Annotated in this window: 92 protein-coding genes, 2 tRNA genes and 1 pseudogene (1 of these 95 running past the window's edge); 45 read left to right on the forward strand and 50 right to left on the reverse strand. The window is 53.1% G+C overall.

Features of this window, described 5'->3' with window-relative positions; translation table 11 throughout:
* Window positions 1–1,102 precede the first annotated feature (1,102 nt).
* Both LPB67_RS11745 and LPB67_RS11750 read right to left on the reverse strand, forming a co-directional pair.
* The gene (locus tag LPB67_RS11745) at window positions 1,103–1,672 is read right to left on the reverse strand and encodes a flavodoxin family protein (RefSeq protein ID WP_262837438.1); all 570 of its coding nucleotides are present in this window, start codon (window positions 1,670–1,672) and stop codon (window positions 1,103–1,105) included.
* Window positions 1,673–1,739: 67 nt separating this feature from the next.
* On the reverse strand, window positions 1,740–2,441 hold the full coding sequence (locus LPB67_RS11750; protein WP_262837439.1) for a pirin family protein: 702 nt from the start codon (window positions 2,439–2,441) through the stop codon (window positions 1,740–1,742).
* 118 nt (window positions 2,442–2,559) lie between these two features.
* Between LPB67_RS11750 and LPB67_RS11755 the strand changes: the two genes are divergently transcribed.
* On the forward strand, window positions 2,560–3,483 hold the full coding sequence (locus LPB67_RS11755; RefSeq protein WP_262837440.1) for a LysR substrate-binding domain-containing protein: 924 nt from the start codon (window positions 2,560–2,562) through the stop codon (window positions 3,481–3,483).
* Window positions 3,480–4,427, forward strand: coding sequence for a tRNA glutamyl-Q(34) synthetase GluQRS (gene gluQRS / locus LPB67_RS11760; protein ID WP_262837441.1), 948 nt, complete (start codon window positions 3,480–3,482; stop codon window positions 4,425–4,427). The genes LPB67_RS11755 and gluQRS overlap by 4 nt, the downstream gene beginning before the upstream one ends.
* Window positions 4,428–4,443: 16 nt before the next feature.
* On the opposite strand, the gene LPB67_RS11765 is transcribed toward gluQRS, so the two are convergent.
* From LPB67_RS11765 to rpoD, 4 genes are all read right to left on the reverse strand, one after another.
* Entirely contained in the window at window positions 4,444–5,877 is a 1,434-nt protein-coding gene (locus LPB67_RS11765) for a DEAD/DEAH box helicase (protein ID WP_262837443.1), read from the reverse strand.
* A gap of 182 nt (window positions 5,878–6,059) precedes the next feature.
* Window positions 6,060–8,054, reverse strand: a complete 1,995-nt coding sequence (locus LPB67_RS11770) for an Ig-like domain-containing protein (RefSeq protein WP_262837445.1) — start codon at window positions 8,052–8,054, stop codon at window positions 6,060–6,062.
* Between the two features lie 83 nt (window positions 8,055–8,137).
* Window positions 8,138–8,215, reverse strand: a tRNA-Ile gene (locus tag LPB67_RS11775).
* Between the two features lie 57 nt (window positions 8,216–8,272).
* A complete protein-coding gene (rpoD, locus tag LPB67_RS11780) occupies window positions 8,273–10,489 on the reverse strand; it encodes an RNA polymerase sigma factor RpoD (protein ID WP_410482732.1) in 2,217 nt (738 codons plus the stop codon).
* On the opposite strand from rpoD, the gene LPB67_RS11785 reads away from it, so the two are divergent.
* On the forward strand, window positions 10,461–11,246 hold the full coding sequence (locus LPB67_RS11785) for a hypothetical protein (protein ID WP_262837826.1): 786 nt from the start codon (window positions 10,461–10,463) through the stop codon (window positions 11,244–11,246). The two genes, rpoD and LPB67_RS11785, sit on opposite strands and share 29 nt — an antisense overlap.
* Window positions 11,247–11,337: 91 nt before the next feature.
* Here the strand turns inward: LPB67_RS11785 and dnaG are convergent, their stop codons facing one another.
* The 5 genes from dnaG to cobA all read right to left on the reverse strand — a co-directional run bounded on the left by dnaG (window position 11,338) and on the right by cobA (window position 16,299).
* The gene (gene dnaG, locus LPB67_RS11790; protein WP_262837446.1) at window positions 11,338–13,131 is read right to left on the reverse strand and encodes a DNA primase; all 1,794 of its coding nucleotides are present in this window, start codon (window positions 13,129–13,131) and stop codon (window positions 11,338–11,340) included.
* A 25-nt stretch (window positions 13,132–13,156) separates the two neighbouring features.
* Window positions 13,157–13,606, reverse strand: a complete 450-nt coding sequence (locus LPB67_RS11795) for a GatB/YqeY domain-containing protein (protein WP_262837447.1) — start codon at window positions 13,604–13,606, stop codon at window positions 13,157–13,159.
* 121 nt (window positions 13,607–13,727) lie between these two features.
* Complete coding sequence (rpsU, locus tag LPB67_RS11800; RefSeq protein ID WP_005877634.1) at window positions 13,728–13,940, reverse strand: 30S ribosomal protein S21; 213 nt, start codon at window positions 13,938–13,940, stop codon at window positions 13,728–13,730.
* A 256-nt stretch (window positions 13,941–14,196) separates the two neighbouring features.
* Entirely contained in the window at window positions 14,197–15,393 is a 1,197-nt protein-coding gene (locus LPB67_RS11805) for an NAD(P)/FAD-dependent oxidoreductase (RefSeq protein ID WP_262837451.1), read from the reverse strand.
* A 132-nt stretch (window positions 15,394–15,525) separates the two neighbouring features.
* Window positions 15,526–16,299, reverse strand: a complete 774-nt coding sequence (cobA, locus tag LPB67_RS11810; RefSeq protein ID WP_262837452.1) for a uroporphyrinogen-III C-methyltransferase — start codon at window positions 16,297–16,299, stop codon at window positions 15,526–15,528.
* A gap of 457 nt (window positions 16,300–16,756) precedes the next feature.
* Between cobA and LPB67_RS11815 the strand changes: the two genes are divergently transcribed.
* Window positions 16,757–19,003, forward strand: coding sequence for a TonB-dependent receptor (locus tag LPB67_RS11815; protein ID WP_410482739.1), 2,247 nt, complete (start codon window positions 16,757–16,759; stop codon window positions 19,001–19,003).
* Between the two features lie 471 nt (window positions 19,004–19,474).
* Here LPB67_RS11815 and ybiB read toward each other — a convergent pair whose 3' ends face one another.
* From ybiB to nirB, 4 genes are all read right to left on the reverse strand, one after another.
* Entirely contained in the window at window positions 19,475–20,470 is a 996-nt protein-coding gene (gene ybiB, locus LPB67_RS11820; RefSeq protein WP_262837456.1) for a DNA-binding protein YbiB, read from the reverse strand.
* A 76-nt stretch (window positions 20,471–20,546) separates the two neighbouring features.
* Window positions 20,547–23,303, reverse strand: a complete 2,757-nt coding sequence (locus LPB67_RS11825; protein ID WP_262837458.1) for a nitrate reductase — start codon at window positions 23,301–23,303, stop codon at window positions 20,547–20,549.
* A gap of 229 nt (window positions 23,304–23,532) precedes the next feature.
* A complete protein-coding gene (nirD, locus tag LPB67_RS11830; RefSeq protein WP_262837459.1) occupies window positions 23,533–23,886 on the reverse strand; it encodes a nitrite reductase small subunit NirD in 354 nt (117 codons plus the stop codon).
* 98 nt (window positions 23,887–23,984) lie between these two features.
* The gene (nirB, locus tag LPB67_RS11835) at window positions 23,985–26,417 is read right to left on the reverse strand and encodes a nitrite reductase large subunit NirB (protein ID WP_262837460.1); all 2,433 of its coding nucleotides are present in this window, start codon (window positions 26,415–26,417) and stop codon (window positions 23,985–23,987) included.
* Window positions 26,418–26,851: 434 nt separating this feature from the next.
* On the opposite strand from nirB, the gene LPB67_RS11840 reads away from it, so the two are divergent.
* Complete coding sequence (locus LPB67_RS11840; RefSeq protein WP_262837461.1) at window positions 26,852–28,066, forward strand: nitrate/nitrite transporter; 1,215 nt, start codon at window positions 26,852–26,854, stop codon at window positions 28,064–28,066.
* A 407-nt stretch (window positions 28,067–28,473) separates the two neighbouring features.
* Complete coding sequence (locus LPB67_RS11845; protein WP_262837462.1) at window positions 28,474–30,186, forward strand: bifunctional protein-serine/threonine kinase/phosphatase; 1,713 nt, start codon at window positions 28,474–28,476, stop codon at window positions 30,184–30,186.
* A 53-nt stretch (window positions 30,187–30,239) separates the two neighbouring features.
* On the opposite strand, the gene LPB67_RS11850 is transcribed toward LPB67_RS11845, so the two are convergent.
* From LPB67_RS11850 to LPB67_RS11870, 5 genes are all read right to left on the reverse strand, one after another.
* A complete protein-coding gene (locus LPB67_RS11850) occupies window positions 30,240–31,607 on the reverse strand; it encodes an MATE family efflux transporter (protein WP_262837464.1) in 1,368 nt (455 codons plus the stop codon).
* A 219-nt stretch (window positions 31,608–31,826) separates the two neighbouring features.
* On the reverse strand, window positions 31,827–32,660 hold the full coding sequence (locus LPB67_RS11855) for an ABC transporter ATP-binding protein (protein WP_410482740.1): 834 nt from the start codon (window positions 32,658–32,660) through the stop codon (window positions 31,827–31,829).
* 14 nt (window positions 32,661–32,674) lie between these two features.
* Complete coding sequence (gene ntrB, locus LPB67_RS11860; protein ID WP_410482741.1) at window positions 32,675–33,604, reverse strand: nitrate ABC transporter permease; 930 nt, start codon at window positions 33,602–33,604, stop codon at window positions 32,675–32,677.
* A gap of 18 nt (window positions 33,605–33,622) precedes the next feature.
* The gene (locus tag LPB67_RS11865; protein WP_262837470.1) at window positions 33,623–34,906 is read right to left on the reverse strand and encodes a CmpA/NrtA family ABC transporter substrate-binding protein; all 1,284 of its coding nucleotides are present in this window, start codon (window positions 34,904–34,906) and stop codon (window positions 33,623–33,625) included.
* A gap of 317 nt (window positions 34,907–35,223) precedes the next feature.
* The gene (locus LPB67_RS11870; RefSeq protein WP_262837471.1) at window positions 35,224–35,883 is read right to left on the reverse strand and encodes an ANTAR domain-containing response regulator; all 660 of its coding nucleotides are present in this window, start codon (window positions 35,881–35,883) and stop codon (window positions 35,224–35,226) included.
* Between the two features lie 103 nt (window positions 35,884–35,986).
* On the opposite strand from LPB67_RS11870, the gene tsaD reads away from it, so the two are divergent.
* Window positions 35,987–37,015, forward strand: a complete 1,029-nt coding sequence (gene tsaD, locus LPB67_RS11875; RefSeq protein ID WP_262837472.1) for a tRNA (adenosine(37)-N6)-threonylcarbamoyltransferase complex transferase subunit TsaD — start codon at window positions 35,987–35,989, stop codon at window positions 37,013–37,015.
* A 90-nt stretch (window positions 37,016–37,105) separates the two neighbouring features.
* Here the strand turns inward: tsaD and LPB67_RS11880 are convergent, their stop codons facing one another.
* The 8 genes from LPB67_RS11880 to LPB67_RS11915 form a co-directional block, all read right to left on the reverse strand.
* Complete coding sequence (locus tag LPB67_RS11880) at window positions 37,106–37,558, reverse strand: cache domain-containing protein (protein WP_262837473.1); 453 nt, start codon at window positions 37,556–37,558, stop codon at window positions 37,106–37,108.
* A gap of 122 nt (window positions 37,559–37,680) precedes the next feature.
* Window positions 37,681–38,286 carry a glycerol-3-phosphate 1-O-acyltransferase PlsY gene (gene plsY, locus LPB67_RS11885; RefSeq protein WP_262837474.1) on the reverse strand — a complete coding sequence of 202 codons (606 nt, stop codon included), beginning with the start codon at window positions 38,284–38,286 and terminating at the stop codon, window positions 37,681–37,683.
* An 89-nt stretch (window positions 38,287–38,375) separates the two neighbouring features.
* Entirely contained in the window at window positions 38,376–38,867 is a 492-nt protein-coding gene (gene ybaK, locus LPB67_RS11890) for a Cys-tRNA(Pro) deacylase (protein ID WP_262837475.1), read from the reverse strand.
* Between the two features lie 79 nt (window positions 38,868–38,946).
* On the reverse strand, window positions 38,947–39,846 hold the full coding sequence (gene xerD, locus LPB67_RS11895; RefSeq protein ID WP_262837809.1) for a site-specific tyrosine recombinase XerD: 900 nt from the start codon (window positions 39,844–39,846) through the stop codon (window positions 38,947–38,949).
* A 20-nt stretch (window positions 39,847–39,866) separates the two neighbouring features.
* Window positions 39,867–40,388: a methylated-DNA--[protein]-cysteine S-methyltransferase gene (locus LPB67_RS11900; RefSeq protein ID WP_262837476.1), complete on the reverse strand. Its 522-nt coding sequence runs from the start codon at window positions 40,386–40,388 to the stop codon at window positions 39,867–39,869.
* A gap of 603 nt (window positions 40,389–40,991) precedes the next feature.
* Window positions 40,992–42,236: a TRAP transporter large permease gene (locus LPB67_RS11905; RefSeq protein ID WP_410482742.1), complete on the reverse strand. Its 1,245-nt coding sequence runs from the start codon at window positions 42,234–42,236 to the stop codon at window positions 40,992–40,994.
* A 143-nt stretch (window positions 42,237–42,379) separates the two neighbouring features.
* Window positions 42,380–43,018 (reverse strand): TRAP transporter small permease, encoded by a 639-nt coding sequence (locus LPB67_RS11910; RefSeq protein WP_262837478.1) that lies wholly within the window; start codon window positions 43,016–43,018, stop codon window positions 42,380–42,382.
* 119 nt (window positions 43,019–43,137) lie between these two features.
* Window positions 43,138–44,142 carry a TRAP transporter substrate-binding protein gene (locus LPB67_RS11915; RefSeq protein WP_262837479.1) on the reverse strand — a complete coding sequence of 335 codons (1,005 nt, stop codon included), beginning with the start codon at window positions 44,140–44,142 and terminating at the stop codon, window positions 43,138–43,140.
* A gap of 146 nt (window positions 44,143–44,288) precedes the next feature.
* Here LPB67_RS11915 and LPB67_RS11920 point away from each other — a divergent pair, with 146 nt between their 5' ends.
* The 3 genes from LPB67_RS11920 (at window position 44,289) to LPB67_RS11930 (ending at window position 48,367) form a co-directional block, all read left to right on the forward strand.
* Window positions 44,289–46,301, forward strand: a complete 2,013-nt coding sequence (locus LPB67_RS11920; protein ID WP_262837480.1) for a two-component system sensor histidine kinase NtrB — start codon at window positions 44,289–44,291, stop codon at window positions 46,299–46,301.
* Between the two features lie 279 nt (window positions 46,302–46,580).
* A complete protein-coding gene (locus LPB67_RS11925) occupies window positions 46,581–47,171 on the forward strand; it encodes a response regulator transcription factor (RefSeq protein WP_262837481.1) in 591 nt (196 codons plus the stop codon).
* A gap of 305 nt (window positions 47,172–47,476) precedes the next feature.
* Entirely contained in the window at window positions 47,477–48,367 is an 891-nt protein-coding gene (locus LPB67_RS11930) for an AEC family transporter (protein WP_262837482.1), read from the forward strand.
* Window positions 48,368–48,377: 10 nt separating this feature from the next.
* On the opposite strand, the gene queG is transcribed toward LPB67_RS11930, so the two are convergent.
* On the reverse strand, window positions 48,378–49,493 hold the full coding sequence (gene queG / locus LPB67_RS11935) for a tRNA epoxyqueuosine(34) reductase QueG (protein WP_262837483.1): 1,116 nt from the start codon (window positions 49,491–49,493) through the stop codon (window positions 48,378–48,380).
* A 60-nt stretch (window positions 49,494–49,553) separates the two neighbouring features.
* Here queG and tsaE point away from each other — a divergent pair, with 60 nt between their 5' ends.
* Together tsaE and LPB67_RS11945 are read left to right on the forward strand one after the other, a co-directional pair.
* Window positions 49,554–50,039 carry a tRNA (adenosine(37)-N6)-threonylcarbamoyltransferase complex ATPase subunit type 1 TsaE gene (gene tsaE, locus LPB67_RS11940; RefSeq protein ID WP_262837484.1) on the forward strand — a complete coding sequence of 162 codons (486 nt, stop codon included), beginning with the start codon at window positions 49,554–49,556 and terminating at the stop codon, window positions 50,037–50,039.
* Window positions 50,003–51,370, forward strand: coding sequence for an N-acetylmuramoyl-L-alanine amidase (locus LPB67_RS11945; RefSeq protein WP_262837485.1), 1,368 nt, complete (start codon window positions 50,003–50,005; stop codon window positions 51,368–51,370). The genes tsaE and LPB67_RS11945 overlap by 37 nt, the downstream gene beginning before the upstream one ends.
* 25 nt (window positions 51,371–51,395) lie before the next feature.
* On the opposite strand, the gene LPB67_RS11950 is transcribed toward LPB67_RS11945, so the two are convergent.
* Window positions 51,396–52,040: a VTT domain-containing protein gene (locus tag LPB67_RS11950; RefSeq protein ID WP_262837486.1), complete on the reverse strand. Its 645-nt coding sequence runs from the start codon at window positions 52,038–52,040 to the stop codon at window positions 51,396–51,398.
* Window positions 52,041–52,116: 76 nt separating this feature from the next.
* Here LPB67_RS11950 and mutL point away from each other — a divergent pair, with 76 nt between their 5' ends.
* The 13 genes and pseudogenes from mutL (at window position 52,117) to LPB67_RS12015 (ending at window position 64,123) form a co-directional block, all read left to right on the forward strand.
* Window positions 52,117–53,988, forward strand: a complete 1,872-nt coding sequence (gene mutL / locus LPB67_RS11955) for a DNA mismatch repair endonuclease MutL (protein WP_262837487.1) — start codon at window positions 52,117–52,119, stop codon at window positions 53,986–53,988.
* A 39-nt stretch (window positions 53,989–54,027) separates the two neighbouring features.
* Window positions 54,028–54,966, forward strand: a complete 939-nt coding sequence (miaA, locus tag LPB67_RS11960) for a tRNA (adenosine(37)-N6)-dimethylallyltransferase MiaA (protein ID WP_262837488.1) — start codon at window positions 54,028–54,030, stop codon at window positions 54,964–54,966.
* An 89-nt stretch (window positions 54,967–55,055) separates the two neighbouring features.
* Window positions 55,056–55,132, forward strand: a tRNA-Met gene (locus LPB67_RS11965).
* Between the two features lie 135 nt (window positions 55,133–55,267).
* Window positions 55,268–55,606, forward strand: coding sequence for a hypothetical protein (locus LPB67_RS11970; protein WP_262837489.1), 339 nt, complete (start codon window positions 55,268–55,270; stop codon window positions 55,604–55,606).
* A 23-nt stretch (window positions 55,607–55,629) separates the two neighbouring features.
* Complete coding sequence (locus tag LPB67_RS11975; protein ID WP_262837490.1) at window positions 55,630–57,438, forward strand: FAD-dependent oxidoreductase; 1,809 nt, start codon at window positions 55,630–55,632, stop codon at window positions 57,436–57,438.
* A 211-nt stretch (window positions 57,439–57,649) separates the two neighbouring features.
* Window positions 57,650–57,730: pseudogene (locus tag LPB67_RS11980) on the forward strand (recombinase family protein); the annotation flags it as partial.
* A 567-nt stretch (window positions 57,731–58,297) separates the two neighbouring features.
* Window positions 58,298–58,789 carry a hypothetical protein gene (locus tag LPB67_RS11985; RefSeq protein WP_262837491.1) on the forward strand — a complete coding sequence of 164 codons (492 nt, stop codon included), beginning with the start codon at window positions 58,298–58,300 and terminating at the stop codon, window positions 58,787–58,789.
* A 90-nt stretch (window positions 58,790–58,879) separates the two neighbouring features.
* A complete protein-coding gene (locus LPB67_RS11990; RefSeq protein WP_262837492.1) occupies window positions 58,880–60,034 on the forward strand; it encodes a cytochrome c oxidase subunit II in 1,155 nt (384 codons plus the stop codon).
* Between the two features lie 24 nt (window positions 60,035–60,058).
* Window positions 60,059–61,822: a cytochrome c oxidase subunit I gene (gene ctaD, locus LPB67_RS11995; RefSeq protein ID WP_262837493.1), complete on the forward strand. Its 1,764-nt coding sequence runs from the start codon at window positions 60,059–60,061 to the stop codon at window positions 61,820–61,822.
* A complete protein-coding gene (locus LPB67_RS12000) occupies window positions 61,819–62,466 on the forward strand; it encodes a cytochrome c oxidase subunit 3 (protein ID WP_262837495.1) in 648 nt (215 codons plus the stop codon). The genes ctaD and LPB67_RS12000 overlap by 4 nt, the downstream gene beginning before the upstream one ends.
* Before the next feature lie 30 nt (window positions 62,467–62,496).
* Window positions 62,497–63,192 (forward strand): heme-copper oxidase subunit III family protein, encoded by a 696-nt coding sequence (locus tag LPB67_RS12005; RefSeq protein WP_262837496.1) that lies wholly within the window; start codon window positions 62,497–62,499, stop codon window positions 63,190–63,192.
* A 7-nt stretch (window positions 63,193–63,199) separates the two neighbouring features.
* Window positions 63,200–63,520 (forward strand): cytochrome C oxidase subunit IV family protein, encoded by a 321-nt coding sequence (locus LPB67_RS12010; protein WP_262837497.1) that lies wholly within the window; start codon window positions 63,200–63,202, stop codon window positions 63,518–63,520.
* Window positions 63,521–63,730: 210 nt separating this feature from the next.
* On the forward strand, window positions 63,731–64,123 hold the full coding sequence (locus LPB67_RS12015) for a DUF3597 domain-containing protein (RefSeq protein WP_262837498.1): 393 nt from the start codon (window positions 63,731–63,733) through the stop codon (window positions 64,121–64,123).
* A gap of 241 nt (window positions 64,124–64,364) precedes the next feature.
* On the opposite strand, the gene LPB67_RS12020 is transcribed toward LPB67_RS12015, so the two are convergent.
* Together LPB67_RS12020 and LPB67_RS12025 are read right to left on the reverse strand one after the other, a co-directional pair.
* Entirely contained in the window at window positions 64,365–65,003 is a 639-nt protein-coding gene (locus tag LPB67_RS12020) for an NAD(P)H-dependent oxidoreductase (RefSeq protein WP_262837499.1), read from the reverse strand.
* Between the two features lie 329 nt (window positions 65,004–65,332).
* Window positions 65,333–66,010, reverse strand: coding sequence for a GntR family transcriptional regulator (locus tag LPB67_RS12025; protein WP_410482733.1), 678 nt, complete (start codon window positions 66,008–66,010; stop codon window positions 65,333–65,335).
* 155 nt (window positions 66,011–66,165) lie between these two features.
* On the opposite strand from LPB67_RS12025, the gene dctP reads away from it, so the two are divergent.
* From dctP to LPB67_RS12080, 11 genes are read left to right on the forward strand one after another with little or no spacing between them, the layout of a single operon-like run.
* On the forward strand, window positions 66,166–67,188 hold the full coding sequence (dctP, locus tag LPB67_RS12030; protein ID WP_262837500.1) for a TRAP transporter substrate-binding protein DctP: 1,023 nt from the start codon (window positions 66,166–66,168) through the stop codon (window positions 67,186–67,188).
* Entirely contained in the window at window positions 67,185–67,739 is a 555-nt protein-coding gene (locus tag LPB67_RS12035) for a TRAP transporter small permease (protein WP_262837501.1), read from the forward strand. Before dctP ends, LPB67_RS12035 begins: the two co-directional genes overlap by 4 nt.
* Entirely contained in the window at window positions 67,736–69,085 is a 1,350-nt protein-coding gene (locus LPB67_RS12040; RefSeq protein WP_262837502.1) for a TRAP transporter large permease, read from the forward strand. Before LPB67_RS12035 ends, LPB67_RS12040 begins: the two co-directional genes overlap by 4 nt.
* Complete coding sequence (gene mdcA, locus LPB67_RS12045) at window positions 69,085–70,752, forward strand: malonate decarboxylase subunit alpha (RefSeq protein ID WP_262837503.1); 1,668 nt, start codon at window positions 69,085–69,087, stop codon at window positions 70,750–70,752. The genes LPB67_RS12040 and mdcA overlap by 1 nt, the downstream gene beginning before the upstream one ends.
* Before the next feature lie 59 nt (window positions 70,753–70,811).
* The gene (gene mdcC, locus LPB67_RS12050) at window positions 70,812–71,138 is read left to right on the forward strand and encodes a malonate decarboxylase acyl carrier protein (RefSeq protein WP_262837504.1); all 327 of its coding nucleotides are present in this window, start codon (window positions 70,812–70,814) and stop codon (window positions 71,136–71,138) included.
* Window positions 71,135–72,040, forward strand: coding sequence for a biotin-independent malonate decarboxylase subunit beta (locus tag LPB67_RS12055; RefSeq protein ID WP_262837505.1), 906 nt, complete (start codon window positions 71,135–71,137; stop codon window positions 72,038–72,040). The genes mdcC and LPB67_RS12055 overlap by 4 nt, the downstream gene beginning before the upstream one ends.
* Window positions 72,040–72,756, forward strand: a complete 717-nt coding sequence (gene mdcE, locus LPB67_RS12060; protein WP_262837506.1) for a biotin-independent malonate decarboxylase subunit gamma — start codon at window positions 72,040–72,042, stop codon at window positions 72,754–72,756. The genes LPB67_RS12055 and mdcE overlap by 1 nt, the downstream gene beginning before the upstream one ends.
* On the forward strand, window positions 72,740–73,423 hold the full coding sequence (gene mdcG / locus LPB67_RS12065; protein WP_262837507.1) for a malonate decarboxylase holo-[acyl-carrier-protein] synthase: 684 nt from the start codon (window positions 72,740–72,742) through the stop codon (window positions 73,421–73,423). Before mdcE ends, mdcG begins: the two co-directional genes overlap by 17 nt.
* Window positions 73,423–74,328 (forward strand): triphosphoribosyl-dephospho-CoA synthase MdcB, encoded by a 906-nt coding sequence (gene mdcB / locus LPB67_RS12070; protein WP_262837508.1) that lies wholly within the window; start codon window positions 73,423–73,425, stop codon window positions 74,326–74,328. Before mdcG ends, mdcB begins: the two co-directional genes overlap by 1 nt.
* Window positions 74,325–75,239, forward strand: a complete 915-nt coding sequence (locus LPB67_RS12075) for an acyltransferase domain-containing protein (protein WP_262837509.1) — start codon at window positions 74,325–74,327, stop codon at window positions 75,237–75,239. The genes mdcB and LPB67_RS12075 overlap by 4 nt, the downstream gene beginning before the upstream one ends.
* 35 nt (window positions 75,240–75,274) lie before the next feature.
* Window positions 75,275–75,892 (forward strand): carboxymuconolactone decarboxylase family protein, encoded by a 618-nt coding sequence (locus LPB67_RS12080; protein ID WP_262837510.1) that lies wholly within the window; start codon window positions 75,275–75,277, stop codon window positions 75,890–75,892.
* 79 nt (window positions 75,893–75,971) lie between these two features.
* Here the strand turns inward: LPB67_RS12080 and LPB67_RS12085 are convergent, their stop codons facing one another.
* The 4 genes from LPB67_RS12085 to LPB67_RS12100 form a co-directional block, all read right to left on the reverse strand.
* Window positions 75,972–76,703, reverse strand: a complete 732-nt coding sequence (locus tag LPB67_RS12085; RefSeq protein ID WP_262837511.1) for an ABC transporter ATP-binding protein — start codon at window positions 76,701–76,703, stop codon at window positions 75,972–75,974.
* 1 nt (window position 76,704) lies between these two features.
* Complete coding sequence (locus tag LPB67_RS12090; protein WP_262837512.1) at window positions 76,705–78,690, reverse strand: branched-chain amino acid ABC transporter ATP-binding protein/permease; 1,986 nt, start codon at window positions 78,688–78,690, stop codon at window positions 76,705–76,707.
* 2 nt (window positions 78,691–78,692) lie between these two features.
* Complete coding sequence (locus LPB67_RS12095; protein WP_262837513.1) at window positions 78,693–79,583, reverse strand: branched-chain amino acid ABC transporter permease; 891 nt, start codon at window positions 79,581–79,583, stop codon at window positions 78,693–78,695.
* A 159-nt stretch (window positions 79,584–79,742) separates the two neighbouring features.
* On the reverse strand, window positions 79,743–80,900 hold the full coding sequence (locus LPB67_RS12100; protein WP_262837514.1) for an ABC transporter substrate-binding protein: 1,158 nt from the start codon (window positions 80,898–80,900) through the stop codon (window positions 79,743–79,745).
* Window positions 80,901–81,339: 439 nt separating this feature from the next.
* Between LPB67_RS12100 and LPB67_RS12105 the strand changes: the two genes are divergently transcribed.
* On the forward strand, window positions 81,340–82,047 hold the full coding sequence (locus LPB67_RS12105) for a haloacid dehalogenase type II (protein WP_262837515.1): 708 nt from the start codon (window positions 81,340–81,342) through the stop codon (window positions 82,045–82,047).
* A 115-nt stretch (window positions 82,048–82,162) separates the two neighbouring features.
* Here LPB67_RS12105 and LPB67_RS12110 read toward each other — a convergent pair whose 3' ends face one another.
* Window positions 82,163–84,082: a glucokinase gene (locus LPB67_RS12110; RefSeq protein ID WP_262837516.1), complete on the reverse strand. Its 1,920-nt coding sequence runs from the start codon at window positions 84,080–84,082 to the stop codon at window positions 82,163–82,165.
* Between the two features lie 770 nt (window positions 84,083–84,852).
* Between LPB67_RS12110 and glk the strand changes: the two genes are divergently transcribed.
* Entirely contained in the window at window positions 84,853–85,845 is a 993-nt protein-coding gene (glk, locus tag LPB67_RS12115) for a glucokinase (protein ID WP_262837517.1), read from the forward strand.
* A 133-nt stretch (window positions 85,846–85,978) separates the two neighbouring features.
* Here the strand turns inward: glk and LPB67_RS12120 are convergent, their stop codons facing one another.
* Window positions 85,979–88,768 carry an alpha-1,6-glucosidase domain-containing protein gene (locus LPB67_RS12120; RefSeq protein WP_262837518.1) on the reverse strand — a complete coding sequence of 930 codons (2,790 nt, stop codon included), beginning with the start codon at window positions 88,766–88,768 and terminating at the stop codon, window positions 85,979–85,981.
* Between the two features lie 286 nt (window positions 88,769–89,054).
* Between LPB67_RS12120 and LPB67_RS12125 the strand changes: the two genes are divergently transcribed.
* Together LPB67_RS12125 and LPB67_RS12130 are read left to right on the forward strand one after the other, a co-directional pair.
* Window positions 89,055–90,734, forward strand: coding sequence for an alpha-amylase family glycosyl hydrolase (locus tag LPB67_RS12125; RefSeq protein ID WP_262837519.1), 1,680 nt, complete (start codon window positions 89,055–89,057; stop codon window positions 90,732–90,734).
* A gap of 97 nt (window positions 90,735–90,831) precedes the next feature.
* A complete protein-coding gene (locus LPB67_RS12130) occupies window positions 90,832–92,178 on the forward strand; it encodes an alpha-amylase family glycosyl hydrolase (RefSeq protein WP_262837520.1) in 1,347 nt (448 codons plus the stop codon).
* A gap of 93 nt (window positions 92,179–92,271) precedes the next feature.
* Here LPB67_RS12130 and LPB67_RS12135 read toward each other — a convergent pair whose 3' ends face one another.
* From LPB67_RS12135 to LPB67_RS12170, 8 genes are all read right to left on the reverse strand, one after another.
* A complete protein-coding gene (locus LPB67_RS12135; protein ID WP_262837521.1) occupies window positions 92,272–93,939 on the reverse strand; it encodes an alpha-amylase family glycosyl hydrolase in 1,668 nt (555 codons plus the stop codon).
* A 265-nt stretch (window positions 93,940–94,204) separates the two neighbouring features.
* Window positions 94,205–95,212 carry a substrate-binding domain-containing protein gene (locus tag LPB67_RS12140; RefSeq protein ID WP_262837522.1) on the reverse strand — a complete coding sequence of 336 codons (1,008 nt, stop codon included), beginning with the start codon at window positions 95,210–95,212 and terminating at the stop codon, window positions 94,205–94,207.
* Window positions 95,213–95,350: 138 nt separating this feature from the next.
* Window positions 95,351–97,759, reverse strand: coding sequence for a TIM-barrel domain-containing protein (locus tag LPB67_RS12145; RefSeq protein ID WP_262837523.1), 2,409 nt, complete (start codon window positions 97,757–97,759; stop codon window positions 95,351–95,353).
* 72 nt (window positions 97,760–97,831) lie between these two features.
* A complete protein-coding gene (locus tag LPB67_RS12150) occupies window positions 97,832–99,514 on the reverse strand; it encodes an alpha-amylase family glycosyl hydrolase (RefSeq protein WP_262837524.1) in 1,683 nt (560 codons plus the stop codon).
* A gap of 88 nt (window positions 99,515–99,602) precedes the next feature.
* The gene (locus LPB67_RS12155) at window positions 99,603–100,925 is read right to left on the reverse strand and encodes an MFS transporter (protein WP_262837525.1); all 1,323 of its coding nucleotides are present in this window, start codon (window positions 100,923–100,925) and stop codon (window positions 99,603–99,605) included.
* 279 nt (window positions 100,926–101,204) lie between these two features.
* Entirely contained in the window at window positions 101,205–102,404 is a 1,200-nt protein-coding gene (locus LPB67_RS12160) for a cation:proton antiporter (protein ID WP_262837526.1), read from the reverse strand.
* Window positions 102,405–102,495: 91 nt separating this feature from the next.
* Complete coding sequence (locus LPB67_RS12165; RefSeq protein ID WP_262837527.1) at window positions 102,496–104,010, reverse strand: tryptophan halogenase family protein; 1,515 nt, start codon at window positions 104,008–104,010, stop codon at window positions 102,496–102,498.
* An 87-nt stretch (window positions 104,011–104,097) separates the two neighbouring features.
* A complete protein-coding gene (locus tag LPB67_RS12170) occupies window positions 104,098–106,917 on the reverse strand; it encodes a TonB-dependent receptor (protein ID WP_262837528.1) in 2,820 nt (939 codons plus the stop codon).
* Window positions 106,918–107,348: 431 nt separating this feature from the next.
* On the opposite strand from LPB67_RS12170, the gene LPB67_RS12175 reads away from it, so the two are divergent.
* A complete protein-coding gene (locus LPB67_RS12175) occupies window positions 107,349–107,792 on the forward strand; it encodes a thioesterase family protein (RefSeq protein ID WP_262837529.1) in 444 nt (147 codons plus the stop codon).
* 86 nt (window positions 107,793–107,878) lie between these two features.
* Window positions 107,879–108,457, forward strand: a complete 579-nt coding sequence (locus LPB67_RS12180) for a flavin reductase family protein (RefSeq protein WP_262837811.1) — start codon at window positions 107,879–107,881, stop codon at window positions 108,455–108,457.
* Between the two features lie 19 nt (window positions 108,458–108,476).
* On the opposite strand, the gene LPB67_RS12185 is transcribed toward LPB67_RS12180, so the two are convergent.
* Window positions 108,477–108,986 (reverse strand): hypothetical protein, encoded by a 510-nt coding sequence (locus tag LPB67_RS12185; protein WP_262837530.1) that lies wholly within the window; start codon window positions 108,984–108,986, stop codon window positions 108,477–108,479.
* Between the two features lie 55 nt (window positions 108,987–109,041).
* Here LPB67_RS12185 and LPB67_RS12190 point away from each other — a divergent pair, with 55 nt between their 5' ends.
* Entirely contained in the window at window positions 109,042–109,719 is a 678-nt protein-coding gene (locus LPB67_RS12190; protein ID WP_262837531.1) for a ribonuclease HI family protein, read from the forward strand.
* A gap of 11 nt (window positions 109,720–109,730) precedes the next feature.
* Here the strand turns inward: LPB67_RS12190 and lnt are convergent, their stop codons facing one another.
* Together lnt and LPB67_RS12200 are read right to left on the reverse strand one after the other, a co-directional pair.
* Window positions 109,731–111,248, reverse strand: coding sequence for an apolipoprotein N-acyltransferase (lnt, locus tag LPB67_RS12195; RefSeq protein ID WP_262837532.1), 1,518 nt, complete (start codon window positions 111,246–111,248; stop codon window positions 109,731–109,733).
* Between the two features lie 64 nt (window positions 111,249–111,312).
* Window positions 111,313–112,197 (reverse strand): HlyC/CorC family transporter, encoded by an 885-nt coding sequence (locus LPB67_RS12200; protein WP_262837533.1) that lies wholly within the window; start codon window positions 112,195–112,197, stop codon window positions 111,313–111,315.
* A gap of 167 nt (window positions 112,198–112,364) precedes the next feature.
* Here LPB67_RS12200 and LPB67_RS12205 point away from each other — a divergent pair, with 167 nt between their 5' ends.
* Both LPB67_RS12205 and LPB67_RS12210 read left to right on the forward strand, forming a co-directional pair.
* Window positions 112,365–112,853, forward strand: a complete 489-nt coding sequence (locus LPB67_RS12205) for a GFA family protein (RefSeq protein ID WP_262837534.1) — start codon at window positions 112,365–112,367, stop codon at window positions 112,851–112,853.
* A gap of 395 nt (window positions 112,854–113,248) precedes the next feature.
* Window positions 113,249–114,805, forward strand: coding sequence for an oligopeptide:H+ symporter (locus LPB67_RS12210; RefSeq protein WP_262837535.1), 1,557 nt, complete (start codon window positions 113,249–113,251; stop codon window positions 114,803–114,805).
* A 98-nt stretch (window positions 114,806–114,903) separates the two neighbouring features.
* On the opposite strand, the gene ybeY is transcribed toward LPB67_RS12210, so the two are convergent.
* On the reverse strand, window positions 114,904–115,343 hold the 3' portion of the coding sequence (gene ybeY / locus LPB67_RS12215; RefSeq protein WP_262837536.1) for an rRNA maturation RNase YbeY. It continues 13 nt past the right edge of the window; the window shows 440 of its 453 coding nt (coding positions 14–453); its start codon lies off the right edge, out of view — the gene reads right to left on this strand; its stop codon occupies window positions 114,904–114,906.

Below are 115,343 nucleotides of genomic sequence, written 5' to 3' on the forward strand. Positions count from 1 at the left end.
CTGAAAAATCCATACCTACGTCTCCTCCATTTACAACCATTAATTTACAAAAATCTGTTCCTCACCCTTGATTAGCGTAAAACCGCAGCTATATCAAAGATAAGACAACGTCACGAATTCTTAAAACCTGTACGCGAAAAAAGCTTGGCGCTAATTTTGCGATTTAATACGTCAATCAAGCAAAAGATTGATGAGGATCCTTCATTTTTTTGAAATTAGCAAGTGCCGGCCTCAAAATTACAAGCTCTTCCCTCTCTAAATGGAGTTCGCTTAGAGCCCGTCATATATTTCGGGGGAACTTACGATGAAAAACGGTAGTCTTCCAAATTCAAAAATGTAACAAAGTTACACGACAAACACAAGCATCATCGTTTTTTACTTTATGAATTGCCTGTTCGATTAAAAAATACAATGAAATTGTAGTTTCATTACATAAATTTCAATGCGCAGCCATCAAGTTATCCGCAAGAATACCACGTCCGCAAAAAATATTCGCTCATTTATAACGATACTAAGAGGCTTCATTCCTATCGGCCTGATGCCCAGGCGAATATTCATCACCGAGCAAACCTCAATGTCAGATGCGCCTAAAAATACTCTGGCCTTTCGGTATTTTGCTAAACACAAACTTAAAACCCTGTTCTGCATTACCCCTGGATCACCGCATGCAGCCTCTGCTACCTGAGTCTGTGTACTATCGATAAATCATGCATCAAATCGGCAATCATCGCATTCACCGCCATCTCGAAATAAAATTTCTTGGCGATATTATAGGAATTTAGACGATCAAGTAAACCACTGTATTTATCACGACAGAGAGCCTGCACAACGGATGTATCAAGCATTCGTTTGCGGCTACTAATACGTCTTATTTGATGAGTGGTTAAGATGTCCTGATAGAATTTTATAAAAAATCAGATACTCCCTATTATTTTAAAAAAATCAAGCTTTATACGTCGGCTTCATGACAATATTAAAATATACATCCCCCAGTATATTAAAAATCAATAAGCAAACGCAAAAAAAGCCCGCCCGGTAACGAGCAAGCTTTTTTGATTATGTTAATACCACCGGTTACTACCACTAAGGCGCTTAAATGCGTTTAAGCGAATTTCGCAGCCGTCTCAGCAACCCGCTTGCCGAACAATTTCGCGGTTTCCAGGTCGCCTGGCAAAGGACCTTCTTCCGGCGAAGAATCGGATGGCGATTGCGTCATCAAGCCTGAGAAGCTGCCGACGTAATTGATATCGTTGCGCTGCGCCGCTTTGCTGTTGGCCGGCATCAGGCCTGTGCCTACCCAGATCATCGAATGCTGTTGCGACAGCGTGAACAAATAATGCAGGGTCGAGAGTTTGTCGCCATTCATGGTGGCCGAATTCGTGAAAGCGGCGGCGATTTTGTCTTTCCAGACCTGGGAATACCAGGGTTTGGATGAGGTATCGGCGAATTTTTTAAATTGCCAGGAGACCGTGCCCATATAGGTAGGCGAACCGAAGATGATCGCATCGGCCGCAGCCAGGCTCGCCCAGTTTGCCTCGGTAATATTGCCCTCGGCGTCAATCTCAATCAATTCGGCTGCTGCGTCCGCTACTGCCGCGCCGGCATGGACAGCTTCCGCCGCTTTTTTGGTATGGCCGTAACCTGAGTGATACACAATCGCTATTTTTTTCATGAAAATTCCTTTATTGATTAGATTTGATGAGATTTTTTGATGCCATTGACACTGTCAGACTTGCCGCTTAGTGCGGCAAATCGAACACCAACACTTCCGCTTGCTGACCTGCTTCTAATGTCAACAATTCTTCCTGCTGCAATTTCACTGCGTCGCCTGCCGACAAGGCTTGTCCATTCACGGTCAAGGTACCGCGTGCCAGATGGACGTAGGTCAGACGGTCGGCGGACAAAACCAGGCTAGCCGCCTGCTCGCCATCGAACAAACCTATGTACAAGCGCGCATCCTGACGAATCGGAATGGAGCCATCTGCACCATCGGGCGAGGCAACCAGCCGCAAACGCCCGAGCTTTTCTTCGCGACTAAAATCTTTTTCCTGATACGCCGGTACTGCATTGATGCGATCAGGCTGGATCCAGATCTGCAGCAAATGCGTAGGCTGCACCGGCGAAGGATTGAATTCCGAATGGCGCACGCCCGTGCCTGCACTCATGTATTGCACATTTCCCGGATAAATCGTACTGCCGTTGCCCATGCTATCTTTGTGCGCAATCGCACCTTCGAGCACATAGGTGATGATTTCCATATCCTTATGGCCGTGCATGCCAAAACCCATGCCGGCGGCAATCCGGTCGTCATTGATCACGCGCAACGGGCCGAAGCCCATATGCGCCGGATCGTAGTAATCGGCGAAGGAAAAACTATGGAAGGACTGCAGCCAGCCATGGTCGGCATAACCGCGCTGTTCGGATTTATGTAGTGTCAGCATTGTGTTCTTATTCAAATAATTGATATGATGTGTACCAATATATAGCTGGTCTATCATTAATAACAGGGGCTTTTTTTCTATCTCTTGTTCAGTTTTTTTGTATAAAAATTCTAATGTCATGAATATCACGCTGGAAGCGTTGCAAATTCTCGATGCGATTGACCGCAAAGGCAGTTTCGCCGCTGCCGCCAATGTGCTCGACAAAGTACCGTCCGCCATCACCTATAGCATCCGCAAGCTGGAAGAGGATCTCGATGTCTTGCTGTACGACCGGCGCGGCCATCGCGCCAAGCTGACGATAGCGGGACAAGAGCTGCTGACCCAAGGCCGCCACTTGCTCCAGGCTGCGGAAGAACTGGAACAGAGGGTCAAGCGCACCGCGACTGGCTGGGAATCCGAATTACGTATCGTGGTCGACGGCATCATTCAATTCGAGAACCTACTCCCGCTACTACAAGAATTCGAACAACAAGCTTGCGGCACGCGACTGAGGATTTCACAAGAAGTATTGTCAGGCGTCTGGGAAACCTTATTAAACGGTCGCGCTGATCTAGCGATTGGCGCCGCTTACGACGGTCCCGACACCTTGCGCATGCATGGCGAATACCAGACCCGTTTGATGGGCAATATCGATTGGGTCTTTGCGGTCGCCGCCCAGCATCCGCTGGCCCAAGCAGCAGAGCCGCTGACTGCCGGCGTCATACAAAATTACCGCGCCATCGTGGTCGGCGATACCGGCCGTCAGTTGCCCTCGATCACGGCAGGCATCTTGAACGGCCAGGATACGCTGACCGTACCGTCCTTACATGCCAAATTATTGGCGCAGGTCGCCGGTCTTGGCTGCGGCAATCTGCCGCGCGCGCTGGCGCTGCCTTATTTAAAGTCCGGCGCCCTGGTTGAAAAAACCCTGGAAGAAACTCGCCTGTCGGGCAATAACCGGATCGCCTGGCGCAGCAACGACAAAGGCAAGGCCTTACACTGGTTTTTACAAAGGCTCGCGGATCCGGTCGTGCAGCGCATGTTGCTGGGCGGCGTCGTATGATCCTATCCCGGCCCCGCCACTATATCGGTCGCTTTGCCCCGTCGCCAACCGGCCCCCTGCACATGGGTTCGCTGGTGGCGGCGATGGCGAGTTATCTGGACGCCAAAGCGCATCGGGGGCAATGGTTGCTGAGAATAGAAGATCTCGATTTTGACCGCAATGCCAAAGACGCGGATCAGATGATCATCGACACCCTGCGGCGCTGCCAGATGCAATGGGACGGCGCGATTGCATGGCAGAGCCAGCGCAGCGCCTTATATGAAGCAGCGCTGCAACAATTAGGCGATGCGATTTATCCTTGCGCCTGCTCGCGTAGGGAGATTGCCGATTCACGCTTAAATAGCCAGGCGACGTCGATTACCGTGTATCCCGGCACTTGCCGTAACGGCCTGCCTGCGGGAAGACAGCCGCGCTCATGGCGGCTCAAGGTACCCGCCGGTGCGCAAAGCAGGAGATCTTTCGATGATCGCTGGATGGGACGACTCAGCCAGGATCTGGCGACGGAAGTCGGCGATTTCGTTTTAAAACGTGCCGATGGATTCTGGGCTTACCAGCTTGCGGTGGTCGTTGATGATGCGGCACAGGGAGTTACCGATGTAGTGCGTGGCGCCGATTTACTCGACTCAACAGCGCGGCAAATGTATCTGCAGGAGTTACTGGGATTGCCGTATCCGCGTTATCTGCATATTCCCGTTGTAGCCAATGCCAATGGGGAGAAATTGTCCAAGCAAACGGGGGCGCAGGCGATTGATGTTGGCGGCTCAGAAAAGGATGTACTTCAGCATGCCTTACTGCCCGCCGCGCATTTTTTGGGATTACACCATCTCGCCGGCACTGACTACCCGACTATTTCCTCATTCTGGCAACAAGCTATCTCTGCCTGGCAGCAGCTGCTGGAAGAACATTCCAACACCGCTACCGCATCTGCCAAATCGGCCGACTAGCTTGAAACAGAACCAATCAGGATTTAGAGAAACCACCGAGCAAGGCCGCTCTTTTTTGCGGCTTTGCTGCAGCAGTTGCAGACGTCGGGGTAGTCGATGCAGGCATGGTTTGTATGGTCGAAGCGCTAGGTTCGTAAGGTTTTAAAAACCAGGGATCGACTTTTTCTCTAGGCTGGTTAAAAGTACGGGCAGGACGCTCAAATGCCTTTGCAGCGGGCTTTTCACCATCAAAAGAACGCGGCTTGCGCTCGGCGTGCACCGCAGTTTGCGCGACAAAACCTGCCAGCTGCAATTTGACGATTTTTTGCTTGATGAGCTTTTCGATATCAATCAGCAAGCGCTCGTCTTTGTCGGTATGCAGAGAAATTGCATCGCCAGTCGCGCCGGCACGACCAGTACGACCGATACGGTGCACATAATCTTCTGCGTTATAAGGCAGGTCGTAATTGATCACGCAGGGCAATTCAGCGATATCCAGGCCACGCGCCGCGACGTCGGTAGCAACCAATACTTCAACTTCGCCACGCTTAAAGGCTTCCAGGGCAGCCATACGTTCGCTCTGCGATTTGTCGCCATGAATCGCAGAGGCTTTTACGCCTTGCTTGACCAGGTGCAATGCCAGGCGAGAGGCGCCGATCTTGGTATTGGAAAAGACGATGACCTGCTTTAATCCGCGCTCACGAATGATGAACGACACGGCATCGCGTTTCTCTTCTTCCGCCACCTTATACAAAATTTGCGTGACATTATCGGCGGTCGCATTGCTCCGCGCGACTTCGATCGTGACCGGGTTCGTCAAGAAACTCGCCGCGAGTTTCTTGATTTCCGGTGAAAAAGTAGCAGAGAACATCAGGCTCTGACGCTGCTTAGGCAGTAAATTGATGATGCGCTGCAGATCCGGCAAAAAGCCCATGTCCAGCATGCGATCCGCCTCATCCATAATCAGGATCTGGGTCTGCGATAAATTGATGGTTTTTTGCTGAACATGGTCAAGCAGGCGGCCAGGCGTTGCAATCACGATCTCCACACCGGAACGCAAGGCGGCAGTCTGCGGCGCCATATCCATGCCGCCAAATACGACCGTAGAACGGAGTGGCGTATGACGCGAATACGCTTGCACATTTTCGGCAACCTGATCGGCCAGCTCGCGAGTCGGCGTCAAAATCAAAGCCCGCACCGGATGCCGCGCCGGCGACGCACTGCTGCTCGCATGCGCCATCAGCAGTTGGATAATCGGCAGTGAAAAACCAGCCGTCTTACCGGTACCGGTCTGCGCTGCCCCCATCACATCGCGGCCTTGCAGTACCACGGGAATAGCCTGCGCCTGAATCGGCGTAGGATGGATATAACCCTGATCAGTCAAGGCGCGCAGTATCTCGGGACAAAGTCCAAAGTCAGCGAAACGCAGGTCGGAGGGGATTTGCTCTATTGGAGCCTTAATTTCGGTCATGTTATGAATGGTGAGCCTTCCGTGGACAGAACACGGCACCAACGGAAAATCGATGATGTTGCGTCATTTTAGGTAAAAATAAATACCTAGCAGGTTTAGGCGTGGTTGAATATGAGAATCGGCACATTATAACACTACGCAATCCCCATCCAATTTCGCATGATTTTCCATCTATTCGACTGCTAAGGATCAAACAGAACCGCCGTTGCCGTTGCCTGTCCGCCGCGTCCATCGCTAATCGTATAGGTGAAACTATCCTGAAAAAATGGTTTGAAAGGGGTAAATAATACTTGTTTGCCCACGATGCGCACAGTCCCGGTACCCTTAGATGGCTGCGTGACAGAGAGAAGACTTAATTCATCTCCATCAGGATCACTGTCGTTTGCGAGCGGATCCAGCAAAGACTCTTTCACCCCGCTCAATCTGAACCAATCATCTTTGGCGATCGGCGCCTGATTTGGCAAAACCACATTGACCGTTACGTTCGCGGACGATGTCAAACCTTGACTATCCTTAATGACATAACTAAAAGCGACTTGTCCCTTAAAGTTCGAAGGTGCGGTATAGACTAATTGCGCCCCCTCAATCCGAACCTGCCCCAGAGGTGCAGAACTGACCGAAACAAGACTGATGCTATCGCCAGGATCAGGATCGCTATCGTTGCTTAATACGGCAAAACTTGTCACACTGCCGGCCAGTACTTCATACGTATCTGCATTAGCTTGCGGCGCTCTATTTTTCCATGCCCTTGTCCGGGATTCGCTTTGTGTTTGCTGTTGACTACGATAAGTATCTACCGTGCGCTTATGCTCAAAGGAAGTACGCATCGCACGCTTAATCCAGGCCGGCTCTTGCGTAATTTCTTCACGTTTATAAGTGACAATCGGCTCGGGAGCCTGCTGTATTTGCTCAGGTATCTCGATCAACTCCTCCTTATCGACAATACTTACAAACTCCATATCTACCCGGCGATTTCGCTCTCGCTCCGACTGCGGGTATTTGGGCTGCGACTTGCCTTTAGCCTCCAGAATCACATCCTCAATACCAAGAATACCTTGAGCAATGAAATAATCTCTTACTGCGGTGGCGCGTTGCAAAGATAAGCGCTCATTGAGACTGGTTGAACCGAGATCGCAAGTATGGCCCACTATACGGACTTTGCCATCGCGAGGATGTTTTTTTAGGATGTCAGCAATTCGGTCTAATTCCGTTTTAGCGGCATCTGTTAATTTTGCACTCGCAAGAACAAAGAAAGCATCCCCACTCATACTAGTGGAAGTTTTAATCAATCGGGTTTCAGTTCTTGCCGGAATAATGATGGGATCTGCTTTCACTGCCGGCTCGGCAACCATGCGGTATTGGTGCGCAGGCTGCGTGGTATTTTTTCCAAAATTGTAGCGGTACATGACAGAAACACGATTGTCGCTTTGCTTCGCTTCGACGTCGCCAGTTTTTCTAAACTGCCCTACTTGCACCGCAACGCTATGGGGAGTGCCGAGGAAAAATTTCTCCGCTGTTAACGATATGCCTACCTGCTTTGCTGAATTCCCGCCCCATTCATAATCCAGGCCCGCGGCCAGGCGAATGTCTTGCGATGAATAATAATGACCCAGTCGCATACCCAGGCCGTTATCGTATGCACGCTCATAGGTGCGCGTCGTTGTCGTAGTTGAAATCGTATCGATATAGCTTCGCCCCGCTTCCACGCCGTTGACCTGTGAATCTACGACTGCCAGATTGCTAGCCACCAATCGTTGTGAGCCTGGACTATGACTGAGATAAATATGTCCAAATAGATTTTCTGTTTCCTGTCCATAACCCAGGCTGATTTTACGGTCGCGCATTGCATTCTGATCGAAACCAATAAAATATTTTGTGACAACGTCATTTGATAATTGATGGTAGCTGATCGCAGCACCACCGGAAGACTTTGCGAACCACGCCTCACCCAACCAACTCACATTATCTTTTTCAATCAAAACACCGGACACTTCTGCCTGCCAGGTCCCGCTATTTTGGTAGCCGATTCCCAATCGAGAACTGGCGCCTGTATATTGCAATGCACCGACATTTTGTATCGATGGAGCATTGATCTCCTGCGCCTGTGCCGATGCGAATGACGCCAATAAAGCGATCAACAGGGATGAGCAAGGGATTTGATAATTTGGTGAATGCATATAAATAGAATTCGGATTCAATCGATGTATTGCAGCACAACGTGACACAAAAAAAGGCTAGCGAAAGCTAGCCTTAGAATCTTTGGTGGGCCTCCCGTGAGTCGAACACGGTACCAACGGATTATGAGTCCGCTGCTCTAACCAACATGAGCTAGAGGCCCAATCTTATCAAACACTAAAAAAACAGGCGTCGAAAAAACCGACGCCATTGTATTACATTAATTACCTTCTAGGAAGCTTTTCAGCTTATCTGAACGTGATGGATGGCGCAATTTACGTAACGCTTTTGCTTCTATCTGGCGAATACGTTCACGTGTCACATCGAACTGTTTACCAACCTCTTCCAAGGTGTGGTCTGTCGACATTTCCACGCCGAAACGCATGCGCAATACTTTTGCTTCGCGCGGCGTCAGTGAATCCAACACATCCTTGACCACATTGCGCATTGAGGCATGCAAGGCCGCATCGGCCGGAGCAAGCGTATGGTTATCTTCGATGAAATCGCCCAGATGCGAATCATCGTCGTCACCGATCGGCGTTTCCATCGAGATCGGCTCTTTCGCAATCTTCATGATCTTGCGGATTTTATCTTCCGGCATTTCCATCTTGATTGCCAGCGTGGCCGGATCCGGCTCGACGCCGGTCTCTTGCAAAATCTGACGCGAGATACGATTCATCTTATTGATGGTCTCGATCATATGCACAGGGATACGGATGGTGCGCGCCTGATCAGCGATAGAACGGGTAATCGCCTGGCGAATCCACCATGTTGCATAGGTTGAGAATTTATAACCGCGGCGGTATTCAAACTTATCCACCGCCTTCATCAGTCCGATATTTCCTTCCTGGATCAGATCCAGGAATTGCAGACCGCGATTGGTGTATTTCTTCGCGATGGAAATCACCAGACGCAAGTTCGCCTCGGTCATTTCACGTTTCGCTTTACGTGCCTTCATTTCACCGGCCGACATCTTTTTATTGATGCCGCGCAGATCGGGTAAAGGCAATACCACGCGCGCTTGCAGATCGATTAGCTTTTGCTGCAACTGCTGCACGGCCGGAATATTCCGACCCAATATGGCACTGTAAGAATGTCCGGCGTTAACTTCGCCTTCTACCCATTTCAAATTAATTTCATTACCTGGAAAAACTTTAATGAAATGGCTGCGTGGCATGTTGCAACGATTGACGACCACTTCCAGAATCTGCTTTTCTACGTGACGAACTTCATCGACCTGACCGCGCAAGGTGTCGCACAATTTCTCCACAACTTTTGCAGTAAAGCGCATACCCAGCAATTCGTTGGAAATCGCTTCTTGCGCTTTCACATACGACTTGGAGTTATAGCCTTCTTTTTCAAAAGCTTTACGCATTTTGTCAAAGTTGCTCGAAATGATGTCGAATTTCGCCAAAGAATCGCGCTTGAGTTGTTCGAGTTGTTCAGCGGAGATGGCGGCAGCACCGGCGGCGCTCGCCTCTTCATCCTCCTCTTCTTCCTCTTCTTCCTCTGCCTCTTCGTCGTCCTCCTCTTCGGCTACAACCACAGGCGCAGGCTTCTCTTCTTCTTCAGCCGCGTTAGGGTCAACCAAGCCATCGACTAATTCATCAATCTTGATTTCATCGTTACGGATACGTTCTGCGGCGACGAGGATTTCTGCAATTGTGGTCGGGCAAGCCGAGATCGCCTGAATCATGTCCTTCAGGCCTTCTTCGATTTTCTTCGCAATGACGATTTCGCCTTCGCGCGTCAGCAATTCAACCGAACCCATCTCACGCATATACATGCGGACCGGATCGGTAGTGCGGCCAAAATCGGAATCGACGGTTGATAGTGCCGCCTCGGCAGCCGCCTCCACTTCGTCGTCGTCATTGGTGACGGTCACGACATTGTCGGACAACAGCAAAGTCTCGGCATCTGGAGCGCGCTCATAGACCGCGACACCCATGTCATTGAATGTACCGATAATGCCTTCGATAGCTTCCGGATCAACCACGTTCTCAGGCAAATGATCGTTGATCTCGGCAAATGTCAGGTAACCGCGATCCTTACCCAGTTTGATCAAGGTTTTCAGTTTTTGGCGGCGGCGCTCCAACTCTTCCGCAGTCGCTTCCGGATCGGCAGAGAAGGCATCTTTCAACAAGGCTTTTTCTTTTGCTTTACGGTCCTTCGCCTTGGCCTTGTCGATGGCTTTCATTTCAGCGCGTTCGACGGCATTCAAGGCAGCGATTTCTTCGTTTTCCGGCTGATATTCTTTTGGTTTGCGACCGCGACGACCAGGGACTTTCACACCCGGCAAAATATAGCCGGATGTATCGATTGCAGCCAATACGGCAGCATCAGTGGTTTGGCTAACGGCAGGCGCCGATCCCGATTTAATTTCCTGGACCTCCGGCGCTTTGTCAGACTTGGCTGAATTCTTGGTTGGCTTTATCACTGTCTTTGAATCGGTTTTGTTAATTGTCACAGAAGCTTTCAATGGTGCAGATTGTGGCTTGTCCGCTTTTTTGCCTACCGCACCATCGGTGGTACGTTTGACAGCGTCTTTGGACTTACGATCAGCCGCGGCTACCGGCTTTGCATTCTTGCTGATTATCACGTCCTTGCCAGGCGCTTTTACACCTGACCTGGTTTCGTTTTTTACACTAGCCCTGGCTTTAGGCTTAGCCGCCGGAGCTTTGGCCGGACTCTGTTTTGAGACGGGCTTTATCACTTTAGGCGCTTTAATGTCTTTCGCAACCTCTTTTTTGGCAGGCACTTTTGCCACTACTTTGCTTGCAGGCACCTTGGCTTTAATGGTACTGACGGCATCTTTTTTGGGCGAAGCTTTAGCAATAAGTTTCGCTGGCGCCACTTTGGCGACCACTTTTTTTGCTGCTGAGGATGTCGGAGTTTTCGCGGGTTTCTTCATTGCATTAGCCATTGAATCAAACCTACCGGAACAGAGATGGCGGCCTGTCTCATACAAAAAGACAATACTTAAGCGCCGAATCATTGGATTCGCCGCGACGAGTATTATCCTTTTCTATGTCAGACCACCCGAGTCTCAGCGCCAGTGTTTTGGGTTACTCGGAGGAGCATTATGCTCACCTAAACAACACATTCTGAATCAGCAAAAATCCGCTTCTCACAGAATGAAACAACCTAAGACCTTGAATCGAAAGCTTTTAATTATATCACGAGCACCGACTTAACTCTAGCCCTCGCAGCCCTACACAAGGCGTTTACTGAACAAAAAATAGGCAAGTTTTGCCGCATCACTACCTCATGCGCCATGTTCAATTGCTATCTTGCCACCACTTCCGCCTCTGCTTGCCGGCGCAATACCTCTTGCATCTGCATAATTTCCCGATACCGTGCGATATCCGCGGGCTCGCGCAAACCTGACGCCGCCAAGGCTTCCATTTCCGACTTTAGCACCTGAAAACGCATTTGCCGGATGGCGCCGGTCAACTCCACTCGAACCACATCAATTTCCGTCTCGGTCTGCCCGGCGATTTCCGCGATCAGCGCATCGTAGTCGGAGCCGGACGCTCGCAAATGCTCGGCGAGCGCCGCGAAATTCGCCTGCTCACCCATGGCTTGGGCAGAAGAAACCAGGTGCATCAGCATTTCCGCGCCGTCCGGCGCTAAATTAGCCGCATCTGCCAAGGCATTTTGATCCAAGGCGATAGCCAGCGAAGGATGCGCGACCAGAATGCGCATAATTTGCCGCTCCAGCCCTACCGGTGCGCTACGCCTGCTTTTGGGCGGCGCAATTCTGGCTCGCGCAACAGGCTGGCTTAGTTCAAACAATGCCTCGATTTCGGCCGGTGTTGTTTTGGTAATCTGAGCGAGGCTGCGCACCATTTGCAAGCGCAGGCCGGAGGCAGGCATTTGCTGCAATAAAGGCTTGGCGTCGAATTGCACCTTGGCCCGCCCTTCCGCCGTTGACAGGTCGCTATCGCCGGTCACTTCTTTCATAAAAAACTGCGACAGCGGCATCGCATCCTGCACCTGCTGCGCAAAAGCCTCATTGCCAAGTGCGCGGATATAGCTATCCGGATCATGTTCGGTCGGCAGAAACAAAAACTTGATGACCTTGTTATCGTTCGCATGCGGCAAGCATGCATCCAGCGCACGGCGGGCGGCACGGCGTCCCGCGCTATCGCCATCAAAGCTGAAAATCACATGATCAGTCTGGCGCAATAGTTTTTGCACATGGGTCGGCGTACACGCCGTACCGAGCGTCGCGACCGCTTGTGGAAAGCCCATCTGTGCTAACGCCACCACGTCCATATAACCCTCGGTCACCAGCACATAACCCGCTTCGCGGATCGCCTGGCGCGCCTCGAACAGGCCGTACAACTCTAAGCCCTTTTGAAATAGCGGCGTTTCCGGTGAATTCAAGTACTTGGGCTCGCCCTGCTCTAAAATCCGGCCGCCGAATCCAATGACCTGCCCTTTGGTATTGCGGATCGGGAACATGATGCGCTCGCGAAAACGATCGTAGCGCTTACGTCCACCACCCTCTTCCTCGCTTTTATCGATTACCAGGCCCGCCTCGACCAAGGCTGGCGCAGCATAATCCGGAAAAACCGCCCGCAAGCCGTCCCAGCCATCCGGCGCATAGCCCAGTCCGAATCTGGCGGCAATTTCGCCGGTCAATCCACGTTTTTTCAGGTAGGCAATCGCTGCCTCTGCGCCGCGCAATTGCTGACGATAATGGTCGCAAGCCTTGCTCATCACATCCGTCAGCGCCAGGCTTTTTGCCTGCACTTCAGCACGCTGGGCGGGGAGCAATTTATCGTCCTCAGGCACGATCATGCCGTTGTTTTGCGCCAGATCCTTGACCGCATCGACAAAACTCATGCCGGAATATTCCATCAAAAACCCGATGGACGTACCATGCGCACCGCAACCGAAGCAGTGATAAAACTGCTTGGTCGGACTGACCGTAAAACTCGGGGATTTTTCATTATGAAAGGGGCACAAACCCATGTAGTTTGCGCCGCCTTTTTTGAGCTGGACATACTTACCCACCACATCGACGATATCGACGCGGGCCAGTAAATCCTGGATGAAGGTTTGTGGAATCAAGATCGTCAGCTCAAAATTGCAGCAATCAGCGTGACGTCAATGCAGCCTTCACCAATGCGGAGACCGCCGTCATATCTGCGCGGCCAGCCAGTTTCGGCTTCAAGATCGCCATGACTTTACCCATATCCTGCGGACCTGCCGCAGCGGATTCGGCAACCGCAGCAGCAACTTCAGCCTGCACCTCGGCATCTGACATACCGGCCGGCATATAAGCAGACAAAATTGCCAATTCCGCTTTTTCGATATCCGCCAGATCCTGACGACCGCCCGCCTCGAACTGGCTGATCGAGTCTTTGCGTTGCTTGATCATCTTGTCGATGATGGTTTGCACCATGGCGTCCGTCAACTCGACCCGCTCGTCCACTTCTTTTTGCTTCATCGCCGCAGTGATCAGACGAATCGTGCCGAGTTTCGCGGTTTCTTTGGCGCGCATCGCTGCTTTCATGTCTTCGGTGATTTGATCTTTTAAGCTCATGGATTTTCCTGGCAATGTAATTGATTAAAAACACAAAGCCCGCTGCGGACTACCGGAGCGGGCATGCTAGCCATCAGATGCAACAACGATGAACGATACTGCGTAGCAGCATCAGTCCAGATTAGTACATTTTCTTAGGCAATTGCTGACTACGAATGCGTTTGTAGTGGCGCTTTACTGCGGCAGCCAGCTTGCGCTTGCGCTCTGCAGTTGGCTTCTCGTAAAACTCGCGTGCGCGCAATTCGGTCAACAGACCGGTCTTTTCGATGGTGCGCTTGAAGCGACGCATAGCGACTTCGAACGGCTCGTTTTCTTTAAGGCGAATTGTGGTCATTTAAGTTCGGAACCAATGAAAAATTTATAGGAAGAACGAGATAGTAGCAGAACTTTGGCAAGATTGGAAGCCGAACTGATTAAATCTTACGCAAAATACGCAAGGACACCAGATTCACGCGGTAACGCTCGCTGGATTCATCCTTGAAAATCACACTATGCGGGGAGTATCTCTATTTTTATACCAAAATCCGCAATATCTGCGGCGATATTTAAAAATACATAGGGCAGTATCTACATCAGATAAAAAAACAACATCAAATTGCACTACCCGCAGCGAATCCCGATGCCCAGGCCCACTGGAAGTTATAACCGCCCAGCCAGCCGGTCACGTCGACCGCCTCCCCGATAAAGTACAATCCGGCAACATTCTTCGCCATCATGCTTTGCTGGGAAAGTTCGCGCGTATCGACGCCGCCTCGCGTGACCTCGGCTTTGCGATAGCCTTCCGAGCCGTTCGGGATCAATTGCCAGCGATTGATATTGTCGCCCAACTGGCGTAAGCGCTTGTCCGTCATGTCGGCAATTTTCGCGTCGCCGGCAAAACCGTTCGCCGCCAGCAACCCGTCCGCCAGGCGCGCAGGTAAATAGCCTGCGAGGTGGTTCGCCAGATTTTTCTTAATGCTCCCTTTGCCAGCAATCAACTCTTCCGCCAAATCGATTTCGGGCAGCAAATTGACCGTGATCGCCTGGCCGGGCTGCCAAAAACTCGATATCTGCAAAACCGCAGGACCGGACAAACCGCGATGGGTAAACAAAAGATCTTCCCTGAATACGGTCTTATTCTTTTTATCGCCAGTCGCGATATCCACTTCCAGCGAAATCCCTGACATCGGCACGAAAGGCTCCCAGGCCAGAGGATCAAAGGTCAGCGGCACCAGGCCGGGCCTGGGTTCGACGATCTTCAAATCAAACTGACGCGCAATTTTGTACGAAAAATCGGTCGCGCCGATTTTGGGAATCGACAAGCCGCCGGTCGCGATCACAAGCTGCGCGGCAGCAAACTCGCCCTGATCGGTATGAACCCGATATCCGGCTTCCGTGCGCTGAATATCCGTCACCTGACAAGGCATGCGCCATTGCACTTTGCCGATATCGCATTCGGACTTCAGCATGCGGATCACGTCTTCTGCGCTGTCATCGCAAAACAATTGCCCCTTGTGCTTTTCGTGATAGGCGATCCGGTATTTTTTAATCAAACTTAAAAAATCCTGCACCGTATACCGCGCCAGGGCGCTTTTGCAGAAATGCGGATTTTCAGAGAGAAAATTAGCCGGACCGGCCTGCAGATTAGTGAAATTACAGCGGCCGCCGCCGGAAATACGGATTTTTTCCGCCAGCTTGCTGGCATGGTCGATCAGCAAGACGCGCTTGCCACGCTGACCCGCAATGCTGGCGCACATCATGCCGGCAGCACCCGCACCGATCACGATTGCATCGTAGTGTTGACTCATTACCTGTCTTTCGTATTTTTTCACGCTTTATTGCCCGCCCTGAATTTCCATACAGCAGCGTTGAGGCGTGATTGTAGCCGATGCTATTTACAGCGGATACCCGGAAAGACGATTGCAGAGAATCTGTTTTTGTCAATAAGTCCCTACCGAAGCGGGCCACGGCGTGGCTGACCGGTATTGCGCATCAGCGCAGCGCACCACCTCGCCGATCACAATCACGCTAGGACTCGCCAATGGGGAGGCGGCCAGATCGCTGGCCAGATACTGCAAAGTCGTGATCAGTTGATTCTGCTGGTCACGGGTTGCCGACTGGATGACCGCAACCGGAGTCTGTGCCGGCAAACCGCCGGTCATCAACTCATCCTGGATTTGCCGACTATGCGCGACGCCCATATAAATCACCAGCGTCAAGCCGGTTTTCGCCAAAGCCGACCAGTCAGGCTGATGCTCCGGCGTTTTTCCGTGACCGGTCACAAAAATCGCTCCCTGCGCCCAATCCCTATGCGTCAGCGGTATCCCCAGGCTGGCCGGCGCAGCAAGTCCGCTGCTGATGCCATTAATCACTTCGACTTCAATCCCGTGCTGCATCAGATGCTGACGCTCCTCGCCGCCGCGCCCGAAGATAAAAGGATCGCCGCCCTTCAACCGCACCACAGAATGACCGGCCCGCGCTTCGGCCAGCATGAGTTTTTCTATAAACGCCTGCGGCGTCGACTGGCAACCGCCGCGCTTGCCGACCTGTATGACGCGGGTTGCGGATGTTGCATGCTGCAATACTTCAGGGTTGACCAGGTCATCAATCAGGATCACATCTGCCCCCGCGATCGCCTTGACCGCTTTCAATGTCAGTAGGTCAGGGTCGCCGGGGCCGGCACCGACCAGACATACCTTTCCAGTGGTTTGCATGGATCACTCCTCTCGCTTGGATAAACACACTCCTTACTATGCAAGTCACGTTCCACGAGCTTTTACCCGCGTTTCAACAGTTTCCACACCAGAATTGCACCAACCATGTGCAATCAACGATCTCAACGCACCCGAAGGTGGCGCCCTCCTCCCGACTGGCATTCGTTGAAATCATTTATAAAATTTCCTTACATTCAATAGTCTGTTTTAATTTCGCAACGAAAACAGGCCACATTTCTCAAAATTAAGCCTCCAGCAAACTAATTCTTGACTTGCCTGGCGCAAGAAGAGATAACTAGATTATTGAGAGCGCAAACGATTGCGTAATCATAGAGCGCTCAGTTTTTAGCTCTATTGCCGTGCATTGATAGCTGCACGCACTGTTTTTGGTCAGTCAATTGGCGAGTATCAGTCCCGCCAATTCCCTGACCGGATGTCGTTTCAATTAACCGAGAGGATGAATCAGATGCAACAACCAACAATCAAGCTCAGCTTGCTGGCACTTGCGGTAGCGACTGCCTTCCCTATGCAAGCCGCGTTCGCCCAGGCCAAGTCTGGCGACGCAAAAAGTGATTCCACCCAATTAGAAACCGTGATCGTCACGGCCAACCGCCGCTCAGAAAATATCAAAGATGTGCCGATGTCGATTTCTGCCATTAAGGGCGAGGCATTGGATACCTACAATGCCAGCGGCCAGGATATTCGCTTCCTGGCGTCACGCGTGCCAAGCTTGAATATTGAATCCGATTTCGGCCGCTCTTTCCCACGTTTCTATATCCGTGGCCTCGGCAATACCGACTTCGACCTGAATGCATCGCAACCGGTTGGCCTGATCTACGACGACGTCGTGCAGGAAAGCCCGATCTTGAAAGGCTTCCCGATTTTTGACGTCGACCAGGTTGAAGTATTGCGCGGCCCGCAAGGCACGCTGTTTGGCCGCAACTCTCCGGCTGGCGTGATCAAATTCGAATCGACCAAGCCAACCAATGTATTCGAAGGCTATGCCAACGTCGGCTTTGGCAACGACAAAGCGGTTAACCTCGAAGGTGCCGTTAACGTACCTCTGAACAGCGACTGGGCAATGCGTTTTTCCGGTCAATCACAATCACGCGATGACCGCGTAACGAATCCACGCAGTACCGGCACCAAGAATTTTGAAGGTTATCAGGACAAAGCAGGTCGTCTCCAGCTCGCTTACAAGAATAGCGGATTCAGTGCCCTGTTCAATGTGCATGGTCGCGACATGTCCGGCAATGCCACACTGTTCCGTGCCAACATTATCCAGAAAGGCACGAACGAACTGGTGCCAGGCTTCAACTACAGCAACTACCCAACGGATGGCATCAACGTTCAGACCCTGACATCCAGCGGCGCCAGCATGCGTCTGCGCTGGGATCTGGACGGCATGACTTTGTATTCGATCACCGCCTACGACAAGGCCAAGTTCTACAGTCGCGCTGACGTGGATGGCGGCTACGGCGCCTCATTTGCCCAACCTATGGGACCGGGTTTTATTCCCTTCCCGGCAGAGACCGCCGACGGCATCCCTGACCTGAAACAGATTACCCAAGAATTCCGCGTGCAATCCAATACCAAAGATCCGCTGCAATGGATCGCCGGTGTCTACTACTTCAAAGAAGATCTGCAAGTCGATAGTTTCGATTTCAACTCTTTGGGTGGCAATGTGCAGGATGGTTATGCGGTACAACATCAGCATGCGAAATCCTGGGCAACTTTTGGCTCGATCAACTATGCCGTCAGCGATCAACTCAAATTGCGTGGCGGCGTACGTTACACCAGCGACAAAAAAGACTTTGATGCACAACGTACCTGGACACCTTTTGGCGGCAAAAACACGCCCGTGCTGACTGCCAATCCAAGTTCCACCAACATTAGTTGGGATCTGGGAGCCAACTTTGCGGCTGACAATACCACTAATTTCTTTGGCCGTATCGCAACCGGCTATCGCGCACCGAGTGTCCAGGGTCGCGTCTTATTCGGTGACAACATCTCCGTTGCCAATTCCGAAAAAGCCCTTTCGTTTGAAGCCGGTGTGAAAAAAGATATTCTAGGTAATACAGCGCGCATTACGGCGACAGTATTCCAGTACACCGTCAAAGACTTGCAACTGACCGCTGGCAGCGGTGCCGTCAATCAAAACAAACTGGTCAATGCGGACAAGGCAACCGGCCAAGGTTTTGAAGTCGATCTGCAGGCTAACTTGAGCCGCAACTGGAAATCAACTGTCGGCGTCAGCTACAACGATACCGAAATCAAGGATTCCAAACTGTTCGTCTCGCCTTGCGGTAATGGCTGTACCGTCACGAATCCGGCAGGCCCTGTCGCCGGTACGGTTCTGATCGGTGGTAATTCATTGCCACGCGCACCGAAGTGGGTAGGCAACTTCACGCTGAAATACAGCACACCTATCGCGAATGGCGATCTGTATGTATTCACTGACTGGGCATACAAGGACACTTACAACATGTTCTTATATGAAGCCAAAGAATACAAAGCCAAATCGCTGCTGGAAGGTGGCTTGCGCGTTGGTTACAAATGGGCCGATGGCAAATATGAACTGGCTGCTTATGGCCGCAACATCACCAATAAGCAACAAGTCATCGCGGCGATCGACTTCAACAATCTGACAGGTATTCTGAACGAACCGCGTAGCTACGGCGTACAGTTCAAAGCCAACTTCTGATTGAGTTAAGCTGAACGCAACAGCGGATCGCAACAAAAAGCGCCGGGGGTTATTTACTACCCCCGGCGCTTTTTTTATGCCGATTCAATACACCTGCTTAGCGGATTCGATTCTCGGTATTAGCGGGCGGTGTAAGCATTCAACCTTCATCTACGGGGCTTATGCAAAACCTAAAACGGATCCGCAAGCCGGCTGTGCCTGTTGGCACGAAATGCCTCTGCAAGCCGCATCCAGCCTGCGGGTTCATTTGAGGTAACTTCTAAAAACCCCATACTCGAGCGCATCGCGTCGTTACAAAGCCTCGCAATACCGACGTATTGCTGCGTTTTGCGCCTAGCGTTGCATCTCGATTCAAGGGTTTTTAGAAGTTCCCTTGAATGTCGAAATCCTATGAAGCCGGTTTCCCTCCCGCCTTTTCTCTGTGTCTGCCTCTGTGGTGAGAGGCTTTGGTTCTTGCATAAGTCCTGATAATTATCGGGATACCGATCTTTCCCACAGCATTTTTGCCACCAGCACGCAATGCTCGACCTGATCTGCAATATTGGGGGGCACCGCTACCTCGCCCGCCAACACGGACTGTATCCAGCGCGCCGTAGTTGCGGCATCGCAAGTCTCGGGCGTATCCGGCAATTCGCCGGACAAGCTCTGATGCGTTTGCACCAGCGTGGTACATTGGCCTTCATGAAACCAGTCGATCTGCTGTGCGCGTCCTGTGCTGGCAACCGTCTCGCCCTCGGTACCGCGCATTAAAAAAGCATCGCCACGCTCATGCGGCGCGACCTCGGAAAAATAATGCCGCAACATCGTCTGATATTCAGGATGCGTATACGAGGTCAGTCTCAACGCCGCGCCGGTAAAGGGTTGCAGCATCTTGACCAGGGTATGCGTGGAATTGCGCACACCCAATATCCTGCGCATCGCCAGGATGCGGGTCATCGCAGGCGACAAGGCATCAATCGATATAAAAGCCGGCTGCTGTTGCGCCATTTGCGTTTCAGCCTCGGCAGCGGAGTGCGCCAAGGGGTGGCCAAGTGCCTCAAAAATTTCTGCAGTCGCAACCCGGCCGGCATCTGTCAACACCCCATGCACCAGCACAGGAACGCCTCGGCGCGCCAATAACAAGGCCAGCAAGGGGGTCAGATTCGCCTTCTTACGGGCACCGTTATAACTGGGGATGATCACCGGTGCATGCCGCGCATTTGATGGGGCATTCAGTGCCAGCACATGTCCTTGCGCTGCCGCCATGAAACCGGCGATCTCGTGCACCGATTCGCCCTTGATACGCATCGCCAGCAAGATGCCGCCCATCTCCAGGTCGGATACACGGGCATCCAGCATGGCGCTGTACAGCAATTGCGCATCGTCTTGCGACATGCTGCGGGCGCCTTCTTTGCCCCGCCCGATTTCTTTGATAAACCGGGCGGCGGGAAAGGCTTCTTTATTCGGAGAAATATCGGTAGGTGTCATGGCCCTAGGTTACACCGAACGGATATAAGAGAGCAAATCCATTCGCCGTGCAGTGGACAAACTGCGTGCGTAGCAATCAAGCCGCCACCGCCGCAGTCCGCATCACGATCATCTTCTTCAGCTCCGGCACGCAAGAACCGCAATTCGTGCCGCATTTCAGACGCGATTGCAGGCCTGCCAGTAACTCATCGGCGGCGCCGCTCATCTCGGTCAGCGCTCCATTGATTTCGGTATCGGCGACGTTCAGGCAACTGCAGACGACTTTACCGCGGGCTTTAAAGCCTTGCGGAGCGCTGGTGCTGGGCATCAGCAGCAGGCGACCGAGTTTGGCGACGGGTTCCTCGTCCACCAGGTAAGCTTTCAGCCAGCTTTCTGCCGAAACGTCGCCCGCCAGCGAGACCGCAGCCAGCTTGCCGTCCTTGACCATGATGTGTCTGGCATTACCGCGTTTGCTGTCGTCGTAACGCAGGACTTCTGCACCGGCGATACCGAACAGCTGCTCTATCTGCTGCTGCACTTCCGGCGTTGCCGCATAGTCGTCGGCAGCGCGGAACAAGATGCCGGTTTTTTCACGACCGAATAGGGTGCAAGTTGCGTAGGCAAACTGCCGCATGTAAGGACGCAAGGCTTTTTGCAAAGTCAGGGCTTGTCCGGTATCGACCCAGGCAAATACCAGGAAGCGCCAGGGTAATTCCGCTTTCAGGATTTTGACGGCAGCCGCTTTCAGCTCCGGCTGTTTGGAACTGGGATCAATCGCCGGTGAGGTCAGGGCATTGACGCCGTAGCCGGCGTTCTCGCCATGCCCGCGACCGGACACATATTCTTCGCCCCAATGCATGGCGACAAACACCTGGCCGGCACGCATCTCATCGCTTTCTTGTACGGCAAAAATCTGCGAACCGCGGCGGCTGGTCACATGCACCAGGTCGCCTTGATTCAAAAAGCGCCGCTCCATGTCTTGTTTAGACATCGCAATGCCGGGCTCTGCCGCATGCGCAAACAATTGGGCGACGGTACCGGTGCGGCTCATGCCATGCCATTGATCGCGCAAACGTCCGGTATTAAGCTGGAAAGGATGACGCGCATCGACCGTGTCTTTGACGGGCTGGTACACCGTATTGACGAAGCGGGCACGTCCATTCGCCGTCGGGAAGATGCCGTCTTCATACAAGCGTTGCTTGCCGGTGTTGGCGCCTTCGGGATAAGGCCACTGCTGTGCGCCGGCCTGTTCCAGAATTGCATACGATAATCCGGTGATATCGAGGTCGCGCCCGCGGGTGCTTTCGCGGTGTTCATTCCAGACCTGCTCCGGTGTTTCGTAAGGAAAAATCGAGCTGGTTTTACCTAACAGGGCTTCCAGTTTGCGCGCAAACGCGGTGGCAATTTCCCAATCGTGCCTGGTCTCGCCCGGCTTATCCAATGCCGGATTAACGCGGGTAATGCGGCGTTCGGAATTGGTGACCGTGCCGGATTTCTCCGACCAGGTGGTGGCCGGCAATAAGATATCGGCATAAGGCACGGTCGCGGTGGTGCTATAGGCTTCTTGCACAATCACCAGTTCGGCCTTGTTCAGTGCCGCGCGTATCAAATTTTGCTCGGGCATCGATTGGGCCGGATTGGTGCAGACGATCCAGATAATTTTGATCTCGCCGGTACGCACTGCCTCGAACATTTCTACTGCAGTTTTTCCCGGCGTTGCCGGCACCTCGGAGACGCCCCACAGCGCGGCGATTTCGGCGCGATGCGCGGGGTTGGCTAAATCTCTGTGAGCCGACATCAGGTTCGCCATGCCGCCGACTTCACGACCGCCCATGGCATTCGGTTGCCCGGTCAGCGAGAAGGGTCCTGCGCCCGGTTTGCCGATTTGATGGGTAGCGAGATGCAGGTTGATCAGCGCGGCATTTTTTGCAGTACCCGAGGCCGATTGATTCAAGCCCTGGCAATACAGCGACAGTGCGGCTTTCGACTGACCAAACCAGCGGGCCGCTTGCACCAGGTCGGTTTCGCTGATGCCGCAGGTCTGGGCCACAAATGTCGGCGTGTAGTCACGCACGGTTTGCTTGAGTTCTGCAAAGCCTTCGGTATGCGCAACGATGTACTCGTTATCGATCAGATCTTCCCACAGGCACAGATGCAGCATGCCGTTGAATAAGGCGACATCGGTACCGGGCAAGATAGGCAGGAACAAGTCGGCTTCGCGCGCTGTATCGGTGCGGCGCGGATCGGCGACGATGACTTTAAGCGCAGGATTATTCTTGCGCGCTTCTTCTATGCGGCGATACAGAATCGGATGGGCGTAAGCGGTATTCGAGCCTACGATAAAAATGACTTCTGCCAGATCCAGATCTTCATAGCAGGCCGGCGGCGCATCGGCGCCCAGCGTCTGCTTATAGCCGGCAACCGCACTCGACATGCACAGGCGCGAATTGCTGTCGATGTTGTTGGTGCCGATCAAGCCTTTGGCGAGCTTGTTAAAAACGTAGTAATCCTCGGTCAGCAGTTGACCGGAAATATAAAATGCCACGCTGTCAGGGCCGTGCGTCTTGATCGTGTCGGCGAATTGCTGCGCCATGCTGTTCAGCGCGCTGTCCCAATCGACTCTGGCACGCGCTTGCCCGCGGTTGGCACGCAGCTCCGGATACAGGGCGCGCGTTTGCAGCCTGACCGCCGGTTGCGCCGACAGATGCAAGGTGCTGCCTTTGCTGCATAAACGGCCGAAATTCGCAGGATGATCCGGATCGCCGCGCACGCCGGTCACTTGCTGGCCATCGGTCTGGATAATGACACCGCAACCTACCCCGCAATAACAACAGGTGGCTAGTGTTTCGGTCATGTGCTTACCCTTCTTGAGAAGACAAAAACAATATACTCCGATCTAGTATTTTTTATAAAACCAGTAAAAATATGCGGAATCTGCATGGTTTTATTAAAAATAATGGGAGTATATTAAATCGAGTGCTTATTGCGATATCGCGGCTGGTTGTGATTCATCGTGACAGATTTGCGCAGGCGCTTGTCTGTCGCTACAAGCGCCGTTGATGCATGCACAAGCCCGCCATGCATCAGGCGCTCACGGTATCGAGTGCCAGGCTTCTCAACTCTTCTGCATCCAGGAATACCTGATCGTTCTCGATTTTCAGCGCAAATTTTTGTGCGCAGCCTTCATCCGGGGCAACCGCGCAACCGGTGGGTAATTCGATGTTCCAGTTATGCAGCGGACAAGCGACTTTTTCACCGAACACGATGCCTTGCGACAGCGGGCCGCCTTTGTGCGGACATTTGTCTAACAGGGCGAAGACCTTGTTTTCACTATTACGAAAAATCGCCACATCGGGCTTGGCGCTGCGTGTGACTACCCGTGCGCCGAGCACCGGGATGTCATCGACTTTGCAGATAGGTTTCCATTGTTCGGACATGGCGTTTCCTTTTCATCTCTCGCGTAGAGTGCGGCTTGCGCACCCGTTGCGGTGTTCCGGTGCGCACGGCGCACCCTACGAATTTTTATCAGGGCGGATCAAGACGCGGACAGCATCTCAAACTGGCGGGTATCGACGTGCGCTTTCTCTGGCTCGTGCCATGGATCGCTCTCGCCTTCCAGCGCGAACAGCAGGCGTTGATACAACTCTTTGCGACGCTCCTCGTCTTCGAGCACGATCTTCTTCACATGATCGAGACCAACGCGTTCGAGGTAGTGCACAGTGCGTTCCAGGTACCAGCCTTCTTCCCGATACAGTTGCAGGAAAGCGCCGGTATATTCCATGACTTCCTGGTGGGTTTTGAGCTTGACGAAGAACTGTGCGACTTCGGTTTTAATCCCGCCGTTACCGCCGACATACACTTCCCAGCCCGACTCGACCCCGATCACACCGACGTCTTTGATGCCGGCTTCGGCGCAATTACGCGGACAACCCGATACGGCCAGCTTGACCTTATGCGGCGAATACATGCGCGCCAGTTCACGTTCTAGCTGCTGTCCCATCAAGGTCGAATTTTGCGTGCCCATGCGGCACCATTCGCTGCCTACGCAAGTTTTGACGGTGCGCAAACCCTTGGCATAGGCCAGGCCCGAGGGCATGCCGAGATCGTGCCAGACTGCACGCAGATCTTCTTTTTTAACGCCCAGCAAATCGATACGCTGACCGCCGGTGACTTTGACTGTCGGGATTTTAAATTTATCGACGACGTCGGCAATCCTGCGCAGTTCAGAGGCATTGGTCTCGCCACCCCACATGCGCGGAATCACGGAGTAAGTGCCGTCCTTCTGGATGTTCGCATGCGAGCGTTCATTGATGAAACGCGATTGCGGATCGTCCTTGGCTTCGCGCGGCCAGGTCGAAATCAGGTAGTAATTGATCGCAGGGCGGCAGCTCGAACAACCGTCCGGCGTGCGCCATTCCATGAATTTCTGGGTCGCGGCAACGGTCAATAATTTATGTTCCCTGATCGCGTCGCGGACTTCCTGATGCGAGTGATCGGTACAGCTGCACATGGCTTTGACTTTAGCCCTGTCGCTGTAATCGCTACCGACCGTGAACATCAGAATCTGTTCCACCAAACCGGTGCAGGAGCCGCAAGAGGCGGATGCCTTGGTGTGCTTGCGCACTTCATCGAGTGTCAATAAGCCTTTTTCTTTAATCGTGCTGACGATCTTGCCTTTGCAGACACCGTTACAGCCGCAGACTTCCGCGGTGTCCGGCATGGCAGCGGCTTTGGTGAAGCCTTCGTGACCGACGTCGCCGGTATTCGATTCGCCGAACATCAGGCTATCGCGGATCTCGGCAATGTTCTTACCTTCGCGCAGTAACTTGAAGTACCAGCTACCGTCGGCGGTATCGCCGTACAAACAGGCGCCGATCAGCTTATCGTCTTTGAGCACCAGCTTCTTGTAGACGCCGCCTATAGGGTCGGACAGGATAATTTCTTCGGTGTCTTTGCCACCCATGAATTCACCGGCGGAGAACAGGTCAATCCCCGTGACTTTGAGCTTGGTCGAGGTGACCGAACCTTGATAGCGACCAATCCCGAAATTCGCCAGGTGATTCGCGCAGACCTTGCCCATTTCGAACAGAGGCGCGACCAGGCCGTACACCGTGCCGCGATGGTTCACGCATTCGCCGACGGAATAAATCCGCGGGTCGTAAGTCTGCATGGTGTCGTTGACGACGATACCGCGATTGCAGTACAGGCCGGCGGATTCTGCCAGTGCCGTATTCGGACGGATACCGACGGCCATGACGATCAGCTGCGCGGGAATCTCCAGCCCATCGGTAAAGCGGATGCCTTTTACATGACCGTTGTCATCGCTTAAGATCGCTTCGGTATTTTTTTCCAGCAAGAAGGAGAGGCCGCGGTCTTCCAGCGATTTTTGCAGCATCCTGGCGGCAACCTGATCGAGCTGGCGCTCCATCAGCCAGCCGGGCAAATGCACCACCGACACCTTCATGCCGCGCATCATCAGGCCGTTCGCCGCTTCCAGCCCCAGCAAGCCGCCGCCGATGACGACTGCATGCGTGTGCTTCTCGGCAGCTTCTATCATGGTGTTGGTGTCGTAGATGTCGCGATAGGCGATGACGCCTTTGGCATCCTTGCCTGGCACCGGCAGCATGAACGGCACCGAGCCAGTCGCGATCAGCAAGCGGTCATATTCCGTCTGGGTGCCGTCTGCGGCGATCACCAGGCGCTTGACGCGATCAATCTTGACGATCTTTTTGCCGAGATGCAGGGTGATATTATTTTCTTCGTACCAATCGACGTCATTGAGCATGATGTCTTTGAAGTCCTGCTCACCCGACAATACCGGCGACAGCAGGATGCGATTGTAATTGGCATGCGGCTCGGCACCGAATACCGTGATGTCATACAGGTCGGGGGCAATCTTCAGCAACTCTTCCAGGGTACGCACACCGGCCATACCGTTACCGACCATCACTAACTTCAATTTCTTCATGGCTAACTCCTTTACTTGTCTCTACCGATGACTAAGCAAGAGCAATGCCAGTTGATTTTTTGCACAGATTTATACGAAATAAGGTCTTTGTGTACATAACTGCCTGCCGGTATTTTTGTACGCCTGTATAAAGAACGGCTAACATCTGCCGGGTTAATTTCCGTTTCAACGCAAACCTTTCCTTGCATCACATCTGATCACAGGAATTTTCATCAGTCTCACCAATCCAAAGCCGAAACAACCTGCAACGCACTTAAAAGAGGCGAGACATCACCAATGTTGGTGCGTCGCACAAATACAGCACATCCACGCCGCAACATATCCCTGCCCCTATAAGATTTGCTTCAATTTTGCCCGCAATCGTTTGCCTGATTTTGCACGATCAGGTGGCATGGCACTTGCAAGGGGCATTAGCATTCACTTTTGGAGCAATCATGCAGAAAACCTCTTTCTGGAAAGCGGGACACACTCCCACGCTACTCGCCGCCTTCTTTTATTTCGACCTGAGTTTTATGGTCTGGGTACTGTTAGGACCACTCGGTATACAAATCTCGAAAGACTTGGGATTGAGCGCCGCACAGAAAGGCTTGATGGTCGCAACACCGCTGCTGGCCGGTGCGCTGCTGCGCATCGTGATGGGAATGCTGGTGGATCACCTGAAACCCAAGAAGGCCGGCATCATCGGCCAGGTCGTCGTGCTATGCGGATTAAGCTGGGCCTGGCTGGGTAATTTACATAGCTATGAACAATTGCTGTTCCTCGGCATCATCCTCGGCGTGGCCGGTGCAGCCTTCGCGGTGGCGCTGCCGCTGGCCTCGCGCTGGTACCCGCCCGAGCATCAGGGAACGGCATTGGGGATTGCCGGTGCGGGCAATTCCGGCACCGCTTTCGCTGCCCTGTTTGCACCGGCATTGGCGATTGCCTTCGGCTGGCAAAATGTGTTTGGCCTGGCGATGATCCCCTTGCTGATCGCTTTGGTCGTGTATCTGGTATTTGCCAAAGACGCCCCGGGCGATATCCCGACCAAGTCGCTGGGGGAATATCTGGCGGTATTGAAAGACAAGGATGCCTGGTGGTTCATGTTTTTTTATAGCGTGACCTTCGGCGGCTTCTCCGGGCTGGCATCGACCTTGACGATTTATTTCAACACGCAATACGGTTTGACGCCGGTGATGGCCGGCTACTTTACCGCCGCCTGCGTATTCGCCGGTTCCCTGGTGCGCCCTATGGGCGGGCGGATCGCCGATCGTATCGGCGGCATCAAAACTTTATCGGTGATGTATGTGATCGCCGCGACCTTTCTGTTCATCGCAAGTACCGGCCTGCAGTCAGCCATGACGGCGGTGGTGGTGTTCGTCATCGCGATGCTGGCACTCGGTACCGGTAATGGCGCGGTGTTCCAGCTGGTGCCGCAACGCTTCCGTAAAGAGATGGGCGTCATGACCGGCCTGGTCGGCATGGCAGGCGGCATCGGCGGCTTTTACCTGGCGGCGAGCATGGGATACTCGCGTCAAATGACCGGCAGCTATCAACTCGGTTTGACGATTTTTGCCAGTCTGGCGATCATTGCGCTGATCGGTTTATCATTGGTGAAAAAGCGCTGGCGTACTACCTGGGGTTCTGCTGCGATGACTACGGCGAAGATCTGAAGTTGAGAACCACTCAACATAAAAACACAGAGATTCAAAGAGAAAAGCAAAGCGAAGATTTTTCTCTGCATCTGTTGTAACCAAGACTTACGCAAAAACGAAAACCTCTCACCACAGAGACACGGAGACACAGAGAAAGACAGGAGAACAACCGACTCTATAGCGATTTGCTATTCAAATGAACCCGCAAGCCGGGTGCGCCTGTTGGCACGGAATGTCTCTGAAAGCTGCATCCAGCATGCGGGTTCAATCTGGACTATGGTAAACAGCTTGTCGTTTTGCGTAAGTCCTAGTAATGAGAGATTTTTTCGTAGGTAAAGAAATACGACTGTTCTGCGCTTTCTGGTTTTCCTCTTACTTTTCCTCTGCGTCTCTGTGATGAGAGGCTTTAAGGGCTTTAATAATTTATGCCACTCACCGTCAGCACCGGCCATCATTCAGTTGCGGGGGTCAGACCGCGCAATGAAGACTTTGTCGGCATGGTCACGCCCAACGAACCGGAACTATCAACCAAGGGCGTGATCGCCGCCATTGCCGATGGCGTTTCTGGCAATGAAGGCGGGCGCGAAGCATCGGAATACGCGGTGCGCGGTTTGCTGACCGATTATTACGCGACGCCCGACACCTGGGAAATCACCACCGCCCTGGAGCGCGTGCTGGTCGCCATCAATAGCTGGGTGCAACAGCAAGGCTCGGTGCGCAAAGAGCTCGCAGGCATGGCGAGCACGCTGACCGCGCTGGTGCTGCGCGGCCGCATGTATTACACCGCGCATGTCGGCGATACCCGCTGTTATTTATACCGTGATGCCCAGTTGCAAAAACTGACGCAGGATCATGTCTGGGACAGGCCGGAAATGCAGCACGTACTGACCCGCGCCATCGGTCTGGATAGCCGGCTGGCACTCGATCATGGCATGGGTGAGCTCAAGCTCAACGACGTGTTCCTGCTCGCCAGCGACGGCGTCTGGGCAGCCATGACCGAATACGATCTGAGCGACGTCATGCAGCAGGTCGCGCATGCCGGACTGAGCCCGGAACAAGCTGCGCAAACCCTGACAGACGCGGCCCTCAAGTCAGGCTCGCAAGACAATGCCAGCGCCATGATCATCAAGATCAGCAGCTTGCCTGAAGGCGATCTGCGCGATGCCCTGTCGCAGTTGCGCACGTTGCCAGTACCACCCAAAATGAAGCCGGGGCAAAGCCTCGACGGCTATCTGATTGAAGACATCATTCATAGTTCGGCAGCGACGCTGTTATATCGCGTCACCGATCCGGTGCAACACCGGACGCTGGTGCTCAAGACGCTGCATCCCGACCGGGCTAACGATGCGATGGAAATCTCGGCATTTGCGCATGAAGCCTGGCTGGCAAAAAAAGTCGTGGCGCGTTTTTTCCCGCAAGTGATCAGTCCCGAACATAAGAATTTTTTGTACTACCTGACTACCTGGCATGCCGGCGATTCTTTGCAACGTCGCATGGATGCCGGTCAGCATTTTACGATTCCCGAAGTGATTGCCTACGGCAGCAAATTGGTGCGCGCGGTCGGTGCGCTACATCGCCGCAGCATCCTGCACCGTGATATCAAACCCGCCAATGTCCATCTCGGCGAGGATGATGAAATCCGCATTCTGGATCTAGGGGTAGCGCAATCAGGACTCGATGCCAAAGACAAAAATCTGAGTGCCAGTACCAGCATGGCAGGCACGCCGTCTTTCCTGGCGCCGGAACAATTTCAGGGCGAGACGGCATCGCGCCAGACCGATCTGTATGCGACCGGCGTCACCCTGTACTACCTGCTCACCCGGCATTATCCGTACGGCGAAATCGAGCCATTCCAGCGCCCTAAATTTGCGCAGCCTACACCGCCGACCCGCTATCGCCCCGACCTGCCATTGTGGCTGGAAAACGTGCTGCTTAAAGCGGTGGCACGCGATTGTCCTGATCGTTTTGAGACGGCCGAAGAATTTTTACTGGCACTGGAACGCGGTGCCAGCAGACCGCTGGCTGCACCCGCCGCGCAATCATTGGCCAAGCGCGATCCGGCCGGGGTCTGGCGTGCGATTGCCACGACATCGATTATTCTGAATTTGCTATTGCTGTACGTGCTGATGGTACGCTGATCCGTTCTGCCTGCATCTCCGTTTACCGGCTGCGGCGCCATCGCTGACGCGCATCAGCCGGTTTGCGCGACCACAGCGTGCCGTGTCGCTAGCGCGTGTTTTTCCCAGACCCGGCTTTTCCAGCGTAAATACATACTGCTGCCGCGCACCCACTCATCGATGGCAAAAGCGATCCATACACCGGTCAAGCCCCAGCCGATATGCAGGCCAAGGAACCATGCCAGCGGCACAGCCAGTCCCCACATGGAGCAGATTCCCATCAGCACCGGAAAACGTGCATCGCCGGTCGCACGCAGCGAATTGATCACGACCAGATTGAAGGTGCGGCCAGGCTCCAGAACCAGGCTGATGCGTAACAGCCAGGCGCCGCCGGCAACGATGACCGGATTACTGGAAAACAATCCCAGCAATTGCGGCGCAAAAAATACCACGACACAGGTAGAGACCACCGTCACCGCCAGCCCGACCCGCAAGCTGCGCAATAACTGGCGGTAGGCCGCATCGATCTGGCCAGCGCCGATCATATGACCGATCATGATTTCGGTACCGATCCCGATCGACAGGCCGACCATCATCATGACCATCGACAATTGCATCGCATAGGAAAATGTCGCCAGCGCGGTTTCGCCCATTTGTCCGACGAAATACGTAATCACCATGAAACTGGTCCACCAGCACAGATTCTCACCGGCGGCGGGCAAGCCAATATGCAGTACCTTGTTCAAGGCATCGCTGGAAAAACGCCAGAACGATGTCAAACGCAAATGCCATTGCGTGCGTTTTTGCATCAGCCAGCCGAATGCCAGGCAAGCCAGTGCGCGACTGATCACGGTAGACAAGGCAGCCCCCACTACGCCCAGTCGGGGAAAACCCAACATGCCAAAAATCAGGACGAAATTCAGCCCGATATTCAGTACATTCATGCCCACTGTCACGACCATAACGTCGCGCGTGCGGCCATGCGCGCGCAGCACTGCACCAAACGCAATATTCAGCGCCTCTAAAAACAAGGTGCCGCCCATCAATGCCAGGAACGGTTGTGCGTACGGCATCAGGCCCGGGGGCAAATGCAGCAAGCCCAGCATCCCGGAAGAAAAACCGAAAGTCAGCAAACTGACCACAGTCCCCAACCAGAAATTCGCCCCGACTGCGGTTGCCGCAACCCGTTCAGCGCCGGCAGTATCTCTGGCGCCCAGATAGTGGGTGATCACCACGCTGCAACCGATGGCGACAAATGAAAATAAAACGATAAAAAACACCACGATCTGATTCGCCACCGCCAGTCCGGCGACGGCGGCATCACCGAGATGACTGACCATAAAGGTATCGATCATGCCCGGCAGAATATGCGAGAGCTGCTCTATCAGGATGGGCCAGGTGACGGCAAACAGACTAAATGGTTTGAGAGGGCGGATAGACATGCAAGATTCTGTGGCGACCAGGTGTTCTGAATGGGTTTTAGCGCTCTGCCCTCACTTGTTTGCGAACTACATAATAACGGACAGAGACAAGGAGCACATTATAGGCTTTGTGGTAACGCCGAGGAGATGGTCAGAGTGAAACTGCCAGGACATGCCTATGCAGACACGCCCTAGCAGTTTCATTGGCAATGAAGAATTGCTTGTGCCGGATAAATTTGATCAAGCCGCATCCCTGGCCGGATGCGACTGGCGGTGGTACAGGAACTCCAGTACAGCGCTACGATATTCCGCATACTGAGGATGTTGCGACAACGCGACCCGGTCGCGCGGCCTCTCCAGCTTAACGCTTAGAATCTCACCGATCGTGGCGGCTGGACCATTCGTCATCATCACGATACGGTCTGACAGCAACACCGCCTCGTCGACATCGTGGGTGACCATCACCACGGTCGATTGCGTCTTGGCGACAATTTTCAACAACTCATCTTGCAAATGCGCGCGCGTGAGTGCATCGAGTGCGCCGAACGGTTCGTCCATCAGCAGCACTTTGGGTTCAATCGCCAACGCCCGAGCGATGCCGACACGCTGCTTCATCCCGCCTGAAATTTCATTCGGACGTTTTTTTTCTGCATGCATCAGACCCACCAGCGACAAAGCCTGTAGCGTACGTTTTTGCAGTTTGGTTTTATTTTCCGTAGCGCCGAAAACCCGCTCCACTGCCAGATAGATATTTTCGTAGCAGGTCAACCACGGCAGCAAGGAGTGATTTTGGAATACCACGCCGCGCTCCGGCGAAGGGCCGGCGATTTCGCGATGGGCGCATAGCAAAGTCCCGGAAGTCGCTTCGGTGAGTCCGGCGATCAGATTCAACAAGGTCGATTTGCCGCAACCGGAGTGACCGATCAGGGTAATGAATTCACCTTTACGCACCTTGAGATTGATATCGCGTAAAGCATGAAAATTGCCCTTCCTGGTATTGAACATCATCTCGACCTGATTGATCTCGATATACTTTTGATCGCCTGCCGGATCCTTGGACAGCGTTTCTGCCATATGTTCAGATGGGCTCATGAGGCTACCTCTTCGTAAGTGAAGGCGCGAGCGATCGCAACCAGGATTTGTTCCAGAACCAAGCCGACTAAACCGATGACGATAATCGCAATGATGATGTGAGGTACGTTCAGATTATTCCATTCATCCCAGACCCAGAATCCTATCCCGACGCCGCCGGTCAGCATCTCGGCCGCGACAATGACCAGCCATGCGGTACCGATCGCCAGCCGTACGCCGGTCAGCATATAAGGCAAAACGGACGGGAATAAAATCTTGGTGACGATTTTCCATTCGGACAAATTCAGTACGCGTGCCACGTTCATATAATCCTGCGGCACACGCTGTACGCCGATCGCCGTGTTGATGATCATCGGCCAGATAGAGCAGATAAAGATCGACCAGATTGCGGCCGGATGGGCGGATTTAAATACCAGCAGACCGATCGGCAACCATGCCAGCGGCGACACCGGTTTCAGCAAGCTGATAATCGGATTGAACATGCCGGACAAAAAGCGAAACCGGCCTATCAAAAAGCCCAGCGGAATACCGGCTGCGGCGGCCAGACCAAAGCCGACTGCGACCCGTTTCAGCGAAGCATAAATATTCCATCCTATACCCTGATCGTTTGGTCCTTTCTGATAAAAAGGATCGGAGAACACCCTGATCGCTTCCTGTAAAGTCACCCAGGGCGATGGGAATGCCGAATTTTTAACCGCGATAATTTCCCAGACCAGTATCAGGAATCCTATACCGAATAAAGGCGGCAGCACGCTTAACAAAAACGGCCGGATAGAGCGCTTCAGTTTCACCTTATGCTCCTTCGCAATGGGCGTGATGGCAGTGCTGCCAGCAGCCGCTGCTGGAGTTGCTGCGACTTGTTCCGGCGCATGCCCGGTCGCTGACTTGGCAGGTTCACGTGTTTCACGTATCACGCCTTGTACCATGGTGTTCATCACGACTCCTCAGGCTTTGATCTTGAACGACGCGGCATAGGCCGCCGGATTCTTGCCATCCCAGACCGTGCCGTCCATCAGTTTGCTGGTGCGCATGACCTCTTTTGGCACGCTGACTTTCGCCATCGCCGCCGCATCCTTGTAGATATCGATGCGATTCACGGCCTTGGCTACCGCCAGATAATCGGGATCGGTCTTCAGCAAACCCCAGCGCTTGTGCTGCGTCAGGAACCACATGCCGTCCGACAGGTAAGGGAAATTCACCGCGCCATCATTGAAGAACTTCATGTAGTTAGGATCATCCCAGGTCTTGCCCAGGCCGTTCTGGTAGCGGCCGAGAATCCGCTGATTGATCACATCGACCGAGGTGTTGACATAGGATTTATCGGCAATGGTTTCCGCCATCTTGTTTTTGTTCAGCAGAGAGGCGTCGATCCAGCGACTGGCCTCGAGAATCGCAGCCGTCATGGCTCTGGCGGTGTTCGGGTATTTCTGCACGAATTCGGCGGTGGTGCCCAATACTTTTTCCGGATGGTCTTTCCAGATGTCTTGCGTGGTGGCCGCAGTGATGCCTATGCCATCGGCAATCGCGCGGTGATTCCACGGCTCACCGACGCAATAGCCATCCATGTTGCCGACCCGCATATTCGCCACCATCTGCGGCGGCGGCACGGTGATGACTTTGGCGTCTTTCATCGGATTGATGCCGTGTGCCGCCATCCAGTAGTACAGCCACATGGCGTGGGTGCCGGTCGGAAAAGTTTGGGCAAACGTGTATTCGCGCTTGTCGGTTTGCATCAGCTTGGCGAGGGCGGTGCCATCAACCGCGCCTTTTTCTGCCAGCTTTTTAGATAGCGTGATCGCCTGTCCATTGTTATTCAGGGTCATCAGGACGTTCATGTCTTTCCTGCTGCCGCTGACGCCCATTTGTACGCCATACAGCAAGCCGTACAGGCAATGCGCTGCGTCGAGTTCGCCGTTGACTAATTTGTCGCGCACGCTGGCCCACGACGATTCTTTCGTCGGGACGATTTTGATGCCGTATTTTTTGTCGAAGCCAAGCACCGATGCCATCACGACTGAAGCGCAGTCGGTCAGGGGAATGAAGCCGATCCTGACTTCCTCCTTCTCCGGCTTGTCCGAGCCAGCCGCCCACACACCGCCGGTCGCTAATCCCATTGCGCTGGCTCCTGCAAACAAGCCGGCACTTTGCACGAGGCTGCGACGTTTTTGATTAATTGCTTTCTCATCTTGATCGCCTTCAGGTTTGGTAGATGTCTGTTGCTTCAACATGTCTGCACTCCAGCTGGATAATTTGTGGACAAAAAAAAGGCGCCTTACCAGCAAACAAGTTGTTTGCGTGGGAAGACACCTTTGTCTGATGCGAATCGACCGCCGTTGGCCTGATTCACAAGTGCGCCATCGTTGGCGCTTATTCCCTGTTATGCAATTGCTGTGCCAGATTATTTTCAGGAAGATATGCGGAGGGAATCGTGTGTCAGGATCAGTCAAGAACTGAATGACCGCCGCCGATGCGTCGCTTTAGGGAGGGATTTCGCACTTATTTTGTGCGCCGCACCACACTTGCTCACAGCGCAGTACTAGTCCGATCAACCCAGCAAGTCCGCCACGTCCAACACCCTCTGCGCCAGATCGACCAGCTTCAGATTTTTTTCCATCGCCTGTTTGCGTAATTTTTGATACGCCTCGTTCTCAGACAATTGATGACGCTCCATCAGCAAGCCTTTGGCGCGCTCTATGGTCTTGCGCTCGGCCAGCTTGGCCTTGGTGTCGGACAATTCGGAGCGCAGCTTCTGGTCGGCATTAAAGCGGGCCATCGCCACATCCAATACAGGCTTGATCCGTTCGCTATGCAGACCGGCGACCACATAGGCCGATACGCCGGCTTCCATCGCAGCGGCCATATCCGACTGGTTGCCGTCTTCGGTGAACAGCACAATCGGCCTGGGCGCATCGCGGGTCGCCATGACCATGTGTTCAAGCACGTCACGCGAATCCGATTCGGCATCGATGATGATCATATCCGGTTGCAGCTGGGCGATACGCTCGCTCATATACAGATCGCCAGGGATCACCGCGATAATGTTGTAACCCGCCTGCAGCAAGCCTATGCGTAGCGCCCGCGAACGCGCGAGTTGCGCCTGCGCATGCGGGTCTTGCTCATCCTCATACAAAATCACGGTGTTGACCACCACGATCTTCAAACTCGGTGGTAGCGCGTCTGACTCTGGAAAATGCGGCTTATTCATCAATGTCCACTCGTTATCGCTATAATCCTGCTCTTAACTACTTGCATCGTTACATTTGCATGCAAGAATCGCTCCACTTTGGCATCTGCCTGTAGAAAACATCATGATAGTTCTAGGTCTTGAATCCTCCTGCGATGAAACTGGTCTCGCGCTGTATGACACCGAACGCGGTTTGTTGTCGCATGCACTGCATTCGCAAATCGCCATGCACCAGGAATACGGTGGCGTGGTACCCGAGCTGGCGTCGCGCGACCATATACGGCGGGCGCTTCCCTTATTGGAAGAGGTGCTGACCAAAGCACAGCTATCGCGCAATGAGATTGATGCCATTGCATATACCCAGGGACCGGGTCTGGCTGGCGCTTTGCTGGTCGGTGCTTCGGTTGCTTGCGGATTGGGACTGGCCTTAGATAAGCCGGTACTGGGCATCCACCACCTCGAAGGTCATTTGCTGTCGCCATTATTGGCGAGCAAGCCGCCGGCATTCCCGTTTATCGCCTTACTGGTATCGGGTGGGCATACACAATTGATGCGGGTCGATGGCGTCGGTCAATATCAGCTACTGGGCGAGACGCTCGATGATGCAGCGGGCGAAGCATTTGATAAATCCGCCAAGCTGTTGGGCCTGTCCTATCCCGGTGGGCCAGCGATCTCGCGCCTGGCGGAATTTGGCGATCCGCTTGCTTATAAATTCCCGCGTCCGATGCTGCATTCCAAGGATTTGAATTTCAGTTTCTCCGGCTTAAAAACCGCGGTACTGACCGTCGTCAAAAGTCATCCCGCGAATATCTGCGAACAGGATAAGGCGAATATCGCACGCGGCTTTGTCGATGCGCTGGTCGACGTGCTGGTCGCAAAATGCGTCACGGCAATGAAAGAACATAGTATGAAACGACTGGTCATTGCGGGTGGCGTCGGCGCAAACAGTCAATTGCGCGCCGCCCTGAATGCGGCCGCGACCAAGCGACGTTTTCAGGTGTTTTATCCTGAGCTGGAATTCTGCACCGATAACGGCGCGATGATTGCCTTTGCAGGCGCAATGCGACTCAAAAAAAATCCCGCCCTGGCAAAACGGGACTATAGTTTTAATGTAAGACCGCGTTGGCCTTTGCATGAATTAGAGGCGGCTTAAGTCGAGATTTTAAGTTCAAGTGCCGGAATCTTCAGCGGCATCTTGCAAAATCAGTGGCGGCTAACCGCTAATTATGGCTACTTATTGCCGCTACTTATAAATCCCGCAACCGACGATCACGTCCTGATATTTTTCTATATACATGGACTTAGGTTCAATTTGCTTGCTCAGCGGATTCAGGAATTTATAATCCTGCCAGCCGCTGCCTTTTTTCTTCGCAATGTCCAGCCGCTCTTTGATAAAGAATTTACCGTCTTCGTCTTTGAGATCTATCATATCCTTACCGATCATGCGCGGATTCAGATGCGCCAGGTTTTTGCCGTTTAAATCGTAAACCACGACATACAAATCTTTATCCGAGTATTGTCCATCATGTTTATTGATCTCAGCTATCGTTGCCTGCACACCGGATTTTTTCATTGCATCTATGGTTTTTTGCACCATGGCTTTTGCTTCGTTGGCGGTGCCATGTTCGGCAGCCAATACAGGCATGCACAAGAAAAAGGAGAACGCACAAATTGCAGCCGCTATTTTTTTGAACATGATGAGTCTCCGGTAGGAATTTTTAATGCAGCAACGATTTCATCTTAGGTGACAAACAATTATTTCCCTGACGATAAAAACAGAATGTTTCCTTTCCAAAACATGGAAAACATTCATAGTCATTACTTCTTTTTACTGCCAAGCTTACTCTCTTTGCCGTTCATCAGATTCGTAATGTTCTGACCATGGCGATAAATCAACAAGCCGCTCATCACAAAAATCGCCAGCAATTTAATATCCGGCCCAAACAAGAAGCCATAATAAAAAGGCGCAAAAATAGCCGCCATCAAGGCCGCTAAAGATGAATAGCGGAATGCAAAGGCAATGATCAGCCATGTCGCCAAAGTAGCAAGCCCCAGCCAGGGATTCAGCCCAAGCAACACGCCCAACGCAGTTGCAACGCCTTTACCGCCGACAAATTTAAAAAAGACCGGCCACAAATGCCCGAGAAAAACGGCGATCGCCACCAGGCCCACTGCGTTATCGCTCAAATCAAATTGCGGCCCATAGGTCATCGCCAGCCAGACTGCCAGCCAGCCTTTAAATCCATCGCCGAACAAGGTCAAAACAGCTGCCGCCTTGTTGCCGCTACGCAGTACATTGGTCGCCCCGGGATTTTTGGATCCATAAGTACGCGGATCAGCCAGACCAAAACCTTTACTGACCACGACAGCAAATGAGATCGATCCAATCAGGTAAGCGGCCATTACCGCAAGCAAAGTAGTCATTCGATTCCTTTTAATTATGTAAAAACGTACCGCAGTTTATTTGAATTTTTGATTGAAATGAGCAAATGAATTGCCAGGCAAGTGAAATTTTAATCGTCAAGCGCGCATTGCACTGGCTGCGCCTGCAACAAGCTAGTCAATAAATCTGGCGCGATCCCGACCAGGTAGCCGCGTTGACCGCCATTGATATACATTTTGTCTAACGCCAGGATGCTTTCTTCTACATACACAGGCATCTGTTTTTTTGTACCGAACGGCGAAGTCCCGCCGACCAGATAACCCGAATGTTTTTGCGCTATCTCAGGCTTGCACGGCTCCACCGCTTTACACCCAATCTGGCGCGCCAGATTCTTGGTCGATACTTTACGGTCACCATGCATCAACACAATCAAAGGCTTGGCTGCTTCGTCTTGCATAACCAAAGTCTTGACGACGCAATGCTCATCAACGCCCAATTCACGCGCAGAGACTGAAGTCCCGCCGTGCTCTTCATAGGCATACGGATGCTCTGAAAATACCGCTTTATGCTTACGCAAAAATTGCGTCGCTTGCGTGACCGATACATGTTCTTTTTTAGCCAAGATGGTCTCGTCACCAAATTTAATAATAAAAATAATTATATCTCTATGTCACCACTACATCACCGTTTGCACCGATCCTTCACCCCCTGGGATGATGCAAAGCATGCAGCTTCTTCAAGCGCTCTTTCGCCACATGGGTATAGATCTGTGTCGTCGAAATATCCGAATGGCCGAGCAGCAACTGGACTACGCGTAAATCAGCGCCGTGGTTCAGTAAATGCGTGGCGAATGCGTGGCGCAAGGTGTGCGGCGACAGCGGCACCTTAATACCTGCCAGTTCGGCATATTTTTTAATCAATATCCAGAACATCTGGCGGGTCATGGCACCGCCGCGGGCGGTGACGAACAAGGCGTCATCGATTTGTCCATTCAGAATTTGCGGTCTTGCGTCTTGCAGATAGCGTTCTATCCACATTCTGGCAACTTCGCCAAACGGTACCAGACGCGTCTTGCTGCCTTTGCCGGTGATGCGCAATACGCCATCATTCAGGCTGACCTCGAGTGAGCGCAGCGTCACCAGTTCGGTGACCCTTAGGCCGCATGCATATAAGACCTCCAGCATGGTGCGGTCGCGCAAGCCATGCGGGGTGCTGTCGTCGGGTGCTTGCAGCAAGGCTTCGACTTGCGCTTCGCTCAGGGTATGCGGCAAACGGCTGGCCTGTTTGGCCGATCTGAGTTTTGTACACGGATTGGCCGGTATCAGGTTTTGACGAAACGCCAGCCGGTAAAATCGTTTCAGCACGGTCATCCTGCGGTTCGCAGAAGTTGCTTTGGACAGCACATGTTTGTGTGCAATATAACTCGCAATATCAACGTCATCGGCTTGATACAAGTGTTTTTGGCGCTGGGAATACAGCCATTCCGCAAAAAAGCGCAAATCCCGCCGATACGCTTCCAGAGAATTTTTCGCCAGGCCGTCTTCCAGCCAGAGTGTGTCGCAGAACTGGTCGATTTGCTCCTGGATTTGCGCAGGCAGGATGAGTGAACGATCCGCGTCAGCTAATTCGACTGCCACAAAGACTCCTGGGTGTAGCCCGCTACACCCTCATGTGTCAGTAACCAGCGCTTCACGCCGAGATGAAAGCCGGTCTCGTCGTCATGATGCGCAAAGCCGCCAAGGCCGCCTGCGGCAGTCACTCGATGGCATGGAATCACTAAGGGGAACCAATTCGCACCGCAGGCCTGCCCTACCGCACGTGGCGCTGATTGTATATGTCTGGCGATTTGCCCATACGTCAGGACTTCCCCGCGCGGAATCGAGGCGATCGCTTGCCAGACTTTGGTTTGAAACACGCTACCGACTTTTTTTAAAGGCAAATTAAAACGGTAATCGGGTTCAGCCAGATAACGCTCGATTTGTTTTGCCGCCTTCTCTGCGACTATGTCGGCAGGTGCTTTGTCAGGAAAACGCGGCGGCAAATACACCAGCTCGGTAATCAACTGAGATTCTGTACGGATGCCAATAGCACCGAAAGGCGCATGGACGATCGCAGCAAAGATGCCCGTTTCTCTGTCTTGCATGGTAATCCTAAGAGAAAATGAGGAAATAATTGACTATAGCAAAACCACAAAGAAAAAAGGCGCATCAGACGATGCGCCTTTAAAACTTCTTTCGCGTTTCGGGCTGTTTAGCGCTATCTTACTTTTTTAGCACTCAGCTTGTATTAAAACGCGCGTCTCCTCAGTGTCTTACGGTATCGATACCGTTTTTATGCACTACCGCCTTATAAATCCATATAACTACATTTAATTTTATTTTATTTTAGAAGCTTACTGCTAAATTTCAATCTGCCAAGAATATAGCATGCAATTTTGTGCGTTTCAAATTGATTACGCACAAAAAAAGGGCGCTGTTGCATATAAGTATAAATACGTGGTTTACGAAAAATTGTGCTGGACAAGACAAATTTCTTTAATCCCAAAATCAACAAAGCCGTATTTACTCAAGGCAACTACGGCTTTATCCAACTTTTATTTTTAATCCAGTCGAGGAAATTGGGTGAAAATTTGCAGCACGTGATTAATTGACATGCCGGGCCTGCTGTAGCCGGCAGTCGTGGCATCGCTGCCACGACTGCTTCAGCAATCCCTGTTTTGGTGAATCATGTGGGGATGACAGCCCACCTACATCATCCCCATGGCGCGCGGCAGCCACAACGACAGTCCCGGCCAATATGTGACAATCACCAGGAACACCAGCATCGTACATAGCCAGGGCATGACGGCGACCGTCAGTTCGGTGATGCTCATTTTAGAAATGCCGCTGGCGACGTAGAGATTCAGTCCGACCGGCGGATGACAGAGTCCGACCTCCATATTGGCGTCGATCAGGATACCGAAATGCACGGAGTCGATGCCAAGACGAATGGCGGCAGGATGCAGAATCGGCGCCATGACGAGGATGATCGAGGATGGTTCCATCACGTTACCGGCTAACAGCAGCAGGATATTGGTAAAGAACAGGAAACCCGCGCGGCCCAGTTCTTTTCCGAGTATCCAGTCGGCCATCAGCTGCGGGATATTTTCATGCGCCATCAGGAAGGAAAACAACACCGCGTTGGTAATGATATACAGCAGCATGGCTGACAATGCTGCCGAATTGACCAGGACCTTGGGGGTGTTGACGATCTTCATGTCCTTATACACAAAAACCGAAATCAGGAAGGCGTACACTGCGCTCATCGCTGCCGCTTCGGTCGCCGTGAAAATACCGCTGTAGATACCGCCGATGATGATCACTACCAGCAGCAATCCCCAGACGCTCTCGCGAAACGCTTTCCAACGTTCACCCCAGGTCGCCTTTTTCATGCGGGGGTAACCGTTTTTCCTGGCCAGGAACCAAGTAGTCGTGCATAACATCGCTGTCAGCAGCATGCCCGGGAACAAACCGGCGACGAACAAGGCGCCAATCGACGTATTGGTCGAGATCGCGTAGATCACTTTGGGAATCGACGGCAACATCAGGATGCCAAGCGAACCCGCCGTGATAATGACGCCGGCACCGAACTGTTTTGGGTAACCTTGCTTGACCATCGCCGGCAAAATGATGGAGCCGATCGCGACCACGGTAGCGACGCTGGAGCCGCACACCAGCGCAAACATCGCACAGGAAATAATCCCGGCCAGAGCCAGTCCGCCATGCCAGTGACCGACCATGCTGGTAGCGAAATTGATCATCCGTTTGGCCACCCCGCCATGCGTCAGGAAATTACCAGCCAGGATAAAAAACGGGATCGCCATGATCTCGAATTTTTCTATGCCGGTGAACAGTTTCAGTGCCACCGCTTCAATCGGTACCTGAGTCAGCAGGTACATGAACATCAGCACCGTCAGGCCGAGCGCAATGGAAACAGGAATGCCGGTCAGCATCAACGCAATCAGCAAGGCAAATACGATGCCGACTTTGCCAAACAGGCATAAGGACCCAAGTGCCAGGCCAATACCGATCAGGACGATGGTAGCGCGCTGCTTTGACATCTGCCTGATGCCGAGTGTATCCATCGTGGCACTCATTACACACCGCCTTTCATTGCAGTCGAAGCAGGTAATTGAACAGCGTTTTCTTCATCGCTCAAGCCTTCGACGTGGGCATGATCATGTTGCGGCAATTCGCCGGTGCGATAAAAGATGTAGGCCACCTGCAGAAAACGGAAACACATCAGGTAGGAGCCCATCCAGACCGCAGAATACACAGCCCAGGTCGGCCATTCGAGGTCCGGCGTGGTGGGACCTTCCGACAGATCGCCGGGATTCATCCCGAGTGCATGAACCAGGGCATAATGCATGCCGTTTTCCCATACAAAGGTCAAGCCCAGGGTGCCGATGATGCCGGTAAAAATTGCCCCGCATGTCAGCGCGGTGTACACAGTGGCATTACGCCACTCGGCGGGCAGGCGGACGACCAGCACATCGACGCCGACATGCACGCCGGCGCGCACGCCATACGCTGCGCCGAATTTTGCCATCCAGACGAACATGATGATGCACAGCTCCTGTGCCCAGCTAAAATGCAATGACAGCAGCCAATCCTGGAGCAGCGGAATACGGAAGCCCGTGCCGTAACGATGAAGTACCGAGACAAAAATGATGAACGTGGCGCCGCCCATGAGCATGGCGATAATCCACTCTTCCAGGTGATCGAGAAATTTCATAAGCCCTCTGCGGGTAAGTGTAAATGAGGCTCAGGTCCGAAAGCAGGCACGCGCAGCCCCTGCATCAGATGAGCAAATAAGAATCGAAACGAAGGGAGCGCATGCCCCCTTTTACGATTTTATTTTTCGCCGGAAGACGCTGACAGCTTGCGGATCGACGCAATCAGGTCTTTGCCGATGCGGCCTTCCATCTCGGTCTGGACCGGCAACAAGGCTTTGCGCCATTCATTTTTCTCAGCCGGAGTCAATTCGTAGATCGTGGTTTTACCGGCTTTACGTATCGCGTCCAGAGCGCGGCCATTTTCCTGGTCGGCAATCGCGTTTGCATAAATCGTTGCATTCTTCATCGCCGACTCGAGTTCGGTACGGATATCGGCCGGCAGGCTATCCCAGAATTTCTTATTGACGATGACGGCATAACCAAGGTAGCCGTGATTGGATACGGTGACATGCTTCTGGACCTCATGCATTTTTTGCGTGTACATATTCGATGGCGGATTTTCCGTACCATCGACTACGCCGGTTTGCAGCGCCTGATACACCTCGGAGAATGCCAGCACTTGCGGATTGGCGCCGAGCGCACGCATCTCCGCATCCAACACTTTGGATGACTGGATACGCATCTTCAAACCTTTAAAATCGGCCGGCGTGCGCAAGGGTTTGTTGGCTGACATGATCTTGAAACCGTTATCCCAGAAGGCCAGTCCGGTGATGCCTTTTGGTTCGAGTTTTTTTAACAGCGCTTTACCGATAGGGCCTTCGGTAACCTGATGCAAGGTATCTTTAAACGGGAAGATATACGGCAGATCGAATACTTCGAATTCTTTGACGCCAAGCGGGCCGAATTTCGCCAGCGACGGCGCCAGCATTTGCACTGCGCCCAATTGCAAGGCTTCCAGCTCTTCTTTATCCTTGTACAGCGTACTATTTGGATACAGTTCGACTTTGACGCGGCCTTTGGTATTTTTTTCAGCGAGTTCTTTAAAGCGTTCTGCGGCTTTGCCTTTCGGCGTATCGTTCGCTACTACATGGCTGAATTTGATCACGATCGGTGCCTGCGCAAATGCTGCGCCACTGACTACCGATGCCAGCAGCAGGGAACACCATAGGGATGTGAGTTTCATTTTAGTCTCCGGAAAATTATAAGGATCTTACTTTTATGCAGCGATTATTCGTTGGCCGGGTAGTTCAGGCAACTGTGGATAACCACAATCATCCGCTAATACAACAGATGACTGACTAGGTTTGACGACGTTACACTAGCAGGATGATGAAAACCTCCGCAAAATCCCGAGCCTGGCCGAATCAGCGATGGCGCTGGCTATTACCGATCTTACTGGTCAGCTTATTCGTTACCACCTTGATCTGGCTCCCCTGGCAAGCGCAAAGGATGGAGGCCAATGAACGGCAAGAGCAATTGATCGCGGATACTTTGTGGGTAGAACAAGCGATCCAGTTTCAATTGGGGCGCGATGAAGAAATGTTGCGCCAGATCGGCACGGAAATCAGCGCGGGAAAACTATCGCCGCCACTGGTGCGTGAGCGCTTTAAGACGCTATTGAAAAGCAATCGGGAGATACAGCGCATTGTCTGGTTCGACCATCATGATGTTGTAGTCGCGTCGACCGCCGATACTGCGACCGACCCCAGCCAGCGCAAGCCAGTTTCAGAACCGCCAGAATTCAATGCAGCAGAGATCGATCGCAAATTACGCTGCCTGGCACCGGTGGCAGACCAGGCAAATAAAAAAACCTATCTGATGAGTTGCCAGATCCCCTTGATCAACGCCAATCGTCGCGTCGGCAGCATCGTCGTCACGTATTATCTGTCCGGCATACTGGAAGAAATGGTGCCATGGTGGTTCGCGCAGGAAAACGAAATCTCGATTATCGATCTCGATGAAAAAATCTATGCCAAACGTTCCTCCGGCGGTCCGGGTAAAAATGTCTACACCCACAATCGCGCACTCGACCTGCCTAACGTCACACTGATGCTGCGCACCAATAGCAATAAGAGCGAGCCGAAACTGCTCTCCAATTTGCTGGTGCTATCGGTCATCCTGCTATCGATCGGTTTGATCTGGAGCCTGCTCGCGCTATGGCGCGATATCAATCGCCGCCTGGCCGCAGAAGGTGCGCTGCGCCAGCAAGTCTCGTTCAGGACCGCGATGGAGAATTCGCTGATCACCGGTTTGCGCGCGCGCGACATGGAAGGCCGGCTCACCTATGTGAATCCGGCGTTTTGCAAAATGGTCGAGCATCCGGCGGAGAATATCGTCGGACGATTGCCGCCCATGCCGTATTGGGCGCCCGAGGCGTATGAAGAATATCGCCAGCGGTTTACGCAATTGCTGGCGGGTACGGTGCCATCAGAAGGCTTTGAGACGATTTATCAACGCGCCAGCGGTGAGCGTTTTCCGGTATTGATTTATGAGTCGCCACTGGTCAACGACAACGGCGTGCAGACCGGCTGGATGAGTTCGATTCTGGATATCTCGGAATTAAAACGCGCGCAGGAACTGGCCCGCCAGCAGCAAGAGATGCTACATGCCAGCGCCCGCCTCGCGACCATGGGCGAGATGGCGTCGATACTCGCGCATGAGCTGAATCAACCGCTGGCGGCGATTTCGAGTTACACCACCGGCGCCATCAATCTGCTGCAATCCGATCACAGCAATCCCGACGACAAGCAATTGCTGTTGAGTGCCTTGGATAAGGCCAATGCACAAGCGCAGCGTGCCGGGCAGATCATTCGCAGCGTGCATGAGTTCGTCAAAAAGCGCGAAGCGACTCGCGAGCCGGTTGATATGGCAGTCCTGATGCAAAGCGTGATGCCGCTGGTTGAATTACAGGCGCAAACCACGTACGTCAAAATCCAGTATGCGATTGCCGAGCGCCTGCCCCTGGTGCAGGCAGACCGGCTGCTGCTGGAGCAGGTGATCCTGAACCTGACCCGCAATGCCATCGAATCCATGCAAAATAATCCGCCCGAGCTATGCGTGCTGCGCATCGTGGTCAGGCAGGAGTCCGGCTGTAGCGCGGAACAAAAACCGGTTGCGCAGGCTGTCAGCCATTGCATCGTGGTCGAAGTAATCGATCGCGGTCATGGCATTTCGGCAGAAATCGCAGCGCAACTATTTTCACCGTTTTTCTCGACCAAATCGGGGGGCATGGGGATGGGATTGAACATCTGCCGCACGGCCATTGAGTTCCACGGCGGCCAGCTCAGTCATCAGGACAATCCCGCTGGTGGTACTATCTTCAGGTTTTCGCTGCCTGTTTAATTGGTTAAGGCTTACGCAAAAAACCCCCTAACCACCGAGACACAGAGGAAAGGCAAGAGTAACAAGCTCTACGGAACGTTGATCTAAAAATGAACCCGCAAGCTGGGTGCGCCTTTTGGCACGAAATGCCTCTGAAAGCCTCATCTCGCTTGCGGGTTCAATATGGGCTTAGGTAAACAGTTTTCCGTTTTGCTAAATCCCTGTTTGTATTTCGGTATTCTAAAAAAACCAAAAGAGAGCGGTCACGCTCCCGCCAAAAATCCTTCGGAGACTGAGCTTATGCTGCACATTGTGGATGATGAAGATGCCGTCAGGGACGCACTGTCCTGGCTGGCGCGCTCGCGAAATATTGCAGCGACCAGCTACGGCTCCGCCGAAAAATTTTTATCCGCACTCGAGCATCCCCTGCAATTCGACCCGCAAGGCGATTGCCTGCTATTAGATGTACGGATGCCCGGCATCAGCGGCACCGCCTTGTTCGACATGCTGGCAACACGCCAGCTGACGCGCCGCTTGCCGGTGATTTTTTTAACCGGACATGGCGATGTGCCGATGGCCGTCGACACATTGAAGCGCGGTGCCTTCGATTTTTTTGAAAAGCCGTTTAACGACAACAAACTCATGGACCGGGTTCAGGAAGCGCTGGCGCAATCGCGCGAAGCCGGCGCCTCGGCGGCGATCCATGAGCGCCTCGCGACTTTGTCGGCTCGTGAACGTGAAGTGCTCGACCTGATCCTGCTCGGCAAGATGAACAAGGTGATCGCCGATCAACTCGGCATCAGCATGCGCACGGTCGAAGTGCACAGGGCGCATATCTTCGACAAGATGCAGGTCAAAACTGCGGTCGAATTAGCTGGCTTGCTGAAGTAGGTTTCAGGACTTAGATAAATAGCGAGAGCATATATAAAATCGTTCACCACAAAGACGCCGGGCCACAGAGGAAAAGCAGGAGAAATACCGCTCTGTCATGTTCTGCTTTATTTTCTCGCGGTTTTCTCTGTGCCTCTGTGTTAAGAGGTTTTCGTTTTTGCATACGTCCTTGCTTGGGTGCCGGCCATTCGTAGTTATACGCATACTCTTTTCATTTTATGGGGAGTATAGTTAAATACAATGCCTTTTCCGCTTATTTTACGGCGCACATAAAATATACTCCCATCCAGTAAGCGTATCTACCCATGTCTGTAGCCACCCTCCTCGTCCCTGATTTTGCCCTCATCGTACTGGGCTTTTTGCTCGCCCGCTTTGCGAATTGGGGCGGCCATTTTTGGGCCGGCGTGGAAAAAATTGTGTACTACCTGATGTTCCCGGCACTGCTGTTTTATACCACTTCGCGCACGCCGTTCAACTTCACGGCCACCGGTCATTTTCTGCAAATCGCCTTCATCGCGACCGCCTGCGGCATGGGACTCGGCTCTCTCGCCAAATATTTTTTCAACAGCGCACCCAGGGTGTTTGAGTCCGGTGTGCAAACCGCATTTCGCTTCAACTCGTACATCGCGCTGGCGCTGGCATCGCGCCTCGCTGGCGATCAGGGCACGGCATTGATGGCATTGCTGATCGGCTTTCTGGTCCCCTTGTGCAATATGGCAGCGGTGTATGCGCTCGCCCACAATAGCGGCAAACTCCTGCTCGAAATCGCCAGGAATCCGCTGGTGATCGGCACTGCGTCCGGCGTCATCGTCAATCTGTGTCAGATCCCGGTACACGAGGCGATCAATGCGACCTTGTCGCGTCTGGGCAACGCCTCGATTGCGCTCGGCCTGCTGGCGGTCGGCGCTGGCATGCGCTTGTCGGCGCTGCATCAGGCCAAGGGAATGGCGAGTTATTTCCTGACCATCAAGTTAATCGTGCTGCCGCTGATCGCGCTGCTGCTTGGTCGCTGGATGCAACTGCCTGTGCTGCAATTGCAAATCGTGGTGATTTTTTGCGCCCTGCCAACCGCTTCAAGCGCCTATGTGCTGGCGGCACGCATGGGGGGCAATGCGCCGTTTGTCGCCTTCCTGATATCGGCCAGCACCATGCTGTCGGCGATGACGCTGCCGTTCTGGTTATCTCTGGCGCATTAAATAATTTTGCCTAAGATTCAACGCCATGCTGTTGCAAGGCCCAAATGACATGCTCGCGGACCAGCCCGGACGGATGCTGCAACTGTGCTTGCAGTGCCTGCACGATGGCCGCGTCGCCGCGCATGCTGCCTGCGGCATTCCCCAGTCCGACCGCGAGATTGCGCAGCCAGCGCTGATGTCCTATGCGACGTATCGGGCTGCCTTCAAGATAGCGCATGAACTGCGCTTCGCTCCACGCAAACAGGTTCACCATACTGGCATGGTCGAGACCGTTGCGTACGTCGAAATCATCGACGCTGGCTTGCTGCGCGAATTTATTCCAGGGACAAAATAACTGGCAATCATCGCAGCCATACACGCGATTGCCGATCAAAGGCCGCAGCTCGACCGGGATACTGCCGTGCAGCTCTATCGTGAGATACGAAATGCAACGCCGCGCATCGAGCTGATATGGCGCGATGATCGCCCGGGTCGGACAGACATCGATGCACGCGCGGCATTGTCCGCAATGGTCGCTGACAGGCGTATCGACCGGCAAAGGAATATCGACCAGAATTTCGCCGAGAAAAAACATCGAGCCGACATCGCGATTCAGCAACAAGGTATGTTTGCCGCGCCAGCCTATCCCCGCCTTGGCCGCCAGTTCGACTTCCAGCACCGGTGCCGAATCGGTAAACACCCGATAACCGAGCGCGCCTATCCTGGCTTCGATTTTTTCAGCGAGTTGCTGCAGGCGATTGCGCAATACCTTGTGATAATCGCGGCCGCGCGCATACACTGAAATCACGGCGGTATCCGCCACCTGCATTTGCGCCCGCTCTTTGACTCGCCAATCGGCGTCGCCGCTTTTCGGCAAATAATTCATACGGGCAGAGATCACCCGTACCGTTCCCGGCACCAGTTCCGCCGGGCGGGCCCGCTTCATGCCGTGGGCCGCCATATACGCCATCTCGCCGTGATGACCGGCAGCGAGCCAGGCTTGCAAACCCGGCTCGGCGTGACTCAGGTCGATGCCGGCAATGCCCAGCTCCGCAAAACCGAGCTGCTTGCCCCAGGCTTTGATCTCCTGCGTCAGCGCCGCCAAATCGGCTTGCTCTCGCGATCGTTCGTGCGCATCTTCGTACATTAATGACTTCCGACGCGGTATGATGTGTGATGAAATTTCATGTTTAACGTGTTACGGCAAATGTCTCATTATAAAACGACCCTGGCGGATGAAGCCGCTACGCAAGCACTGGGCAAGCGCCTCGCCTTACATCTGCGCGCCGGTTTCAGCATCTATCTGCATGGCGATCTGGGGGCCGGCAAAACCGCTCTGGCCCGCGCCCTGCTGCATGCGGCTGGTCATCAAGGTCATGTAAAAAGTCCGACTTATAACCTGGTTGAAATTTATCAAGTCCAGCTACAGGGGCAAGACGTCAAGATCATGCATTTTGATCTGTATCGCATGACTAGCCCAGAAGAATTTTTAGAAGCCGGTTTCCGCGAAGAATTCAATGAGCGCACCGTCTGTATTATCGAATGGCCGGAAAAAGCCGCAGGCATCTTGCCGCCCGCCGATCTGCATATCTTTTTACGCATCGCGGGTCATGGCCGTGAGGTAGAATTGCAAGCCTTGTCTGACAAAGGTAATGAATGTTTAGCAAAACTGAATTTCGCTCCCAACCTGTAAGCACGCCACCCGCTGCAAAAAAACGCCGCACCATCCTCAAGGCGGGGAGCACGCTACTCATTTCCATCATGGCGCCCGAGGTCGCCCTGGCAGCGATGGCGGCACAGATCCTGGCAGTACGCGTCTGGCCTGCCGAAGATTACACCCGCGTGACTTTAGAAAATAATAGCGACCTCAAAACCAGTCATTTCATCGTCAAGAATCCCGAGCGGCTGGTGGTCGATATCGAGGGCATAGAACTCAATCCCACGCTCAAAGAACTGGTCGCCAAAATCCAGTCGAACGATCCTTATATCAAACAAGTGCGGGTCGGACAAAACCGGCCGAATGTAGTCCGCCTGGTTTTCGACCTGAAAGAAGAAGTCAATCCGCAAGTCTTCACGCTGCAACCGGTCGGCAATTATCAGCACAGGCTGGTGTTCGATCTCTACCCCGCCAACCCGCCCGACCCGATCGCGGCGATGATAGAAAAGGGTGACTGGCATCAAGACTTGCCCAAGGATGTAACGCAGCCTAAGAGCGATGGCAAACCTGACGCCAAGTTCGACAACAAACCGGACCACAAAGCCGATCCGGCAGTAGCGGAATCCGATAAAAACCCGGCAAAGACACCGCTCCTGACGCGCATGATCACCATCGCGATCGATCCCGGTCATGGCGGCGAAGATCCGGGAGCAATCGGTCGCGGCGGCAGTCGCGAAAAAGACGTCGTACTGTCGATTGCCAAGCGCCTGAAAGCCAAGATCGAGCTAATTCCGAATATGCGCGTGATGCTGACCCGCGACGGCGATTATTTTGTACCGCTGAATGTGCGCGTACAAAAAGCCCGCGCCGTGCAGGCCGACTTGTTCATGTCGGTGCATGCCGATGCCTTCGTCAATTCCAGTGCCCGCGGTTCGTCGGTATTTGTCCTGTCGGAAAAAGGCGCGAGCTCTAGCGCGGCCCGCTGGCTGGCAGATAAAGAAAACGCGGCCGACCTGATCGGCGGCGTCAACATCAAAACTCACGACAAACAACTCGCCAGCGTCTTGCTCGACCTGTCCACCACCGCACAGATCAACGATAGCCTGAAGCTGGGCAAGGTCGTACTCAGTGAAATCAGCGGCATCAACCGCCTGCACAAAGGCGCGGTCGAGCAGGCGGGATTTGCGGTACTCAAAGCACCGGATATCCCAAGCATCCTGATCGAGAGCGCCTTCATCTCGAATCCCGAAGAAGAGGCCAAACTCACGGACGACAATTATCAGGATCAGATGGCCGATGCCGTGGTCAAGGGAATTAAGAAGTATTTTTCCAGAAATCCGCCGCTGGCGAAAAATCGCCTGACCTGAGATGTTGTGAATCTGACCGGCTTGATTACTCTCTCAACATGCCTCTGCCAATTTTCCACAATCCGCCGAGGATAATCGGGAACACGGCAGCACCGACGCCGACCAGCACAATGGCATTCAGATGTTCGCGCACAAAAGGGATATTGCCGAAGAAATAGCCGGCCAGTACCACGGAAAATACCCAGAACAAGGCACCGACCACGTTGTAGATCTGGAAGGTCTTGTGCGTCATGTCCGACAAACCCGCAACGAAAGGCGCGAAAGTACGCACCAGCGGTACGAAGCGCGCCAGCACGACGGTCTTGCCGCCATGCTTTTCATAAAATTCATGGGTCTTTTTGATGGCGTTGCGGTCTATCCATTTGTGCTCGCGTTCCAGCACTTTATGACCGATCATGCTGCCTATCCAATAGTTCAGCGAATTACCCGAAATCGATGCCGCAATTAGCAAGGTAATCAGTAGCCAGAGATCCATATCACCGCGTGCGGCAAATGTACCGGCGATAAACAACAGCGAGTCGCCAGGTAAAAACGGCAGGATCACAAATGCGGTTTCAGAAAAAATAATGGCAAATAAAACGATATACACCAACGTGCCGTATTGCTCTATCACCAATCCTAATGTTTTATCGACATGCAAAATCATGTCCAATAACTGCATGAAATCCATAATTCTCCTCGGTAGCGGCGCAATCATACACTAACGACCGCCCAAATTTGATGACGAGCACAGGTATAATCCTGGGATGAATGCGCCATCCACTCCCCACCGCCCCATCCAAGCCCTGTCTGATCAGCTGATCTCCCAAATCGCCGCTGGCGAAGTGGTTGAGCGTCCGTCGGCAGTGGTCAAGGAATTACTGGAAAACGCCCTCGATGCAGGTTCCAGCAGTATTCAAATACGGCTCGAAGAAGGTGGCGTCAAACGCATCGCGATCAGCGACAATGGGCGCGGCATTCCGGCCGATCAATTACCGCTGGCGGTCGCCCGCCATGCCACCTCCAAGATCGCCTCGCTGACGGAACTGGAGAACGTGGCGACCCTGGGCTTTCGCGGCGAGGCTTTGGCGTCGATCGCTTCGGTTGCCTTGCTGACACTGACTACCCGCACGGCAGAAGCGCCGCATGCATGGCAGATCGAGAATGGCAAAATCTCTCCCGCCTCCGGCGCGCAAGGCACTACGGTCGATGTGCAGGATCTGTACTACAACACCCCGGCCCGCCGTAAATTTTTAAAATCGGAACAAACCGAATTCGGCCATTGCGCCGAAGTGGTACGCCGCATTGCATTGGCGCGCCCCGATGTCACCTTCTCGTTGTCGCATAACGGCAAGGCGGTCGATCACTGGAACGTCAGCGCCATCGACAAGCGCAGCGCGCATATTCTCGGCGAAGCCTTTGCCAATGCGCGCCTGCCACTCGATGAGAGCGCAGGACCGTTGCGCCTGCACGGCTTTATCGGCTTGCCGACCGCATCCAAAGGCCGCGCCGATGCGCAATTTTTCTACGTGAATGGCCGCTTTGTCCGGGATAAATTACTCACCCATGCCGTTCGTGCCGCGTATCAGGATGTGTTGCACGGCGACCGCTATCCATCGTATGTGCTGGCGCTCGACCTCGATCCGGCACTGGTCGATGTGAATGTCCATCCCTCAAAAATTGAAGTGCGCTTCCGCGATAGTCGTGCGGTGCATCAGTTTGTTTTTCACGCGGTCAATCGCGCGCTAGCACAGACCTCGGCTACCGCATTTGGTACCGTGCCTGCGCCTGCCACTGCGATGGCGCCGCAGCTGAGCGGCACACAATCGAATGGCCGGATGCCCTGGCTCGGCGGCGAGCAAACCACGTTTGGAGCGCACTTCTCACCGCAGCCGCTGGGCCAAAGCAATTACGGTTATGCGGCGCAAAACAATAATCCGGCTGGCGTTGCCCAGAGCCTGCAAAATTACGGCGCCTTGTTTGCGCGGGAGCGGAATGATGACGGAAAATCAGGCAATTCAAGTCCGATAGGCGGCGCTGAACTGCCGGACGATGAACATCCGCTCGGCTTTGCACTGGCGCAATTGCACGGCGTCTACGTGCTGGCACAAAACAGCAAAGGCCTGGTGCTGGTCGATATGCATGCGGCACATGAACGCATCTTGTATGAACAGTTAAAAAATGCGCTCGATGCGAATAGCATGCCGGTACAGCCAATGCTGATCCCCATCACGTTTTATGCCGATGGCGTGGAAGTCGGCACGGCAGAAGAACATCAGGCCACCTTGCAGGCGCTGGGTTTCGATATTGCGGCGATCTCCCCGACCACGCTGGCAGTGCGCTCGGTACCGGCTTTATTAAAAAATGCCGATGCCCAATCGCTGGCACGCGATGTCTTGCGCGAAGTCCGGGAATTCGGCGGCTCGCGCGTGCTGATCGATCGCCGCAACGAATTATTAGGCACCCTGGCCTGCCACACTGCGGTGCGCGCCAACCGCAGCCTGACCATGCTCGAAATGAACGCCCTGCTGCGCCAGATGGAGCAGACCGAACGGGCCGACCAGTGCAATCACGGTCGCCCGACCTGGGTGCAATTGGGATTGAACGATCTGGATAAAATGTTTTTGCGTGGTCAATAGCATGCCTCTATTTTCATCCAGGCAGATTGGGCAAGCAGCATGAGCACGCGTCAAAAAGTCATTGCCATCATGGGGCCGACCGCATCGGGCAAAACCGCCGCCGCGCTGGAAATTGCCCGCCATATTCCCGCAGAAATCATCTCGGTCGATTCCGCCCTGGTGTACCGCGAGATGGACATAGGCACGGCCAAACCGAGCGCCGCCGAACTCGCCTCGGCACCACATCACCTGATCGACATCATCGATCCGGCCGATGCCTACTCGGTTGCCCAATTCCTCATCGATACCAGACGACTGGTAAACGAGATTGCCGCACGCGGCAAACTGCCGTTGCTGGTCGGCGGCACCATGATGTATTTCAAAGCCCTGATGAATGGCCTGGACGACCTGCCCGCCGCCGATCAGGCAATACGTGCCGGACTCGACGCCGAAGCCGCACGCGACGGCACACCCGCCCTGCATGCGCGCCTGGCCACGCTGGATCCGGTAACCGCGGCACGCTTAAAACCGAACGACTCGCAACGCATCCAGCGGGCGCTGGAAATCATCGCGCTGACCGGTCAGCCGATGTCCGACTTGCTGGCGCAACAACCCAAGAGCGAAATGCCGTTCGACATGCTGTCGCTGTCGCTGGAACCATCGGACCGCACCGTCCTGCATCAACGCATCGCCAAGCGTTTCGACATCATGCTGGAGCAAGGTTTTCTGGACGAAGTACGCCGCTTGCGCGAACGCGGCGACCTGCACCCCGACCTGCCATCGATGCGTTGCGTAGGCTATCGCCAGGCCTGGGAACATCTGGACGGTGCCTACGACCTGAACGAAATGCGCGAACGCGGCATCATCGCCACCCGCCAGCTAGCCAAACGCCAACTGACCTGGCTACGCTCAATCCCGGAGCGCACCGTCATCGATTGCCTGGCACAAAACCCGACAGAAAACATACTCAGGCACGCCCTCTCTTATCAAAATTCCTAACAAAAAACGCAATCGCCAAGCTTTGCAAAGCAAAATCCGATTTTGATATTGACACCAATAAGTCAAAATGGCATAATTTCGGGCTTCTTGGTGATATAGCTCAGTTGGTTAGAGCACAGCACTCATAATGCTGGGGTCGGTGGTTCAAGTCCACCTATCACCACCAGAATTCCGTTCAGATTCTTCTGTAGCGTACAAAAAACCCGCAAACTTCCTGTGAGAATGCGGGTTTTTTGTTTTCCGACGCCATTTGGCCCCTGACGCCCTTTAAAGCATGTGGCGTTTGGGGTTTAATCTACGCATGGCAAACAGAATACCTCCCTCCCTAAAATGGCTAATTGTCAAGCGCGCAAGGCTTGATAGTGAAAGTAAGAAGACCGAGGCGGCCTTAAAGCGCAGCCAACGTCTTCTTGAAGAGTTAACTGACTGCCCCATCAAACCAGCATTAGCAGCAAATGAACCTGCATTCCATCGTCGCGAACCAGCATTATCTGCAACTGACCGCCGCCGGACGTATCACAGAACGTGTGCTGCGTTTCCATGGCTGGCTAGCGTGTACATCCTTCCGGTTCGCCCCGCGCAGCGCCCGGCACGCCACAATTATCTTGTGGACAAGGAAAAAATTCAGTATGTTTGCTAGCATTCATTATTTGAATCTATCCCATGAAAAGAAGAAATTTCCTATCGTCGTTGGCGATGGCTGCGGCAACCACTCTACCGCCGTTAAATCTGGCATTTGGTTCCAGCCTGTCGGCAAAGTTGCCTTACCGGCGGGTGCGCCCCACTGATGTTGCGTGGCCAAGCGCTGCAAAGTGGGCAAAGCTGAACGACGATGTCGGCGGCAGTTTGATGAAAGTCCAGTCCCTGTTTCAAGCATGCCAGACCGAACCAAATGGCGTAGCTTGTCTCGACGCGCTCAAGCATGTCGGGAATCCGTACTGGATAGGCGACCAGCCGGCAGGAACTGAAAATTCAGGATGGCTCGATGCGTGGACACCGGCACCGAGCGCGTATGCCATCAAGGCGCGAGATTCCAGCGACGTGGCCGCCGGCATCACCTTCGCCCGGAAGAACAAGCTACGCCTCGTTGTCAAGGGTGGCGGGCACAGCTACTTGGGCACGTCAAACGCACCCGACTCGTTGTTGATCTGGACGCGCGCGATGAACAAGGTCACGTTGCACGATGCATTCGTCGTCCAAGGGGGCGCCGGCCACGTCGCGCCCGTTCCGGCCGTCAGTGCCGGTGCCGGTGCGATGTGGATGGACCTGTACCAAGCCGTAACGACGGAAGGTGGGCGTTACGTTCAGGGCGGCAGCTGCACGACGGTCGGTGTCGCCGGGCTGGTGCAGAGTGGCGGTTTTAACTCATTTTCAAAGGGTTTCGGCACAGCATCTGCGGGATTGCTCGAAGCCGAAATCGTCACCGCAGATGGCCAAGTGCGCATAGTCAACGAATTCAACGATTCCGATCTGTTTTGGGCGCTCAAGGGGGGAGGTGGCGGCACGTTCGGGGTAATCACCAGAGTCACATTGCGGACCCACGATCTGCCCCCGTTTTTCGGCGCCGCGTGGGGGAAAATCAAGGCGCGATCAGACGCAGCGTTCACGCGCCTGATCGCGCACTTCATTGCCTTCTATCATGAGACTTTGTTTAATCCGCATTGGGGCGAGCATGTTCATTTCGGATCGGACAACGTCTTGGAACTCGGCATGATTAGTCAGGGTCTGGAACCGAAGCAAGTACTCGCAATATGGCAGCCATTCTTCGATTGGGTGACTGCATCGCCTGATGATTTTGCCGTTGTGTCCCCGCTTGGTGCCTGGGCCTGGGACGCACGGGCCTGGTGGGACCTCGACAAAAGCTCTTCAATGGAGCGGGATACACGCGAAGGAGCGCCTAAACATCATGGTTGGGGGAAAGGTGATCAGGGCGAGGTCGGTATTTTCCTGCACGGTTACGACTCGCTTTGGCTACCCGCATCGTTACTGCAGGCGGACAGGCAGCAGTCTCTTGCAGACGCGCTGTTTGCTGCAAGTCGCCACCAGATGGTCCGACTCCATATCGGAAAAGGTTTGGCAGGCGCACCATCCGACGTTCGGGCCGCTGTACTACAGACCACTACAAATCCTGCCGTAGTCGATGCCTTTACGCTCGTGATCATCGCCGAAGGAGAAAGGCCTCCCGCCTATCCGGGATTTACGCGGCCGGCCATAGATCTGGCTGCCGCACGAAGGGAAGCCCGTGACATCGATTCGGCGGCTGCTGAATTGCGCAAGATTGCCCCAAATTCAGGTTCGTATGTTTCAGAGAGCAACTACTTTAACAACGCCTGGCAAAAGGAATATTGGGGGGAGAATTATTCGAAATTGCGGGCTATCAAATCAAAATACGATCCAGAAGGACTGTTTTGTGTCCACCATGGCGTGGGCAGCGAAGACTGGAGCGCCGATGGCTTTACGCGCCTTGCATGACGGAACATTGAGGCCCAGTTAACAGGTTGCGATAGAAGCAAATAGTAATGCAGTACCGGCATCAGACGGGGTCCAAAAAACGAGGGGTTGTTGCACTCCCGCGTCTTGCCAGCGAGCGGCGGGTAGCTCAAGCACAACGACAATCCACAATCCCTTTCCAATATTCAAAGTCCAGCTATACTGAATTTTCGTGATTTATTGGACAAGTGCCATGCTGATCGGCTACGCCCGAATATCGACCGACGACCAGAACCTGGACTTGCAGCGCGATGCGTTGCAGTCAGCCGGCTGCGATCTTCAAGAAGACGTTGGCTGCGCTTTAAGGCCGCCTCGGTCTTCTTACTTTCACTATCAAGCCTTGCGCGCTTGACAATTAGCCATTTTAGGGAGGGAGGTATTCTGTTTGCCATGCGTAGATTAAACCCCAAACGCCACATGCTTTAAAGGGCGTCAGGGGCAAAATGGTGTTTTCCAAGGGATTTTAACATCCATTGAAATCCACAATTTTTGACGGTATATTTTCATATCGTCATAATGCCAAAACTAGCCGCTCCGCTTATAGATAATGTGACTGGGATCAATCAGGCAGAAAGAACCGAGCATCAGTAACCGTCCGCTCGCACTCGCTTGGACTTGCGCACCGGATCCGGCTGCGTGTCTTTTTCGACAAGCCGCTCGTAAACACCAATACCCGTCAGCACCCAACTTTTGTCAGATTGATGCAAAGCAGAAAAATTGTCGGCTTTGCACTGTCTAAAATTTATCCTACACTGAATCCATTGCAAGGTTCTATCTCTTGCTATTTGGCAATCAAGCCGTAATCGTATCTTGCCCGTTGCTGTTTTTATCCGGAGGTTGTATGGAACTTCATATGCATTCGCATCATTGGGAATCTCGTGCACCGGACTGGTCGGCTGCTGCGGTCTCGGGGTTTGCCGCGGGCGCGGCGATCATGGTGGTGGAATTTTTCTGGTCGACCATGATTCTCAATATCAGTCCCTGGGCGGCATCGCATCTGGTTGCGGCGATCCTGATGGGGCCTGATGCTTTGCAATCGACAGGCTACAGTTTCGGCGTGGTATTTGCGGCGCTGGCTATCCATTATGTCCTGGGCGTCATTTTCAGCGTCATACTGGCGTCCATCATTGCGCCTTTCCATCTCGACTCCAGTATGGGCATGGTGATGCTGGCTGGTGCGGTCTTTGGCTTGGCGCTCTATCTGGTCAATTTCTACGGCATGATTCGATTTTTCCCATGGTTCGCTGATATGCGCAATCTGGTGACGCTGGCTAGTCATATTCTGTTCGGGATCACCGCCGCCGGGATGTACAGGTATCTGGAACGACGCTAAAAAAATTCGATTTTGTGACGCGGAGGAGTAGCGCACTCCTCCTATCTTCTGTGAAGCCGGCAACGCCTGTCCATGAAGGAAGAAAACGATATGGCCATGATCGTAGCACTCGTCGTGATCGTTTTTGGTTCTGTGCTATTTCACTTATTGAGTCCTTGGTGGGCGACCCCGCTTGCGTCCAACTGGCATCAGATGGACAGTATGCTGACGATTACCGTCTTGATTACTGGCCTGTTTTTTGTAGTACTCAACTTGTTTCTGGTGTACACGCTGATACGCTTTCGCCATCGCGAGCATAGCCGCGCTGTGTATGAAGCAGACAATCCTAAACTGGAACGCTGGCTGATCATCGCTACCTCGGCCGGTATCATTGCTTTGCTGGCGCCGGGTCTGTTTGTGTATGCCGAATACGTACAGACGCCCAGGAACGCGCTGGTAGTCGATGTGTTGGGTCAGCAGTGGCAGTGGCGTTTCCGGTTTGCCGGTAGCGACGGCAAGTTCGGTGCCAGCAATGTGCGTCTGGCCACTGCCAGCAATCCTTTCGGCATCGCCGCCAACGATCCCAGCGGGCAAAACAATATCATCATCAGCAACGGCGAGTTGCATCTGCCGCTAGGCAGGCCGGTAAAAATGCTGCTGCGCTCGAATGACGTGTTGCACGATTTTTTTGTGCCGCCATTCCGGGCCAGGATGAATATCGTACCCGGCATGATCAGCAGCTTCTGGTTCACCCCCACCAAGGCGGGGCGCTATGAGGCGATGTGCGCCCAATTGTGCGGCATCGGTCATTCGAATATGCGCGCTTACGTGATCGTTGAGCCGGTCGCCGATTTTGAAAAGTGGCTGAAAGCGCAGCCGACTTTTGCCGCCGGACTGAGTCAGACACGCAATAAACCTGAAGCCGACGCCAGCAATCCACTGGTTGCGCAGGGCAAGGCTCTGTATTTATCCAAGGGCTGTGTCGCCTGCCATTCTGTCGATGGCAGCAAAGGTGTCGGGCCTGGCTGGAAAGGCTTGTATGGCAAGACTGAAACCATGAGCGACGGCTCGACTGCCTTAGTTGATGCGGCTTATTTGAAAAAATTTATCCTGGAACCGACTGCCAGGGTGATACAAGGCTACGCCCCCATCATGCCGAAAATAGAATTGACTGAAACGGAATTGGCAGCGTTGGTAGCGTATATCCAGACCCTCGATCCGGTGCCGGTGAAATCGGCAGCAGCGCCAACGCAAGCTGAAAAGTAAAGGGACAAATATGCGAGGCATACCATGAGCTACGGCAAGGCCGACATCGATGCAAGCCAGCATGGGCCGCACAGTTTCTGGACCAAATACGTGTGGAGCCAGGATCACAAGGTGATCGCGATTCAATACACCACGATCGCTATCCTGGTCGGGATGGTGGGCCTGGTGCTGTCGAATCTGATGCGTTTGCAATTGGGTTTTCCCGGCAGGGTGGGGATAGATGCCAGCCACTATTACCAGTTCATGACCATGCACGGCATGATCATGGTGGTGTATCTGCTGACTGCCTTGTTCCTCGGAGGTTTCGGGAATTTCCTGATTCCCCTGATGGTAGGCGCGCGCGATATGGTGTTCCCTTACCTGAACATGCTGAGCTTCTGGTTCTATTTTTTATCGGTACTGGTGCTGATGGCGAGTTTTTTTGTGGTCGGCGGACCGACCGGTGCCGGTTGGACCCTGTATCCGCCGCAAGCGATCCTGGCCGGTACGCCGGGTAACGACTGGGGCATTATTCTGATGCTGGTGTCGCTGATTATTTTTATCGTAGCCGCCACCATGGGCGGCCTGAATTACGTCACCACCGTATTGCAGGCACGTACCGAGGGCATGACTCTGATGCGCATGCCCTTGTCGGTATGGGGAATTTTTACCGCCACCATTTTGGCTTTGCTGGCTTTTCCTGCTTTGTTTGTCAGCGGCATCATGATGTTGCTGGATAAAACCCTGGGCACCAGTTTTTTTATGCCGGCGCTGGTATCGATGGGACAGGTGACTGGTTATAAAGGCGGCAGCCCTTTGCTGTTCCAGCACTTGTTCTGGTTCTTCGGCCATCCGGAAGTGTATATCGTGGCGCTGCCGGCTTTCGGTATCGTCTCCGATCTGATCAGCGTGCATGCGCGCAAGCAGATTTTCGGCTATCGCATGATGGTGTGGGCGATTGTTATTATCGGCGGCCTGAGTTTCGTGGTGTGGGCGCATCATATGTTTGTCAGCGGCATGAATCCCTATTTCGGTTTCTTCTTTGCCACCAGTACCCTGATCATCGCGGTGCCGACGGCCATCAAGGTGTACAACTGGCTGCTCACCTTGTGGCGCGGCGATATCCATTTCTCTGTGCCCATGCTGTTTGCGCTGGCCTTTTTCACCACGTTTCTGATCGGCGGCCTGACTGGTCTATTTCTCGGCAATGTCAGCGTGGATGTGCCTTTATCGAATACCTATTTTGTAGTGGCGCATTTCCACATGGTGATGGGGGTGGCGCCTATCCTGACGGTGTTTGGCGGGATCTATCACTGGTACCCCAAAGTCAGCGGCCGCATGCTGAACGATACGCTGGGCCGGCTGCATTTCTGGGTGACTTTCCTCGGTACTTACGCGATCTTTTTCCCCATGCATTATCTGGGCATACTCGGCATGCCACGACGTTACTACAACTTCGATGACTATCAGTTCATCCCGCCCTCGGCACATACCTTGAATACCCTCATTACCGTGGTGGCGCTGATCGTCGGCGTGACCCAACTGGTGTTTATCTTCAACCTGGTCTGGAGCCTGTTCTACGGCAAAAAAGCCCCAGGCAATCCCTGGCGCGCCGCCTCACTCGAATGGCAAACCCCGCGCACGCCACCCGGCCATGGCAACTGGGGCGAACAGCTTCCTATCGTCTATCGCGGCGCGTATGCGTATAGCGTGCCGGGGGCTGAGCAAGACTTTATCCCGCAAAATGCCCCAGTGGCAGCGGGCGGCATCGATCCCGAAACGCATACCCTACAACAGGCGGCGCCATGAGCAACGCAGCATTTTCCCCCCCCCAGGCCAAGATGGCGGCCTATCCGGATAAACGCGCCGAGCTGAGCGTGGCTTTATGGGTCTTTATCGGCGTGGCGACGACGCTGTTTTTGCTGTTCCTGGCGGCCTATGTGATGCGCATGAACGGTGCCGACTGGTCGGTAATTCAGATGCCCTGGCAACTGGGACTCAGCACTTTTTTCCTATGCAGTGCCAGCCTGGCTTTGCAGGTAGCCAGCAAGTTAGCGCATAGTCCGCTGGCTGATCCTGCATCTGGAGCATGGCGGCAAGGCAGCCGTCCGTTTTTGTTGCTGGGCGGCGTTTGCAGCATAGGCTTTCTGGCATCGCAAATCTCGGCCTGGCAGGCGCTGGCAGCGATGCAGGTGGCGCTGGCCGGCAATCCATCCGGCAGTTTTTTTTATTTGCTGACAGCCATGCACGGCTTGCATGTACTCGGCGGCCTGGTCATTTACGCGATCACCCTGCGCCAGGTCTGGATAGCCAGCGATCCCGGCAGGCTTGCATGGCAAATCGCCCTGTGCGCGCGTTACTGGCATTTTTTACTGGCGGTCTGGCTGTTGCTGTTCGCGACGCTGAACTGGCTCACGCCGGAACTGGTGCAGGCCATTTGCGGTCCGCGCTGACAGTGGTGTTGCAACATTTTTGGAGGTTGTATGAGTACGCCGATTTCTGCAGCGCAAACTGAGCGCGAAAGCCCGACTGGCTTACGCGGCATGGTGATGGATTGGTCATCCGACCAGCAGGCTTTCCAGATATCCTGGGGCAAGGCCATGATGTGGTTTTTCCTGCTCAGCGATACCTTCATTTTTAGTTGCTTCCTGACCGGCTATATGTCCGCACGCATGGCCAGCACCGTGGCCTGGCCGAATCCCAGCCAGGTGTTTTCGCTGAACATCAACGGCACGGAATTTCCTCTGATACTGATTGCGATCATGACCTTCATACTGATCAGCAGCAGCGGCAGCATGGCGATGGCGGTCAATTTTGGCTACCGGCGCGACCGGGTTCGCACTGCAGTCCTGATGTTTGTGACTGCCGCGCTCGGCACCAGCTTTGTCGGCATGCAAGCCTTTGAGTGGACCAAACTGATCGTCGAGGAAGGGGTGCGTCCCTGGGGCAATCCGCTGGGGGCGGCGCAGTTTGGCGCCAGTTTCTTCATGATCACCGGCTTTCACGGTCTGCATGTGACTGCCGGGGTAATTTACCTGCTGGTGGTGGCTACCCGCGTTTTGCGCGGGCATTACGACCGCAGCGGCGGAAATTACCAGATTGTAGAAATCGCTGGCTTGTACTGGCATTTTGTTGACCTGGTCTGGGTCTTCATCTTTGCCTTGTTTTACTTATGGTGAGGCGATCATGGAACACACACATACACATGAAAAAACCCATCCTATCGGCCTCTATCTGAAAATCTGGGGCCTGCTCTTTGTGCTCAGCACATTTTCCTACCTGGTCGATTATTTTCATTTTGAGAGCTACTTGCGCTGGAGCCTGATCCTGACCTTCATGCTGTTAAAGGCCGGACTGATCGTCGCGATATTCATGCATCTGGCATGGGAGCGTTTAGCGCTGATCTACGCGATTTTGTTACCGCCTGTGTTTGTGCTGGTTCTGGTGCTCATGATGGCGACCGAAGCCAACTATGTCCTGCTCTCCCGTCTGCTGTTTTTCCAATGAAGTCTTAGACTATTCTAGCGCAGGTGGAGTTGCAATCAAGCTGCATGGGAATTGTGGAAAGCAGATTAAATATTCTTGTCATTTTTTTATTGTATGCTTTGAAAGCATTATTGAAACTACAAATTTTCAATCCCTGTAGTTGTTTCTCGGCTAAAGGCAGCACCACCAAAGATGTATAGCGTTTTTTATTCAACCTCGAAAGGACACAAAATGGGTATTTTTGGCAATATTCTTTCTAAACTCGGTTTTGGCGGCGACAAAAAAGACGACGCTGTTGCAGCCCCAGCCGCTGCGGACGCCGCTGTTGCAACCGACGTTCCGGCAGCACCGGTCGCCATCAGCGCGGTGGATGTGGTTGCCAATCTTGAGGCTCTGGCTAGCGCAAATCCAGAAAATCTGAACTGGAAGACTTCGATCGTCGATTTGATGAAGTTGCTCGACCTCGACAGCAGCTTTGGCGCGCGCAAGGAACTGGCAACCGAACTGGCTTGTCCGACCGATAAAATGGGCGATTCGGCGCAGATGAATATGTGGCTGCACAAAACGGTTTTGCAAAAACTGGCTGACAACGGCGGCAATATTCCGGCAGAACTGCTGGGCTGATTTATTATTTAACTAACGACCGGATCGACGTCTCGGTGTCATGCACCGGTGAATATATGGTCAAGACGTACTTGCCAGGCAGGTGCGCCTTTTATTTTGATCTGGCTGAGCAACTTCCCCCGTATCGCACCTTGTTTTCCTTCGCCATGTTAGGACCTGTTATCCCGATTGCGAAAAATTCAAAACTGAAATGCAGTTTGGCAAGGTCCCGATAGCCGGGACCTTGCTCTGGAAGCCAGCGTTACCTTACTTCAGTCACAAACTTCTCATTAGGACGACGCACCTTTTTCAGCTTGACTAACCAGTCCTTGTCTTCTTCGCGGTAACCCAGCGGCAGGATCACCACGCTGCGCAGGCCGCGTTCCTTCAGGCCCAGGATTGCATCGACGGCGGCTGGATCAAAACCTTCCATTGGCGTGCTGTCGACTTCTTCGTAGGCGGCGGCGATCAGTGCCGAGCCGAGGCCGATGTAAGCCTGGCGCGCGGCGTGCTGGTAATTGACTTCGGCATCGCGTGCCGGGTAAGTACTAAGCAGCATCTGGCGGTAGTTTTCCCAGCCTTCGTTTTTAAAGCCGCGCTCGTCGTTGGTCAGGTCGAACATCATGTTGATGCGTTCTGTCGTGTAGTTGTCCCATGCGGCGAATACCAGCAGGTGGGAGCAATCGGTGACCTGGCCCTGGTTCCAGGCCACCGGCTTGATTTTTTCGCGGACTTCGGGATTCGTGACGACGAAAATCTCATAGGGCTGCAGGCCGCTTGAGGTCGCGGTCAGGCGGGCGGCTTCCAGGATGCGGTCAACTTTTTCTTGCGGAACCGCTTTTACCGGGTTCATTTTTTTGGTGGCGTAACGCCATTTCAATTTTTGGATCAATTCAGACATGGATTTCTTTCAGTTGGATTGGGTTCAGTTGAACTCATTCAGTTGAGCTCAGTTGAAATTAATGGGGTAGATGAAATGCAATGAGGTCATCGAAGATACTTGCGCCACCCTGATCATGCAAATACCGCTTGCATATAAGGACGCTCTGCTATTTGACAATAGCCTGGATCAGGCGGGGCGAAGTTGATGCGTATGGAACAGCCAATTATCCATATACTCCTATATAGTATATTTTCAATACCTATACAGGGTATGCGGATCAAGGTCGATTTAATTCATTTTATTTGGGAGTATATTGAATTTGAACAACCTGACAAATCGTAGGGGAATCACTTTGCGCCAGCCTGCGCTTTCGGCAAAGATGCCATCAGATCGGCAAATCGCTGGCCCTGGATCATGATATGCCCGCGCAGCAATTCGGCCGTCAACTCCCCGTTGCCCGCCAGGATCGCCTGCACTACGCCGTCATGCTCAGAAAACGACGCTGCCACCCGGTCGCGCACGCGCAGTTGCAAGCGTCGGTAGTGGCGCAAGCGTCGATGCAAGGCCATCGCCTGCTCCGCCAAAAAGGCATTGTGACTGCCATTGTAGATAATCTGGTGAAAAGTCTCGTTGCAGTAAAAATAGTCATCCGAATTTTGTACCAGGCTGGCATCTTTGCAAGCCTGATGCGCCGCCAGCAAATCCTGCTGCTCGGTCGCCGTCATGCGCCGCGCCGCCAGTCTGCCGCACATCGCCTCGAACTCCGCCATCACCTCGAACATTTCAACCAGTTGCTGCGGCCCAAGTTCTGCCACGACGGCGCCACGGCGTGGACGAATCACCACGACGCCCATAGATGCGAGCTGTATCAAAGTCTCGCGGATCGGCGTGCGCGAGACGCCAAACTCAGTCGCCAATTCGGTCTCATCCAGATGTTGCCCGGGCAGCAACTTGCCGATGGCAATCATTTCCTCGATGGATTCACGCAGGCTCTGTGAGCGATTTTTTATCGTTGGGGTAAGCAAAAATCATCCTTTGTGTAATTTTGGTCATTATAAGTACTAATACGCTTGCGTTGTATTTATTTGACAGATATCTTGTATACACAAAAATAATTTATGCATGCAAGATGAGAAAATCACGGCATGCCAGGTACTTATCCCTCAATACAGGAGACAGCATGTCCACACTATCCAGCCGCAGAGCGGTACTTGGCGCGATTGCCGCCAGTCCGTTTTTTTCCATGACATCCTCTTGGGCGCAAACCGCTACGCTCAAGATATCGCATCAATTCCCGGGCGGCACCGTTACTGAAGGCGACTTCCGCGACCGCTTGTGTCGCATGTTCGCAACAGAAGTCGAGAAGCGCTCCAAAGGCAGTTTGAAGTTCGAGATTTATCCCGGCTCTTCCCTGATGAAGACCAATGCGCAGTTCTCCTCAATGCGCAAAGGCGCACTGGACCTGTCGCTGGTGCCGTTGTCCTATGCGGGCGGCGAAGTCCCGGAAGTGAATATCGGCCTGATGCCCGGTCTGGTCACGTCGTATGACCAGGGCTATGGCTGGAAAAACGCCGAGGTGGGCAAAGAACTCAATCGCATCTTGCTGGACAAAGGCATCGTGGTCGTGAGCTGGATCTGGCAGGCGGGCGGCGTTGCCTCACGCGGCAAACCGATCGTCGATCCTGACGATGCAAAAGGCATGAAAATACGCGGCGGCTCCCGTGAGATGGATCTGATCCTCAAGGCCGCCGGAGCAGCCGTGGTATCGCTGCCATCGAATGAAATTTATGCCGCAATGCAAACCGGTGCGATGGATGCTGCCTTGACTTCATCCACTTCGCTGATCTCTTTCCGCCTGGAAGAAGTATCGAAAAGCCTGACCACCGGACGCACCGGCGCCTACTGGTTCATGTTCGAGCCATTGATGATGTCGAAAAGCGTGTTCGACAAACTCAGCAAAGATCAGCAAGCCACCATCATGGCCGTCGGTGCAGAACTCGAAGCGTTTGCGCGTAAATCCGCACAGCTCGATGACTCGCTGGTGGCAGCGGTGTATCAAAAAACCGGCGCCAAAATCGCCGACCTGAATCCGGCCACACTCAAAAAATGGCAAGCCATTGCACGCACCACGGCATGGAAAGACTACGGCGAAAAAAATGAGAACTGCGCCAAATTGCTGAAGCTGGCGGAGAAAACATTATGAGTCACGGATTTGAAATGGAGCCTGCCAAAGGCCCCGCTATCCCTGACCAGAAGTTGATTGCCCTGCTCTCCGGCATCCTCGATAAATTCAATCAACTATTGATGAATTTGGCGATGCTGGCCTTAGTGCTGACAGCCTGCATACTGACCTATTCAGTGATCAGCCGCTACTTTTTTAAGGCGCCGACAGACTGGCAAGATGAGGCATCGGTGTTCATGCTGGTCGGTGTGACTTTTTTCTGCACGGCATATGTGCAATCGTATCGCGGCCACATCGGGATTGAGGCACTGGCCTCGTTGCTGCCGGCGAAGGTGAATGCCTTTCGCATGCTGCTGGTGGATGTTTTGTCATTTCTGTTTTGCGCATTTTTTTCCTGGAAATCCTGGACGCTCTGGCATGAGGCCTTTGTCGACGGGCAAACCACGACATCGACCTTTGCACCGCCGTTGTGGATCCCTTACGGCATGATGGCGTTCGGCATGTCGCTGCTGACCTTACAAATTTTTGTGCAGGTATTGGCGCGCCTCACCAACCAACGAGGCGCCAAATGAGTGAACTGACTTTGGGCGCTTTATATGGCGCGGTGACGCTGGTGGTGATGTTCTCCGGCATGCCGATTGCGTTTGCACTGGGCCTCGTTGCCGCCAGTTTTATGTACTTCTTCATGCCAGCCTCATCGCTGGATACCGTCACGCAAAACGTCTACGAAGAAATGGCGTCGATCACCTTGCTGTCTATTCCTTTATTCATTTTAAAAGGGGCGGCAATAGGAAAATCGCCGGCCGGCAAGGATTTGTATTCCGCTATCCACACCTGGCTGCACAAGGTTCCGGGCGGCCTCGGTATTGCCAACGTAGTCGCCTGTGCGCTGTTCGCCGCCATGGCCGGTTCATCCCCGGCGACCTGCTCGGCGATCGGTTCGGCAGGTATCCCCGAAATGCGTAAACGCGGTTACTCGCCGGGATTTGCTGCGGGAATTATTGCTGCCGGCGGCACCCTGGGTATTTTATTGCCGCCTTCGATCACCATGATTTTGTATGCGGTCGCTGCCGAACAATCTTTAGGACGGCTGTTTCTGGCAGGTGTCGGCCCCGGTGTATTGCTGGTTGTTTTGTTTGCTGGCTATGCGGTGTACCGCGCTCGCAAAGAATATCGGCTCGCCTTGACCGCCTACGAGCAGTCGGGCACAGAATCCGCGTATCTGGAAAAGGAGCATTTCACCCTGGCACAGAAAGTCGAAATGCTGCCGCGTGTTTTACCGTTTGTGATCTTGCTGATCGGTGTGATGGTTGCGTTGTATGGCGGCTTTGCCACACCGTCCGAAACTGCCGGTCTGGGTGCCTTGCTGGCGATGGCGCTGATCGCCGTGGTGTATGGCGTCTGGCGGCCGAAAGATCTGCAGCCTATCCTGACATCGACGATCAAAGAATCGACGATGCTGCTCCTGATCATCGGCATGTCGCTGCTGTATTCATATGTGATGAGCTACCTGCATATCAGCCAGTCGGCCGCGCAATGGGTCGTCGATATGCATTTATCTAAATGGATATTGCTGGCAGTGATCCTGGCGATGGTGATTGTGTTTGGGTTTTTCTTGCCGCCGGTATCGATCATCTTGATGACTGCACCGATCATCCTGCCTCCGCTGAAGGCAGCAGGCTTTGACCTGATCTGGTTCGGGATTGTGATGACCGTGGTCATGGAGATGGGCTTGATTCATCCACCGGTGGGCCTGAATATTTTTGTGATCAAGAATATCGCGCCGGATATTCCGCTCAAAGATGTGATCTGGGGTGTCATGCCTTTCGTGGCGCTGATGTTCTTGGCGGTGCTGTTGCTGTGCCTGTTTCCGGGAATCGCGGTCGGCCTGCCGAATATCATCATGGGAGCGAAATAATGGGGGCGCGTCCGCAGGTCTGGAATACCCTGCAAGAGAATCGCCTTCAGCGATTGGCGCGTGCGCGCGACACTCTCGACCAGAGTCTGACCGGAAAAATTCTTCCGGCGGCGCGCATTGTCGATCTGCTGCATCAGGTATTGGAATGCGGCGACAAGGTTTGCCTGGAAGGGAATAACCAGAAGCAAGCCGATTTTCTCGGGCAATCTTTAGCGCGGCTTGATCCGACCCGGGTTCATGATTTGCATATGCTGCAATCGGTGCTGGCCTTGCCTGAGCATCTGGATATTTTTGAGCGCGGAATTGCATCGCGCCTCGATTTCTCATTCTCCGGCCCGCAAGCGGGTCGGGTCGCCAAGCTGGTCGGTGCGGGCAAATTGAATATCGGAGCGATCCATACCTATCTCGAATTATTCAGCCGTTACTTCATCGACCTGACCCCACGCGTATCGCTGATCGCCGCAGAGGCGGCGGACCGCCACGGCAACCTGTATACCGGCCCGAATACCGAAGACACCCCGGCCATCGTCGAGGCAACCGCATTCAAGAACGGTATCGTGATTGTGCAGGTCAACCAGATCATGGATGTCTTGCCACGCGTGGATATTCCCGGCGATTGGATCGACTTTGTCATTGAAGCGCCGAATCCGTATTACATCGAGCCGCTGTTCACGCGCGATCCGGCACAGATCTCAGAAATCCAGGTGCTGATGGCGATGATGGCGATCAAGGGTATCTATGCAGAGTACGGCGTGAAGTGCCTGAATCACGGCATCGGCTTTGATACCGCAGCCATCGAATTATTGCTGCCGACCTATGCAGAATCGCTGGGATTGAAAGGCAAGATCGCCAGCCACTGGGCGCTCAATCCCCACCCTGCCCTGATCCCGGCGATTGAAGCGGGCTTTGTCGAGTCCGTCTATTCATTCGGTTCCGAGCTGGGCATGGAAGACTATATACGCGCCAGACCGGATGTGTTTTTTGTCGGCCCGGATGGCTCGATGCGCAGCAACCGCGGACTGTGTCAGGCAGCCGGACATTATGCCTGCGATATGTTTATCGGCTCGACGCTGCAAATCGATTTGCAAGGAAATTCATCGACCGCAACCCTGGGCAGGATCGCGGGTTTTGGCGGTGCGCCGAATATGGGTGCCGATGCCCGCGGCCGCCGCCATGCCAGCCCCGCCTGGATCAAGGCGGGGCAACAAGCCCGTCTGGGTAAGAACATGATCCCACGCGGTCAGAAACTGGTGGTGCAGATCGTCGAGACTTTCAGGGAACATATGCAACCGGCATTTGTCGATAAGCTCGATGCCTGGGAATTGGCCGAACAGGCAAAGATGGAAATTCCGCCGGTCATGATCTATGGCGACGACGTCACGCATATCCTGACCGAAGAAGGGATCGCGAATCTGCTACTCTGCCGCAGCGATGAAGAGCGCGAGCAGGCAATCCGCGGCGTTGCAGGCTATACCGCAATCGGCCTGGCGCGCGACCAGCGCATGGTCGAAAATTTACGTGACCGCGGCATCATTCAGCGCGCCGAAGACCTCGGTATCGACAAGCGTCTGGCCAGCAGAAATCTGCTGGCTGCGAAATCGATGAAAGACCTGGTGCGTGCGTCCGGCAATTTGTATAAGCCGCCGAAGCGATTCAGAAACTGGTAAAAAAACAATATGGGTGCGACGGTAATCCACTCATCGGTATTCAATACAAGAAAGCGATAATGGAACAATTAACTTATCGATTCGAACATGGCAGCCGTCAAGTGCCGCCACAGGCGGAGCTGGTCGGCGTAGTCAGCTCGGGCAATCTGGAAGTGCTGATTGAGTGGTGCCAACTCGCAAATGCCTGCGTGATCGAGATCAATACTGCGGCTACCGGTTTTGGCATGATCTGGGCCGCCGTGATGAAGGATTTCAATGCGCGCTGGCTACTCGCCGATGTCAAGATCACCATCAACGATATGGGCGCCACACCGGCGGTGGTCAGCCTGCGCCTCGATCAGGCGGTGGAGACGATTCTGGGTCATACAAACGGAGTGCCGTCATGAGCAGCTATCTGGAATGCAATGCGCGGGAGCGCATTCAGCAACTGTTTGATACGGATAGCCTGGATGAATTTTTACCGCCGTCGGCCCGCGTCATCAGTCCGCATCTGGGGCAACTGAATGCGCCTGTCGCATTTGACGATGGCGTAGTCGTCGGTAAAGCCAGGTTGAACGGCGAGATCGTTTTTATCGCCGCGCAAGAAGGCGGCTTCATGGGCGGTGCGGTCGGCGAAGTGCATGGAGCGAAGCTGGTCGGCATGCTGCGCCGCGCCGCAATTGAACGGCCATGTGCCGTCGTGTTATTGCTGGAAACGGGCGGTGTGCGTTTGCATGAAGCGAATGCCGGACTGATTGCCGTATCCGAAGTCATGCGGGCGGTACTCGACACCCGTGCTGCGGGCATTCCTGTGCTGGTCCTGATCGGCGGTTCGAATGGCTGCTTTGGCGGCATGGGCATCGTCGCACGTTGTGCGAATTTTATTGTGATGTCGGAGGAAGGCCGCCTCGCCATGTCCGGCCCCGAAGTCATCGAGACCGCGAATGGCGTCGAAGAATTCGATTCGCGTGATCGTGCCCTGGTGTGGCGTACCACCGGCGGCAAGCATCGCTATTTATTGGGCGATTGCCAGATGATCGTGGCCGATTCGGTCGCGGCATTTCGGGATGCGGCGATTGCTGCTATCGAGATGATTGGCCGCCAGCACAGCGACAGCATCGCGTTGACAATGGAAGCCTTGGAGCGCGAGCAGGAATTATTGACAGCGCGGATCTCTTCATTCGGCGACTTGCCTGACCCGCTGGCGATCTGGCATGCGATGGGTATGGGCGACGCAGATAACATCCCTATGCTGGAGATCAGTGAATTCATCAGCAAAGCGCAAGATCATAGACTGGGAACCGCATAATGCAATGGCAAACACTGGCGAGCGCCCTCTTCCCATCGGGTCATGCCCTCATTGAAAAAGATCATTTCTTGTCTGGTACAGGACAAACCAGCCATGAGACTGTTGCGGTCGCCGGCACGACCAATCACGCACCGATAGGTGTGGAAATCGCATTGGCGCAGGCGGCATTTGTACTCGATACGATACGCCGGCATCCGTTGCGTCCCATCCTGCTGCTGGTCGATACCCAGGGTCAGCGGCTGCGTCATCGCGATGAGATGCTAGGGATTAATAGCTACATGGCGCATCTGGGCAAATGTGTGGATCTGGCGCGCAGAAAAGGACATCGCGTGATCAGCCTGGTCTATGATCAGGCGCTGTCAGGCGGCTTTATTACCAGCGGCCTGATGGCCGATGCCTGCTACGCCCTGCCGGATGCGACCATACGCGTGATGGGCTTGGCAGCGATGGCGAGAATCACCAAAGTGCCGGAAGAAAAACTCAGCGAACTGGCGATCAGCAATCCGGTATTCGCACCGGGGCCGGAAAATTATTTACGCATGGGCGGCGTACAAGCAATCTGGCAAGGCGACTTATCCGCGCAACTTGAGCAAGCCTTGCTACATGCGCAAAACACAGACCTGCGCAGCGCGACCGGTCAGCAGCGCGGCGGGCGCAAATTGGCGCAGGCAATCATTGATGCCATCCTGGCAGATCAACATGTACTCGCGCCATGATCTGGTCTGGCTATCCAATAACGGATGGCAGCAGGCCCGCAGCACGGCACGGCCAGAGCACCGGCATGCGCTGAACTTATGGCAGCAGCAGAACTGGCCGCTGATCGTTCGACGACATGATGCCGATGCCGCGGCAGATGTGATCTGCCTGGGGTTGGCATTACCGCCCGATTCTATTGATGGACGCAAGCAGCGTATCGCCTTGCGTGTAGCAAGACAGCTGATTGCGAAGTCGACGCCAGCCTTGCGGTTGACCGACATCATCCATGCCGCACCGGTGCGGTGGCAACACCATCTCGGCGCCTTAGCCCTTGCATCGGCAGGCTTAGACCTGCGCGCCTTTGGTTCTGTCGCGTTGCAACACCTGACCGGACAATCGTATGTCACGGCGAGTTCGGATATTGATCTTTTGTTTTACCCAAAAAATCCGGCTGAACTGGAACGAGGCCTGCCATTGCTCGCCTCCTTCAGCGCGCATCTGCCGCTCGATGGAGAAATTGTCTTTCCCAATGATCAGGCGGTATCCTGGAAAGAATGGCAAATGGCCACATCGCCCCAATCACGGGTGCTGGTCAAAGCAATGGGCACGGTAAATTTAGTATCAACGGCTTCACTGCTTGCGTCTTTTTCTCCTGATCTGGTCATGACCAAAGAGTTGGCAATATGATGCCATTCATCTCCTCTCAGGCTGCTTTCGGAGTTCAACAGCAGGCGATCTGTGCGGATGATCAACCAGGAAAAATCCTGAATCACCGAGTCGCCAGGCTGGCGGTGCGGTGCCTGTATGCAGAACTGTGTCTGTATCCCAAACCCGGTCTGGTCTCGCTGATCGATAACGGCAGCCATACCGATATGAATGCCGTGACGTTTATGCGCAGTCTGTTCGCCCTGCGTCACTACTTCAAATACATTTCTCAGGCAGGTTATCAGCAGGCCGCATTTAGCCAATTAAAAAAACTCGGCATCGATGCAGAACGAAGAATGATGCGAGCGACCAAGGACATCAATACCCATCGCGGCGCTATTTTTAGCCTGGGCATGTTGTGTGCGGCGATTGCTCATCTGGGTGCGCAAGGTATTGCCTGCTCACCGGCGACAATCCGTCGTGCCCTAATCGATTGCTGGGGTAGTGATCTGCGTTTGCACATGCACAGTTCCGGCATACAATCCAACGGGATTCGCGCCGCGAAACTGCATGGGGCCAGCGGTGCGCGTGAAGAAATCGCATTGGGATTACCCTCGGTATTCGATGTCGCCTTGCCGGTGCTGCGTAATACCCTGGACGCCGGACGCTCACTGCACGAGGCGCGCATTGATACTTTTTTCACTTTGATGGCGCATATCAGCGATACCAATGTCTATCATCGCGGTGGCGCTGAAGGTGCCTTGATTGTGAGGCAGCACGCGCAAGGCTTCATGCAAATGGGAGGAACCGCGCATCCCGACTGGTATAGCAGGGCGCTCGCTTGTCACCGCCTGTTTGTCGCAAAGCGGCTGTCGCCGGGTGGTGCTGCTGATCTGCTGGCGGCAACTTGTCTGGTGCATGAAATCTGTACTGGTGACGCTGGATGAATTCTCGCCTGCTCTTGCTATGTTCGGGTCAGGGTCAGCAGCATGCGGGCATGTTCACTATGCTGCGTGACGACCGACATGCAGCGGCGATACGCGATCTGTGCCGGTCTGAGTTGGATGCGGTCAGCGCAGAACCGGAGCATCTCTTTATCAATCAATTCGCCCAGCCACTGATCGCCGCGAGCCAGATGGCGGTCTGGGAAACCATCAAAAACAAAGTGCCAAAACCAAGCCTGGTCGCGGGTTACAGCATCGGCGAACTCAGCGCCTATGGTATTGCCGGCATGCTGAATGCAGAGCAAGTCATTGGTCTGGCGAGGCAACGGGCACAATTTATGGACGCTTGCCGTGATCCGCAACAGGAACAAATCATGTTGGCAGTCAATGGCATCCATCTGTCGCACGCCAAGAGCATGATTGAGCGCTATGGTTTTGAGATCGCGATCGTCAACGGCGACGATGCCTTTATCGCCGGTGGAGTGCGGGATCAGCTGATCGCGCTCGAAGTCGAGTTAACTGCTCACGGCGGCAAGCTGCAACGGCTCCCTGTGCATATCGCCTCGCATACCTCGTGGATGAACAATGCCCTCGCGCCCTTCTACGAGCGACTCGATTCCAGTCAATTTCACGCGGGTATCTGTCCGGTGATCTCGGGCAAAGACGGTACGCAGATCCACGATAAACAGTCGGCGCTTACGCAATTAAGTCATCAGCTAGTTGAGACGATTTACTGGCGGGACTGCATGGATGCATTTGCGGAAAACGGCATCAGTATTGCGCTGGAACTGGGTCCGGGCACAGCCTTATCCAAAATGCTGCAAGCCCGACAGCCGCAAATTACCTGCAGGTCTATCTCTGAATTCCGCAGCATTGACGGGGTGACTCATTGGTTATCGCGTCATTTTGAATAAACATTCAGTAGTTTCACTCACCACCAGGAGACATCATGAAAACAGCACTTCTATCCGGACTCGCCGCCAGCCTGATCGCCACGGTCAGTTATGCAAGTGAGCGGTTGCCGACAATTCCGCCGGACCAGTACACGGCGGAACAAAAGAAAGCCGCGGAAGAATTTCTAGCAACCCGTAAAGTTCCGGTATTCGGTCCCTTTGAACCTTTAATGCATAGCCCGCAAGTCATGACGCAAGCCCGGGCAATGGGCGACTATCTGCGTTATAACTCGGCAATCGGCAATACTTTGAGTGAACTCGCCATTTTGATTACGGCACGCGAATGGACGCAGGATTTCGAGTGGTACGTGCATTATCCGATTGCCTTGAAGGCAGGCATTAAAGCCTCGGTGGCAGATGCGATTGCCGACGGTATTCGTCCGTCTGGCATGACGGAAGATGAAGAAATTGTGTACGACTTTTCGACCGAGCTGCATAAAAACAAACGCGTCTCTGACCGCACTTTTCAAAGGGCGGATAAACGCTTCGGTAAAAAAGGCGTGGTAGATCTGACCGGCATCAATGCCTATTATTCTTTGCTGGCCATGCAAATGAATATGGCGCAGTACCAAATCCCGAAAGACAGCAAAAAACTGACGCGCTTCCCCGAATAAATGAGCGCCAATAAAAAATCCCTCCTGAAACAACCGGAGGGATTTTTTTATGCGCAACTCAACAGCGATTCAGCTCGCATTACTCGTGAGCATGGTCGCCGCCCAGATAAGCGGCTTTGACGGCAGGATCATTTTTGAGTTTGTCGGCGGGTCCATGCACCGAGATGCGACCGTTTTCCAGCACATAGCCATAATCGGCCACATTCAATGCCGCCGCTGCAAACTGTTCGACTAGCAGCATGGTGACGCCCTGCTCTTTCAGGCGCAGGATGATACGAAAAACTTCTTCCACCAGAATCGGCGCCAGTCCCATCGAAGGTTCGTCCAGCAAAATCACTTCGGGATTCAGCATCACGGCACGCGCCATTGCCAGCATCTGCTGTTCGCCGCCGGACAAGGTACCGGCCAACTGATGCTGCCTTTCTTTCAGGCGCGGGAATAGTTCTAGGGCTTGCTCCAGGTCGGCAGCGACATTGCCTTTCGGACGGGAGCGCGTGAACCGTGGAAATGCACCCAATAGCAAATTATCGGTGACACTCATGGTGGAGAACACGCGGCGGCCTTCGGGCGAATGTGCCAAACCCGCGCGGGCTATTTTGTGCGACTCCAGGCCGGTAACATCTTTGCCGGCCAGTGTCACGCTGCCCATTTTCGGTTTTAACATACCGGAGATGGCGCGCATGGTCGTAGTTTTACCCGCACCGTTGGAGCCGATCAGGGTAACGACTTTGCCTTTCGGTACATCGAGCGAAATGCCATGCAAGACTTCGACTTTGCCATAAGCTGCATGTAAATTTGAAATAGTTAACATGTCAGCCCCTAGCCAAATCTGGTGTTGATAATGTGCTTGCCACAGCAGGTTCTGTGCTGTCGTCGCTGACTGAGCCGCCAAGATAGGCTTCGATCACTTTGGGGTCGGCCTGGACTTCAGCGGGTTTGCCTTCCGCAATTTTTTGCCCGAAATCGAGTACGGTCACGGTATCGCAAATCGACATGACGACATCCATGTGATGTTCGATCAGGATAATCGTGATGCCGTGCTGACGGATCTTGCGAATAATCGCGATCAGTTCCTTGATGTCCGGTGCGGTCAAACCGGCGGCTGGTTCATCGAGCAACAGCAATTTCGGATTCAGTCCGAGCGCGCGGCCGATTTCCAGCATGCGTTGTTTGCCATAAGGTAAATTGCGCGCTTCTTCTTCGGTCAATGCAGCCAGTCCCATGAATTGCAGAATCGCCGCTGCACGTACTCTCGCCTCTCTTTCCTCGCGACGATAGCGCGGCGTATGCAGCATCACATCGAGCACATTGCTTCTGAATGTGTGGTGCAAACCGACCAGAATATTTTCAGTCGCGCTCATCTCGCCGAATAACTGGACGTTCTGGAAAGTACGGGCCACTCCACCGAGTGCAATTGCGGATGGCGTGGAACCGGAGATCGTTTTGCCGTTGAATTCAACACTACCGCCGGTTGGTTGATAAATACCCGTCAGTACATTCATCATCGTGCTCTTGCCTGAGCCATTCGGTCCGATCAGGCCATGCACGGTGCTTTTCGCGATATGCAAGTCAACCTGGTTCAATGCCTTGAGGCCGCCGAATTGCATCAGCACTTGCTTGGCTTTCAGCAGGCTACCGCTGATCGGTGTGCTCGGATCGGCCAGTCCCCAGGCTTTTGACTCGTCCGCGACAACGCTTGCATGAGCAGATCGCACGGTACGGGATCCAAATAAGCCGCGCATGAAACCAATGATGCCGTCTTGCAGGTAATACACCACAAACAAAGTCATCAAACCGAAAATCGTCAAACGCCAGTCGGTGATGTTTTCCAGCCGATACGAGAATACCGCCATGCCTATCGTCGCCACCAGAGGCACGATAATCTCCCCGATGGTCCGGCGCTTTTTCAGCAGCATGAAAGCACCTGCCACGACACCGATCACCGCTGCAACAGTGGCGATCTGGCGGAACAGCTCGATGTCAGCCAGCAAGCTAGGTAAGGTCACGATGATCAGTGCACCCAGCAAAGCACCGCTGCGCGTCTTGCGGCCGCCCATGATGATCGCGAGCAGGAACATGATGGTCAGCTCGAAGTTGTAGGTATTCGGCGAAATGTATTCTTCTGAATACGAATACAGGCTGCCCGCCAAACCCGCCAATGCAGCGCTGATGACAAACGCATACACTTTGTAGCGATACACAGAAACGCCCATACAATCGGAGGCAATCGGACTATCGCGCAAGGCCTGGAATGCCCTGCCCAGATGAGATTTTAAAATACGGTGCACCACGATCAGTGACAACACCATCATCACCGCAACCAGGTAAAAAAATCCGACTTCGCCGAGTTTCACGCCGAAGAACATCGGCTTGACGACCTTGATACCGAGCGGGCCCTCGGTCAGGAAAGTCATTTCGTTGATCAGGATCTGGATAATCGTACCGAATGCCAGGGTCACCATCGCCAGATAAGGCCCCGTCACGCGCAAGGCAGGTAAGGCGAGCACCGCACCAAACACCGCAGTGACGCCGATACTGGCAGGCATCGCGATCAGGAATGGCAAACCGAATTTGAAATACAACACGCCAGTCGTATAAGACCCGATGCCAAATAATCCGGCATGACCGAGAGACACCTGTCCGGTATAACCGACCACGATATCCAGTCCGAACAACAGGATCGCGTAGATCAGTATCGTCTCCGCCAAATGGATGTAGTAAGGGTTGTGTACGATGACAGGGAAGGCCGCTAGTGCGAGTACGCCCAGGAGCGCAACAATGAAAGTTTTCTTATTCATCATCAGACTTTCTTAATCGCTGTTTTACCGAACAGACCAGCCGGCTTGACCGCTAACACCAGCAACAATAGCAGCAAGCCCGGCACTTCTTTGTAACCGGTAGAGATATAAAAGCCGGTCAAGGTTTCGGCGACACCGAGTATCAAGCCACCGACAATCGCCCCCATACCGGAGGTCAGTCCGCCAATGATGGCAACTGCAAAAGCTTTCAGCCCCAGCGCGGTACCCATGGTGGCGCCGGTGAGCGTGAGAGGAGCGACCAGGACGCCGGCGAAGGCTGCGGTTGCGGACGATAAGGCATAGGAAAACGTGATCACCATGCTGGTATTGATGCCCATCAATCCCGCGGCATCACGATCGTTTGAAGTGGCAACGACGGCTTTGCCGTAAATCGATTTGCGGTTGAACATTTCAACCGCCAGCATCATCGCCAGAGCACCCAATACGACCACCACCTGCATAGGCTGCACGTTCGCGCCAAATATCTGAAACGGGGTAGCCGACAAAGGCGTAGGGAAAGTCAGATCGTCCTTGCCCCAGATATTTTCGGCGACGTTTTTAAAGATGATCGCGAGCGCGATGGTGGACATGATCCAGCCGAATTCGGATTTGATTTTGATCGCAGGACGGACGCCTATCCATTCAACGACGGCACCTTGTAAAGCGCCAAAAACAATCACGATCGGGATCATGAGCCAGTAGCTCATGTAGGGGCCGCCGTGAATATTACCGACCAGGCTAAGTCCCACCAATGCACCGAGCATCAGGGCTTCGCCTTGGCCGAAATTCAAGGTGCCGGAAGTCGCAAAAGTAAGTTGGTAGCCGAATGCGATGACGGCATAAATCATGCCCAGCGCGATACCGCTGAACACTAATTGGAGAACAATATCCATGATGACCTTGAGAGCAAGTGTAGAACACAGGGGCGACTGACATCTCACTGCACAATGTGAGATGTCAGCGCTACCTACAATTAAAACTGAAGAAGCTGAATTGCTGTGTTACTTGATTTGTATGACGTAATTAACGTGATAAATCGGGATTAATCGCGATTATTGCGCCAAAGTGACGTGACCTTCTTTGACTGCACCCATGACCGGTACGCCAACCTTGATTGCCTCATGGTCCACTTTAGAGAACGGTTTGTCATAAGTAGTGACGACGCCTTCCACTTTCGTTTGCAGGCTTTCTAAGGCTTCGCGGACTTTAGGTCCTTCTGTAGAACCTGCCTGCTTGATCGCCGCTGCTAACAGGTAGATCGAATCATAGCCCTGCGCTGCAGAGACCGGGGATGGGATACGGCCGCCAGGTGGGTTATAGGCTTTCAAATACGCATCGATGAAGGCTTTACGTTTTGGTGTATTCGGAATCTGAATGAAGGTTTGCGGCATCGATGCACCTTCGCCGTTTTTACCGGCATTGTCGATGAAGTTGCCCATCGAGAGTGTCCAGCTACCGATCATCGGCACTTTCCAGTTCAGCTTCTCCATGCCGTTGGCGATTTGCGCCAGTTCCGGACCGATGCCATAGGTCAGGATGACTTGCGCGCCTGACTGTTTTGCTTTCAGCAATTGCGCGGTCATATCGACGTCTTTGATGTTGAATTTTTCAACTGCGACTGGCTTCAGGCCTTTTTTATCAAGCGCTTTTTCCAGGTCCTCGCGACCCAGTTGACCGTAGTTAGTCGAGTCGGCCAGAATTGCGACTTTGCTCAGCTTACGTTTGCCCACAGCTTCATCGACGATCATTGCGGATTGAATCGTATCGTATGCTGCGTTACGGAAGATATAGTTCTCAGGCTGATCCGCGAATTGCTTGGTCACCACGCTACCGGTCGCAACGTTGTTCATCACAGGAATCTTTGCTTCCTGATAAAAACGCTGGGATGCGAGTGCGACACCGGTGTTGATGAAGCCCACGGTGGAAACCACTTTTTCTTTATTGATGAGCTCTTGTGCAACCTGGACGCCGCGCTCATTTTTCGCTTCGTCATCGCGCTCTACCAACTGGAATGGACGACCGAGCACACCGCCTGTTGCATTGATTTCTGCAACAGCGAGTTTGACGCCGTCACGCATGGACACACCCATAGGCGCTGATCCGCCGGTAAATGGTCCGGTAACACCAATCTTAATCGGATCTGCAGCCACCGCTGATAATGCCAAAGTCGCCAACGCAGCTGCAATCATTGCTTGTAATTTGTATGACATGTCGTCCTCCATTTATATTATTTTGAACCATCTGATTTACTACGAAATTACTACAAAACTTCTGTTACGAGGCATGAGGATGTCGACATTTGCCGGGCAAATTACAAACTGTCTCAGCATCCCCCGTTACTCAGCACAAAGATTCTGGCATAGCGAAATTTATTCCCAAGTGAAAAGAAATTCATAGTCGCATGAAATATTTGCATGCTTACGCGAGTGCCTACGCAGTACTACTTAAAAAAGCGCATTTAACCCATTTTCCCAGCTAAATTTCGTTTTTTTTCGCATTAATTATGCATCAAAATGCGGCTTTTTTTGATACTCGCACAGATCCGGATACATTAATAATTTTCGCGCAAAAACAACGCCATCTTTGTACTGAAGAAAATGATTGTTTCAGACCCGATAGTATGATTTGCCATCACTACAAGGAATCAAGATGAATCCAGAATCAGCTCAACTCAGAGTACTCGCTTTTGACGTATTTGGCACGGTTGTCGATTGGTATGGCAGCGTCAGGAGAGAAATAGAACAGGTCTCACCGGGTATCGATGGCAATCGCTTCGCTCTGGCATGGCGGGAGGCCTACGTCCCGGCGATGCAGCGCGTCATGTCGGGGCAAACGGGCTGGACCACAATTGATGTACTGCACCGGCAGATTCTGGATACCTTATTGCCGCAATTTGGCCTGCAACAGATGAGCGATACGGACCGGCAGCACCTGAATAAAGTCTGGCACCGGCTTGATGCCTGGCCGGATAGCATTGCGGGATTGCACAGACTCAAATCGCGCTTCACGATTTGCACCCTGTCCAACGGCAATATGAGTTTGCTGACGAATATGGCGAAACATGCGGGCCTGCCCTGGGATTGTATTTTATCTGCCGAAATTTTCAAGCGCTATAAACCTGATCCGGCGACGTATCTGGGCGTTGCCGATCTACTTGATGTACGACCGGATCAAGTCATGCTGGTGGCCGCCCATCAAAGTGATCTGACAGCGGCCAGGGCATGCGGATTACAGACTGCCTACATTGAACGTCCTGCCGAATATGGGCCAGCCGTCGCCAAGGATATTTCAGCCAATCCGGCCAATACTTATCACGCCAGGGACTTGGAACATCTGGCCGATCTGCTGGGCTGCTGAGCGTTTAATCGTCCAGACATAATTACGGTTTGCCTGGAATTGTGCCGCGTTATGCTGAACGTTATTATTGGCAATTGGCAGCCAACCTCAAGATGAGATGACGCTTTGCTGAAAACTATCGGCTATGCGAAGTCAGTCGCGCCAATGGGGACGCGATGCTGACGCCGGGCGCTTCGTTACGGGCACCTTTCACCGAATCGGTCTTTTTCGAGCTGACACTGGCTTCATCCAAACGTTCATCCGCCTCGCCGCCCAACAGACTGCCGCCATCAGGATTACGCCGCATGGCGACGCCGACAGCCAGCATATCAATGACTAATAAGTGCAAAATCCGGCTGACCATAGGCAGATGGGTGGAAACATCTTCTACATGATCGACTATCAGGGCAGCATCCGCCTTGCGTACCAGAGGCGATTGACTCGCTGCAATGGCGATCACGGTGGCGCCGCGTTCGCGTGCTTTTTCTGCGACTTCCAGCAACTCCGGCAGGCGGCCGCTACTGCTGATGATGACGACCACATCTTTCGGCTTCAACACACTCGCCGCCAGCAATTGCAAACGGGAATCCGTATGCGCAACACTAGGAATGCCCAAACGTAAGAACTTAAATTGCGCATCTTGTGCAACCACGCCGTAATGACCTATTGCATAGAATTCGACCCGGTCTGCATGGACGATTAAGTCAATTGCGCGGTCTATCATTTCACGGTTGAGCTGGCTGCGCACCTGCAGAATCGCCGACGCGGTATTACCCAGCACCTTGGCGCCCAGTTCCAGAGCGGAGTCGTGATTCGTGACTTGAATATGGGTCACCGGCACCGTACCGGTCAAACCGGAAGCCAGGCGCAATTTAAAATCGGACAGACCTTCGCACCCCAAAGAGCGGCAAAAACGGATCACCGTTGGCTGGCTCACTTCGGCCGCCCTTGCAATCTCGGCGATAGGATCGTTCAGGACAGAGCGGGCATGTGCCAGCACATGCTCGGCAACACGCAACTCTGCCGGCGATAACTCAGAACGCGCACGCCGGATCTGCCCTAGGATGGCCGAGCCCGGATCCGCATTCAAAGTACGCAATTGCGCATCCAGAATCGCAGAAGCGCCGGTAAAAGTTGCATGCTCCGCCGTAATGACAAAGGTAGGAATCGCCGCCACGTAGCGACTAAAGCGCCCCTTCTCTTCAAAGCGCGAGCGGAAGCGGGAGGCATCAAAATAACTGCCGAGCCGCGGCACGATGCCGCCGCCGATATAAATACCGCCCAGCGCACCCAGCGTCACCGCCAGATTGGCCGCCGCCGTGCCTAGCAATGCGCAAAATACATCCAACGTATCGACGCAAACCGGATCGGTTTCATCCAATGCACGCTGGGTAATGTCCGGCGCACTCAATGCCAACGGGGCAACGCCCGCCAGTTCAGCCAGGGCGCGATAAATCAGCTCCAGCCCGGGGCCCGAAACCAGCCGCTCAAACGATACGTGTTCATAGTGTTTCCAGACATAGCGCAGGACGGCAATTTCGCGTTCATCGTGCGGAGAAAAACTGGTATGGCCGCCTTCGGAACCCAAAGAAATCCAGCCGTCTCCGGCCGGAATCAGTCCGGATACGCCGAGACCGCTGCCCGGCCCCAGCAAGCCAATCACGCTTTGCTTACTCGCGTCGCCGGTACCGATCTGCCGCACATCATGCGGTCCTAGTCGCGGCAAGGCCATCGCCAGCGCCGTAAAATCATTGACAATCAGCAGCGTATCCAGGCCTAGCTTCTGACGCATTTCCTCAATAGAAAATTGCCAGTGGTAATTCGTCATGCTGACCAGGTCACCATCGACCGGATTGGCGATAGCGACAGCGGCGTGCTCGACATGCTGGGAAGGGACAGACGCGAGATAGGCAGACACCGCCGCCGCGAAATCCGGGAATTCCGCGCAACGCAGGGAATCAATATGCTGGAAATCGCCTTTCGCCATTTCCAATGCAAAGCGGGCATAGGTACCGCCGATATCGGCAATTAAGCGTGGACTGTCAAATGGGAGCATGTACGTTCATTTCTTATTGTGAATATTGATCGGGCATCCCGGAGTGCTTTAAGGCTTCACACATAGGATCAAATCTCGCCGCGCTATTGTAGACCCGCCGCTCCACGAACGATAGTTGTTCACAAAAACAGGTGCTTTTTTGTTAAAAAATGCCAACAAGCAATTAGATGCTTATTCCACTACAACTGACATACTATACGGCTTATCATGTAACTTCACTACAACAACTCAATATGAGAATAAAAATCAAGTGAACAACATAGAGATCCAATGTAATTATGGGCAGACAGCCTGATCGCATCGCTTTACCAGGATTTGCGCAAAACGGTCAGCTGGCTCCAACCATGCACATTGAAGCCGCAGGCTGGATGCGCCTTTCAGAGGCATTTTGCGTCAACAGGCGCACCCGGCTTGCGGGTTCGCTTATCCACACTTCATGGGATCAGCCCCTACCGCCTTTTCTCTTTGTCTCCGTAGCGAGATGTTTTGGTTTTTTTGCGTAGGTCCTATTGACATAAAAGCGGAATAAATCAAGAAATGCCCATGGGAATCCCGGCAATGACAGCGATTTTCACTTTCTTGTGTTTACTAGTTGCATAAATTATGTAGTTTTGCTACATTGTGAAAATAAAATATACCATCCACTATTTCGGTAATTCCATGCAAAACCCGTTTTGTCGCTCACAGTCCCCCGTACAAGCTACTCGCGACTGCCGTCATCCAACTACGTCAGAGAGCCAGGGGTAAGCAAGATGATGACATCCGTTTCCATGAGTAAACTTTCCATGAATACTTTCCCCTGGCTGGTCGCCGATATCGGGGGTAGCAATGCGCGCTTCGGCTGGATCGCCGGCAAGAATGCTGAAATCCAGTTTGTACGCACGCTCCCTGTAATTGGGTATACCGATCCGGTGGCAGCGACAAATGCCTACCTTGCCGATCTGGCGAAGCAACTCAAAGGCGACTACCAAGCGCCGCGCTGCGCTGCGTTTGCAGTTGCGACAGCGGTTGCCAGCGATCAGGTCGTATTCACCAATAGCCATTGGAGCTTCTCTCAGGCAGCGGTGCAATCGGCATTGCACTTGGAGACTTTTATCGTATTGAATGATTTTGAGGCGCTCGCCCTGTCGCTGCCGCGACTCAGCGCGGCGCAGCTTAAATCGGACGGCCCGCTGCCCAAACAAACCGGAACGCTCGCCGTCATCGGTCCGGGCACCGGCCTGGGCGTAGCCGGTGTGATTGAAACCCAAAAAGGCTGGATCGCCTTGCCTGGCGAAGGCGGCCATGCAACCCTGGCAGCAGGCGATGAATTTGAGAGCGCCCTGCTGACGCATGTGCGCAGCCTATATCCGCATGTCTCGGCTGAACGCCTGCTGTCCGGCATAGGCTTGCCGGTATTGCATAAAGCGGTTGCGAAGGTCATGCAAATCAACGCGGCAGAACTCCCGGCAGAGGCGATCGTCGAGCAGGGCCTGGCAAATACCGATCCGGTCTGCGCCAAAACACTGGACGTTTTTTGCGCCTTGCTCGGCAGTTTTGCGGGCAGCGTGGCGCTTATCCTGGGAGCCAGGGGCGGCGTGTATATCGGCGGCGGCATCGTGCCGCGTTTAGGCGACTATTTTTTCAAATCGCGATTTCGTGAACGCTTTGAAGCGAAGGGACGCTTCGACGGCTATCTGAAACACATCCCGACTGCCCTGATTACCGATACCCTGGCAGCCCTGACGGGTGCCGCGATGGCGATTGAACAGCAAGTGGAATAATCCCCTTTCACTTGCGACCCGGAGAGAGCCAAGGCCATATCATCCATTCGTTTTCACAGGAAAATCCATCCTCATTCTGCGGATCTGAACAGGAATACGGCGATGCAATTCGCGCCTCGCCGCATTGCGCAGGCTATTCTTCCACAAACACCAGCGCAGTTCGGGCTGGCACCGTAAATGTCCCTGCCGCCGCATCGTATTTTGCCGACTGCGCAGGCCGCCGGTCTGCCGCACCCGGCTGGAGATGGATCGGATGCAGCACATACTTCTTCGCTACCTGTTCGGCGATCGTTATGGTCTGACTGGCCGGCGCGACATTAATGAAATACAGCAGGCTTTTAAAAACCGCATCAGGATAAGCAAGTCCGTCGATATGCGCAGCAATGACAACCGGATTTTGTTGCGAACCGGTATTGTAAAAATGCAGGCGCTGACGAATATCCGCACTGGTTTTCAGGCGAAACAGCGAAGAACTCGCGCGTATCCTCAACAAGTCACGAAACATGTCGCGCGCCATCGCAATGTCAGCAGCGCCCGGCTTAATTGCCGGGTTACTCAATAATGGCTGGAGAATCGCATACTCCGCGGCATTGTCGGCCTTCGGCGGCAAACCGGTTCCGAAATAATTATCCTGATACGACCAGTCGATCCGGTTAAACCAGTCCCCGGAATCAAAACTGTTTTTATCCATGGATTTGGAACGCAGGGTATCAATCCCCGCATGAAAATATGCCACACCCTGGCTAAATGCATTGATTGCCGCACCCAGCATCTGGACCCGTACCCGGTCTTCCTTGCTGGTAGCGACGGGCAGCTTGTAGGCATTGATGTCGAACAGGGTTTGGTTATCATGATTTTCAACATAGTTGACGACCTCGGCCGGTTCGCTGACATAGCCCGCCGGCTGCCCGCTATAGTCGATCTGCGCCAGCGGCAACCGGATATCGCGCCGCGTCGTCAACAGATAGTCGCGAATTGATCCTGCCAGGCCGACCCGCACCATGTCCGCCGCATCCATCAATTGATGCACATCCGCACGGCTCGATGACTGGCTTACCAGCTCGTTGGGCGCATAAAACAGACCATTGATATAGCCCTGCTTTTTCAGCAGATTGTCACCCGACTCAGCCGCCCCGCCGCCCCGCACCGCATCTCTGGCTCTGTCGCTGAATGTGCCTATGCCAGAACCGTTCAGCGACAATTGCGACGCCTGGACAAACCGTGCGCCATTTTCCACCTCGCCGAAATTCCAGCCCTCACCGATTAATTGAACCTCGCGCCCGACCGTCAATCTCAGCTTGGCTTGCAGAGACTCCATTACATTACGCGGCTGATGCGCCATCAGATCGAAGCGGAATGAATCAATCTTGTAATGCCTGGCCCATAGCAAAACCGAATCCGTCATCAGTTTTGCCATCATTTTATGTTCAGTCGCGGTGTTATCGCAGCAGGTCGATTGTTCGACTGCACCGCTTGCATTGAGGCGCTGGTAATAGCCGGGGACGATCCTGTCCAGCACGGATTTTTCCTTCTGTCCCGCCGCCGCTGTGTGGTTATAGACCACATCCATGCCGACCCGCAATCCGGCTTGGTGTAAGGCCATGATCATTTGGCGCAGCTCGATGATTCTTTTCGCACCGTCCGCCGGATCAGTTGCATAGCTGCCTTCAGGCGCACTGTAATGATAGGGGTCGTAACCCCAGTTGAAACAGTCTTTCGCCGCATTCGCGGTAGCGATAGCCTGCTGCGTGTCATCGCTGGCAGCGCCATGCATTACAGGTGTAACGCAGTCTTTTTCCGGCACCGTGGCAAAGTCAAAAATCGGCAGCAAGTGTATATCGGTCAAACCGGCCTTGGCCAATGCCTGCAAATGCCGCATGCCGTTTGAATGCGTTTCTGTGAATGCCGCATATTTGCCGCGCTGTGCCTCACTCACGGTCGGGTCATTGATAGAAAAATCCCTGACATGGAGCTCATACACGACCATATCGGTTTGCGACTTCAGCTTGACCGGTGTTGCCGTCGCATCCCATCCGCCCGGCTTGAGCCGCGCCTCATCGAGGCTGGCGATATAACTGCGCCGGGAGTCAGTAGTCAAGCTGATCGAATAAGGATCGGTTACACGATTGCGCACCACGCCGACGCCATTGACCACGACATCAACCAGATATTGATAATACTTACCGGTCAGATTTTGTGGCTTGACCAGCGACCACACACCCGTCGCAGGATCGCGCAACATGGCATCAACGGAGGTGGCCCTGCTGCTGCCGGTATCGAAGCTGCACACGGCGACCTGCTGCGCCGTCGGCGCCCACACACGAAATTTAGTTGCTCTGGCCGCCACCGTCACGCCAAGATCAGACAAGCTTGTCGCCGCATCGTACCAATCATCCAAAGCACCGGCATGCTGCAAGCGAGTGGATGCCAGCACGACTCCAGCGGCATTCTCTTGCACCAGAACGAGCTGTTGACGCAGCAATTCCGCCGCATGCGCCGCATCCGGCTCTGCGATTTGAAGGACAACGCCATCGGCGAGATATTTAAAACGCGTAGCAAGCGATGCTGGCAGAGCTCCTTTAAAGGCCGCCATCTTTACCGCACCATCGGCATTGCGCACATGCTCGCCAGCTTTGGCGACGATCTGGGCGGTAGCCGAGTAATACAGTTTGAATTGCCCGGCATCAGCGATTGACGGCCACTTGACTGAACGACCGTCAAGCCAGATGGCGCGCGCCTCTGCAGCCACTTCAGAAGCATGCAAAACGGTTTGGAATCGATCGCTATTACAGGCATCAATGCCTGGGCTCAGATGCCCGGTACGGCCTGCGGCGCACGCCTGGCCAGTCTGCAATATGCCCGTCATCAGCGAAACCATGATCAGCGGGCGCAACATATGATTGAAGGAGGCACTCCAGTTCATGTCCTGATTCTTTATGTGACTTAATCGCATGCACAACACCTTATCCATGTCTCATTTTTTATCGCTGACGATTAGCCGGCGTCCGGGCAATCCGACCATGCAGGATATCCCTGCACATGCAAAATGCATGTAGCACAGAACAAATTTCCATGCATTTTATTGTAGCATAACTACAAATAATATTAGCCATAGGCCAATTTAAAGCTTAGAATTAAAAGAAAATTTGAGTCAATTCAAAATAAATCAATAAATAATATGTAGTTAATCTACATAGATGGAGACAAGCATGCCTACCTCAGTTCACTCTGCGGGCTATAGACGCCTTTTGATTTCAACCGGCAGTCTGGTGCTTGCGCTGGCACTCAGTGCCTGCGGCGGCGGATCTGGCGCACCCGCTATCCCATCCGTCCCAAGCACACCACCGGCTACGCCAACGCCCAGTCTGCCTCCGGTGGATATCAGCGCCATCGCGACAGGCGATACCACCAGCAGCCTGCCCGCAGGATGGAGCAAAGGGGCGTTTATCGAAATCTATGTGCGCGGCTATAAGGACAGTGACGGCGACGGCATCGGCGATTTGCGGGGTCTTACCCAAAGCCTCGATTACCTGCGCGATCTCGGCATCAAAGGAATCTGGCTGATGCCGGTCACGCGTAGCCAGGATGCCGATCACGGCTATGCCGTCAGCGATTATCGCAACATCGAAACTGGTTACGGCAATCTGGCCGATTTTGATGAGTTGCTGAAACAGGCGCATGCCCGCGGCATCGGCATTATTCTCGATTACGTGATGAATCACAGCGCCGCACAGAATCCGCTGTTCATCAACTCATCGGCAGCCGCATCAAATGATTACCGCTCCTGGTATGTGTGGAAAGATAGCGCACCGGCTGGCTGGAGTATTTATGGCACCAATCCCTGGTACAGCACTGCGAACGGCGCCTACTTCGCCGCCTTCTGGTCGCAGATGCCGGACTTCAACCTGCTTAATCCCAAGGTCGTCAGCTACCATCAGGATAATCTGCGATTCTGGCTGAACCGCGGGGTCGATGGCTTCCGTTTCGATGCAGTCGGTCATCTGGTGGAAAACGGGCCGAATGACTGGTACGACCAGCCGCAAAACTATCCCATCATGAGCAATGTCCATCAAGCAGTCAATGCTTACCAGCGGCGCTTCATGGTGTGCGAGGCACCGGCAGATGTCGCCGGATTTTCTGCCAGCACGGTCTGCGGCAGCGCCTTTGGTTTTGGTCACAATTACGATATCGTGAATGCCGCCAAAGGCAAGGTGGAAGCGATCAATGCCGTCGCCAATTATTTTAAAACGATGACGACTGAGGTTTCCACCATGATCTCGAATCACGATTCGTTTGCAGGCGACCGGTTATGGGATCAAGTGGGTGGCGATATCGCCAGATATAAACTCGCAGCAGCAACCTATCTGCTGCAACCCGGCACGCCTTTCATTTACTATGGAGAAGAAATCGGCATGGCCGGCGCCGCAAGCCTGAGCGGCGACCCTAAATTACGCACACCGATGAGCTGGACCAATAACATCAGCAATGCGGGCTTCAGTACGGCCACGCCATTCCGCGCTTTGTCGGCGAATGTAGCAACGCAAAATGTCGCGGCGCAAATCGCCGATCCCAACTCGATCTATCGTTTTTATAAAGCGATGCTGGGTCTGCGCAATAGCCGCCCTTCGCTCAGCCAGGGCAATTACAGCAATGCATTTGCATCAGGCAGTGTGATGGGATTTCAGCGCCAGTCGGGCAATGAGAAGACCCTGGTATTGATCAATTACGGGACATCGACAACGCTCAGCAGCGTCGGCAATTTACCTGCCAATGCAAGCCTGGCCAACGTCTATCCTCAAAACGGAACTACGATCCTGGCAGACGGCTCGGGGAATGCCCAGATCCCCGTCGCCGCGCAGTCCGTGCTGGTGCTGAATATTACGCCGTAATTTGCCGTTCCCGGCGACACATCATCGATGTGTACGACGCAAAGCAATAATGTAAAACAATGACGCTTTTTAACCACTTCCCCCGATAGAGGAGAACATGAAAAAACTTTTTATCCAACTGGCTCTTAGTGCCGCTGCCCTGCTGCCCTTCGCCGCATCCGCGCAGGTGCAATCTTCGGTAAAACATCTTGAATGGACCAAGAATGCGACGATCTACGAAGCGAATATTCGCCAGCATTCCAAAGAAGGCAGCTTCCAGAAATTTGAGGAGTACCTGCCCGAATTAAAGAAAATGGGCGTCACCGTCATCTGGCTCATGCCGATCAATCCTATCGGCGAAAAAAATCGCAAAGGTACTTTAGGCAGCTATTACGCGGTCAAGGACTATAAGGGCGTCAATCCTGAATTTGGTACGCCCGCCGATTTTAAACATCTGGTCAATGCAATCCATGCCGCTGGCATGTATGTAATCATTGACTGGGTGCCCAACCACACCGCCTGGGATCACCCGTGGGCGACAGAGCATCCTGATTTCTATAAAAAAGACAAGGACGGCCACTTCATGCCGCCGGTTCCCGATTGGATGGATGTGATTGCGCTGAACTATGAGAACAAGCAATTGCGCGCCGAGATGATTGATGCCATGCGCTTCTGGCTCACGGAATATAAGCTCGACGGCTTCCGTTGCGATGTCGCGGCCATGGTGCCGGTCGATTTCTGGAACGAGGCGAGAGTCGCTCTCGACCAGACCAAGCCCGTATTCATGCTAGCGGAAGCATCGGAATACCAACTGCAAGAAAAAGCCTTCGATATGACCTATGGCTGGCAATTCAAAGACTTGTTCAATGACATCGCCCAGGGTAAAAAATCCGCCAAGGATTTGGATGCGTATCTGAACGGTGAAGAAAAAAATTACCATCTAAATTCTTATCGCATGCTGCACATCACCAATCACGACCTAAATAGCTGGGAAGGTACTGAATTCGAGCGGCTGGGCGATGCAACTGAATCATTCCTGGTGCTGTCGAATGTCATCAAGGGCATGCCGCTGTTGTATAGCGGCCAGGAGGCGGGCAATACCAAGCGTCTGGACTTCTTTGAGCGCGATCCTATCCAGTGGAAAGATCATCCATTCAAACAGCTCTACACAAAATTATTCCATTTAAAGAAATCCAATAAAGCTTTATGGAATGGACTCGCCGGCGGCCAGCTGGTCAAGATCAAGACCGGTAACGATGACAACGTATTTGCTTTTACCCGTCAGAAAGATCGCAATAAAATTGTTGCAATCTTCAATTTATCCAATAAAGAGCAAGTGGCAACGGTAAGCGGCGCGTTGCAAGAGAATGGTCTGGTGGATATCATTTCCGGTGAAAAAATCAAACCGGCGAATGCGCAAAAATTCACCTTGAAACCTTGGGAATATAAAGTATTCGCGAAATAAAAAATGATTTAAAAAAACGACTTAAAAACAACTTAAATACACAAAAGGGGCAGATCAATCTGCCCCTTTGCTGTTGCTGCCTTCAATCGTCCGCTATGCCTGGCGCTGCACGCCAAACCAGGCGCCGTAGGCTGGCAGGCTGACGCTGCTGCCTGTCACCTGTCCCGGTAATTGATGCTCCTCCATTGACTGGCATCCTGCAGCTTCGGGCCATTCAAATGTAATCGCTGCGTCACCCAGATTAAATGCCGCAATCACGCCGGGCATGCCGTCAAGAGTGCGGCGCAATGCCAGCACTGGTTCGGGTGCGACAAAGAAGCTGATATCGCCGCGCGTCAGCTGCGGAATCTGCTTGCGCCAATGAATGATGTTGCGGCTGAAGTTCAGTGCAGAGTGCGGGTCGGATTCTTGTGTCGATGCAGCGACTGCCACATGCTCTGGCGGCACCGGCAACCATGGTTTGCCGCTGGAAAATCCGGCGTTCGCCGCAGCGGCATTCCAGGGCATCGGCGTACGACAACCATCGCGGCCTTTAGACTCTGGCCAGAAAGTAATGCCGACCGGGTCTTGCAATACTTCATAAGGCAAATCCGCTTCCACCAGCGCGAGTTCGTCGCCTTGATACAGACAAGGCGTGCCTTTCAGTGCCAGTTGCATCGCCAGCACCACCTTGGCAAATTCCGGCGTCGCTTTCGCACCGCCCCAGCGTGTCATCACCCGCGCCACATCATGATTGCCAACCGACCAGGAGGCACCGCCACCGGCTACGCGTTGCTCAAACTCTTCGACCTGCGACCGGATATAGTGCGCCGATTTATCCGCGGTCAGCAAATTGAAGCTGTATGCCATATGCAGCTTGTTGTTATCGGCGGTGTATTCCGCCATGACGCCGAGCGCATCGTCGGAACCGATTTCACCGATGGAAATCGCACCATATTCATTCAGTAATGTGCGCACTTTCTCGAAGAATGTGAGATTTTCTGGTTGGGTATTGTCATAGATATGCGCTTGCATGCCATACGGATTCACTGCCGAGACACTAGTGGTGTTTTGCTTGAGCGCAGGCGGATTGCTGCGTAATTGCTGATCATGGAAATGGAAAATGCACGCGTCGAGACGGAAGCCATCGACACCGCGTTCCAGCCAGAAGCGCATATTGTCCAGATGCGCCTGTTGCACCGCAGGTTGATGGAAATTCATATCCGGCTGGCTGGTCAAAAAATTATGCAGATAGTATTGCAAGCGACGCGTATCCCATTGCCATGCAGAGCCGCCAAAAATCGACATCCAGTTATTCGGCGGGGCGCCGTCGGCTTGCGGATCCGACCAGACGTACCAATCCGATTTGGAATTAGTGCGGCTGCTGCGGCTTTCGATGAACCACGGATGCAGATCCGATGTATGGGACAAGACCTGATCAATCATGATCTTCAGACCCAATTGATGGGCACGCTGGATCAGGCGATCAAAATCCGCCAGATTGCCGAACAGCGGATCGACATTGCAATAATCCGAGACATCGTAACCAAAGTCCTTCATCGGTGAGGTGAAGAACGGCGATATCCAGACGATGTCGACACCCAGGCTTGCGATGTAATCCAGCTTCGCGGTAATGCCGGGCAAGTCGCCTACGCCATCGCCGTTGGTATCCAGATAGCTGCGCGGATAAACCTGGTAAATCACGGCTTCGCGCCACCATTCCGTCTTGTTGGCGGGAATATTGATTGATTTTAGTTCTGGATTTTTGTGCGGATCGTTCATGTATGTCTCTTATTTATGTGGCCGGGCAACGGTCATTGCATTGCCATCGACAATTATTCTGTGCAAACTGGATTCTTACCAAATCGGTACAAAATCAATCCAAAGCGCTTTGGATCAATGCAAAGTATAATCCAAAGCGCTTTGGATTACTTAATTTTTTATATGAATTCACAGGAATTTTGATGCTCATCTGAGCATCAGTGCGACCGGAATGGGATGATTGAAGCAACACCGATGACCATGCGGAGAAAATTCTACGACTGAGCTAGTTGTTAAAACCGACTGTTTCACCTGCCAGCAGCACCGGCTGCCATAAAACCTGCAACTCGGCAGGAGGCGTCCCGTCCAGCAAGGCCAGCAGCATTTCTATCATGCGACTACCCGCCTTATCGGGATCCGGCTGATCAATCGTGGTCACGTTATAACCCGCCAGCGAATCTTCCATCTTGCCCCAGACAATGATGGAAATCGTCGAAGAGATGGCAATCCCCGCATCCAGCAATGCCCGCATGGCACCCACCCCCGACATATGATTGTCCACGATCACCGCACTGGGGATGGTCGCCCCATGCAAGAGCTGCTGCATGGCCTGATAACCGCTGCGCCTGTCTATGGTGTTATCGATCAGGTAGCGAGGATCGGCTTGCAGTCCGGCATCGCTCATGCTCATCACAAAACTGTTGTAGCGCTGTCGTGCAAAATTCATTTCCAACGGTGCGCTGATTAAGGCAATACGCTGATGTCCATGCGCCAGCAAATGTTTGACGGCAATACGCATGCCGGCTTCGTTGTCATAGTCAAACCAGGCATGCGGCTCATTGACCTGGGTACGTCCATGCGCCACAAAGGGCAGGCCCTGTCCGGTCAGGTACGCGACCCGTGCATCATTCAAGCGCGTGCGTCCGACGATCAACCCGTCGACCCGCCTTTCCTGCACCATGTGCTGATATGCACGCAGCTCATTGGCGGGCGATACCGGCGCGATGATCAAGTCCATCTGGCGCGCTTCCAGGGTCGAAGACATGCCGCCGACGATCTCCATGAACATGGGATCCGCCAGATCGTTGGGCGACAGGGGATGAATCATGCCGACCATATTGGTGCGTCCCACCGCAAGACTGCGCGCCATGGGATTGGGCCGATAGCCGGCGGCATTCGCGGCAGCCATGACGCGCTGGCGGGTCTTTTCGCTGACCTCGGGATAACCGTTCAATGCACGGCTTACCGTGGTCTCGGAGATGCCCAGATTCCTTGCGAGGTTCTTCAGATTCATTGCTGTTTTCAATTTGTCATGCCGTTGCATCGCATTCTAATTGACCGGTACGTTTTGTTGCATAGTTGCTTGCATTTTATTTCGCTATTCATCTAACCGTTCATCTCATTACTCATTACGTTTTTACTGCCGAAGCATTTATGGCGCAAGTTGCACAGTCAGTGTTTGCGGGATATTTGCCTGCCAGCTTATTTCAACGATCAGCTGATTTTTTTGCGCATCCCAGCTAAACGGCAAGCGGCGATGATTCAGGCTGACCGAGCCCGGCTTGGAGGACACATTGTGAACGAGCAACTTCATTTTTCTATCGGCAGAGTGATAATGTTTTCCGAGTCGATTGGCAAGGTATAAGTTCAATTGTTTGCCAGAAAAAGCGCTGGAGAATTCCAGTAACTCATAGCGGCCTTTTTCGTAGGCGGAAGCAGTCTCGCCATCATCGTCATACAATTTACCGCTACTCTTCGCCACAGAGGCATCATGGTAGTAGTGCAAATCGATCGCCTGGGTAGAATACTGTTTGGTGTTCTGAATGACTTTGATCATGGGGATGAAAGCCCCCGCCCTGACGAATACCGGAATATGCGTATTGCTCACAGCCAGGGTTTGCGTGGTGCCGCCCTGAAATCGCTGGCCGGTATAAAAATCGAACCAGGCATTCTGCGCAGGGAAATAAACCCTGGCTTCTTTTTCGCCCGCCTGCATGATGGGATGCACTAAAAAATCCTTACCCCACAAATAGCTATCCGCCACCGAAAACAATGCCCGATTGTTCGGTTCCGCATAAAACAATGGACGCATGAAGGGCAAACCAAGCTGGTTATTTTCGAATGCCAGCGTGTAGTTATACGGCAGCAGTTGATAACGCAACTGGATCGCGGCTTTCGCTAACTCTTTGGTTTTTTGCTCGCGCAACACAGGCTCGGAAGCCACCTCTTCCTGCGCATGTGGCCGGAACACAGGCTGGAATACGCCGTATTGCAACCAGCGCGTATATAACTCATCGTCGAGATTGGCACCGGCAAAGCCGCCAAGATCCGAATGCATGTACGCCATCCCCTGCATCCCCATTTGCAAGGCGATTTCCGGCTGCGAACGCAAGCCGCCCCAAGTTCGGTTGACATCGCCCGACCACGGAATCATGCCGTAACGCTGCGAACCGGAGTAACCCGAGCGCATCAGAATAAACGGTCTTTGCTCAGGGAATTCTTTTTTATATCCGTCGGCGATCAGCTTGGCCCAATGATGTCCATAGATGTTATGCATCTGATCGGCGCTACCCGTCTTATGCTGCAGTGCTGCGGGATGTACTTCGGGTTCCCCCAGATCGCCCCACCAGCCCGCCACGCCGTCGTTCTTCAGGTTTTTATAGATAGTCCAGAACCAGTCTTGCGCAGCTGGATTGAAGAGATCGATCAGACCGGTATTGCCGAAATAAAAATCATAGGTAAATGGTTTACCGTTTTTGTCAGTTGCCAGAATATTTTTTTGTGCCGCTTCATTCCATTTACTCGAAGTGGTCAAAATAAACGGCTCCGTAATCAGGATTGTTTTAACGCCCTTGTCAGCGAAATCCGCAATCATCTTTTTCGGGTTGGGGAAATTATCTTTATCGAACTCCAGATTGCCCAAAGTCCCTTTGATCTCTTTACCAAACCAGTACAAATCGAAAATAATTGCATCGACCGGAATCTGTTCGCTTGCAAATTGATCGAGAATAGAACGCGCCTCAGCTTCAGAATGGTAGCCGAAACGACTCGCAAAATTACCGAAAGTCCAGCGCGGCGGCAGAGGCTGCTTACCGGTCAATCCTGTATAGCTACCCACGATATCTTCCCAGCTATCGCCTGCAATCACCTGATATGTTTTTCTGCCGCTGATGGTTTCATAGGCCAGCACATTATCTTTTTTGCTGTCCAGGTCCAGATAGCCTATCGGCGCATTATCAAAATGAATGCCATACATCTTCGATGAAAATACCAGAGGCATCGCAAAGTTCATTTGCTCGGAGCGTTCTTCATAGCCGTAATGCGCCTTGTTATACAAAGGCAGGCGATGTCCGCGCCGGTTCATGCCCAGTGCACGCGCACCGGCACCATACAAGGCCTCGCTACTGTCAAGATTAAAATCTAAAACCTCAGCACCGTCTTTTTTTCCATAACCATTTTTTTCCGAAACCAGCGGCTTGCCTTTGTAAGCATAACTAATCTGAAACGGCGCTTTATTGATACTAACCTGCAAATCTGCAACGCCGTATTCAATCTTGCCTGCGGTAACTGTCAGCCTGGTTTTCATCGCCTTTGGCACCAACACGACTGCGTGCGATGCCGGATCAAAAACCTCGCCATTCGGGATGAAACTGGTTTCGATAATTTTGCCGGAGTACGGCTTGATCAGGTAACGGCCGTCATTGGTTTTGATCTCAAGATAGCCGGCTTTATTTGCAACGCTTTCTACCGTCCTGCTCAGATTTTGTGCGGCGACATTGGTCGCCAGCATGGCCGGAAATAAGCACAACAGAGAGCGTTGGATAATCTGATATTTTTTCATTGGGTATGAGATATGAGTGACGCTTGGTTTGCGTTTTTTCTTACATCTTTCATCGGAGTGCTTTCGATTGGCTTATTCCTGGCCAATTAAAATCACTGCATTTTTACTTGGAAATTTCGCTTTTCCATTGACGACTATCGTACTCGTCCCGGAATAATAGTCTTTGACTTTCTGGCCATCGGCGAATACTCCCGCCACACTGACCGGCACATTGCCGCTGCTTGGCACATCCAACGCGACCACGACTTTATCGCTGATGCCATGAGCCTCATAAGTACGTTTGAAGGTGTAAGGCTGATCCGCTAATTTTTGATGTACACCGGCTCCCACGGCTGGGTGCGCATGGCGGAATAGGCCGAGCTTGCTCCAGTGGCGGCGTATCTCGGTAATGCTGTAGCCGTTACGCATCGTGTTCACCTTGAGCTCTTCCCAGTTCATCACTGAGCGCAAAGTCGCATCGCCTTCGGCACCCGGCACAAGTAAAACGCGCGCGGTTTCATCGCCGTAATAAATTTGTGCGGCACCGGGACTTAGCAGCAATTTAGTAGCGGCTTCCAATGGACGCTGGCGCAACTGGTCAAATGGTCCGCCGTCATCATGCGAACTGATGTAGTTCAATACTGAGTAAGCTTTTAACGGCCCATTTAATTTGGCGGAATAGTCGCTGAACAAAGCTTCATACGCTTTATTCGCATCCGATTTGAATCCGAAATTGATCAGGCTATCGAAACCGTGATCGTAAAAATTGATGCGGGCGCCGCCGTCCATCCTGTATTGCAGGCCGTCCGCGATGCCATAGCCGTAGGCTTCAGCGGTCATGAAGAACGGTTCGTCGCCGAGTTTCTTTTTCGGATTGCGGCTTTTCCATTCTTCATAAGCGGCACTCGCTACCTGCTTCAATTCCTTCCAGACAGCGGGTTCTACATGCTTGACCGTATCCGCCCTGAAGCCATCTACGCCGAATTTTTTAACCCAATCGGCATGCCATTTCATCAGGTAATAACGCGGTGCGCGCGGCCAGGCTGTGCGTATGAAAAATTCGTCCAGCTCTTTCATTTCACGTTCGTAACGACCTTCGGATTTCCATTTTTCTATCAGCGCCGGCGGCAAGGCGACATTCTCATTGCTGCCCGTCAGCAGATCCGGAAGATTTTTGACCAAAGTACAATCGACCGTGCTGGCAATATCCTTGTAAGTACATGGCGGACCGGTACGCACCCAGTTGTCGGGCCAGACCGGGTCGACCGCCGTAACCGGTCCCATATGGTTCATGACAACATCCAGCAAGACACGGATGCCATGCGCATGGGCAGTATCGACGAATTCACGCATATCGTCTTCCGTACCGAGATTCGCATCAACGCGGGTCCAATCCCGCGCCCAATAGCCATGAAAGCCATACGAATTCCCGGTGCCTTCATCGGTTGAGCCGTGAATTTGCTCGACTGGCGGCGTCAGCCAGATCACATCGACGCCGAGGTCCTTGAAATAACCGGCCTTGATTTTCGCAGTAATTCCGGCCAGATCGCCGCCCATGAAACCGCGCAGCGGTGCAGCATCCGCGCGACGCCCATACGCCAGATCATTCGCTGGATTGCCGTTATAGAAGCGGTCGGTGAGTAAGAAATAGATGGTCGCGTTTTGCCATACAAACGGCGCATGTGAAGAATGGGGTTTAAGCGCGGCATCGGCAGCGGGCACCGAAGCTGCCGCGAAGATACAGGCAAGCGCAAGTGGAATCGCAAAAAGCTTCATGCGTGGAATTCCAATCAAATAAGGTGAACATCCGGTCTATCGGTCGCGCCCAGACACCCGCAGCGGCTATCCGGGCAGATACAGGATTTTATTTTGCGACAGCATCGTCTTTCACGAGCATCGTCAATAAACCCGCCAGGATCATGCAAACACCGCCGAGCATCAATACCTTGACCGATTGGTTATTGAATAAATACTTCAGCATGGCACCAAGTACCACACCGGCCACGATCTGTGGAATCACGACGAAGAAATTGAATAAGCCCATGAAATAGCCCATGCGATTTGCCGGCAAGGCTCCTGCCAGAATAGCGTATGGCATTGTCAGTACACTAGCCCATGCGATCCCCACACCGACCATAGGCAATAACAGCATTTGTTTTGACGTGATTGCAAAGATGCTGATCAGACTCGCGCCGCCAATGATCAGGCATAGCATATGGACGAACTTACGGCTGGTCTTGGCTGCCAGGATAGGCAAAATGAAGGCGGCTAATGCCGAGACGCCGCCATATACCGCAAACATAATGCCGACCCAGTTGCCACCCTCCTGATACGCGGCGGATTGCGCATCCGTGCTGTGAAACACGGTATCGGCAATAGACGGCGTGGTATAGACCCACATCGCGAACAAGGCGACCCAAGAGAAAAATTGCACCAGAGCCAGTTGCACCATGGTCTTCGGCATCTTAGTAAAACCACCCAGAATTTCGGTAAATGCTTTACCGATACCCTGATTATCTTTCCGTTCCTGACGGAATTTTTCGAGATCGGCAGGAGGAATTTCTTTGCTGGTAAACACGGTCCACATGACTGCCAGAGCGAACACGGCACCGCCAAAATAAAATGCATATCTGACCGTATCAGGAATCGCGCCATTCACCGGCACATTGCTGACGCCGAGATAATCCGTAAAGATCGTCGGCAACAAGGACGCAATCACACCGCCGCAACCGATGAAGAACGTTTGCATTGCAAAACCAGCGGTCTGCTGCGCGGGATTCAGCTTGTCGCCGACAAACGCGCGGAATGGCTCCATTGAAATATTGATCGCGGAATCCATCATCCACAGCACTGCAACTGCCATCCATAACACACTGGAATTGGGCATCAGGAACATCGCAATCGATGCCAGCAATGCCCCGATGAAAAAGAAAGGACGACGCCGTCCCCAGTAGGCATGCCAGGTGTTATCGCTGAGATAGCCAATCACAGGCTGCACCAATAAACCGGTGATCGGTGCAGCCAGCCAGAACAACGCCAGGTCGTCAGGATTCGCACCCAAGGTAGAAAAAATCCGGCTGGTGTTGGTATTTTGTAGCGCGAAGCCAAACTGAATACCAAAAAAACCAAAACTCATGTTCCAGAGCTGCCAGAACGAAAGCTGCGGCTTGTTTGTCGATGTATGCATACTGCCAGTCCCCAATCTTTTTTTAATATTTTGTACAACTTGTGAATCCACTTAAATGAGCAGGCCTTAGCAAAGATCCTATCTAAGAAATCACTTCTACAATCAATATTACCATAGCATTTTGTACTAAAACTACAAAATTAAAAACTCTTTAAAAAAATAATTTATACCAATTAAAAAATCAATTTCAAAGCAAAAATCCAAACAAAACCCTTAATATTTGTAGCAATATTACATTTAAAATTTACCTACCAAAATCATTACCAAGCGCCAGACAACTCAATTTGATTTGAAAATAATCGCCTTCATGCGCTGCAGTTTCGGATGGACGACAGGTACGGTCAGCATCGTGCTGGCAATTGCCATCAGCAACAAGGCCGTAAAGGTTTCATTCGTGATGATGTTTTTATCCAGCAGGATGTTGACGAAAATAATCATGATCAGCGCCTTGGTCTGCAACAGCCATCCGATGATCGACGCCTCGCCTTTTTCCCATTTCAGGATTTTTCCGGCAACTTGCACCCCCACCAATTTACCTGCAACCGAAGCGATCAGCAGCACACCTGCGGCAACAAACACCGTCACGCCGCCAAGCGCCCAATTGGTCTTTAAGCCGGTACTCAGGAAGAACACCGGCATGATCGCCAGCAATACGTGATGACGCATCAAGTCCATTTTTTCCTGATCAAACCAATGCGCATCCATCACGGCACCGGCCAGAAAAGCCCCTACCATGAAATGCAGGCCGGCCCAATCGGCAGCAAAGCTACACGCTGCCAGCCAGATCAGGCCGACATACCAGCGATCGCGCTCTTGCAAGCACTGCATCAACTTACGGAAGCCAAAGCTTGCCGCCGCGAAGATCAGCAAGAATCCCAACTGCCTGCCAACCCGCGTCCAGTCCAGCAAAATAATAGCGAGTACACCCCAGATTGCAATGTCATCCAAGCTCGCGTAACGCAAGATGCGTTGACCAATCGGCTGACGCAGCACATCCAATTTTTCCATTAACAGAATAAGAATTGGCAGCGCCGTCACTGCGCAGGCCATGCCGACCCCCAGGATAAATTGCCAGGTCATCGCCTTGCTACCCATCCAGCCGTCGACCGTCAACATACCGACGGCTGCCACACAACCAAACAGCAAAGGCATGCCCAGCGCCAGGCTCGCGGTAATGCCGCTCTCTCGTCTATGCTCCCATGTTTTTTCAAGATCGAGCTCAATCCCGGCAATCATCACAAAAATCATGACCGCCCACCAGGCGATCCCATTCAAAGATTGAATCACCTGGGGATTAAACACAAACTGGTAATAGCCAGGAAAAGCCGCTCCCAATACACCCGGACCCAGCAAAATACCGGTAATAATCTGCACCACGACCAGCGGCGCAAAATAATCGGTCTTGCCTACGCGCCAGATCAGGTAAGGCATGGTAAAAATAACGAACATCGCGATCAGAAAAATTTCTGTCGTACTCATGGCAATTGGCATGTATTTTCCTGCGATCAGAAAACTGGTTCTTCGAACGAAAAATCCGTGTAAAAAATTTTAGAGCCTCCGGCCGGCAAGCCTAAATTCCGGACTTTGCAGCACAATGATGGGCGATATAAGCAGCGTGATCAGGCATCACTTCAACACATTTGGCGATCACTTCCCTGACGCTCTCCATGTATTCAAGAATGTCCGTCTCGGTTTGCAGATCGACCAATGAATGGTAGCTCTCAGTCTTGAGATTCTGCCCTTCCAGCACTTGCAACCAACCGACTTCTGCAAATAACTCATTGTCTACGCGTAGCAATCGTCCGCTCGATTTGAACAATTCCATCTTGTGCGCCAGAGTCTCTGGGACCGGCATCTCGGCACAGGATTTCCAGAACGCCGCATCGTCGCGTTGATTGAGTTTGTAATGAAGAATCACGAAGTCGCGGATACGTTCATATTCAAAGCGGCTCTGGCGATTGTATTCATTGATCTCGGTTTGATTGAATCCTTGATTCGGGAAAAAATCGATCAATCGTGAAATCGCTGATTGAATCAGATGAATACTGGTTGATTCCAGCGGCTCCAGAAATCCGCTGGATAAACCGATGGCGACCACGTTGCGATTCCAGCCGAGCTTGCGCATACCGGTATTGAACTTCAACATGCGAGGATCGGCGAGCGGCTTGCCATCAAGATTCGCCAGCAAGGTTGCGGCAGCTTCGTCATCGCTGGTGAACTGGCTGCAATATACATGGCCGTTACCGATACGATGTTGCAGCGGAATACGCCACTGCCAGCCTGCCTTGTGCGCCGTCGAACGCGTATATGGAGTCAGCTTGGGCGCAGATTCGCAAGGTACCGCCAGCGCACGATCACACGGCAACCAGTGTGTCCAGTCCTCATAACCGGTGTTCAGCGTCTGTTCTATTAATAAGCCCCGGAAACCCGAGCAGTCGATGAATAAATCACCTTCGATACGCTCACCGCTGTCGAGAACCACGGCATCAATATGACCGTCGGTCTCGCGTTGCGATACCTGGACTATCCTGCCTTCGATACGTTTTACGCCGCGCGGCTCAGAAAATTTACGCAGAAATCGAGAGTACAGGCTTGCATCGAAATGATAAGCGTAGGCAATCTGATTTAACGGAGAATTGGGAACGTCAAGGCGCGGCGGCATGAATTTATTTGCCAGTGCAGCCATGCGGGTGATCGAGTATTCGCCCAGATCCTTGGCCTTGCCGAGGCTGCGCATTTTTTGCCAGTATTGGTCAAAGCGCACAGTGAAGAGATCCTGGCCTATCGTGCCAAAGCCGTGGATATAACGGTCGCCCAACTTACCCCAGTTGACGAACTCGATGCCCAGCTTAAATGTGCCTTGCGTCTCTCGGAGAAATTCATTCTCGTCAATCCCAAGCACTTGGTTGAAGCGTTGAATCATCGGTATGGTGGCCTCACCGACGCCGACGATACCGATCTCATCGGACTCAACGACACGAATAGTATATTTGTCGCGCAACACTGTCGATAAGGCGGCGGCAGTCATCCAGCCCGCAGTTCCACCGCCGACGATGACGACATTTTTAATCAGAGAATTTTGCATGAACTTACCTTGACGAATGATCAGCGTTCCATCATAGCAAAAAACCCCTGCCGGCCAGAGCCAACAGGGGTTGTGATTACTGATGAATTAGAACTTGTAGTTAGCGCCCAGCAGATACGATCTGCCGTAGGTAACTTTATTTGTGATCACGTTCGGATCATTCGCATATTCCTGGAATGGGGTATTGGTCCAGTTATTCGCCTGGAACAAAACAGACAAACCTTTAAACCAGCCGGTCTGGAATTCGTAAGAAGCTTGCAGATCGATGATCGTCTCGCCTTTTACCATGGTCAACTGTTGATTGTCCTGGAAATCGCTGACCTGACCCAGGAAATCAGAACGCTTACGTGCCGCCCATGCCACCTGGAAGCCATTTTTCTCATAGTACAGGCGCAGATTGCTGACACGCTTGGACAAACCTGGCAATGGAATATTGACTGCATTGAATGCCACATTACCAAAACCAAATGCCGGCAACGTGATTTCACTTGAGGTATCGGAGTGATTGACCATCACACCGAAACCATCCAGCCATGGGGTGACGAGAGAGAAAGGAATATTCAGCGCGACTTCAAAACCGCTGATATTACCGCCCTGACCATTACGTGGCGCCGTCATCAAGCCGACCGTAGAGCCTTGATACTTACCAGTGAGCGGCAACGGTGTATTGGCGCTGGTATATGGTTTGAAATCAAAGGTCGTTGGCGCGCGATAAATGTAAGTGTCTAACTGCTTGTAGAAGCCGGCAACACTCAGATAGCCTTTTTTGCCGAAATATTTTTCGTAAGAGATATCCAGCGATTTAGCGCTGAATGGCTTCAGGTTAGGATTGCCGCCAGTACCGGTCAGGATAGGATTAGTTCCTTGTGTTGTGACGCCGAACTGGTTACTGGAGCGCATATCATCCATATTGGCACGGGACAATACTTTAGCCGCACCCAGACGAATGAATTGCTCGCGACCGATTTCAAACGAGACGTTCAGACTTGGCAATACATCGGAGTAGGTAGTGCCGCCGCTGATAGTTTTCGATGGACAGGTTGCGGCAGTAATACCTGTGCAATTGGCCGTATCGACCTGATTACCGGTTGATGACTGATCGGTATGAACGAACTGGGTACCAAAATTACCTCGGTAATTCAAACCGAACAGCTGACCATCCAGATCGCCCATCGCATATGCAGTAGTGACTTTCTCATGCACTGACCAGTCTTTGGCCAGCACAGACGCATCAATCCACTGCGCCAGATCATAGACGGAACCGAGAGAGTTCGACGGATCCCAGGAAGCCACTTGCAAGCCTGTCGTACCCGCAGTAGCAACGGCAGAGCCAGGCATAGTGACTGCAGCGTAACCGCCGCCGCCTTTGACGACCAGACGACCTTCCTGACCGCTACGGATTTTTTCACGATCCGAAAAATTCAAGCCGAAATGAGCTGCCACGATAGGGCCAAAACTCACATCGCGGCTTGCTGTCAGCCGTATCGAATCGGCCTTGTCATTCAAGGTTGGCAAAGCAACATAACCCGCTTGCGGCGTGTTTGGGCCACCGCCCCAGCCATTGACGTCGGTCAGCTTGGCAACGGCACGATCAGCATAATTCAAGGAAGTGGTGTACTTCACATCATTGAAGTTACCGCCGTTAAAACCGGTATAAGAAATCGAGCCAAGCGAAGCTATTGGAGTATCGCCAGGCTGACCTGCTGTTGTTTCAAAACGGGAAGCGTTTTTATTTGCCTTGGAATGAGACAAATCCGCATCCAGAGTCCAGTCATCCAGTTTCAATGAGCTGTTCCAGCCTATCGAGGTCAATTTATCGTCAGCAGATTCCTGATGATTACGGACCACGCCTTTGTAGTTACTGAAAGTACCGCTAGTTGCAACACCGTTCACGATAGTTGCGTTGGACAAGACGCCGTTAGGATCATATCCGCCGGCAGAACCGGCAATCGCACCCTCCAGGCCGGTCTTCTTTTGCGCCGTATAGCCAGACGAGTAGAAAACATCGACGGTGGATTTGAAGTTTTTATTCGGCTTGAACTGCAGAGTCAACGATGCGCCGTCACGATTACTTTTGGCAGTCTCTGTATCCGCCTTAAAACCGCCCAGGCTAACTACCTTAGCGCCGTTGTAATCAACGGTAGGCGCATAGCCGCCCCAAGAATCGAATTTTTGCTGCGCGCCGGTGTCTTCTTTAAACTTCGTCACACCCAGCGCAATGCCGATAGTACGGTCGGCAAATTGATCAACGTAAGAGAACGAGGCACGATCACCAGTACCCTCGGATGGCGTCAGGACGCCTGTACGTTGTTTACGATAACTGGCGGCGATCACGCGCTTGCCAAAATCCAGCGGTTGCAGCGTGTGCAAATCAATCGTCGCAGCCAAGCCTTGGCCAATCAGGCTGGCATCCGGCGTTTTGTAGATCAATACCGAACCCATCAATTCCGCTGGGAACAGATCAAATTCCGGCGCGCGTGCATTACCGGTCGATGCCTGCTCACGGCCGTTCAGCAAAGAACCATTGAAACTTGGTGCCAGACCGCGAACACTGACATCCGCTGCTTTACCTGAAGTGCGACTGCGTTGCGCAGTGACGCCCGGCAAGCGCGCAATCGACTCGGCAACACTGGCATCCGGCAATTTACCGATATCTTCAGCGGAAATCGCTTCAACGATGGAACTGTTGTTTCTCTTGATGTCGATCGCCGCCTCAATACCGCGGCGAATACCGGTCACAACAACGGTGTTCGTCTCATCCGCTTTGGCAGCGTCAGCTTGTTGCGCATAGGTGTTGCCTGCAGATGCAGAGATCAACACGGCACATGCAGCCGCAATCGGTGTCACATTGAATGCAAAGCGATTGATGGCGACACCCCCATCCTGCTTCTTTTTAAAGCTAGTCATTACCCGTCTCCTTGATTTTTTATAAAAAACCCAACTCCAGCAGCAAATTCTTGGCAGCTCAAACTTTTTATCACTATCGCTAACTTGATGCCCCAAAACGAGTTTGTACTAAAACTAAATTACATGTCAATTTATTTTTACGTGTTTACGCGAAACAAAATCAGTTCACCCTAGAGATAAACTACTATGTGCGTTGCGTTTGAGCCACAGTATTTTGACTATTTTTATGTAGCTATACTACATAAATATTATGTAGTAATTCGATTTATCCAAAGCGCATTGGTTTTATTACATCAATTTTCAAAGCGCATTGGATTTTTTGTGGTTTCCTTGAAAATAAATGATTACTTAAAACATCCACCGAAGATTAGCGGTCGCAAGGGTAAAATTCTGAGGTAAATTCCTTCCTTTTTTAGAAAAAGAGTCACCTCATGGCGCGCCTGAATCTGATATTTCCCGAAAATCAGTATTGCTACACCACCTTACTCACCGTACGCGTCACCGACATCAATGCGGCCAATCATCTTGGCAATGACTCGATGATTTCCATGATCTCTGAGGCGCGGGCGCGTTTTTTATTTGAATTCGGGATTGGCGAAACACAAGGCAACGGCACGGGAATTATCGTGACCGATCTTGCCACCACCTACAAAGCCGAGGCGCATGCGCGCGACCAGTTGCAATTTGAGGTCGGCGTGATGGACTTTAATAAATATGGCGGCGACATCACCTTCCGCATCACGCGACCGCACGATCACAGCCTGATTGCGATGGCTAAATCCGGCTTCGTTTTTTATGACTATAAAAAAGCGACGGTGGTAGCGATGCCTGACGACTTCCGTCATAAATTCCCGCTCGTCAATTGGCTGGCCTGAGCGCTACTCCCCCCTCACTTTTCTAGAAAGCTCCCATTATGTTGATTGATTTTGCCACCCTGGAACCGCGCATGGCTTACTTCTGGATGGCTTCCACCATCACGCCGCGCCCGGTTGCATGGGTATCGACCCGTGCCAACAATGGACGAACGAATTTGGCACCATTCAGCTTTTTCCAGATGATTACACCTTCGCCGCCGACGCTGATGATCTCGCCGCTGGTAAATAGCAATGGCAGCATGAAAGATACCGTCAGGAACATCGAGGAAACCGGTGAATTTGTGGTCAATCTGGTGTCGCATGATCTGGTGCAACTGATGAATGAAACATCATTTGGCTACGACGCAGAAATCAGCGAATTTGAGCAATGCGGCGTTACGGCCCAGCCTTCGGCCATCGTGCAAGCGCCGCGCGTCCAGGGGACGCCGGTCAGTTTTGAATGCAAACTGAGTCGGCTCATGCCCTACCCCGAGCATGCGCCGTCTTGCTATGTGATTTTTGGTGAAGTCGTGGCGGCCCATATTGACGACCTCATTCTGGGTGAGGACAAGCAGATTGATCCCATGAAACTCGATCTGGTTTCACGCATGGGTGCCGACTGGTATGGCCGGACGAAAGCGTCGGAAAATTTTACGTTAACCAGACCGGCAGGCTGGGCGCGCTGACTTGCTGGAAATGCTTTGACTAAGGCAAGCGGGTCGATACCGACGTCACCTGCGCGCCAAAGAACGAGGCATCAATCCTGAACGCCTCTTTGATACGCTGCTGCCCCGCTGCATCGTCGGGCAATTGAAATACCACGGTCAGATATTTGGGTGTGCCGCCGGGCCGGGGAGTTGAGGCAGCAGCCATTGGCGCTTGCGATGCCTGCGAAGATGTCGCCTGGGGTGCGGCTGCCGGACTGGCGTCATCGTCCGCCAGCAAATACGCCAGTTCGACAGCGATTTCTGATTCATTGACTATGATGCTGGTATGCGGTTCCGGCCACTTTTTTTGGCCGCCGCTGCCGATCGCAAATCCGCCGGTGCATTCATATTCGGTGTCAGATACTTTTGCATAATGAAAAGGCGCCCAGCCGGGGAGATTATATTTTTTGATCGCAGCCGACTCTATGGCTTGCGCATAGGTGCCGCCATTGGCGATCATGCCGACCGGCAGAAATGACGCGCCTTCGTTTTTATCTTGATCCGACATTATTCACCTAAGGTATTTGTTGTACAGTCACAGCACCCAGTTTATACGAGCATCCATGCCAACTCACGCTTTACTATTATCGATTGCCTTTAAAGCGGAACTGGCACAAAGCCGTCGCCTGGTGAAATCCGGTCAATTCAGCGACGATGCTGCGCTCAAACGCGTGCTGCTCAAACAAGCCGGCGATTCCGGGCTCGATGCACTGGTGCTGCAACGTCAATCGGCGCATCAAAAACGCATCTCGTCTTCAGCACTGCGCCGACAAAGAGCAGCCGATAAGGCACTGCGCAGGCAAACTAAGGCTACGGTCAATATCGATGCCGGCGGCGCTATCTGGCGGGCCTGGTTTGACGGTTCCGCGCATCCGAATCCGGGGAAAATCGGCATCGGCGCGCTGCTGATCAGCCCTACCGGGGAACGCACTGAAATCAGCGAGCGCAGATCGGACGGCGATAATAATGAAGCCGAATTCCATGCCTTGCAAAGCGTCCTATCACAGGCACTGGCATCGGGCGCAGACATTTTGCATATCTGCGGCGACAGCCGTGTCGTCATCGATGCCCTGAACGCGCAAAAAAACCGCGCTTTCCCCTCAGCTATTTTGCAAACGCATTATTTGCAAAGTCTGAATCTGATCCGCCAATTTAAAGACTTGCGCCTGAACTGGATTCCCAGAGAAAAAAATGCCGAGGCAGATGCATTATCACAAGCGGCGATACAAAAAATTTTGTAAGGCTGCGCAGTTTATCCGGCACTAGAGCGAGACTGACGACCAGAGAGATGCGCCAGCAACAAGGCCAGCGCCGCAATCAGGAGCGCTGCGGCATTTCCCCAGCGCACATATGGCGTCAGGCCGCTGGTTCCCTGCACTGTTGCCCGTAACACCTGCCTGGTCAGGGACTGCGCCTGGGCGATTACATGGGCATGCGCATCGATCACCGCCGTTGCCCCGGTATTCGTGGCTCTGAGCATAGGGCGTCCGGTTTCCAATACCCGCATTTGCGATATTTGCAGATGCTGCGGGATCGCAATCGAATCGCCATACCAGGCAATATTCGATGCGTTCAGCAATATGGTCGGACTATGCGGGCTCTGCGCCAACTGACGTGCAATTTCTTCGCCAAATAAATCTTCATAACAAATATTCGGCATGACTAGCTGGTCTTTGACTTGCATCGGCGCTTGCACTACCGCGGCACCGGTAAAATCGCCGAGCGGAATATGCATCAGGTCGACAAACCAGCGAAACCCGAATGGAATAAATTCACCGAAGGGCACCAGATGATGTTTGTCATAGCGATACGCACGTAAAGCATGCTGCCGGGAAAAACCCAGCATGCTATTGGTGTACTTATCAGCGCCGTCGTGAACGCCCAGACCGAGCACCAGATGACTGTCGGTACTCTGGGCAAATTCATTTAACAAAGGCAGATAATCGGGCGGTAACTGGCTCGACAACAATGGCAATGCAGTCTCAGGAGTCGCCACCAGATCGGCCGGCGCATTCACGATCATATCGTGATACAGGCGCAAGGAATCGCTGACATGGTCGGGGTCGAATTTGACATCCTGCGAAACATTGCCCTGCAATAAGCTCACGCTGATCGGCCGGCCCGACGGCTGGGTCCACTGCACATTGCGCAGACCCAAGCCCAGGCAAACCAGCGCGACAAGCGCGACCAGCAAACGTAAACGCCAGACCTTTTTGCGTATGCCCAGCGCCACGGCAGCTGCCAGCAAGGCATTCATCCAGCCCAGTCCATACACGCCCAGCAGGGCGGCAAAGCCCGCCAGCGGACTGCTGGCATGCGCATAGCCGGACGCCAGCCACGGAAATCCGGTAAAGACCCAGCCGCGCAAATACTCGGACAGCATCCACAGAGCAGGCATCAGCAGCAATAAGCTGCTGGCATCGGATAACTGCCAGCGCTGTTTTAATTGTGTACCAAGCAGCAGTACCAGTCCCGCGTAACACGCCAGATAAGCCACCAGCAATGCGAGTGCCGCGATCGCAAACAACCACGGCATGCCACCGTAACGCGTCATCGCGATCAGCAACCAGCTGACGCCACAAAACAGCCAGCCAAAGGCGTAACTCCAGCCCAGCAAAAACTGGCGGCGCGCAGATCCGAAGCTGTTCGACTGGCTCATCCAGAAAATCAGCGCAAGGCTGATAATCTGTAACGGCCAGATATGGAAAGGGGCGAACGAAAAGACATTCAGGCCACCTGCCAGCAAGGACAGCAAGATGGATGAACGCAAAGAAAGATTAAGGGAACGCAAGGTTCTTCAACTCAGATGATGACAGTGATGAGTGCGAGGGACCTCAACCTTGTTCATCCGCTGCCAGCACCGGGCGTTTTTCGACCAATAAAATTTGCACCTGGCGCGCATCGGCACGCAAGACTTCAAAATGCAGATTGCCGATATTGAACTCCTCCCCCTTATGCGGCACATGCTCAAGATAATTGGTCACAAAACCGCCAATAGTATCGAGTTTTTTATTTGAAAAATGCGAACCCAGCACCGTATTGAATTGTTCGATCTCTGTCAGACCCTTAACCCGCCAGCGCACGCCGTCGCCGTTATTTTCCAGGACAATGATATTGTCTTCTTCTTCATCGAAATCATATTCGTCTTCGATGTCGCCGACGATCTGCTCCAGCACGTCTTCGATGGTGATCAGGCCGGCGATGCCGCCATATTCATCGACCACCATCGCCATATGATTACGATTGGCGCGGAAGTCACGCAGCAGAATATTCAAGCGTTTCGATTCCGGGATATACACCACCGGCCGCAACATCACGCGTACATCGAAGGATTCTTCGGCGTAATAGCGCAACAGGTCTTTAGCCAGCAGGACTCCGACTACCTTATCGCGATCGCCTTCGATCGCTGGGAAGCGCGAATGCGCGGTCGACAAGACCTCAGGCATCCATTCTTCAATCGGCTTGGAAATGTCAATCACGTCCATCTGGGAACGCGGCACCATGATGTCGCGTGCAGCAAGGTCAGATACCTGGAACACCCCTTCTATCATCGCCAGTGCGTCGGCGTCGATCAGGTTACGTTCTTGCGCATCGTGCAGGACCTCCAGCAGTTCAGCGCGGTTCTCAGGTTCGGGAGAAATCAGTGCGGTCAATCGTTCAAACAATGACCTGTGTGGTTTAACGTCAGATGGTCTGACGCTACTAGAGTGCTCTTGCATATAAGGCTTAACGCCGTTGTTTCAATCCTATAGGATACAACAAATGCGGGCCCGCCCCAAATTTTGCGCGTTTTTTGCGCGATTTAAAGCCTTGCCCCATACCATATCCGCATCGCGACCTGCATTATTGGGTGACATCCAACACCTCTCTTTAAGGAGCAAACAGCATGACGATCCCCTACCCCATCGAAGGCGGCTGCACCTGCCGCGCCGTGCGTTATCGTATATTGAGCGCCCCCTTGTTTGTAAATTGCTGCCATTGCACCTGGTGCCAGCGCGAAACAGGCACGGCGTTCGCCCTGAATGCCATGCTGGAAGCCGATCGGGTCGAATTATTGTCCGGCGAACTAGAGTTCATCGACACCCCCAGCAATAGCGGCAAGGGACAAAAAATCGCCCGCTGCCGCCATTGTAAAATCGCGCTCTGGAGCAATTACGCCGGTGCCGGCGAGGCGCTGCGCTTCGTGCGTGTCGGCATGCTCGATGAGCCCAATACGATGCCGCCGGATATCCATATTTTCACCTCGACCAAGCAAGCCTGGGTCATCCTGCCGGCGAGCACGCCAGCGGTTAGCGAGTATTACGACCGCAAATTGTACTGGCCGCAACAGAGCCTGGAACGACTCGAACAGGTATTTGCGAAAACCGGGCGCTAACAACATAGCTGAGGACGCAAATCAAAGGCAAAACATATACTCCCCATACAGTCACTAAAAATAGGCTTGTTACCGCGCATTTTAAGGCGGTCATAAAAAATACTACCCATGAGTATGCAAATCAAATAGCCATAGAAAGAAAAGCGGGCAAGATCCTTACGATTTTTTTGTCGTTTTTCTTTTCATTTTCAACTATTTCTTGACAGATATTTGAGCAACTAGGGATACTGCACCACTTGCTTCGCTTTCATGTCAGCCATCCGCCAGACATCGTCAGCTTTCGGTCAATCAGCGGCGTTGCCAAAACTCGCTATTGCAGTCATCCACAACGGCCTTTTCGGAGGCCGTTGGCTATCTCTAACACACTACAAAAAAAGTTAGGCCAGGAGAATTGAATGAGTCAAACCCAAGAAAACCCGGATCAGGCAAAAATGCCACCGCAGATACCCTATATCATCGCGAATGAAGGCTGCGAGCGCTTCAGCTTCTATGGCATGCGGAATATCCTGACGCCGTTTCTGATCACCAGTCTGCTGCTGTCGATGCCGGAATCCATGCGTAAAGGCATGGCGAAGGAAGTCTTTCATACCTTCGTGATCGGCGTATATTTTTTCCCGCTGCTCGGCGGCTGGCTGGCGGACCGCTTTTTCGGCAAATACAATACCGTGTTCTGGCTGAGTCTGGTGTACTGCGCAGGCCATGCCTGCCTGGCGATATTTGACGATAACCGGAACGGTTTTTATACCGGGCTTTTCCTGATCGCCCTCGGATCGGGCGGGATCAAACCGCTGGTTGCCTCATTCGTCGGCGACCAGTTTGACAATACCAATAAGCATCTGGCGCAAAAAGTGTTTGACGGCTTTTACTGGATCATCAATTTCGGCTCTTTCTTTGCCTCATTGCTGATGCCTATCTTCCTGAAGCAATACGGTGCGAGCATTGCGTTTGGCATCCCCGGTTTGCTGATGTTGATTGCGACCATCATTTTCTGGTCGGCCCGTAAAAAATATGTGCACATGGCACCGGCACCGAAGAATCCTGACTCCTTCATGAACGTCATCCACACTGCCTTGATGACTGCGGCGCCGGGCCAATCCCGCAGCGGTTTTGTGATCGCCGCATCGGGCATGGTGCTGGCCATCGGTGCCTTATTCCTGATCCCCGATATCGGCATCGTTGCGGCCCTATGTCTGGCGCTGGTATTGATACTCGGTTTCGGCGGTGCCGGCGCCTGGCTGCAACTCGATCGCGCGCGTGGCGTGCATCCGGATGCAGCGGTTGATGGCGTGCGCTCGGTATTGCGTTTGCTGGTGGTGTTCGCGCTGGTCACGCCGTTCTGGTCGCTGTTCGATCAAAAAGCCTCGACCTGGGTATTGCAGGCCGATCAGATGACCAAGCCATCCTGGTTCCAGTCTGCGCAAATGCAAGCGCTGAACCCCATGCTGGTGATGCTGCTGATTCCCTTTAACAATCTGATCCTGTATCCGATTTTAAAGCGCATCGGTGTGGAACTGACCGCCTTGCGCCGCATGAGCTTGGGCATCGCCTTCTCAGGCATCGCCTGGATCGTGGTCGGCATGATGCAGATCGCGATCGATGGTGGTAATGCCTTGTCCATAACCTGGCAAATTTTGCCGTACGCCCTGCTGACGTTTGGCGAGGTCCTGGTATCGACCACCGGCCTGGAATTCGCCTATAGCCAGGCGCCGCTGGCGATGAAGGGCGTCATCATGAGCTTCTGGAACTTGTCCGTCACCATCGGTAATTTATGGGTATTGCTGGCCAATTCCAGCGTAAAGAGCGAATCGGTGACCCAACAGATTCAAAACACGGGCATCAGCGTCACCGCTTTCCAGATGTTCTTCTTCGCAGGCTTTGCTTTAGTGGCGGCACTGGCGTTTGCCATCTATGCCAGAAACTATCGCCTGGTGAATAATTACCGCCAGGCCTGACTGGGGAAGAGACTTAGCCATAGCGGCTCTGCTGAGGCATAAAAAAAGCTACGCATGAATGTGCGTAGCTTTTTTCTTTTGGCGAAGCTTGATCTGTTCTATTGGTAAGGATTCGCCAGGCCTAAATCGGCCAGAATCTCGACCTCCAAGGCTTCCATCTCTTCGGCCTCTTCATCGGTCTCATGGTCATAACCTTGCGCATGCAACACGCCATGCACGACCAGATGCAAGGCATGCGCCGCAACGGATTTTTTTTGTTCTTGCGCTTCGCTGAGCAAGACGTCGGTACAAAAAATAATATCGGCTTGGGTGACTTCAGCCTCTTCGTCTTCGGTGTAGGCGAAGGTCAATACATTGGTCGCATAATCCTTGCCGCGGTAATCGCGGTTCAAGCCCCGCCCTTCTTCGGCATCGACAAAACGCAAAGTGAATTCTGCCGGCGCAAACAAAGCCGCTTGTATGGTTTTGCGCAACAACGGGCGCGGCAATGCCTCTTTCAATCGGGGATCGGCATATTGCACGGACAGGGTGAGCTTAT

Source organism: Undibacterium sp. Jales W-56, assembly GCF_025548535.1.
In the GTDB taxonomy this organism is placed as follows: Bacteria; Pseudomonadota; Gammaproteobacteria; order Burkholderiales; family Burkholderiaceae_D; genus Undibacterium.

Bases quoted from the DNA above. Each gene is read 5' to 3' on its own strand.
- LPB67_RS12150 (WP_262837524.1), bottom strand. From the start codon at position 99,514: ATGAAGCTTTTTGCGATTCCACTTGCGCTTGCCTGTATCTTCGCGGCA.
- LPB67_RS12005 (WP_262837496.1), top strand. From the start codon at position 62,497: ATGAGTACGCCGATTTCTGCAGCGCAAACTGAGCGCGAAAGCCCGACT.
- LPB67_RS11855 (WP_410482740.1), bottom strand. From the start codon at position 32,660: ATGGCAGAAACGCTGTCCAAGGATCCGGCAGGCGATCAAAAGTATATC.
- LPB67_RS11850 (WP_262837464.1), bottom strand. From the start codon at position 31,607: ATGTCTATCCGCCCTCTCAAACCATTTAGTCTGTTTGCCGTCACCTGG.
- LPB67_RS12075 (WP_262837509.1), top strand. From the start codon at position 74,325: ATGAATTCTCGCCTGCTCTTGCTATGTTCGGGTCAGGGTCAGCAGCAT.
- LPB67_RS12120 (WP_262837518.1), bottom strand. From the start codon at position 88,768: ATGAACTGGAGTGCCTCCTTCAATCATATGTTGCGCCCGCTGATCATG.
- LPB67_RS12015 (WP_262837498.1), top strand. From the start codon at position 63,731: ATGGGTATTTTTGGCAATATTCTTTCTAAACTCGGTTTTGGCGGCGAC.
- LPB67_RS12185 (WP_262837530.1), bottom strand. From the start codon at position 108,986: ATGTCGGATCAAGATAAAAACGAAGGCGCGTCATTTCTGCCGGTCGGC.
- LPB67_RS12210 (WP_262837535.1), top strand. From the start codon at position 113,249: ATGAGTCAAACCCAAGAAAACCCGGATCAGGCAAAAATGCCACCGCAG.
- mdcB (WP_262837508.1), top strand. From the start codon at position 73,423: ATGCCATTCATCTCCTCTCAGGCTGCTTTCGGAGTTCAACAGCAGGCG.
- LPB67_RS12010 (WP_262837497.1), top strand. From the start codon at position 63,200: ATGGAACACACACATACACATGAAAAAACCCATCCTATCGGCCTCTAT.
- LPB67_RS12000 (WP_262837495.1), top strand. From the start codon at position 61,819: ATGAGCAACGCAGCATTTTCCCCCCCCCAGGCCAAGATGGCGGCCTAT.
- LPB67_RS12205 (WP_262837534.1), top strand. From the start codon at position 112,365: ATGACGATCCCCTACCCCATCGAAGGCGGCTGCACCTGCCGCGCCGTG.
- nirD (WP_262837459.1), bottom strand. From the start codon at position 23,886: ATGTCCGAACAATGGAAACCTATCTGCAAAGTCGATGACATCCCGGTG.
- LPB67_RS11930 (WP_262837482.1), top strand. From the start codon at position 47,477: ATGTCTGTAGCCACCCTCCTCGTCCCTGATTTTGCCCTCATCGTACTG.
- LPB67_RS11945 (WP_262837485.1), top strand. From the start codon at position 50,003: ATGTTTAGCAAAACTGAATTTCGCTCCCAACCTGTAAGCACGCCACCC.
- LPB67_RS12055 (WP_262837505.1), top strand. From the start codon at position 71,135: ATGAGCAGCTATCTGGAATGCAATGCGCGGGAGCGCATTCAGCAACTG.
- gluQRS (WP_262837441.1), top strand. From the start codon at position 3,480: ATGATCCTATCCCGGCCCCGCCACTATATCGGTCGCTTTGCCCCGTCG.
- LPB67_RS12140 (WP_262837522.1), bottom strand. From the start codon at position 95,212: ATGAATCTGAAGAACCTCGCAAGGAATCTGGGCATCTCCGAGACCACG.
- LPB67_RS11975 (WP_262837490.1), top strand. From the start codon at position 55,630: ATGAAAAGAAGAAATTTCCTATCGTCGTTGGCGATGGCTGCGGCAACC.
- ctaD (WP_262837493.1), top strand. From the start codon at position 60,059: ATGAGCTACGGCAAGGCCGACATCGATGCAAGCCAGCATGGGCCGCAC.
- LPB67_RS12085 (WP_262837511.1), bottom strand. From the start codon at position 76,703: ATGTTAACTATTTCAAATTTACATGCAGCTTATGGCAAAGTCGAAGTC.
- LPB67_RS11755 (WP_262837440.1), top strand. From the start codon at position 2,560: ATGAATATCACGCTGGAAGCGTTGCAAATTCTCGATGCGATTGACCGC.
- LPB67_RS12145 (WP_262837523.1), bottom strand. From the start codon at position 97,759: ATGAAAAAATATCAGATTATCCAACGCTCTCTGTTGTGCTTATTTCCG.
- glk (WP_262837517.1), top strand. From the start codon at position 84,853: ATGAGTAAACTTTCCATGAATACTTTCCCCTGGCTGGTCGCCGATATC.
- LPB67_RS11845 (WP_262837462.1), top strand. From the start codon at position 28,474: ATGCCACTCACCGTCAGCACCGGCCATCATTCAGTTGCGGGGGTCAGA.
- LPB67_RS11880 (WP_262837473.1), bottom strand. From the start codon at position 37,558: ATGTTCAAAAAAATAGCGGCTGCAATTTGTGCGTTCTCCTTTTTCTTG.
- LPB67_RS12135 (WP_262837521.1), bottom strand. From the start codon at position 93,939: ATGAACGATCCGCACAAAAATCCAGAACTAAAATCAATCAATATTCCC.
- LPB67_RS12040 (WP_262837502.1), top strand. From the start codon at position 67,736: ATGAGTGAACTGACTTTGGGCGCTTTATATGGCGCGGTGACGCTGGTG.
- LPB67_RS11745 (WP_262837438.1), bottom strand. From the start codon at position 1,672: ATGAAAAAAATAGCGATTGTGTATCACTCAGGTTACGGCCATACCAAA.
- cobA (WP_262837452.1), bottom strand. From the start codon at position 16,299: ATGCAAACCACTGGAAAGGTATGTCTGGTCGGTGCCGGCCCCGGCGAC.
- LPB67_RS12130 (WP_262837520.1), top strand. From the start codon at position 90,832: ATGAAAAAACTTTTTATCCAACTGGCTCTTAGTGCCGCTGCCCTGCTG.
- mdcA (WP_262837503.1), top strand. From the start codon at position 69,085: ATGGGGGCGCGTCCGCAGGTCTGGAATACCCTGCAAGAGAATCGCCTT.
- LPB67_RS11865 (WP_262837470.1), bottom strand. From the start codon at position 34,906: ATGTTGAAGCAACAGACATCTACCAAACCTGAAGGCGATCAAGATGAG.
- rpsU (WP_005877634.1), bottom strand. From the start codon at position 13,940: ATGACCACAATTCGCCTTAAAGAAAACGAGCCGTTCGAAGTCGCTATG.
- LPB67_RS11795 (WP_262837447.1), bottom strand. From the start codon at position 13,606: ATGAGCTTAAAAGATCAAATCACCGAAGACATGAAAGCAGCGATGCGC.
- LPB67_RS12160 (WP_262837526.1), bottom strand. From the start codon at position 102,404: ATGAGTACGACAGAAATTTTTCTGATCGCGATGTTCGTTATTTTTACC.
- LPB67_RS12110 (WP_262837516.1), bottom strand. From the start codon at position 84,082: ATGCTCCCATTTGACAGTCCACGCTTAATTGCCGATATCGGCGGTACC.
- LPB67_RS12155 (WP_262837525.1), bottom strand. From the start codon at position 100,925: ATGCATACATCGACAAACAAGCCGCAGCTTTCGTTCTGGCAGCTCTGG.
- queG (WP_262837483.1), bottom strand. From the start codon at position 49,493: ATGTACGAAGATGCGCACGAACGATCGCGAGAGCAAGCCGATTTGGCG.
- LPB67_RS12090 (WP_262837512.1), bottom strand. From the start codon at position 78,690: ATGAATAAGAAAACTTTCATTGTTGCGCTCCTGGGCGTACTCGCACTA.
- mdcG (WP_262837507.1), top strand. From the start codon at position 72,740: ATGTACTCGCGCCATGATCTGGTCTGGCTATCCAATAACGGATGGCAG.
- miaA (WP_262837488.1), top strand. From the start codon at position 54,028: ATGAGCACGCGTCAAAAAGTCATTGCCATCATGGGGCCGACCGCATCG.
- LPB67_RS11985 (WP_262837491.1), top strand. From the start codon at position 58,298: ATGGAACTTCATATGCATTCGCATCATTGGGAATCTCGTGCACCGGAC.
- plsY (WP_262837474.1), bottom strand. From the start codon at position 38,286: ATGACTACTTTGCTTGCGGTAATGGCCGCTTACCTGATTGGATCGATC.
- nirB (WP_262837460.1), bottom strand. From the start codon at position 26,417: ATGAAGAAATTGAAGTTAGTGATGGTCGGTAACGGTATGGCCGGTGTG.
- LPB67_RS11950 (WP_262837486.1), bottom strand. From the start codon at position 52,040: ATGGATTTCATGCAGTTATTGGACATGATTTTGCATGTCGATAAAACA.
- LPB67_RS11765 (WP_262837443.1), bottom strand. From the start codon at position 5,877: ATGACCGAAATTAAGGCTCCAATAGAGCAAATCCCCTCCGACCTGCGT.
- LPB67_RS12100 (WP_262837514.1), bottom strand. From the start codon at position 80,900: ATGTCATACAAATTACAAGCAATGATTGCAGCTGCGTTGGCGACTTTG.
- LPB67_RS11910 (WP_262837478.1), bottom strand. From the start codon at position 43,018: ATGAAATTTCTCGATCACCTGGAAGAGTGGATTATCGCCATGCTCATG.
- LPB67_RS12035 (WP_262837501.1), top strand. From the start codon at position 67,185: ATGAGTCACGGATTTGAAATGGAGCCTGCCAAAGGCCCCGCTATCCCT.
- LPB67_RS12190 (WP_262837531.1), top strand. From the start codon at position 109,042: ATGCCAACTCACGCTTTACTATTATCGATTGCCTTTAAAGCGGAACTG.
- LPB67_RS12020 (WP_262837499.1), bottom strand. From the start codon at position 65,003: ATGTCTGAATTGATCCAAAAATTGAAATGGCGTTACGCCACCAAAAAA.
- LPB67_RS12095 (WP_262837513.1), bottom strand. From the start codon at position 79,583: ATGGATATTGTTCTCCAATTAGTGTTCAGCGGTATCGCGCTGGGCATG.
- mutL (WP_262837487.1), top strand. From the start codon at position 52,117: ATGAATGCGCCATCCACTCCCCACCGCCCCATCCAAGCCCTGTCTGAT.
- LPB67_RS11805 (WP_262837451.1), bottom strand. From the start codon at position 15,393: ATGAGTCAACACTACGATGCAATCGTGATCGGTGCGGGTGCTGCCGGC.
- ybiB (WP_262837456.1), bottom strand. From the start codon at position 20,470: ATGACACCTACCGATATTTCTCCGAATAAAGAAGCCTTTCCCGCCGCC.
- LPB67_RS11925 (WP_262837481.1), top strand. From the start codon at position 46,581: ATGCTGCACATTGTGGATGATGAAGATGCCGTCAGGGACGCACTGTCC.
- LPB67_RS11900 (WP_262837476.1), bottom strand. From the start codon at position 40,388: ATGCAAGACAGAGAAACGGGCATCTTTGCTGCGATCGTCCATGCGCCT.
- LPB67_RS11970 (WP_262837489.1), top strand. From the start codon at position 55,268: ATGGCAAACAGAATACCTCCCTCCCTAAAATGGCTAATTGTCAAGCGC.
- LPB67_RS12200 (WP_262837533.1), bottom strand. From the start codon at position 112,197: ATGCAAGAGCACTCTAGTAGCGTCAGACCATCTGACGTTAAACCACAC.
- tsaD (WP_262837472.1), top strand. From the start codon at position 35,987: ATGATAGTTCTAGGTCTTGAATCCTCCTGCGATGAAACTGGTCTCGCG.
- mdcE (WP_262837506.1), top strand. From the start codon at position 72,040: ATGCAATGGCAAACACTGGCGAGCGCCCTCTTCCCATCGGGTCATGCC.
- LPB67_RS11815 (WP_410482739.1), top strand. From the start codon at position 16,757: ATGAATCAGATGCAACAACCAACAATCAAGCTCAGCTTGCTGGCACTT.
- LPB67_RS12175 (WP_262837529.1), top strand. From the start codon at position 107,349: ATGGCGCGCCTGAATCTGATATTTCCCGAAAATCAGTATTGCTACACC.
- LPB67_RS11915 (WP_262837479.1), bottom strand. From the start codon at position 44,142: ATGAAACTCACATCCCTATGGTGTTCCCTGCTGCTGGCATCGGTAGTC.
- LPB67_RS12180 (WP_262837811.1), top strand. From the start codon at position 107,879: ATGGCTTCCACCATCACGCCGCGCCCGGTTGCATGGGTATCGACCCGT.
- LPB67_RS12080 (WP_262837510.1), top strand. From the start codon at position 75,275: ATGAAAACAGCACTTCTATCCGGACTCGCCGCCAGCCTGATCGCCACG.
- LPB67_RS12105 (WP_262837515.1), top strand. From the start codon at position 81,340: ATGAATCCAGAATCAGCTCAACTCAGAGTACTCGCTTTTGACGTATTT.
- LPB67_RS11870 (WP_262837471.1), bottom strand. From the start codon at position 35,883: ATGAATAAGCCGCATTTTCCAGAGTCAGACGCGCTACCACCGAGTTTG.
- LPB67_RS12125 (WP_262837519.1), top strand. From the start codon at position 89,055: ATGCCTACCTCAGTTCACTCTGCGGGCTATAGACGCCTTTTGATTTCA.
- ntrB (WP_410482741.1), bottom strand. From the start codon at position 33,604: ATGGTACAAGGCGTGATACGTGAAACACGTGAACCTGCCAAGTCAGCG.
- LPB67_RS11750 (WP_262837439.1), bottom strand. From the start codon at position 2,441: ATGCTGACACTACATAAATCCGAACAGCGCGGTTATGCCGACCATGGC.
- LPB67_RS12165 (WP_262837527.1), bottom strand. From the start codon at position 104,010: ATGCAAAATTCTCTGATTAAAAATGTCGTCATCGTCGGCGGTGGAACT.
- LPB67_RS11840 (WP_262837461.1), top strand. From the start codon at position 26,852: ATGCAGAAAACCTCTTTCTGGAAAGCGGGACACACTCCCACGCTACTC.
- LPB67_RS11770 (WP_262837445.1), bottom strand. From the start codon at position 8,054: ATGCATTCACCAAATTATCAAATCCCTTGCTCATCCCTGTTGATCGCT.
- mdcC (WP_262837504.1), top strand. From the start codon at position 70,812: ATGGAACAATTAACTTATCGATTCGAACATGGCAGCCGTCAAGTGCCG.
- dctP (WP_262837500.1), top strand. From the start codon at position 66,166: ATGTCCACACTATCCAGCCGCAGAGCGGTACTTGGCGCGATTGCCGCC.
- LPB67_RS11920 (WP_262837480.1), top strand. From the start codon at position 44,289: ATGAAAACCTCCGCAAAATCCCGAGCCTGGCCGAATCAGCGATGGCGC.
- LPB67_RS11905 (WP_410482742.1), bottom strand. From the start codon at position 42,236: ATGCTGACCGGCATTCCTGTTTCCATTGCGCTCGGCCTGACGGTGCTG.
- tsaE (WP_262837484.1), top strand. From the start codon at position 49,554: ATGTCTCATTATAAAACGACCCTGGCGGATGAAGCCGCTACGCAAGCA.
- LPB67_RS12170 (WP_262837528.1), bottom strand. From the start codon at position 106,917: ATGACTAGCTTTAAAAAGAAGCAGGATGGGGGTGTCGCCATCAATCGC.
- LPB67_RS11990 (WP_262837492.1), top strand. From the start codon at position 58,880: ATGGCCATGATCGTAGCACTCGTCGTGATCGTTTTTGGTTCTGTGCTA.
- LPB67_RS11825 (WP_262837458.1), bottom strand. From the start codon at position 23,303: ATGACCGAAACACTAGCCACCTGTTGTTATTGCGGGGTAGGTTGCGGT.